The sequence below is a fragment of the Gordonia sp. 852002-10350_SCH5691597 genome, from assembly GCF_001665715.1.
Taxonomy (GTDB): Bacteria; Actinomycetota; Actinomycetes; order Mycobacteriales; family Mycobacteriaceae; genus Gordonia; species Gordonia sputi.
Genome location: NZ_LZMO01000240.1, coordinates 1 through 109,859 on the forward strand (window position 1 = coordinate 1; position 109,859 = coordinate 109,859).

Annotated in this window: 91 protein-coding genes and 3 pseudogenes; 46 read left to right on the forward strand and 48 right to left on the reverse strand. The window is 65.9% G+C overall.

The genetic code is table 11. From position 1 onward, the window contains the following. Positions 1-139: 139 nt before the first annotated feature. Positions 140-496, reverse strand: coding sequence for a hypothetical protein (locus A5777_RS17480; RefSeq protein ID WP_197502410.1), 357 nt, complete (start codon positions 494-496; stop codon positions 140-142). A gap of 25 nt (positions 497-521) precedes the next feature. Here A5777_RS17480 and A5777_RS17485 point away from each other — a divergent pair, with 25 nt between their 5' ends. The 7 genes and pseudogenes from A5777_RS17485 (at position 522) to A5777_RS17515 (ending at position 9,166) form a co-directional block, all read left to right on the forward strand. Beyond that, positions 522-1,322: an alpha/beta fold hydrolase gene (locus A5777_RS17485; protein WP_064863666.1), complete on the forward strand. Its 801-nt coding sequence runs from the start codon at positions 522-524 to the stop codon at positions 1,320-1,322. Then, positions 1,319-2,635 (forward strand): hypothetical protein, encoded by a 1,317-nt coding sequence (locus tag A5777_RS17490; RefSeq protein WP_064863608.1) that lies wholly within the window; start codon positions 1,319-1,321, stop codon positions 2,633-2,635. Before A5777_RS17485 ends, A5777_RS17490 begins: the two co-directional genes overlap by 4 nt. Then, positions 2,632-3,837, forward strand: coding sequence for a GNAT family N-acetyltransferase (locus tag A5777_RS17495; RefSeq protein WP_064863667.1), 1,206 nt, complete (start codon positions 2,632-2,634; stop codon positions 3,835-3,837). Before A5777_RS17490 ends, A5777_RS17495 begins: the two co-directional genes overlap by 4 nt. A 79-nt stretch (positions 3,838-3,916) precedes the next feature. Further along, a complete protein-coding gene (locus A5777_RS17500) occupies positions 3,917-5,194 on the forward strand; it encodes an acyl-CoA dehydrogenase family protein (RefSeq protein ID WP_064863668.1) in 1,278 nt (425 codons plus the stop codon). 13 nt (positions 5,195-5,207) lie between these two features. Then, entirely contained in the window at positions 5,208-6,104 is an 897-nt protein-coding gene (locus A5777_RS17505; protein WP_064863609.1) for an LLM class flavin-dependent oxidoreductase, read from the forward strand. Between the two features lie 24 nt (positions 6,105-6,128). Beyond that, entirely contained in the window at positions 6,129-7,415 is a 1,287-nt protein-coding gene (locus A5777_RS17510) for an NtaA/DmoA family FMN-dependent monooxygenase (protein WP_064863610.1), read from the forward strand. A 159-nt stretch (positions 7,416-7,574) separates the two neighbouring features. Then, positions 7,575-9,166, forward strand: a pseudogene (locus tag A5777_RS17515) (APC family permease). Here A5777_RS17515 and A5777_RS17520 read toward each other — a convergent pair. The 3 genes from A5777_RS17520 to A5777_RS17530 form a co-directional block, all read right to left on the reverse strand. Next, complete coding sequence (locus tag A5777_RS17520) at positions 9,153-9,848, reverse strand: PIG-L deacetylase family protein (protein WP_064863611.1); 696 nt, start codon at positions 9,846-9,848, stop codon at positions 9,153-9,155. The pseudogene A5777_RS17515 and the gene A5777_RS17520 sit on opposite strands and share 14 nt — an antisense overlap. A gap of 3 nt (positions 9,849-9,851) precedes the next feature. Continuing rightward, the gene (locus A5777_RS17525; RefSeq protein WP_064863612.1) at positions 9,852-11,252 is read right to left on the reverse strand and encodes a class II fumarate hydratase; all 1,401 of its coding nucleotides are present in this window, start codon (positions 11,250-11,252) and stop codon (positions 9,852-9,854) included. Between the two features lie 417 nt (positions 11,253-11,669). Next, positions 11,670-13,370, reverse strand: coding sequence for a fumarate hydratase (locus A5777_RS17530; protein ID WP_064863613.1), 1,701 nt, complete (start codon positions 13,368-13,370; stop codon positions 11,670-11,672). A gap of 188 nt (positions 13,371-13,558) precedes the next feature. Between A5777_RS17530 and A5777_RS17535 the strand changes: the two genes are divergently transcribed. The 3 genes from A5777_RS17535 to A5777_RS17545 are packed head-to-tail and all read left to right on the forward strand — an operon-like array spanning position 13,559 to position 18,746. After that, on the forward strand, positions 13,559-15,799 hold the full coding sequence (locus A5777_RS17535) for a glycerol-3-phosphate 1-O-acyltransferase (RefSeq protein ID WP_064863614.1): 2,241 nt from the start codon (positions 13,559-13,561) through the stop codon (positions 15,797-15,799). Further along, entirely contained in the window at positions 15,796-17,310 is a 1,515-nt protein-coding gene (locus A5777_RS17540) for an HAD-IB family hydrolase (protein ID WP_064863615.1), read from the forward strand. The genes A5777_RS17535 and A5777_RS17540 overlap by 4 nt, the downstream gene beginning before the upstream one ends. Then, positions 17,307-18,746, forward strand: coding sequence for a wax ester/triacylglycerol synthase domain-containing protein (locus tag A5777_RS17545; RefSeq protein WP_064863616.1), 1,440 nt, complete (start codon positions 17,307-17,309; stop codon positions 18,744-18,746). Before A5777_RS17540 ends, A5777_RS17545 begins: the two co-directional genes overlap by 4 nt. Positions 18,747-18,755: 9 nt before the next feature. Here A5777_RS17545 and glpX read toward each other — a convergent pair whose 3' ends face one another. From glpX to A5777_RS24310, 3 genes are all read right to left on the reverse strand, one after another. Next, positions 18,756-19,751 (reverse strand): class II fructose-bisphosphatase, encoded by a 996-nt coding sequence (gene glpX / locus A5777_RS17550; RefSeq protein ID WP_005207945.1) that lies wholly within the window; start codon positions 19,749-19,751, stop codon positions 18,756-18,758. 164 nt (positions 19,752-19,915) lie between these two features. Continuing rightward, on the reverse strand, positions 19,916-20,692 hold the full coding sequence (locus A5777_RS17555) for an amino acid ABC transporter ATP-binding protein (protein ID WP_064863617.1): 777 nt from the start codon (positions 20,690-20,692) through the stop codon (positions 19,916-19,918). After that, positions 20,689-22,224 carry an ABC transporter permease subunit gene (locus A5777_RS24310; protein WP_082933731.1) on the reverse strand — a complete coding sequence of 512 codons (1,536 nt, stop codon included), beginning with the start codon at positions 22,222-22,224 and terminating at the stop codon, positions 20,689-20,691. The genes A5777_RS17555 and A5777_RS24310 overlap by 4 nt, the downstream gene beginning before the upstream one ends. A 103-nt stretch (positions 22,225-22,327) precedes the next feature. Between A5777_RS24310 and A5777_RS17565 the strand changes: the two genes are divergently transcribed. Then, the gene (locus tag A5777_RS17565) at positions 22,328-22,894 is read left to right on the forward strand and encodes a DUF4245 domain-containing protein (protein WP_064863670.1); all 567 of its coding nucleotides are present in this window, start codon (positions 22,328-22,330) and stop codon (positions 22,892-22,894) included. 41 nt (positions 22,895-22,935) lie between these two features. Here the strand turns inward: A5777_RS17565 and A5777_RS17570 are convergent, their stop codons facing one another. From A5777_RS17570 to A5777_RS17580, 3 genes are read right to left on the reverse strand one after another with little or no spacing between them, the layout of a single operon-like run. Continuing rightward, positions 22,936-23,214: an exodeoxyribonuclease VII small subunit gene (locus A5777_RS17570; protein ID WP_064863618.1), complete on the reverse strand. Its 279-nt coding sequence runs from the start codon at positions 23,212-23,214 to the stop codon at positions 22,936-22,938. Beyond that, complete coding sequence (gene xseA, locus A5777_RS17575; RefSeq protein WP_064863619.1) at positions 23,211-24,575, reverse strand: exodeoxyribonuclease VII large subunit; 1,365 nt, start codon at positions 24,573-24,575, stop codon at positions 23,211-23,213. The genes A5777_RS17570 and xseA overlap by 4 nt, the downstream gene beginning before the upstream one ends. Beyond that, positions 24,572-25,465, reverse strand: a complete 894-nt coding sequence (locus A5777_RS17580) for a lipid droplet-associated protein (protein WP_064863671.1) — start codon at positions 25,463-25,465, stop codon at positions 24,572-24,574. The genes xseA and A5777_RS17580 overlap by 4 nt, the downstream gene beginning before the upstream one ends. An 83-nt stretch (positions 25,466-25,548) precedes the next feature. Here A5777_RS17580 and A5777_RS17585 point away from each other — a divergent pair, with 83 nt between their 5' ends. After that, positions 25,549-26,505 (forward strand): 4-hydroxy-3-methylbut-2-enyl diphosphate reductase, encoded by a 957-nt coding sequence (locus A5777_RS17585; protein ID WP_064863620.1) that lies wholly within the window; start codon positions 25,549-25,551, stop codon positions 26,503-26,505. 43 nt (positions 26,506-26,548) lie between these two features. Here the strand turns inward: A5777_RS17585 and mycP are convergent, their stop codons facing one another. Together mycP and eccD are read right to left on the reverse strand one after the other, a co-directional pair. After that, entirely contained in the window at positions 26,549-27,895 is a 1,347-nt protein-coding gene (gene mycP, locus A5777_RS17590; RefSeq protein WP_064863672.1) for a type VII secretion-associated serine protease mycosin, read from the reverse strand. A 38-nt stretch (positions 27,896-27,933) separates the two neighbouring features. Next, positions 27,934-29,493, reverse strand: coding sequence for a type VII secretion integral membrane protein EccD (gene eccD, locus A5777_RS17595; protein ID WP_064863621.1), 1,560 nt, complete (start codon positions 29,491-29,493; stop codon positions 27,934-27,936). A gap of 126 nt (positions 29,494-29,619) precedes the next feature. Here eccD and eccCa point away from each other — a divergent pair, with 126 nt between their 5' ends. The 12 genes and pseudogenes from eccCa to A5777_RS17655 all read left to right on the forward strand — a co-directional run bounded on the left by eccCa (position 29,620) and on the right by A5777_RS17655 (position 44,510). Then, the gene (eccCa, locus tag A5777_RS17600; RefSeq protein ID WP_064863622.1) at positions 29,620-33,792 is read left to right on the forward strand and encodes a type VII secretion protein EccCa; all 4,173 of its coding nucleotides are present in this window, start codon (positions 29,620-29,622) and stop codon (positions 33,790-33,792) included. Next, complete coding sequence (locus A5777_RS17605; protein ID WP_082933733.1) at positions 33,789-35,117, forward strand: type VII secretion-associated protein; 1,329 nt, start codon at positions 33,789-33,791, stop codon at positions 35,115-35,117. The genes eccCa and A5777_RS17605 overlap by 4 nt, the downstream gene beginning before the upstream one ends. 180 nt (positions 35,118-35,297) lie before the next feature. Beyond that, positions 35,298-35,741, forward strand: a complete 444-nt coding sequence (gene rplM / locus A5777_RS17610) for a 50S ribosomal protein L13 (protein WP_005174183.1) — start codon at positions 35,298-35,300, stop codon at positions 35,739-35,741. Continuing rightward, positions 35,738-36,340, forward strand: coding sequence for a 30S ribosomal protein S9 (gene rpsI / locus A5777_RS17615; RefSeq protein WP_064863624.1), 603 nt, complete (start codon positions 35,738-35,740; stop codon positions 36,338-36,340). The genes rplM and rpsI overlap by 4 nt, the downstream gene beginning before the upstream one ends. A 1-nt stretch (position 36,341) precedes the next feature. Further along, positions 36,342-37,732 (forward strand): annotated as a pseudogene (gene glmM, locus A5777_RS17620) (phosphoglucosamine mutase). Positions 37,733-37,748: 16 nt separating this feature from the next. Further along, complete coding sequence (locus tag A5777_RS17625; protein WP_064863673.1) at positions 37,749-38,447, forward strand: HAD family hydrolase; 699 nt, start codon at positions 37,749-37,751, stop codon at positions 38,445-38,447. Positions 38,448-38,643: 196 nt separating this feature from the next. Then, positions 38,644-39,009 carry a hypothetical protein gene (locus A5777_RS17630; protein WP_064863625.1) on the forward strand — a complete coding sequence of 122 codons (366 nt, stop codon included), beginning with the start codon at positions 38,644-38,646 and terminating at the stop codon, positions 39,007-39,009. After that, positions 39,006-39,983, forward strand: a complete 978-nt coding sequence (locus A5777_RS17635; protein ID WP_082933734.1) for a hypothetical protein — start codon at positions 39,006-39,008, stop codon at positions 39,981-39,983. Before A5777_RS17630 ends, A5777_RS17635 begins: the two co-directional genes overlap by 4 nt. Beyond that, a complete protein-coding gene (locus tag A5777_RS17640) occupies positions 39,980-40,255 on the forward strand; it encodes a hypothetical protein (protein ID WP_064863627.1) in 276 nt (91 codons plus the stop codon). Before A5777_RS17635 ends, A5777_RS17640 begins: the two co-directional genes overlap by 4 nt. 10 nt (positions 40,256-40,265) lie before the next feature. Beyond that, the gene (locus A5777_RS17645; RefSeq protein WP_064863628.1) at positions 40,266-41,201 is read left to right on the forward strand and encodes a dienelactone hydrolase family protein; all 936 of its coding nucleotides are present in this window, start codon (positions 40,266-40,268) and stop codon (positions 41,199-41,201) included. Positions 41,202-41,207: 6 nt separating this feature from the next. Then, positions 41,208-43,070 (forward strand): glutamine--fructose-6-phosphate transaminase (isomerizing), encoded by a 1,863-nt coding sequence (gene glmS / locus A5777_RS17650; RefSeq protein ID WP_064863629.1) that lies wholly within the window; start codon positions 41,208-41,210, stop codon positions 43,068-43,070. A gap of 6 nt (positions 43,071-43,076) precedes the next feature. Continuing rightward, on the forward strand, positions 43,077-44,510 hold the full coding sequence (locus A5777_RS17655; RefSeq protein WP_064863630.1) for an NAD(P)H-hydrate epimerase: 1,434 nt from the start codon (positions 43,077-43,079) through the stop codon (positions 44,508-44,510). Positions 44,511-44,561: 51 nt separating this feature from the next. On the opposite strand, the gene A5777_RS17660 is transcribed toward A5777_RS17655, so the two are convergent. Continuing rightward, positions 44,562-44,951, reverse strand: coding sequence for a hypothetical protein (locus tag A5777_RS17660; protein ID WP_156529417.1), 390 nt, complete (start codon positions 44,949-44,951; stop codon positions 44,562-44,564). A gap of 162 nt (positions 44,952-45,113) precedes the next feature. Between A5777_RS17660 and alr the strand changes: the two genes are divergently transcribed. Genes alr through tsaD form a run of 6 tightly spaced genes read left to right on the forward strand, consistent with a single transcriptional unit; the run spans position 45,114 to position 50,123 of the window. Then, entirely contained in the window at positions 45,114-46,316 is a 1,203-nt protein-coding gene (alr, locus tag A5777_RS17665) for an alanine racemase (protein ID WP_064863674.1), read from the forward strand. After that, positions 46,313-47,440 (forward strand): alpha/beta fold hydrolase, encoded by a 1,128-nt coding sequence (locus A5777_RS17670; protein WP_064863632.1) that lies wholly within the window; start codon positions 46,313-46,315, stop codon positions 47,438-47,440. Before alr ends, A5777_RS17670 begins: the two co-directional genes overlap by 4 nt. Then, entirely contained in the window at positions 47,437-47,889 is a 453-nt protein-coding gene (gene tsaE, locus A5777_RS17675) for a tRNA (adenosine(37)-N6)-threonylcarbamoyltransferase complex ATPase subunit type 1 TsaE (RefSeq protein ID WP_064863633.1), read from the forward strand. The genes A5777_RS17670 and tsaE overlap by 4 nt, the downstream gene beginning before the upstream one ends. Further along, the gene (gene tsaB, locus A5777_RS17680) at positions 47,882-48,583 is read left to right on the forward strand and encodes a tRNA (adenosine(37)-N6)-threonylcarbamoyltransferase complex dimerization subunit type 1 TsaB (RefSeq protein ID WP_064863634.1); all 702 of its coding nucleotides are present in this window, start codon (positions 47,882-47,884) and stop codon (positions 48,581-48,583) included. Before tsaE ends, tsaB begins: the two co-directional genes overlap by 8 nt. Then, positions 48,580-49,077, forward strand: a complete 498-nt coding sequence (rimI, locus tag A5777_RS17685; protein WP_064863635.1) for a ribosomal protein S18-alanine N-acetyltransferase — start codon at positions 48,580-48,582, stop codon at positions 49,075-49,077. The genes tsaB and rimI overlap by 4 nt, the downstream gene beginning before the upstream one ends. After that, positions 49,074-50,123: a tRNA (adenosine(37)-N6)-threonylcarbamoyltransferase complex transferase subunit TsaD gene (gene tsaD / locus A5777_RS17690; protein ID WP_064863636.1), complete on the forward strand. Its 1,050-nt coding sequence runs from the start codon at positions 49,074-49,076 to the stop codon at positions 50,121-50,123. Before rimI ends, tsaD begins: the two co-directional genes overlap by 4 nt. Here tsaD and A5777_RS17695 read toward each other — a convergent pair whose 3' ends face one another. Continuing rightward, entirely contained in the window at positions 50,124-50,534 is a 411-nt protein-coding gene (locus tag A5777_RS17695) for a MarR family winged helix-turn-helix transcriptional regulator (RefSeq protein WP_064863675.1), read from the reverse strand. It abuts the gene before it with no gap. 99 nt (positions 50,535-50,633) lie between these two features. Here A5777_RS17695 and A5777_RS17700 point away from each other — a divergent pair, with 99 nt between their 5' ends. The 3 genes from A5777_RS17700 to groL all read left to right on the forward strand — a co-directional run bounded on the left by A5777_RS17700 (position 50,634) and on the right by groL (position 54,356). Beyond that, the gene (locus A5777_RS17700) at positions 50,634-52,154 is read left to right on the forward strand and encodes an MFS transporter (protein WP_231895108.1); all 1,521 of its coding nucleotides are present in this window, start codon (positions 50,634-50,636) and stop codon (positions 52,152-52,154) included. Between the two features lie 174 nt (positions 52,155-52,328). Beyond that, positions 52,329-52,628, forward strand: a complete 300-nt coding sequence (groES, locus tag A5777_RS17705) for a co-chaperone GroES (RefSeq protein WP_005174150.1) — start codon at positions 52,329-52,331, stop codon at positions 52,626-52,628. A gap of 114 nt (positions 52,629-52,742) precedes the next feature. After that, positions 52,743-54,356 (forward strand): chaperonin GroEL, encoded by a 1,614-nt coding sequence (groL, locus tag A5777_RS17710; RefSeq protein ID WP_064863638.1) that lies wholly within the window; start codon positions 52,743-52,745, stop codon positions 54,354-54,356. A 147-nt stretch (positions 54,357-54,503) separates the two neighbouring features. Here groL and A5777_RS17715 read toward each other — a convergent pair whose 3' ends face one another. Beyond that, complete coding sequence (locus tag A5777_RS17715; RefSeq protein WP_064863639.1) at positions 54,504-54,800, reverse strand: WhiB family transcriptional regulator; 297 nt, start codon at positions 54,798-54,800, stop codon at positions 54,504-54,506. 452 nt (positions 54,801-55,252) lie between these two features. On the opposite strand from A5777_RS17715, the gene A5777_RS17720 reads away from it, so the two are divergent. From A5777_RS17720 to A5777_RS17730, 3 genes are all read left to right on the forward strand, one after another. Further along, a complete protein-coding gene (locus A5777_RS17720) occupies positions 55,253-56,053 on the forward strand; it encodes a hypothetical protein (RefSeq protein ID WP_082933735.1) in 801 nt (266 codons plus the stop codon). Between the two features lie 61 nt (positions 56,054-56,114). Continuing rightward, a complete protein-coding gene (locus A5777_RS17725) occupies positions 56,115-56,702 on the forward strand; it encodes a sigma-70 family RNA polymerase sigma factor (protein ID WP_005207924.1) in 588 nt (195 codons plus the stop codon). Next, entirely contained in the window at positions 56,686-57,624 is a 939-nt protein-coding gene (locus A5777_RS17730) for an anti-sigma-D factor RsdA (protein ID WP_082933739.1), read from the forward strand. Before A5777_RS17725 ends, A5777_RS17730 begins: the two co-directional genes overlap by 17 nt. A gap of 175 nt (positions 57,625-57,799) precedes the next feature. On the opposite strand, the gene A5777_RS17735 is transcribed toward A5777_RS17730, so the two are convergent. The 20 genes from A5777_RS17735 to hisD form a co-directional block, all read right to left on the reverse strand. Next, the gene (locus A5777_RS17735; RefSeq protein WP_039856619.1) at positions 57,800-58,189 is read right to left on the reverse strand and encodes a DUF5319 domain-containing protein; all 390 of its coding nucleotides are present in this window, start codon (positions 58,187-58,189) and stop codon (positions 57,800-57,802) included. A 248-nt stretch (positions 58,190-58,437) separates the two neighbouring features. Then, positions 58,438-59,871, reverse strand: coding sequence for a pyruvate kinase (pyk, locus tag A5777_RS17740; RefSeq protein ID WP_039856938.1), 1,434 nt, complete (start codon positions 59,869-59,871; stop codon positions 58,438-58,440). 100 nt (positions 59,872-59,971) lie between these two features. Then, a complete protein-coding gene (locus tag A5777_RS17745) occupies positions 59,972-61,477 on the reverse strand; it encodes a glutamate synthase subunit beta (protein WP_064863640.1) in 1,506 nt (501 codons plus the stop codon). Continuing rightward, positions 61,470-66,041 carry a glutamate synthase large subunit gene (gene gltB, locus A5777_RS17750; protein WP_064863641.1) on the reverse strand — a complete coding sequence of 1,524 codons (4,572 nt, stop codon included), beginning with the start codon at positions 66,039-66,041 and terminating at the stop codon, positions 61,470-61,472. Before gltB ends, A5777_RS17745 begins: the two co-directional genes overlap by 8 nt. A gap of 337 nt (positions 66,042-66,378) precedes the next feature. Then, positions 66,379-68,613 carry a prolipoprotein diacylglyceryl transferase gene (gene lgt, locus A5777_RS17755; protein WP_064863677.1) on the reverse strand — a complete coding sequence of 745 codons (2,235 nt, stop codon included), beginning with the start codon at positions 68,611-68,613 and terminating at the stop codon, positions 66,379-66,381. A gap of 73 nt (positions 68,614-68,686) precedes the next feature. Further along, positions 68,687-69,511, reverse strand: coding sequence for a tryptophan synthase subunit alpha (trpA, locus tag A5777_RS17760; RefSeq protein ID WP_064863642.1), 825 nt, complete (start codon positions 69,509-69,511; stop codon positions 68,687-68,689). Next, positions 69,508-70,848 carry a tryptophan synthase subunit beta gene (trpB, locus tag A5777_RS17765; protein WP_064863643.1) on the reverse strand — a complete coding sequence of 447 codons (1,341 nt, stop codon included), beginning with the start codon at positions 70,846-70,848 and terminating at the stop codon, positions 69,508-69,510. Before trpB ends, trpA begins: the two co-directional genes overlap by 4 nt. A gap of 63 nt (positions 70,849-70,911) precedes the next feature. Continuing rightward, positions 70,912-71,730: an indole-3-glycerol phosphate synthase TrpC gene (gene trpC / locus A5777_RS17770; protein WP_049698191.1), complete on the reverse strand. Its 819-nt coding sequence runs from the start codon at positions 71,728-71,730 to the stop codon at positions 70,912-70,914. A 79-nt stretch (positions 71,731-71,809) separates the two neighbouring features. Beyond that, positions 71,810-72,685 (reverse strand): TIGR02234 family membrane protein, encoded by an 876-nt coding sequence (locus tag A5777_RS17775; protein WP_064863644.1) that lies wholly within the window; start codon positions 72,683-72,685, stop codon positions 71,810-71,812. After that, the gene (locus A5777_RS17780) at positions 72,682-74,322 is read right to left on the reverse strand and encodes an anthranilate synthase component I (protein WP_064863645.1); all 1,641 of its coding nucleotides are present in this window, start codon (positions 74,320-74,322) and stop codon (positions 72,682-72,684) included. Before A5777_RS17780 ends, A5777_RS17775 begins: the two co-directional genes overlap by 4 nt. Next, complete coding sequence (locus A5777_RS17785; protein WP_005179191.1) at positions 74,319-74,498, reverse strand: tautomerase family protein; 180 nt, start codon at positions 74,496-74,498, stop codon at positions 74,319-74,321. Before A5777_RS17785 ends, A5777_RS17780 begins: the two co-directional genes overlap by 4 nt. Before the next feature lie 124 nt (positions 74,499-74,622). Continuing rightward, the gene (gene hisI, locus A5777_RS17790) at positions 74,623-75,048 is read right to left on the reverse strand and encodes a phosphoribosyl-AMP cyclohydrolase (protein ID WP_005208459.1); all 426 of its coding nucleotides are present in this window, start codon (positions 75,046-75,048) and stop codon (positions 74,623-74,625) included. A 4-nt stretch (positions 75,049-75,052) separates the two neighbouring features. Further along, a complete protein-coding gene (hisF, locus tag A5777_RS17795) occupies positions 75,053-75,853 on the reverse strand; it encodes an imidazole glycerol phosphate synthase subunit HisF (protein WP_005208458.1) in 801 nt (266 codons plus the stop codon). Next, complete coding sequence (locus A5777_RS17800; RefSeq protein ID WP_005208457.1) at positions 75,850-76,752, reverse strand: inositol monophosphatase family protein; 903 nt, start codon at positions 76,750-76,752, stop codon at positions 75,850-75,852. Before A5777_RS17800 ends, hisF begins: the two co-directional genes overlap by 4 nt. Next, positions 76,749-77,492 carry a bifunctional 1-(5-phosphoribosyl)-5-((5-phosphoribosylamino)methylideneamino)imidazole-4-carboxamide isomerase/phosphoribosylanthranilate isomerase PriA gene (gene priA / locus A5777_RS17805; protein WP_064863646.1) on the reverse strand — a complete coding sequence of 248 codons (744 nt, stop codon included), beginning with the start codon at positions 77,490-77,492 and terminating at the stop codon, positions 76,749-76,751. Before priA ends, A5777_RS17800 begins: the two co-directional genes overlap by 4 nt. Before the next feature lie 102 nt (positions 77,493-77,594). Next, a complete protein-coding gene (locus A5777_RS17810; protein ID WP_064863647.1) occupies positions 77,595-77,861 on the reverse strand; it encodes a hypothetical protein in 267 nt (88 codons plus the stop codon). Further along, positions 77,858-78,499, reverse strand: coding sequence for an imidazole glycerol phosphate synthase subunit HisH (gene hisH / locus A5777_RS17815; protein WP_064863648.1), 642 nt, complete (start codon positions 78,497-78,499; stop codon positions 77,858-77,860). The genes A5777_RS17810 and hisH overlap by 4 nt, the downstream gene beginning before the upstream one ends. Then, complete coding sequence (hisB, locus tag A5777_RS17820; RefSeq protein ID WP_064863649.1) at positions 78,496-79,119, reverse strand: imidazoleglycerol-phosphate dehydratase HisB; 624 nt, start codon at positions 79,117-79,119, stop codon at positions 78,496-78,498. Before hisB ends, hisH begins: the two co-directional genes overlap by 4 nt. Continuing rightward, on the reverse strand, positions 79,116-80,276 hold the full coding sequence (locus A5777_RS17825; RefSeq protein ID WP_064863650.1) for a histidinol-phosphate transaminase: 1,161 nt from the start codon (positions 80,274-80,276) through the stop codon (positions 79,116-79,118). The genes hisB and A5777_RS17825 overlap by 4 nt, the downstream gene beginning before the upstream one ends. Continuing rightward, positions 80,273-81,610, reverse strand: coding sequence for a histidinol dehydrogenase (gene hisD / locus A5777_RS17830; RefSeq protein WP_064863678.1), 1,338 nt, complete (start codon positions 81,608-81,610; stop codon positions 80,273-80,275). The genes A5777_RS17825 and hisD overlap by 4 nt, the downstream gene beginning before the upstream one ends. A 221-nt stretch (positions 81,611-81,831) precedes the next feature. On the opposite strand from hisD, the gene A5777_RS17835 reads away from it, so the two are divergent. The 3 genes from A5777_RS17835 (at position 81,832) to A5777_RS17845 (ending at position 86,699) form a co-directional block, all read left to right on the forward strand. After that, positions 81,832-83,793: an HNH endonuclease signature motif containing protein gene (locus tag A5777_RS17835; RefSeq protein WP_082933736.1), complete on the forward strand. Its 1,962-nt coding sequence runs from the start codon at positions 81,832-81,834 to the stop codon at positions 83,791-83,793. Positions 83,794-84,115: 322 nt separating this feature from the next. Then, entirely contained in the window at positions 84,116-84,613 is a 498-nt protein-coding gene (locus A5777_RS17840) for a MarR family winged helix-turn-helix transcriptional regulator (RefSeq protein ID WP_064863680.1), read from the forward strand. A 280-nt stretch (positions 84,614-84,893) separates the two neighbouring features. Next, entirely contained in the window at positions 84,894-86,699 is a 1,806-nt protein-coding gene (locus A5777_RS17845) for an MDR family MFS transporter (RefSeq protein WP_082933737.1), read from the forward strand. Positions 86,700-86,854: 155 nt separating this feature from the next. Here the strand turns inward: A5777_RS17845 and nadC are convergent, their stop codons facing one another. Together nadC and nadA are read right to left on the reverse strand one after the other, a co-directional pair. Further along, positions 86,855-87,763, reverse strand: coding sequence for a carboxylating nicotinate-nucleotide diphosphorylase (nadC, locus tag A5777_RS17850; protein WP_064863652.1), 909 nt, complete (start codon positions 87,761-87,763; stop codon positions 86,855-86,857). 8 nt (positions 87,764-87,771) lie between these two features. Further along, complete coding sequence (gene nadA / locus A5777_RS17855; RefSeq protein ID WP_064863653.1) at positions 87,772-88,830, reverse strand: quinolinate synthase NadA; 1,059 nt, start codon at positions 88,828-88,830, stop codon at positions 87,772-87,774. Between the two features lie 227 nt (positions 88,831-89,057). Here nadA and A5777_RS17860 point away from each other — a divergent pair, with 227 nt between their 5' ends. Both A5777_RS17860 and A5777_RS17865 read left to right on the forward strand, forming a co-directional pair. Further along, positions 89,058-89,567, forward strand: coding sequence for a helix-turn-helix transcriptional regulator (locus A5777_RS17860; RefSeq protein ID WP_064863681.1), 510 nt, complete (start codon positions 89,058-89,060; stop codon positions 89,565-89,567). Between the two features lie 119 nt (positions 89,568-89,686). After that, positions 89,687-90,454: an NUDIX hydrolase gene (locus A5777_RS17865; protein ID WP_064863654.1), complete on the forward strand. Its 768-nt coding sequence runs from the start codon at positions 89,687-89,689 to the stop codon at positions 90,452-90,454. Here the strand turns inward: A5777_RS17865 and A5777_RS17870 are convergent. The 6 genes from A5777_RS17870 to A5777_RS17895 all read right to left on the reverse strand — a co-directional run bounded on the left by A5777_RS17870 (position 90,438) and on the right by A5777_RS17895 (position 95,803). Further along, positions 90,438-91,058 (reverse strand): DUF2567 domain-containing protein, encoded by a 621-nt coding sequence (locus A5777_RS17870; RefSeq protein ID WP_231895109.1) that lies wholly within the window; start codon positions 91,056-91,058, stop codon positions 90,438-90,440. The two genes, A5777_RS17865 and A5777_RS17870, sit on opposite strands and share 17 nt — an antisense overlap. Further along, on the reverse strand, positions 91,055-91,330 hold the full coding sequence (bsaP, locus tag A5777_RS17875) for a biotin synthase auxiliary protein BsaP (RefSeq protein WP_064863656.1): 276 nt from the start codon (positions 91,328-91,330) through the stop codon (positions 91,055-91,057). Before bsaP ends, A5777_RS17870 begins: the two co-directional genes overlap by 4 nt. A 147-nt stretch (positions 91,331-91,477) precedes the next feature. Beyond that, positions 91,478-92,527 (reverse strand): biotin synthase BioB, encoded by a 1,050-nt coding sequence (gene bioB, locus A5777_RS17880; RefSeq protein ID WP_064863657.1) that lies wholly within the window; start codon positions 92,525-92,527, stop codon positions 91,478-91,480. Further along, on the reverse strand, positions 92,524-93,276 hold the full coding sequence (bioD, locus tag A5777_RS17885) for a dethiobiotin synthase (RefSeq protein ID WP_064863658.1): 753 nt from the start codon (positions 93,274-93,276) through the stop codon (positions 92,524-92,526). The genes bioB and bioD overlap by 4 nt, the downstream gene beginning before the upstream one ends. Next, positions 93,273-94,445 carry an 8-amino-7-oxononanoate synthase gene (locus A5777_RS17890; protein ID WP_064863682.1) on the reverse strand — a complete coding sequence of 391 codons (1,173 nt, stop codon included), beginning with the start codon at positions 94,443-94,445 and terminating at the stop codon, positions 93,273-93,275. Before A5777_RS17890 ends, bioD begins: the two co-directional genes overlap by 4 nt. A 56-nt stretch (positions 94,446-94,501) precedes the next feature. Continuing rightward, positions 94,502-95,803 (reverse strand): adenosylmethionine--8-amino-7-oxononanoate transaminase, encoded by a 1,302-nt coding sequence (locus A5777_RS17895; protein WP_064863659.1) that lies wholly within the window; start codon positions 95,801-95,803, stop codon positions 94,502-94,504. A gap of 134 nt (positions 95,804-95,937) precedes the next feature. Between A5777_RS17895 and A5777_RS17900 the strand changes: the two genes are divergently transcribed. The 5 genes from A5777_RS17900 (at position 95,938) to treY (ending at position 104,952) form a co-directional block, all read left to right on the forward strand. Continuing rightward, positions 95,938-96,516, forward strand: a complete 579-nt coding sequence (locus A5777_RS17900) for a TetR family transcriptional regulator (protein ID WP_064863660.1) — start codon at positions 95,938-95,940, stop codon at positions 96,514-96,516. Positions 96,517-96,559: 43 nt separating this feature from the next. Beyond that, entirely contained in the window at positions 96,560-97,207 is a 648-nt protein-coding gene (locus tag A5777_RS17905) for a hypothetical protein (protein ID WP_064863661.1), read from the forward strand. A 189-nt stretch (positions 97,208-97,396) separates the two neighbouring features. Next, complete coding sequence (locus tag A5777_RS17910; RefSeq protein ID WP_064863662.1) at positions 97,397-99,598, forward strand: acyltransferase family protein; 2,202 nt, start codon at positions 97,397-97,399, stop codon at positions 99,596-99,598. Between the two features lie 192 nt (positions 99,599-99,790). Continuing rightward, positions 99,791-102,490, forward strand: coding sequence for a glycogen debranching protein GlgX (gene glgX, locus A5777_RS17915; RefSeq protein WP_064863663.1), 2,700 nt, complete (start codon positions 99,791-99,793; stop codon positions 102,488-102,490). Next, complete coding sequence (gene treY / locus A5777_RS17920) at positions 102,487-104,952, forward strand: malto-oligosyltrehalose synthase (RefSeq protein ID WP_064863664.1); 2,466 nt, start codon at positions 102,487-102,489, stop codon at positions 104,950-104,952. The genes glgX and treY overlap by 4 nt, the downstream gene beginning before the upstream one ends. Here the strand turns inward: treY and A5777_RS17925 are convergent. The 5 genes and pseudogenes from A5777_RS17925 to A5777_RS17945 form a co-directional block, all read right to left on the reverse strand. Continuing rightward, positions 104,917-105,969, reverse strand: coding sequence for a hypothetical protein (locus tag A5777_RS17925; protein ID WP_156529418.1), 1,053 nt, complete (start codon positions 105,967-105,969; stop codon positions 104,917-104,919). The two genes, treY and A5777_RS17925, sit on opposite strands and share 36 nt — an antisense overlap. A 37-nt stretch (positions 105,970-106,006) precedes the next feature. Further along, complete coding sequence (locus tag A5777_RS17930) at positions 106,007-107,179, reverse strand: MlaD family protein (protein ID WP_064863665.1); 1,173 nt, start codon at positions 107,177-107,179, stop codon at positions 106,007-106,009. Then, a complete protein-coding gene (locus tag A5777_RS17935) occupies positions 107,167-108,417 on the reverse strand; it encodes an MlaD family protein (RefSeq protein WP_082933738.1) in 1,251 nt (416 codons plus the stop codon). Before A5777_RS17935 ends, A5777_RS17930 begins: the two co-directional genes overlap by 13 nt. Then, entirely contained in the window at positions 108,414-109,514 is a 1,101-nt protein-coding gene (locus A5777_RS17940; protein ID WP_064863684.1) for an MCE family protein, read from the reverse strand. The genes A5777_RS17935 and A5777_RS17940 overlap by 4 nt, the downstream gene beginning before the upstream one ends. A 22-nt stretch (positions 109,515-109,536) precedes the next feature. Beyond that, a pseudogene (locus A5777_RS17945) lies at positions 109,537-109,859 on the reverse strand (MCE family protein); the annotation flags it as partial.

Here is a 109,859-nt window from a genome sequence, read left to right on the forward strand (position 1 = left end):
CCTACAGGCTTTGAACCATTGGGATTTTGAGCCCACACCGCACCCCTGGACGTGTGTCATATCGAAGGACGTGGGTGCTGCAGCACCCACGTCCTTCGATTCAACACATATTCAGCGGGCGGCCACCGCCGCGGTTGCGCTATTTGGACCCGAGCAGAGTCGGAATCAGGTTGACCAGTTGCGTCAACAGATCACTCAGCCCCTTGTCGCCCAGGATGTCTGACACTCCCGGCAGACTCGGCGTCGCGGGCGCGTTCGGCGTCGTTCCCGACGGCGCACTGGTCGACGGCCCGTCGCCCGTGGGTGCGGCGGCATTGACGCCGATGGTGATCTTGGGGTGCTTGGCAGGGTCGAGCCACGCGAGGATCTTGCGCATCACGTCGCGATCGATGGCAACGCAGCCCTGAGTCGGCTCACCGTTGGTGACGTGGAGGAACATCGCCGACGCCTTGCCCGGGGTGCGCTGCGGGTGGTGCGCGATGCTTCTCGGGCGCATCACATGCCCACAACAGGAGTCAATCATGCCCTTCTTCGACGGCGCGCAGGGTCGGATCTTCTACCGGCACTGGCCCACCAACACCGCGCCGACTGCCGCGCTGATACTTCTGCACGGATTCGGTGAGCACTCGGGTCTCTACCACCGCTACGCCGCGGAGCTGGCAGCGCACGGCGTCGAACTATGGGCGCTGGACCAGCAGGGCCACGGGTTGTCCGACGGTGAGCGCGGCGACGTCGGATCGTACGACGCCGTGGTGCACAACGCGCGAGCCCTGACCGATCTCGTCACGGCACACTCGCCCGAGCTCCCGATCGCGATCAGCGGACACTCGCTCGGCAGTCTCGGTGCACTGTTCGCGGCGCTCGATCAGCCGTCGAGGTACTCCAGTGTGGTGATCTCGGGTGCCCCGTTGTCGCCGCTACCGTGGCTGAGTTCGGTGGCCGAGGATGGCGGCAGTGTTGAACTCGAGCTCGATGCGCTGTCGGCCGATCCGTTCTATCGCGACGAATTGGCCAACGATCCGCTGGCGTTCACCGGCGCCGACGTCGTGAAGGTCTTGAAGGCCCTCTTCGAACCCGCGTGGGGCAGGCTCGACGAGCAAGTGTCGACGTTGTCGACACCCGTTCTCGCAGTGCATGGTTCGGAAGATCAGATCGCTCCGGTGACCGGCGTGCTCGCCTGGCAGGACCGACTGCCGGGACTTCGCGTCGAGATCATCGACGACGCCGCGCACGACGTGCTCAACGAGACAGCCCACCGCGCGGTGGCCGATCACGTCGGCCGCCACGTCGTCGATCACGCGTTGACGGGAGTGAGCGCATGACCTCAACTGCCGCAGCCGCTTTTGTGCTCGACGAGCACGAGCGGAGCGCGCTTGCCGACCTCAGCAGCTTCCCACTGCTCGGGGCGATCACCGGCCGCCGATCACGCCGTTTCCCGGTCGGCGGTGAAATCCCCTCGGGAGAACTGGCTTTCGCCAGTAGCAAACCGGTTCAGCCGCTCAGCGACACCGAGCGCGCGATCGTGCTCGCCGCTGTCACCGGAGTGACCGGCTGGAACTTCGGGATCAGCCACCACCCCGGATACGCGCCGGCGCTGCCGAACTACTCGGGCACCGCAACGGGCCGAACATTCCCGTCCGCGGCCGGGTTTCACACCACCGAGTTCTTCTTCACCGACGACTCGGGTACCTACTTCTTGTCGAGTCGCGACGCGGAACCCCACGGTGAACTGCCAGAGGACGGGTCGGCGTCCGATACCGACATCGAGGCGTGGCTCGCGGAGACGGTTGGTCGGTACCACAAGATCTCCGACGAGCGTATCTACCTCCCGCGCGAAGAGCCCTACCTCGAGGGCCACAACACCTGGATCGCCAATCATCCGGGTTCGCTGCTCGTCATTCCGATCGCCGACCTGGCGCAGCACTTCATCGCCAACGTCGCGTTCTTCCTCCAGAACGGCTACGGGCTGTACGACGACATCAGCGGACGCGCAATCCCCGGTGGCACAGACTCGTCGCTGCGTCACGCCGGGGACCCGTTCCCGCTGTCGTTCGTCGAGCAGTACACACTCGCGGAGGCGAGCGCGGAGCTGATCACCGCCGCCTACAACGGTCACCTCGTGCTCGGAGCGTTGGGACTCGGTGGGTGGACCTTCGACGGGATCGACCGGCTGTCGATCCTCGGGGCGTCGGGCGATCCCGCAGTGCCAGGACTCGGCTTCGAGGTGCAGACCGACGACCGTTGGGCCCTACCGAATCCGACGGGACTCCCCGGTGTGTTCGAGACTCTGTCGCGCCCGCACGTCACGGACGCCGCCGAGGCCGTAGCACGGTTTACGGAGCGAAAGTTCGGTCCCGGTGGGCCCTTTCACCCGGACACTCCCGGCCCCTGGAGTGACAACCCACGCGTCCGCGGGTCGGCGGCGCGCCACGACGACGACTTCGTTCGACTGCTCACCGAGCAGATCGCGTACGTCGACGACACCTTCGGGAAGATCCCGGGCACTGTGCCGACGGTGCACATCCTCAATTACCTTCAGGCACAACACATCGACACCGACTTCTACGACCATCACTTCGGGCCGGGGGCCTACCTGGCAACCCACCGCGATCATCAGCGGACGTGGCACCGATGAGTGTCACCATCCGACCACTGTCCGGCCCGGACGAGGTCAATGCGGCCTTCCGGGTGTTCCTGCGGTCGATGGTCGGGCTTCGCTTCGGACAACTCGACGCCGCGACCATCACCGAGCAGGGTCGGTATCTGGGCGCATTCGACTCCGATGTCATCGTTGCGGGCGCGGACTCGTACTCGAGTCAGCTCGTCGTGCCGGGCGGTGCACGCGTTCCCCACGCGGCCGTCACGCACGTCGGCGTGCTGCCGACGCACCGTCGTCGGGGAATCGTCACCGGGCTCATCGAGCGTCAACTACAAGACATCGCCGACCGGGGAGAGGTCGTTGCGACGCTTCGTGCGTCCGAGGCCGTGATCTACGAACGCTTCGGCTACGGGATCGCGAGTTCGAGTCGGGCCGTGACCATCGACGCGCACCGAGCGAGGCTGCGCGACACCGTGCCCGGTGGTGACAGCAACGTGCGACTCGTCGACGACGCGGTCACGACGGAGCTGCTGGCCGACATCTACGGGCGCGCCGCAACCTGGGTCGGTGCCATCGACCGCCCGGCAGGCTGGTGGCGACTGCAACAACTACGACGCGACGCCTCGCCAGTGCAGCATTACGTCTCCGTGCACAGCTCCGATGGAGTAGACGACGGCTATGTCGTCTACAAGCCGGAGGACCCCGACCATTGGTTCAGTAGCGACGCCAAGACGATCACCGTCGTCGACTTCGTGGCTTCGGGGCCGACCGCGTGGGCAGCGTTGTGGCGTCACCTGCTGACACTCGACCTCGTCGATGTGATCGAATGGTCCGCTGTCGCACTGGACGATTCGCTGCCGCTGGCCGTCACCGACCCGCGTGCAGTCCGGCTGGGCACAGCACACGACGAAACATGGCTGCGGCTCGTCGACGTCGAATCGGCCCTTCGCGCACGGACATACCGGATCGATGATCCGGTACGGCTCGAGGTCGTCGATCCGCTCATCGAGCGCAACAATGCGGTGTTCGAGATCGGACCCAAGGGCACCGAACGCGTGACGGGCAAGCCCGACGCAACGACCGACGTGGCGACGCTCGCCGCCGCGTATCTCGGCGGCACGCGGTGGCGGTCGCTGGCAGACGTCGGCCGCGTCGACGTGTCTGCCGCATCGGCTGTCGACCGACTCGACGGTCTGTTCGCCACCGGTGCGCTGCCCTTCGCAGGCACTGTCTTCTGACGAGACTGTGTTCTGGCCTCGCCCCACGCAACCCGTATGTCATGTGTCGGCCACTGTCGCCGACAGGAAGGATCTCCCGATGACCGAGACCACCACACACGCGACGTCCGACCGTGAGATCGAGGGTTGGACAACCTATCTGCGCGAGCCAACCGCCGACTACGACCAGCTCGTCGAGCGCTTTGCGCCGGCATTCGAGCGCATCGCGGCCTCCAACGTCGCGCGCGAACACGACCGTTCATTCGGCTACGACGAGGTTGCGGACCTGGTCCGAGAGGGACTGGGCCGCATCAGGATTCCCGTGGAGTTCGACGGTCTGGGCGCGTCGCTGGAGCAGACCTTTCTGCTGCTGTCGAGACTGGCCGCCGCGGACGCGAACATTGCGCACGTATTCCGCAATCATCTGGCGTTTGTGGAGGATCGACTCAACGCGCCGCAGTCAGCGGGCAACGATCGGTGGATCGAGCGTTTCCTCGCGGGCGAATTCGTCGGTGGGGGTTGGACCGAGGCGAACAACGGTACGTACGCAACAATCGCGACAACCGTCAGACGGGGTGACGACGAACGCTACTTCGTCAGCGGGGCCAAGTTCTACGCCACCGGGAGCCTTTTCGCCGATTGGCTCGATGTGATCGGCAAGTCCGACGACGGCGGGCTGCTCACCGCGCTCGTGCGCCGAGACGATCCCGGTGTCGAACTCGTCGACGACTGGACGGGATTCGGGCAACAGACAACCGCCAGCGGGAGTGCACGTTACGTCGACGTGCCGGCCGAGCCCGACAACGTCTTCGATATCACCGAACGCTTTGTCTACCAGGGCCACTTCTACCAGGTGGCGATCCTCGCAGTGCTCACCGGAATCATCCACGCATCCCTGCGCGACGGAATCGAGGCGCTCCGGGCGCGCAAGCGCAACTATCCGCAGGGACTGGACCCGGTGCCCGCCAACGATCCTCAGTTGCTGGCAGTCATCGGCGGCGTGTCGGCGCGGGCCCATGCGGCAGACGCCGCGCTGCGTGAGGTGGGTAGGACGCTCGATCGTATCGCCGAGGCACACGCCGCCGGAGACCTCGACTTCCGCAGGACTCGCGTCACCGAGGCCCAGCTCGCCACCGACCACGCGCAACTGACCATCATCGACGCCGCGCTAGCGGCCACCACCGAGATCTTCGACGCACTCGGCGCGTCCGGAGTGTCCACCGACAAGGCTCTCGACCGTCACTGGCGCAACGCGCGCACCCTGGCCTCGCACAATCCACGGGTCTACAAGGCGCGCATCGTGGGCAACTGGCTGGTCAACGGAGTCGACCCCGTCCCCGACTTCTCGGCATTGGGCCGCGGCGGACAGGGAAACTGAGGGGAGAGGACAGATGAGTGCACCATACGTCGCGGTCGGATTGACCGGCGAGCAGGCGGACGTGCTGCTGGCCGATCGGGCGCTTGTTGCGCGCTGGGATTCGCTGCCGCTGGCGTACACCGTCGTCGGCATCGATCGGCTCGACGGGGCCCACGACGTTCACGGGGCGACAGAGGCCGACGACACCGCCCCGCGGCGCATAACGCTGGAATCATCCGTCGCGACAACCTTTCTCGCGAAGAAGGCCCCGCGGTCACGGTTCCTGTGTACGGCGTCGTCGCGCCGCGATCATCCCTACAACCTCGCGCGACGAGTCGCATCCGCCGGGCATCTCTCGCGGGGGAGAATCGGCGTCCTGCTCGGCCTACGCGACCCCTACGTGCCTGCAGGTGACCAGCGGAGCCACGACGCCGTATCCGTCGACGACATCGCCCACGCGGTACGTGTTCTGGAACAGACCTGGCCATTCGAGTCGGTTGTCGCCGACCGTGCGTCGGGGATTTTCGTGGAGTCGGATCGGATCCAGTTCGCCGACCTCGAGGAGCCCTACCGGATCGCTGGGCCGCTGACGGTGCCGGAGCCCGCGACCGGTCCGTCGGTCATCGCCGCGTACCACTCCGGCGCGCGCGAGATCCGCGCAAACACCGATGTCGACCTCGTCGTCGGTCCGGCCGTCGCCGTCCGTGAGATGTCGTCGACGACAGCGCCGCCGACCGATGTCGCCGGAATTCTGTTGCGCGACGACGACTTGTCGCCCGAAACGCTGGCCGATGTCGCGGAGAAGCTGCTGGCAACCTCCCAACCGATCGCGCCGGGTCTGTCGCTGCGGGCCGCGCTCGAACTACCCGCTCCGCCCAGGGTCGCACGTCGCGCGGCATTCGCACGGCCTGAACCGCTCGTCGCATCCTGACCTCCACTCCGAGAGGAACACCCCATGATCCGACGCGACGGCCACGTCATTTTGGGCATCAACGCCCTGGTCCTCGGCTACGTGCCCGCCTCCTGGCAGACCCCCGGACTGAGCGCGGAATCGTTTGTCTCGCCCGACTATTGGGAGGAGATCGGTCGGATCGCCGAGCGCGGGAACGTCGGCGAGGAAGACCGCGTCGAGTGTTCCGCGCTCGGCGACCCAGCCTACGACGCCAATCCGGCGCACCTGGAGCCGACGGTCAACTGGGCACACGTCGCAGCTGCGACGGAGCGGGTCGGGTTGGTGTCCACGGCGTCGACGACGTTCAACGATCCGGTCGAACTCGCCGAGAGATTACTGACGCTCGATTACCTGTCGCAGGGTCGAGCGGCCTGGAATATCGTGACCACTCGAGGACCCGCGGCGGCCCGAAACTTCGGGCAACCCGACGTTCCACCACGCGACGACCGCTACGAGCGCGCAGGTGAGTTCGTCGATGTGGTTCGTGCACTGTGGGGGTCAGCGGACACGGGCCGCGAGATTCGGCACAGGGGAGTCCACTTCTCGGTCGACGGACGATTGCGCACGCCGTCGCGTGGTGAGCATCCGGTGCTCTTTCAGGCAGGTGGGTCGGCGGCCGGGCGCGAACTCGCCGGACGGGTGGCCGAGGGCGTCTTCGCCGCAGAGCTGACGCGCGACAAGGCTGTCGAACACTATCGTCTCGTGAAGCGAAAAGCGTTGGCATTCGGTCGTTCGCCCGACGATGTGAAGATCCTGCCCGGGTTGCTCGTCTCGCTCGGCAGCACCGAAGAGGAAGCCAGAAGACGCAACGACGAGCTTCACGATCGAAGTCCGGCGTGGTATTCGGTCGGCTGGTTGTCGCACGCGATCGGCGTCGACGCGACGAAACTCGACCTCGACGCCCCGTTCCCCGAGGACGTGCTCGCGGGACCCGCCGACCTCCAGACCTTCAGTGGCAGTATCGGTTTCCGCGAGTCGATCGTCGCGCAGATCCGACGCACCAATCCGACGGTCCGCGAGTACCTGCGGCAGACCCGCTACACGGGTTCGGGCCACGCCGGATTCGTGGGCACCCCGGAGCAATTGGTCGATCGAATCGACGACTGGTTCAACGCGGGCGCGATCGACGGCTTCAATCTGCAACCCGATGCGCTGATCGACGGTCTCGCGGTGATCTCCGACGAGGTGGTGCCACTCCTTCGTCGACGTGGCCTCTACCGCCACGACTACGAGACCGACACTCTGCGTGGACATCTGCGTGCAGCAGCGCCGTCGGCTCCGCTGTGTTGAGAGGGATAGAACCGCAGGGAGAATAAGGGCTGGCAACGACGTCGTCGACCTGCATACTTCACTCGATCAATCCCGTTCGCGCACAGCGCAATACATGAGACATCCAGTTTCCACGGCCGGGTAGCCGTATGTGGCGATGGGTGTCCGAGAGGAATCGAGATGACCACAGACTCGACGTCGACGCGCCCGCCCGAGGCGGCGCACACACCCCTGGCACAACCGCATACTCCGGAAAGTGCAGCCGCCCAACATGATGCGGCGATCATCGGGCAACCAGGAGGTCTGCGCTCGAACACACTGGGTCCCTGGGAGGTCTTCGCGCAGGGCCTCGCCGCTGCGGCACCGAGCGTCGCTGTCGCGTCCGTTCCGTTCGCGCTCTACACCGCGGCAGGGAAGGGCGCCGCGTGGGCGGCAATCATCGGATTGGTGATCGCCGTGCTGCTCGCGACACCATCAGTTTTCAAGCGCGGCGGACGGTCTCGTCCGGCTCGCTGGGAACCTACACCGGTAACGGACTCGGACCCGCGTTCGCGTTCGTCGGAGGTTTCAGTCTGCTGATCGGCTACGTCGGATTCTCGGTGACCGGAACCCTCGGCGGTGTGCTCTACGTCGATTCGTTCCTTCTCGAACTCGGAATCGGTTCGGAGGCTTCGTGGTTCCGGCCTCTGCTGGTCTTCCTGGTCGTCGGACTCGCTGTGTACCTACCCATCCGCGGGGCGTCACTCGCCGCGAAGTACGAGTTGGTCTTCGAGGTCATCGCACTGATCTCCATCGCGGTGATCATCGTGGCCGCCTACGTGTCCTACGGGTGGCACTTCGACACCGAGCAGTGGAGCCTGTCGAATCTGGGCCACAGCTCGACGTTCGTCGCGGCGGTGACGGCCGTCGGTGCCTATGCAGGCTTCGAAAGCGTTGCGTCGCTGGGTGCTGAAGCGCGTGACCCGCACCGGTCGATCTCGAAAGCGCTTTTGCGTGTCGTGTTGATCATCGGTGTGCTGTACATCATCGCGACGTATCCGCAGGTGCTGCATTTCGACGGGATCAACGGAGACAAGGCGATTCTCCCGCAGCTCGCCGACTCGTCCGGTGTGGGTTGGGTGAAACCGGTGACGAGTGCTGCCGTCGCCGTCGCCTTCATCGTCTTCGTCACGGCGGTCACGAGTTCGGCAGCACGGTCGTTGTTCACCTTCGCGCACGAGGGTGCACTGCCGCGCGTGTTCGCCAAGGTCCACTCCAGGTACCACACACCGTGGGTCGGCGTCGCGTTCGTCGGTGCTGCGGCACTGGTGTTTTCGGTTGTGGCCACCTTCAGTTCCGCAGGCCGCACCGTGTTCGACGTCTACGGTGCATACGTCACCAACTGGGGATTCCTGGTGAGCTATCTGCTCGTGGTGATCGCGACACCGATCTGGCTGTACAAGATCAAGGCGCTCACGCCCTTCCGTGCGATCGTGTCGGGTCTCGCGGTGGTGGCTCTCGGTTACGTGATCGTCAACAACCTCTACCCGGTTCCGGAGTTTCCATTCAACATTCTGCCGTTCGTGTACCTCGCGATACTCGCAGCGGGCGTCGCGTGGTACGTCTACCTCCGGGTGACACGACCGGAGATCGCGGCGCGTATCGGCACGATTCAGACCCTGTCGACCGAGGAGCAGGAGCGGCTCGCCGACGCCGACATCGCCGATGAACTGAAGGCCGATGAACTGAAGGCCGACGAACCCGAAGGCGACTCGGCCGTCACTCCGAAGTAGTGCGCGTCCTCTTGAGTTCGAAGCACGCCGCGCGACGACTTCGGAGGTCGTCGCGCGGCGCGCTCATGAGTTCGATCTGTGCACGCGCCTGGTCGACGACCGGTGTGTCGGGATCGAGAACCCTTAGGTACACCTCATGTGCCGCAAGGGAATTCACTGCGACATCGATCTGCTCGGTGACGTCGACGGCGTGCGTCGGGTGTGGACCGTTCTCGAACAGCCAGCGCGGAGCGTCGTCGCCGAGTGAGTCGTACGCATCGAGAACCGCTGCGGCGAACTCCATGTGATCGCGCTGGTTGGGTTTACCCGGCGCCCACTCGGCTCCGCCGTAGAGCGAGAGCACCACCTGGGGTCCGACCCGTCGGATCGTCTCTACGATCGCGGCGCGGAGCTCAGGAGTGTTGCGAATGTTGCTGTCCGGAAAGCCCCAGAACTCCACCTCATCGACGCCGACGATGGCGGCAGACGCGCGTTGTTCGCCTTCTCGAAGCGGACCGGCCTCGGCTGCCGCCATGCCTTCGATGCCGAGCTCACCGCTCGACGCCAGTGCGTATACAACGCGTTTGCCTTCGCTCGTCCACTTCGCGACCGCCGCCGCCATGCCGTACTCCGGATCATCCGGATGCGCCACGAGCGCGAGCGCCGTCTGCCAGTCGGTGGGGAAGGGCGCGAGATCGGTCATGACTCAGCGCTTGTGGTCGAGGTTGGCCATCTTCAACACGTCGAGGCGCTTGTCGAGTTCCTCTTCGCTGAGCTTGTCTGGGACCAGACCACGATCGAGAACGGTCTGCCGGATCGTTTTCTTCTCCTTGAGGGCCTGCTTCGCGACGGCCGCGGCCTCCTCGTAACCGATGGCCGAGTTGAGCGGCGTGACGATCGACGGCGAGCTCTCGGCCAGAGTCCGCAGGCGCTCCTCATCGGCCTTGAGGCCGGAGATGCAGCGGTCGGCGAACAGCCGAGACACGTTGGCGAGGAGCTTCAGCGATTCGAGGACGTTGCGCGCCATCATCGGGATGTAGACGTTCAGCTCGAACGCACCGTTCCCGCCGCCCCAGGTCACCGCCGCGTCGTTGCCGATGACCTGCGCCGCGACCTGCGTAACCGCCTCGGGCAGAACGGGATTGACCTTGCCCGGCATGATCGAACTACCCGGCTGGAGGTCGGGGAGGTGGATCTCGGCGAGACCGGTGAGCGGACCGGAACCCATCCACCGGACGTCGTTGGCGATCTTGGTCAACGAGACCGCGATGGTCTTGAGCTGGCCGGACAGTTCCACGAGTCCGTCGCGGGCGGCCTGCGCCTCGAAGTTGTTCTTGGCCAACGTGATCGCGTCGACGTCGGTGAGCTTGACCAGTTCTTCGACGACCTTGGTGCCGAAGTGGTCGGGGGCGTTGAGGCCCGTCCCGACTGCGGTGCCACCGATGGGGACCTCACCGACTCGCGGCAGCGTCGCGACGAGACGCTCGATCCCGGCTTCGACAGCCCTGATGTAGCCGCTGAACTCCTGGCCGAGCGTGACCGGAACCGCGTCCATCAGGTGGGTGCGGCCGCTCTTGACCACCTCGCGCCACTCCTCGGACTTGGCGAGCAGTGCCAACCGCAGATGGTCGAGCGCGGGGATAAGGTCGGTGACGACGGCCTCGGTCGCTGCGACGTGCGTCGCGGTGGGGAAGGTGTCGTTCGACGACTGCGACATGTTGACGTCGTCATTCGGGTGAACCTCGACGCCGTTCGCGTTCGCGATCGACGCGATCACCTCGTTGGCGTTCATGTTCGAGCTGGTACCCGACCCGGTCTGGAACACGTCGATGGGGAACTGGTCGTCGTGCTTGCCCTCGGCGATCTCCTTGGCAGCGGCGATGATGGCGTCGGCCTTGGTGGCGTCGAGCAGGCCGAGGTCCTTGTTGACCTGCGCGCAGGCGGCCTTGAGCAGTCCCATCGCACGGATCTGCGTTCGCTCGAGCGGGCGGTGGCTGATCGGGAAGTTCTCGACGGCGCGTTGCGTCTGTGCGCGCCACAGTGCGTCGACGGGTACCTTGACCTCGCCCATGGTGTCGTGCTCGATGCGGTACTGCTGCTCGCTCATCTGATGCGTCCTCCGGATGTCTGCGGTGGGTTAGGACTACCTCAATCCACGCTACTCGCCGCGGGTTGCGGGGCCGCGTCTGCCGTACACAGGTGCCAGAATGTGGCACCTGTGTACGGCAAAAACTGCGACTCGGGCACGACGACCCGGTGAGCCTGGACCGAGACCCGAGCGTGAGCTCGACGCCGCGGTCGGCGCGGCGAGACTCACGCTGCGTCTCGGTTGGGGACAGGTATGCGAGCGGCCGTGCACCACGGCGCGCAAGATCGGCGCCGCCGCACGACCGCTCGCTCAGTAACCCCTGATCGCTGCGCTGCGCTCGCTCAGTAACCCTGATCCTGCGCTGCGCTCGCTCAGTAACCCCTGATCGCTGCGCTGCGCTCGCTCAGTGACCCCTGATCGCTGCGCTGCGCTCGCTCAGCGCTCCTTCGAACGAACCCGCACGCCGTTCAGCGGAACGGTGACCGACCCCGACGGGTCGGTGAAGAAGTCGTTGCCCTTGTCGTCGACGACGATGAACGCCGGGAAGTTCTCGACCTCGATCTTCCAGACCGCTTCCATCCCGAGCTCCGGGTACTCGATGACCTCCTGGCTCTTGATGCAATCGAGGGCGAGGCGAGCTGCCGGGCCGCCGATCGAACCGAGGTAGAAGCCCCCGTGGGCGTCGCATGCCTGGGTGACCTGCTTGGAGCGATTTCCCTTGGCCAACATGACCATTGATCCGCCCGCGGCCTGGAACTGCTCGACATAGGAGTCCATGCGACCCGCCGTCGTCGGTCCGAACGAACCCGACGCCATGCCCTCGGGAGTCTTGGCCGGACCGGCGTAATAGACGGGGTGATCGCGCAGATACTGCGGCATCGGCTCGCCTGCGTCGAGGCGTTCCTTGATCTTGGCGTGTGCGATATCGCGAGCCACGACGAGGGGCCCGGTCAGCGACAGTCGAGTCTTGACCGGATACTTCGACAGTTCGGCGAGGATCTCCGGCATCGGCCGGTTGAGGTCGATCTCGACGACCTGCCCTCCCTCGATGTCCTCGGCGACGCCGGCGTCCGGCATGTACTGCGCCGGATCGGTTTCGAGCTGCTCGAGGAACACGCCCTCGGAGGTGATCTTGCCCAGCGCCTGGCGGTCGGCCGAGCACGAGACCGCGATGGCCACCGGGCACGATGCGCCGTGACGCGGCAGACGCACGACCCGGACGTCGTGGCAGAAGTACTTGCCGCCGAACTGGGCGCCGATGCCGAAGGACTGGGTCAGCTTGAAGACCTCCTCCTCGAGCTCGACGTCCCGGAAGCCGTGCGCCGACATCGAGCCCTCCGTGGGCAGCGTGTCGAGGTAGTGCGCCGATGCGTATTTCGCTGTCTTCAAGGCGAATTCGGCCGACGTCCCGCCGATGACGACAGCGAGGTGGTACGGCGGACAGGCGGCGGTACCCAGTGACCGGATCTTCTCGTCGAGGAAGGTCAGCAGGCGGTCGGGGTTGAGGATCGCCTTGGTCTCCTGGAACAGGAACGACTTGTTGGCGCTGCCGCCGCCCTTGGCCATGAAGAGGAACTTGTACTCAGGTCCCTTCGGCCCCTGCTGGGTGGAGTAGATCTCCACCTGCGCAGGCAGATTGGTGCCCGTGTTCTTCTCGTCGTATGTCGTCAACGGCGCGAGCTGTGAGTAGCGCAGGTTGAGTTTGGTGTACGCGTCGTAGACGCCGCGTGAGATCCATTCGCCGTCGTCGACGCCGGTCAGCACCCCCTCGGACTTCTTGCCCATGACGATCGCTGTGCCGGTGTCCTGGCACATCGGCAGTACGCCGCCGGCGGAGATGTTGACGTTCTTGAGCAGATCGAGCGCGACGAAACGATCGTTGCCCGACGCCTCCGGGTCGTCGATGATCTTGCGCAACTGCCGCAGGTGTGCGGGGCGCAGGTAGTGGCTGATGTCGTGCATCGCCTCGGACGTCAAGCGTTCGAGGGCTTCCGGCGCGACCTTGAGGAAGGTCTGGCCGTCGACGTCGACCGTCGAGACCCCCTCGGTGGTGATCAGGCGATAGGGCGTGTCATCGGCGCCGGAGGGTAGCAATTCGGCATAGCGAAACTCCGGAGCAAGGGCTGGTTTGCTCACGTGCGAATCCTATCGCGGCCGGTCAGCGACCCTCCCGCGTCCCGGTGCCTGATGTGGGCCACGCCACGGGGATTCGTCACAGCACTAGTCCGATGTGCGTGACGAACGGAAGGGGTATTAGTGTGTGGTGGGTCACAGTTCACTGAACTGTTGTCGATTCAGTGATGTCAACACGGGAGGGGAACGCATTGGCCGCAATCGTGCTCGCCGAGGTTCGGACGAACTGTGAACGCGAGGCCGTCGCCGAATGGGCGTCGAGCAGACATCCCGACGCCCCGGTGCGCACACTCGACGAAGTCGATCCCGAGACCCTTGACCCGGCAACGACGCTGATTCCCGCCCGGGTCGTCTGGCTTCCCCCGATGCGCAAGGGTGAGCGCCGCGTGTCGATGGCCGACGTTCTGGTGCTGTCCAACCCGCGGCGACCACCCGCGTTTCGTCAGGGAGCGATCAAGAAGCGTGCACCCGACCGTGTGCGTGTGGTCGCAGGCGAACCGGCGACCGTGGAGGAGTTGCGCCGCAGGCACGAGCAGTCGTCGGCCGAGGGAGAAGACTTCGGACAGTTCGTCGAACTGGCGGCCGCACTGTCCGCAGAGCGCGCCGAGCGACAACTGATCGGCGACCGCTACAAGGTGCCGAAACTCGTGGCGCAGCAGATCGGTTCGTCGGCGCGCTTTCAGGCCAATGCCGCCAAGCTCGCCGCCGATCTCGGTCGCCCTGCGGCGGCGATCATCCAGGATGCGATCGACAAGATGTCGACGTTCGTGGCCACGCAGAGCCCGCTGATGGACGACGTGTTCTCGACGACCTTCGGCAAGCTGTACGAACGTACCTGGACGGTCTCGGTCGACCTCGACACGTTGAGCGAACTGCGCAATCTCAACAAGACCCACGGCTTGGTGTTCCTGCCATCGCACCGGTCGTACGTCGACACGCTGGTTCTCTCCGATGTGCTACGGCGCCACGACTTTCCGCCCAATCTGGTGCTCGGCGGCAACAACCTGGCGCTGTGGCCACTCGCGGCAATCGCCCGACGTGCCGGAGTGATCTTCATTCGCCGCAAGTTCGGCGACGACCCGGTCTACAAGTTCGCGATGCGCGCATACCTGTCGTTCATCGTCGAGAAGCGGTTCAACCTCGAGTGGTACATCGAGGGCGGTCGCAGCCGCACGGGCAAGCTCCGGCCGCCGATGATGGGGCTGCTCGCCTACGTCGTCGACGCCGTCGAGCAACTCGACACCGCGGACGTCATGGTGGTGCCCACCTCGATCGTCTACGACCAGCTTCACGAGATCGCGGCGATCGCCCGCGAATCTGCCGGTGGCACAAAGAAACCCGAAGATGTGACGTGGCTGCTCAAATACGCCAAGGCGCAGCGGTCCTACCTCGGTGAGGCGCGGGTGCGGTTCGGTGAGCCGTTCTCGCTGCGGGAGTCGATCGTCGAGTTGAGCGAGGACGACCCCGCACGCTTGGAGAAGATCGCTTTCAAGGTGATGGACGAGATCAACGCGGCGACACCGATTTCGGCGACCTCGCTTGCGGGTTTCGCGCTGTTGGGCGCGGGTGATCGGGCATACACGGCCAAGGAGATCGAGGACATACTGCGGCCGCTGCTGGCCTACATCGAGCGTCGCGAGCTACCGGGACCCGATCCGGCGATGTGCCGGGGACTCGGGCTGAAATCCACGTTGAAAGAACTGACCGACGCGGGTGTGCTGACCCATTTCGCGGGCGGTGTCGACGACGTGTGGTCGATAGCCGGGGAGAACCACGCGGTGGCCGCGTACTACCGCAATGGTGCGATCCATCATTTCGTCGACCGTGCGATCGTCGAGGTCGCGTTGTTCGCCGCGGACCGTCGAACCATCGACGACGATCGCGAAACACGTCTGGCCGCAGCGCAAGCCGAGGCGCTGCGGATTCGGGATCTGCTGAAGTTCGAGTTCTTCTTCCCGACAAAGCAGGAGTTTCTGCACCGACTCGGCGCCGAGATGGATCTCATCGCGCCCGAGTGGCGAAAGGTCAGGCCAACGCCCGCGTGGCTGCATGACACCTTCGTCGCGATGTCGGGAGAGCTGTTTGCCCGCAGAACCCTTCAGCCCTTCTTCGACGCGCAATTGGTCGTGTCGCGGCGGCTGGTGGAACTGGGAGAGGAGTCCCGCGAGAAGCAGGAGATCATCGCCGATTGCCTCGGGTTGGGTAAGCAGCTTGCGCTGCAGGGCGTCGTGAAGAGTAGGGATTCGGTGTCGACGGAGCTCTACACCGCAGCGTACAAGCTGGCCGACAATCGGGGATTGATCGATCCCCACGACGGACGCGATCTGGTTGCGGCACGGCAGGAGTGGCTCGACGAGGTCAACGACATGCGGGATCGTCTTGCCAGAATCGCCGAGATCGAGGCGAAGCAGACGGGAGTGACGGCGGTATGAGCGCACTGGGCGATCGCCTGGCCGAGATCCGCTCTGCACCGCGCGGCAAGCACATCGGCGCGTTCTTCGACTACGACGGGACCCTGATCGAAGGGTTCTCTGCGACAGCACTTTTCGGAGCCCGGATACGAAGTATGGAGTTCGGGATCGGGGAGGTCGCCGACTTCGCGCTGATCGGCCTGCGTGGAGTGGAGTCCGAACAGGACTACGCGGAGGTGCTCCAAGCCACCAAGCCGACGTTCGCGGGCAAGACGTACGCGGAGCTCTTGGACTTGGGAGACAGGCTCTTTCGGCAGGAGACGGCCGCCAAACTACGTCCTCAGATGTGGCAGATCCTCAACGCGCACCGCGAGATGGGGCACCGTATCGTGATCGCGTCGTCGGCAACGCGATTCCAGATCGAGCCCATCGCACGCGAAATCGAGGCTGATCACGCCTTGGCCACCGACGTCGAGGTGGTCGACGGCATCGTCACCGGGGAGGTGCTCGGCCGTCCGCTCTGGGGACCGGGTAAAGCGGCGGCGGTGCGCTCCCTCGCGCGCGAACACGACATGGATCTCGACGCGTCCTTCGCCTACAGCGACGGCAACGAGGACATCCCGTATCTCGAAAGCGTCGGACATCCCGCAGCGGTCTCGCCTCGGAGGACGCTACGGGCCGAGGCGGAATCCAGAGGGTGGCTGATCCTCGAACTACGCAATCCATCACACAATCGCTTCGGGATGGCTCTGCGTACCGGTGCGATGTACGGATCGTTTCTCGCCGGCGCCGCTGCCGGAATCGCGGGCGGTGTCGTGGCGCGCAGTCGATTCGAGAGCGCCGTCCAGACGGGCATCGCCACCGGAAACGACGTCGGGCTGGCGTTGGCCGGTGTGCATGTCGACGTGCTCGACGGCGCCGAATACCTGACGTCGGACCGTCCCTGCGTGTTCGCGTTCAACCATCAGTCCAAACTCGACCTCCCCGTCATGATCCACCTGATACAACGCGACGCGACGGGTGTGGCGAAGAAGGAGATCCAGCGGCTTCCGGTGTTCGGTCAGATTCTCGACGCAGCCGGGTTGGTCTTCATCGATCGAGCCGACGCCGGGAAGGCCATCAATCAGCTCGAGCCCGCCGTCCGCAAACTACGGGAGGACGGCTACTCGCTCGTGGTGGCGCCGGAGGGCACGCGATCGCCGACGCCGCGGATCGGACGGTTCAAGAAGGGGCCCTTCCACATCGCCATGCAGGCAGGGGTGCCCATCGTTCCGGTCGTGCTGCGCAACGTCGGCGAATTGATGTGGCGTGGTTCGCAACTCGTGGCACCGGGCACGATCGAGGTGCGCGTGTTGCCGCCCGTCGACACATCGGAGTGGCAGGTGGAGACGATCGACGACCACACCGAGGAGGTGCGCCAGATGTTCATCACCGCGCTGGCGGAGTGGCCGGAGCCGAACGGAACTGCAGAACACCATGATTCGCAACGGGACGAGAGCCGCAGTGACGACGCAGGGGAGGCTGTCGAATGAGTGAGGACCAACCCCTCGAGTGGGGCACCGAGCAGCATATGAGTCCGGTCGACGCGCTGATGTGGCGCGGCGACACCGACCGTCGACTGCGCGGGACGATCTCGATGATCGAGATCTACGATTGCGAACCCGACTGGGACAGACTGATCGCGGCACACGACTGGGGCAGCCGGATGGCGCCCAGATTCCGTTCGCGCGTTGTTGATTCGCCGCTGCACACCGGCACGCCGAGTTGGGCCGTCGACCCGGAGTTCGATCTCCACTATCACGTTCGACGCATCCGATTGCCCGGGGACGGCTCGATGGGCGAACTGCTGTCGACGTGTGAGCAATTGGCGATGACCGCGCTCGACCCGGCGCGACCGCCGTGGGAGGGCTACCTGATCACCGGCCTCGCCGACGGCAAGACCGCGTACTTCCTCAAGGCGCATCACGCGTTGACCGATGGACTCGGCGCGATTCTCGCTCTCGCGCAACTGCATTCGCCTTCGCGTGAGCCGATCCCGGACAAGCCTCAGCCACCCGCGCCGCCGCCGACCGAACTGTCGGCGTTCGAGGTGCTCGCTCGACAGGTGGGGCAGGAGATTCGACGTACGCCCTACCGTGCGGGCGTGGTGTTGCGCGGAGCGTTGGCGCTGACAGATCCCAAGCAGGCGTTGAGCAAGGTGCTGCGCTACGGGCGGTCGGTGCCGCGCGTTGCCGGCCTCGTGAGTCCGCCCGGTTCGCCGCTGCTCGCCGAGCGCAGCCTCTCCTGGCGCTTCCTCGCGTTCGAGGTGCCATTCGTCGAGCTGAAAGCGGTGGCGAAGTCGATGAAGGCGTCGATCAACGACGTCTATCTCGGCGGGCTGATCGGCGGCTTCCGCATCTATCACGAAAAGATGGGTGAGCAGCAGGTCGACGCGATTCCCGTCGCGATCCCGATCTCGGTGCGTCGACCAGAAGATCCCGAGGGTGGTAACCGCATCGCGGTCGGCAGGCTTGCCGGGCCGATGGGCATCGACGATCCGTTCGAGCGTGTGTTGACGATCCGCGAGCAGGTGCGTGCCGCGCGCACGGAGCCCGCCGTCGACATCTTCAACACACTGGGGTCGGTGCTGGCGTGGATGCCGGGTGAGCTTCTCGGTCAGTTCAGTGGCGCGACGAGCATGAATGATCTGCAGGCCAGCAATGTGCCGGGTATCCCGTGGGAGACGTTCGTCGCGGGTGCGAAGGTCGAGCGGTTGTTCCCGTTCGGTCCGCTCCCCGGATGCGCGGTGATGGCAACGATGATCACGCACAACGCCACGGCATGCCTCGGGCTCAACTGCGACGCCGCGTCGATCTCCGACCCGGAACTGTTCGCCGAGTGCATCGTCGCCGGGTTCGACGAGGTGCTCGCCGTCGCCGCCCCGACCGGTGAGGACATCGACCGGGTCGGGATGCGGCGCGTCGTATAAGGGCTCTGGCTAGATGTCGAGGCGCGCGTACTCGCGCAGCTTGGTGGTGCGGTGCACGGCCTCGATGCGGCGGATGGTTCCCGACTTCGAGCGCATGACCAGCGAACGGGTGGTCGCGCCGCCACGGCGGTAGGTGACGCCGCGGAGCATGTCGCCGTTGGTGACGCCGGTTGCCGCGAAAAAGCAGTTCTCGCCGCGGACCAGGTCATCGGTGCCCAGCACACGGTCGAGGTCGTGTCCGGCGTCGATCGCCTTCTGGCGCTCTTCGTCGTTGCGCGGCCACAGCTTGCCCTGGATCTCGCCGCCCATGCACTTCATCGCGACTGCGGTGATGATGCCCTCCGGCGTACCGCCGACACCCATGAGCATGTCCACCGTCGAGTAGTCACCGGCAGCGGCGATCGCGCCCGCGACGTCGCCGTCGGAGATCAAGCGGATCTTGGCGCCTGCCTTGCGGATCTCGCCGATGAGGTCGGCGTGGCGCGGACGGTCGAGGACGACGACGGTCAGATCGCCGACGTCGATGCCCTTGGCCTTGGCGACCGAGTTGATGTTCCACTCGACCGACTCGTCGATGTTGATGGCGCCCTTGGCTTCCGGGCCGACGGCGATCTTGTCCATGTAGAAGACGGCAGACGGGTCGTACATGGTGCCGCGCTCGCTGACCGCGATGACGGCGATCGAGTTGGGGCGACCCTCGGCCATCAGAGTGGTGCCGTCGATGGGGTCGACCGCGACGTCGCAGTCGGGGCCGAATCCGTTGCCGACCTCTTCGCCGTTGAACAGCATCGGGGCCTCGTCCTTTTCGCCCTCACCGATCACGACGACGCCGCGCATGGAGACTGTCGACAGGAGTTCGCGCATCGCGTCGACGGCCGCACCGTCGCCCTTCTTCTTCTCGCCGCGTCCCACCCAGCGTCCTGCGGCGAGTGCCGCGGCCTCGGTGACCCGCACCAGCTCCATGGCAAGGTTGCGGTCGGGTGCCTGGTGGTTTTCGGCTGTCATGTCTGATCGACTCCTTGGCGTTGGCAGTGACGCGGCCGCAGTGGCGTACGCGGCATCGGGCGAATGACGCCCATCGATCATCCTTTCATGACGAGTGCGAGTTCACGCACCCGCCTCGGGAGTGATCTGACGCGTCGATGCAGCGCACGCGGGTTGTGGAGGCCTCAGAGGGGGTCGAGGATGCGACGGAGGAACTGACGGGTGCGTTCCTCCGCGGGATGTGCGATCACCTCGTCGGGGCCGCCCTGCTCGACGATCACACCACCGTCGACGAACAGCACCTGGTCGGCGACCTCCTGCGCGAATCGGATCTCGTGGGTCACGACGACCATCGTCCAGCTCTCCTCGGCGAGACCCTTGAGCACTTTCAGCACGTCGCCGACGAGTTCGGGATCGAGCGCCGACGTCGGTTCGTCGAACAACAGGACCTGCGGATGCAGCGCGACGGCGCGGACGATCCCCACTCGCTGCTGCTGGCCGCCCGACAACTGGTGCGGGTATTGGTCGCGCTTCTCGGCGAGCCCGACGCTGGCCAGCAGTGCTTCGGCCTCCGCAGTGGCGTCGGCCTTGCTGCGACGCTGCACCGTGACGGGCCCCTCGATGACGTTCTCGAGGACCGTCATGTGGGGAAAGAGGTTGTAGTTCTGGAACACCATCGCACTCTGCGCGCGATACCTGGCGATGTCGGATTTCGAGTACGTGCCGTCGAAGTCGATCGTCTGCTCCCCGACGCGGATGACTCCGGCGTCGGGGATGTCGAGGGCGTTGAGCGATCGCAGGATGGTGGTCTTGCCCGAGCCGGATGGGCCGACGATGACGGTCACCGTGCCGCGGTCGACGGTGAAGTCGATGCCGCGCAGAACGTGGTTGTCGCCGAAGGACTTCTGCAGCCCGGCGACGTCGACGACTCGCTCCGGCTGCTTGCTGACGGGTTCACTCATGACGTCACGAACCTTCCCAATCGGGACTCGAGCCTGTTCTGCAGGGCGGACAGGACCATGCACACGATCCAGTAGTAGATGGCTGCGGTGGTGTAGAGCGCGAAGAACTCGAACGTCGGTGCTGCGGCGAGCTGAGCGACCCGCAGCAGTTCGGTCACCAGGATCGTCGACGCCAGGGAGGTGTCCTTGACCAACGAGATCAACGTGTTGGACAAGCCCGGCACCGCGTTGCGTGCCGCCTGCGGCAGGATGATCCGACGCATCGTCGTGCGGTAATTCATGCCGATCGTCTGGGCCGCTTCTGTCTGCCCCTTCGGAACCGAGAGGATCGCGCTGCGGATGATCTCGGCGGCGTACCCGCCGACGTTGAGCGAGAACGCGACGACGGCGGCGGGGAACGGCGGCACCTTGATGCCCAATTCGGGTAGCGCGTAGAAGATGATGAACAACTGCACCAACAGTGGCGTGCCACGGACGATCGAGATGTAGGCGCGCGCCAGCCAGTTGATCAGTCGTGTCTGCGAGAGCCGTGCCAGCGCCACGACCAAGGCGATTACCAGACCAATCAAGAAACTGATCGCGGCGAGCGGGATGGTGACGGTGATGGTCGCCTTGGCCATCGGCCACAGGTTGTCGCCGATGATCTTCCACGTGCTGCGCGGCACTGCCTGCTGCTGCTGTGCGGCAGCGCTTCCGCTGGCGTCCGCCTTGAGGTACTTCTGCGAGATGGTCGACAGGGTTCCATCGGCACTGAGCTCGTCGAGTGCCTTGTTGATGTCGCCGGTGATCCCGCTGTTCTTTCTGGCGGCGAAGGCCTGCTCGCTGGTGTCTCCGGTCTTGGCGGCGATCTTCACGCTCTTGTCGCCGGTCTCGGCGAAGTAGGCGTAGACCGCGACGCTGTCGTTCACGGTTGCCTGGACGCGCCCCTGGTTGAGCAGCTTGATCGCCTGGGTGAAGCCCTCGACGGATTCGACGTTCGCGCCCGCGTCGCGGGCCACCTGTGCCCAGTTGCTCGTGGCCGACTGCGCGGTGGTCTTGCCCTTGAGGTCGTCGAGCGAGTGGATGGAGTTGTCGTCGGCGCGGGTGACGATGACACCCTCGCTGACGGCGTATGGCTTGGAGAGGTCGTATTTGGCCTTGCGTTCCGGCGTGATCGACACCTGGTTGGCGACGACGTCGAATCTGCCCGACTCCAGTCCGGCGAAGATGGAATCCCAAGGAGTTGTGACGAATTCGGCCCGCACGCCCATCTTCCTGGCGACCGCGTTCGCGACGTCGACGTCGTAGCCTGCGAGCTCGCCCGTCGTGGGATCGCGATAGCTGAACGGCGCGTAGGTGCCCTCGGTGCCGACACGCAGCACGCCGGAAGAACGGATCTCGTCCATGCCGTTGCGCTGGTCGTCGGAACCGCCGCACGCAGCAAGGGTTGCCGCGGCGATCAGTGTGGACAACACGACGACGGCGATGCGTCCTCTGCCACTGAGCCGGACGGTGGACCCGACACGGGACATGACGAGCTGTAGCGCGCGCATACGGAACCGTACCGCGTGACGGTGGCGGTCGATTGTGGCGGCGCGCACGCTCGTCGAGGGGCGCGACGCAGGGTGTGGCGTGCGGCTGGGATACTCGTCAGCCATGGCGAGCAAACCCCGCATCCTGACCAGCGGCAAGGACATGATCTGGACGCTGATCCCGTTGCTGGCGGTCTGCGCACTGGTGGCGATCGCGTCCGGCAACTGTTCGGTGGGACTGACCGGCACCGCCTCCGACGACAAAACCCCCGCGTACGACGTCCACAACGGACTCGCCGCCGACGCGCGGACCATGCCGTTCCCGATTCGACGACCCCCGACGCCGGAGGGCTGGAAGCCGAACTCGGGCAGCACCGGGGAGATGGCAGGCGGCTCGACGTCGAGCAACGTTGGTTGGGTCACCGGCACCGGCGCCTATCTGCAGCTCACGCAAACCGATGCGTCCGAGGACGATCTCGTCCAGAAGCTCGGCGGCGACGACGTGTCATCGGGAACGGGCACCAAGGACATCGGCGGGCACACCTGGGTGACCTATTCGACGCACGACGGCAACAAGTTCTGGATCACCGACCTCTCCGACGTGCGGATTGCCGTGATGTCACGCGGTCCCGACTCCGAGATGGAGCAGATGGCGCAGTCGGTGCTCGCTCAGCAGCCACTGCCGAAGTAGGACTCCCGATCCCAGTCCCGGTGAGCCCGGCGTGGGTGAGCTCAGTCCTCGTCGGGGTCTGAGTCGTCGAACTCGTCGTCATCCTCGCTGTCATCGGGCGAGAGGGCGGCTTCGATACGGTCACGCGCTCCGGTGAGGTGTTCCTCGCAGCGCGTCGCCAATGCTTCGCCGCGTTCCCAGAGCGCTAGCGATGCGTCGAGGTCGAGGCCACCGTGTTCGAGTGTCGTGACGACCTCGATGAGCTCGTCGCGGGCCTGCTCGTAACCGAGCTGCGCCACCGGAATCGGCTTGGTGGACTTGCCTTTCGCAGGGCCGGTCACTTCGTGCTCCTCTGTGTGCTGGGGGTGTCGTCGTCGGTGGTCTTCGCTGTGCGTTTCTCGGCGTCGGGTGCTTCTGACGTGACCTCAGCCGTGGCTGCGCCGTCGCCGACGCGGATGCGCAGTCGCGCGCCCGCGGGCATTTGGTCGGTCGAGGTCACCACGTGAGGGTCGCCGTCGTCGACGCGTTGGACGACGGCGTACCCGCGGGCGAGGGTCTGTGCCGGACCGAGTGTCGCCAGGCGCGCGGAGAGATGTTCGACGCGGCGCTGCTCGGCGTCGACCATCCTGCTGACGTCGCGTCGGATGTCGCGCCGCATGCGGTCGACGTCGTCGGAGCGTCGGTCGATCATGGTGAACGGGTTGGCGAGGACGGGCCGTGCACGCAGGCCCGCGATCACCCGGTCTTCGCGGTGGACCCAGTTACGGAGTGCGTGGGCGCTGCGTCGACGCACCTCTGCGATGCCGGCGAGTTCTGCGGTGACATCGGGGACGACGCGCTTGGCCGCATCGGTCGGGGTGGCGGCGCGGATGTCGGCGACGAGGTCGAGGAGCGGATTGTCGGGTTCATGGCCGATCGCGCTGATGACGGGCGTGGTACATGCTGCGACGGCCCGCAGCAGTGCCTCGTCGGAGAAAGGGAGTAGATCCTCGACGCTGCCTCCGCCGCGTGCGATCACGATGACGTCGACCTCGGGGTCGGCGTCGAGATCGGCGAGGTGGGCCAGGATGCGTGGCACCGCTGTCGGTCCCTGGACGGGAGCGTCGCGGACCGCGAAGCGCACCTGCGTCCACCGTGTCTGCGCCACCGACATCACGTCGCGCTGGGCGGCGCTCGCGCGTCCGGAGATCAACCCGACGGTGCGCGGGAGGAACGGCAGCGACCGCTTGAGGCGCGGATCGAAGAGCCCCTCCGCCGCGAGGAGTTGTTTGAGACGTTCGATGCGCAGCAACAGCTGGCCGACGCCGATGGGTCGAATGTCGGTGACGCGCAAGGAGATCGTGCCGCGGCCGGCGTAGAAGTCGGGTCGGCCGAGCATCACGACGTGGCTGCCCTCGGTCACGGGGACCTCGGTGCGCATCAACAGGTCGGGGCTGCAGGTGACGGTGATCGAGATGTCTGCGGCCGGATCGCGAAGCGTGAGGAACGAGGTGCGGGTACCCGGTCGGCGCGAGACCTGGGTGACCTGACCCTCCACCCAGATCTGACCGAGCTTGTTGATCCACTCCGCGATCTTGCGATTGACGGTGCGTACCGGCCACGGGTTGTCGGCATTATTGCCCGTGTCTCTGGAGTTGCCCGTGTCTCTGGAGTTGCCCGTGTCTTTGGAGTTCCCGGGCGGCGTTGCGTTCGCCGAGGTCACGACCGCTTGTTCTGGGCGGTGATCCGGTTGTCGAGCATCGTGATGAACGGCGCCCGGTTCTTGGTCGCTGTTTCATATGCGACCAGCGCGGTGAGGTCGTCGAGGTCGACGGCCCGCAGTTTGGCGCGCAGTTGGGCCAGCGTCAGGGTGTCGTACTCGATGAACTCGACGATCTCCGGCTTGTCGACGTCGGAGACATCGTCGTCGGAGGTGGGTGTCTCGCCCGCGATGAGGTCGGCGGGTGCTGAGCTGTAGAGCGCGAACCGCCCGGCGTCGGCACGCGGCGCCGCGGTCTTGGCCGCGGAGTTCGACTCCGGTGTCGCGGCCTTCGCGGGTTCCGCAGGCTTGGTGGTCGTCGCGGCGTCGACCGCCTTCGTGGGGGCCTTTGCAGGCGCTGAGTCCTTGGGTGCGGTGCCCTTGTCGGCCGCGGTTTTCGTGGCCGCGCTCTTGTGGGTCGAGGTCTTGTGGCTTGCCGCGGGCTTCGCCGACGACTTCGACTTCTCAGACGTCTTCGACTTCGCAGGCGCCTTCGACTTCGCAGGCGCCTTGGGTGCCGCGTGCAGCGTGGTGACCTCGGCGGTTCGGGTCACGGTTGGTTCGGTGTCCGTACTCTCGATGGGTGTTCCCGGATCGATCTCGGTCAGCTCGTCTTCGTCGAAGCGTGCCCACTCGGGGTGTTCGTCGGGTTTGTCGAAGAGGAGGTCAATGGCCTCGTCGCCCTTGATCGCCAACTCGGCGATCTGCTGCTGCGCCCGCATACCGGCTTGCAGCGTCTGACTAACCGCTGTCATGGGCAGCGTGAACAGGCGAGTCGGCAGTCGGCGGGTCTCTTCGATTGCCACGACGATGAGACCTGCGGCGATACGTGCAGGATAGGGTGCGCGAACCATGACCACACTCTGCCATCTGGTCTGCGTCACACCAACCCGAAGCGCGGCGGTTCGCTGGGCCGACACCACGTACCCTGGAGACCATGTCTGAACCAAAGCGTGTCCTGCTGGCCGAGCCGCGCGGTTACTGCGCGGGCGTCGACCGTGCGGTCGAGACCGTCGAACGCGCCCTGGACAAGCACGGAGCACCCGTCTACGTGCGTAAAGAGATCGTTCACAACAGGCACGTCGTGGACACGCTCACCGAGCGTGGCGCCGTGTTCGTCGGCGAGACCGACGAGGTCCCGGAGGGTGCGATCGTCGTCTTCTCCGCACACGGGGTGTCGCCAGAGGTGCATCGGACGGCTGCCGCCCGCAGCCTCAAGACCATCGACGCCACCTGTCCGCTGGTCACCAAGGTCCACCAGGAGGCCAAGCGTTTCGCTCGCGACGATTACGACATCCTGCTGATCGGTCACGAGGGCCACGAGGAGGTCGAGGGAACCTCCGGCGAGGCTCCCGAGCACATCCAGATCGTCGACGGCCCCGACAGCGTCGACAAAGTGACCGTGCGCGACGAGTCCAAGGTGATCTGGCTTTCGCAGACCACACTGTCTGTCGACGAGACGATGGAAACCGTGCGACGGCTGCGGGAGAAGTTCCCCCTTCTCAATGACCCACCGAGCGACGACATCTGCTACGCCACCCAGAACCGCCAGGTCGCGGTCAAGGCGATGGCTCCGCAGTGCGACCTGGTGATCGTGGTGGGGTCCAAGAACTCGTCGAACTCGGTGCGGCTTGTCGAGGTCGCGGTGCAGAACGGCGCCAGGGACGGCCACCTGGTCGATTACGCCCGCGAGATCGACGACGCGTGGCTCGACGGCGTCTCGACGGTCGGCGTGACGTCCGGTGCGTCGGTGCCCGAGGTCTTGGTGCGCGGAGTGCTCGACTACCTCGCCGAGCGTGGCTACGGCTCCGTCGAGAAGGTCAACACCGCTGAGGAGACGCTGACCTTCGCACTGCCGCGCGAGTTGCGGCCCGCGCGGACGTCGTCGAAGTAGCCAACGCTTGTCGTAGCTCCGGCGGGCAGTGTTCGTCGCGAGTTCAGTACTCGTCGGGACTGAGCGTGCGGGTGCGCCGGTGCGGCAGCGCGAGTGCGAGAACCACCACGATGAGCACCGCGGCTGCCCCCGTACCGAGCAGCGCGACGTTGCGAGCGGTGTGATCGGGTGCCTGCGGTGACGGCGGTGCTGCGATCGGATGTGCGACAGCGTCGGCGCGTGGAGTGTCGTCGAGTTCTGCGGTGAGTGCCGCGACGGGGTCGACGACTCCGAATCCGATACGGGTATCGCGCCCGGTGCCCGGCGCGTGGGCAGTTCTGGTGACACGATCGATGACTGCGGCTGCGGTCAGACGCGGGTAGCGCGCACGAACGAGCGCGACGAGGCCGCTGACGTAGGCAGTTGAAAAGCTGGTGCCGCGCAAGGGGATTGGTCCCGACTGATCCTGCTGCGCGTACACGACGCGCCCCGAGCCGTCGATGCTGATGACGTCGGTTCCCGGTGCTGCGACAGATACCCACGGGCCGTTGATGCTGAAATCGCTTGGGGCGCCGGTGCCCGCGTCCACGGAGCCGACGGTGAGCACGTACGGAGAGAACCATGCGGGGCTCGCGATCATCGAGACCGACCGCCACCCCGTCGGGTCGTCGCCGCTCGGGATCGGATTCTGACTCGTACATGCCGAATCGCGTGTCAGGTTGCCTGCGGCGACGACGACAACGACATCGCGCTCGTGCGCATATCGCACCGCTGCGCCGAGTGATCGGTCGTTGAGCTTGGCGCCCACGGCAGCGCACGCCACCTCGGAGATGTTGATGACCGTTGCACCGAGGTCGACGGCGCGGACCACCGCGTGGGCGAGCGTGCGCACCGAGCCGTATCCGCTCCCGACGTGAGGATCGTCTGAATCGCGAGAACGTCTGGCGCCGAACGCCGTACTCGACTGACGGATCGAGATGATCGACGCGTCGGGTGCCACACCTGCGAAGGCGTCGGTGTTGCTCGACGCGCTCGCGATGATGCCCGCGACGAGTGTGCCGTGTGCGTCGCAGTCGGACAAACCGTCGCCGGTCGACACGTAGTCGCCACCCGCGGTCAGCCGGGGGAGTCGTCGACTCGGGCTGACGCCGGTGTCGATCACCGCGACGCGCTGGCCCGCGCCTCTGCTGAAGCGCCACGCGTCAGGCAGCCGCATCATCGCCTGCGCACCCGTCGCCGACGAATACGCCTCTGCGGCAAGCGGTGCGGCACAGAGTGTGCGTTGCTCTGTGGGTTCGGGTGGTGCGACCGGTGCAGATCTGACGAGTGCGGCGGTGTCGATGACCGGTGGTGTCACGGCGAGAGCCGGAGCCTCACTCGAGCACACGAGTACCGCGATGCACGACACCATCGCCGCCACAACAGAACACGCGCGTGCGCGCGGCAACGTCAGAACTCCCGCACGAGCCGGTAGAGATCGAGTATCCACAGTAGTAGCGGGATCACCGCGAGCAGCAGCGCGTACTCGAACAGCTCGGCGCTGCGTCGCAACATCGGCGAAAAGTCATGAGCCGCAGCGAGCCTGCCGACGATCACGGCAACGACAGCGAGTGCTGTGGCGACGCCGAACCCGATCAATGCCCACGGCGACGGATCGCCAACCGCGAGTCCGACGAACACCACGATCACCGTCAATGCGCCACCCGCGATCTGCGTTGCGGCCTGCGCGAGGTCGCTGTGCGAGCGACCGCGCAGGCACAGGACCACACCGATGACGATCGCGTATGCGACCGCGATCGGGTGGAATCCGGAGAGGGGAGCCGCTGCGCCGCAGGCTGCCACAGCGGTGACAGCGGTTGCACCGCCGATGATTCCGGTCAGATACGCGTTGGCGAGGTGTGAGCGTCGTTCGAGCGCATCGACTTTGGGCAGTGCGATCGCACCGATCGCGCCGATTCCCTCGATCGCCGGTGTTGGTTCGAAGACATCGAGGTCGATCGGGGCACCCGCTGTCGGGACCGGTGGCACAGGCAGTTTGGTGAGCAGGATCGTCGTGCGCGATGCGGTGCATACGGTCAACAGGCCGACGGCAGCCACGACGGCCGACACCTTCTCAACGCCGATGCCGCTGCCGGCGACGAGCGTCAGGACTGCTCCTGCGCCGGTCAGCGTGGACGTGGTGGTCAGTGCGCTGTGGGTGATCGGTCCGACAGCGGTCACCCGATACGAGACGACTGAGGCGAGCAACACCAGCGCACACCCCAGCGCCAGATGGGCGGCGCCGAATGTACCGGGAGGGGTCAATAGGCCCGCGACGAACGCGAAGGGCATGGCCGACGCCGACAGCACGGTTGCCGACGGCGCGTCGTCGAAGTGTCGGGCGACAACAGCCGCGGCGGCGAGGAAAGCCAGCGCTGCGATACCGCCCAATAGTGCTGTCGTGCTTCCCATCCCACCGAGACGAGTGAGGCTCAGCGATGCTGCCGCACCCAGCGCGGCGATCAACGTCGCGACGTATCCGGCGTATCGCGCGGCGAGTGGCGACCACGTCGCGAACACCGAATCGTTGAGTCGCGCGACAGCGTCGACGACGTCGTCGAACAATACGGGCGACTCGCCGGTGTCGACCGACTGCAGCATCAGCAGGTCGCCGTCACGAACACCCGACTCCGACAACGTTCGGTTCGGTACGAGCGGCTCCTGTCCGACGAGTGCGAGCGTCCAACGGTGCTGGCGGTCGGGTGGCTGTGTCGAGGGATCGACATCCGGGTCGTCCGGGTCGTGTTGGGCCGGGATGCGCGCGGTGATCTGGGTGACGAGCTCGCCGATCAGCACCGCCACCGGCACGGCTGCGGGAAGCCCGACGTCGAGCTGGGTATTGCCGCCCAGGACAGACACGCGAACGAGGGCCGGCTCGATCGGCGTCGTGCGGCCGGCGCGTCGCTCGCCGGCCGTCCCGCTCCCGGCTGGGCTGCCACCGACCATTCTCGACGTGTCCACAGATGTCATGTTTGTCCGTTCTCCCCGCGGTTGGGAGTTAACATAGCGAACTACGACATCGACGACCAGCCAAGTCTCAACAGGGCTAGAAGCCACGAGGCGCAGCATGTGTCCGGGTTCTGTGGGGGAGATGAGTTGGCTTCGACGACCGAGGGGTTCGTGCGTCGTGCGCGGATCGCCATGCCGCGTACGCCGGGCGGCGAGTTGACGATCGCACCACCGCCGGACGTTCCCCGGGTGGTACCCGGGAATCTGTTGATGAAACTGCTGCCGGTCGTCATGATCGTGGCGGTCGTCGGCATGCTGGCGTTGATGTTCGCGACCGGCGGTCGCAACATTCTCAGCAATCCGCTCTTCATGATGTTTCCGCTGATGATGCTCATGTCCATGTTCGGCATGTTCGCCGCGGGTGGTCGCGGAGGCGGTAAGCGGGCCGCGGAACTCAACGAGGAGCGCAAGGACTACTTCAGATACCTCGGGCAACTGCGTGACCAGGTCCGCGACACCGTCGACGCGCAACGCGCAGCGCTGACCTGGAGCCATCCCGACCCGCGCACACTGCCGACGCTGATCGGTACACGTCGGATGTGGGAACGACGGCCGTCTGATCCCGACTTCGCACACGTCCGGATCGGTGTCGGCGCGCATGGACTCGCGACACGCCTGATGCCGCCCGAGACCGGTCCGCCCGAAGACCTCGAACCTGTCTCGATGGTCGCGTTACGTCGTTTCGTGCGAACGCATTCCGTCGTTCACCGATTACCGACGTCGATCTCGCTGCGCGGGTTCCCGGCGGTCAACATCGGCGGCGTCCGCGGAGAAACCCGCGAGGTGGTGCGCGCCCTCGTGGCAGAACTGTGTGTGTTTCACGGTCCGGACCATCTGCGGATCGCGATCGTCACCGCCGACCCCGTCGGCGAGGCATGGGACTGGACGAAATGGCTTCCCCACGTGGGACATCCGAGCCTTCGTGACGGATTGGGGCCGCTGCGTATGGTCTTCGAGTCGCTCGCCGACCTGGAGACGTCGCTTGCGGCGGAACTACTCGACCGCGGTCGATTCAGTCGCTCCGCACCGCCCGTGGCCGGGCGAGCGCACGTCGTCGTCATCATCGACGACGGCCACGTCGCCGGAGACGAGCGGCTGGTCAACGATGCTGGTACCGAACAGGTGACCGTTCTCGATCTGTCTGCCCCGCCCGATGGACTGGCTGCACGGCGCGGACTCGAGTTGATGATTCGCGGCGGCAAGGTCTGTGCGCGTAGCGCTGTCGGCATCGAGGAGTTCGCCGACATGGATGGGTTGACGATCGCCGAAGCGGAGGCCATCGCACGCAAACTCGCTCGCTACCATGTGGCAACCGCGGCGAGCATGGCCAACCTGGACTCCGAGGCGACAGCAGGCGATCCGGGACTGCCCGCTCTTCTCGGCATCGACGACGTTGCTCGCTTCGATCCGAGCGTGCAGTGGCGCGGTCGGACGGGTAAAGATCGCCTCCGTGTGCCGATCGGTTTCCAGCCGAACGGAACGCCTGTTGAGCTCGACATCAAAGAGAGCGCACACGGAGGCACCGGACCGCACGGATTATGTATCGGCGCAACGGGTTCGGGAAAGTCCGAGTTTCTGCGCACGCTTGTCGTATCCATGTTGGCAACACACTCGCCTGCCGAACTCAACCTCGTTCTCGTCGACTTCAAAGGCGGGGCGACGTTCCTGGGCCTCGAGTCGGCGCCGCACGTTGCGGCGATCATCACCAACCTCGAGCAAGAACTGGCAATGGTCGACCGGATGAAGGACGCTCTCTCCGGTGAGATGACTCGTCGACAGGAGGTGCTCCGCGCCTCGGGAAACTTCGCCAACGTTGCCGAGTATGAGCGTGCGCGCGCCTCGGGTGTGCGTCTCGAGCCGATGCCTGCACTCTTCATCATCGTCGACGAGTTTTCCGAATTGCTCTCCCAGAAACCGGATTTCGCGGAACTGTTCGTGGCGATCGGTCGTCTTGGGCGTTCGCTGCACATCCATCTGCTCCTGGCCTCGCAGAGGTTGGAGGAGGGCAAACTGCGTGGCCTCGACAGCCACCTGTCGTATCGCATCGGGCTGAAGACGTTCTCCGCCAACGAGTCGAGGTCGGTGCTCGGCGTTCCCGACGCCTATCACCTGCCGAGCGTCCCGGGCTCCGCCTACCTCAAATGCGACAGCGCCGAACCGATCAGATTCAACACCTCGTATGTGTCCGGCCCCTATCACTCGCCATCTGCCTACCTCGACGAGATCGATGTGGACTCCGATCGTCCGCGCGCCACGATGAGAATCTTCACTGCGCTGCCGGTCCCACTCGACGGTGCGGTTTACGGCCGTGCGGAAGACGGCGATGGGGATTACGCAGTGGCCCGGCAGGGTTCGGTACTCGACGCCGCGCTGGCGCTGCTCGACGAGGAGCCGCCGAGATCTGACTCGAACACCGCCGAGCTGGGAAAGGTAGACGGGGATGGGGCGGGCGAGTCCTGCGTCAACGGAAGCGTCGCTGCCGACGTCGTCGGGGTTGGTGTTCCGACGTTGCTGCAGACACTCGTCGGGAGAATCGCGGGGCACGGACCCGCAGCGCACGGTGTCTGGTTGCCCCCGCTCGACGACTCTCCGACAGTCGACGTACTCGTCGGTCGGGACGTGAATCAACCCGCTGCGCCAGGCACTCTCGTCGCTGCCGTCGGCATCGTCGACCGCCCGTACGACCAGCGTCGCGACCTGCTGCTACTCGATCTGTCGGGCGGCGCAGGCAACGTCGCGGTTGTCGGTGGTCCGCAATCGGGCAAGTCGACGGCGCTGCGCACCCTGGTCATGTCGATGGCGGCAACGCATACACCCGAGCAGGTTCAGTTCTACTGCCTCGATTTCGGCGGTGGCAGCCTCGCGGGGCTGGCCGGAGTGCCGCACGTCGGGTCGGTGGCCTCGCGCGGCGATCTCGACGCGGTGCGACGCACGGTCGCCGAGGTGTCGGCGATCCTGCGTCGTCGCGAATTGCTGTTCGCGCGCTTGGGAATTGAGTCGATGCAGGACTTCCGCGCGCGTCGGGCGCAGTGGTTCGCCACCGGAGTCCTCGCCGACGACGATCCTCTCGGCGACGACCGGCACGGCGATGTGTTCCTCGTCTTCGACGGCATCGCGGTGCTGCGCGGCGAGTTCGACTTTCTCGACGAACAGATCAGCACCCTTGTCTCGCAGGGACTCTCGTACGGAGTTCACGTCGTCATCGCGGCGTCGAGGTGGGCAGAGGTCAAGCCGGCGATGCGCGACCTGATGGGCAGTCGGATCGAACTGAGGCTCGGCGACCCCAGCGACTCGACGATGGGCAGGCGCGCCGCGGCATCGGTGCCGCAGAATCGACCAGGACGCGGACTCACCGCACAGGAACTGCACATGCTCATCGCGTTGCCGAGGCTCGACGGGGTTTCCTCGGCGCAATCGCTACGCGCCGGTGTCGCTCACGCCGCGGAGAAGCTGCAGAACGCGTACGGAGCTGACCGGCGGGCCATGCCGGTGCGCAAACTCGGCACCGAGATCACCCGTGAGCGCGTCGACGAGTTGTTGACGGCGTCGTCGATCACGTTGGGGCCCAACCAGGTAGCGATAGGCGTCGGCGAACTCGAGCTTGCTCCCGTGGTCCTCGACTTCGGCGTCCAACCGCACTTCATGGTGTTCTCCGATGTCGAGCACGGCAAAACCAACGTGCTCAAGACGATCGTCACGGGGCTCGTGCGCAATTCGACGCCCGACGAGGTCAAGATCGTCCTCGTCGACTTCCGGCGCACGATGCTGGGCATCATCGAGGGCGAGCACCTGGCGGGCTATGCGAGCTCGACCGAGAACGCGGGATCGATGATGACCCAACTCGCGGGCTACTTCCGTGACCGGTTGCCACCGGAAGACCTCACCGTGCAGCAGCTGAAGGAACGTAGCTGGTGGTCGGGTCCCGACATCTACGTCATCATCGACGACTACGACATGGTGGCTACCGGCGCTCGGCATCCGATCGAACCGCTGGTCGAGATGGCGTCACACGCCCGCGACATCGGACTGCACATCGTGCTCGCCCGTCGGTCGGGTGGCGTCGGTCGGGCGATGTTCGACCCGGTGATCGCCCGGCTGAAGGACCTGTCGAGCGACGTCCTGCTGATGAGCGGCGACCGCGACGAGGGCTACATCGTCGGTCGATCCAGGATGCAGCAGCTCGTGCCGGGCCGCGGAGAACTCGTGTCGCGAGTCAGGCCGCAGGAAATGATCCAGGTGGCCCTCGAGGCGGATCGGTGAGCGTGACGATCCCACAGTCGGAACCAGTCGCCCCGGCCGCACCGGCAGCTGCGCCGGTCGTCGTCGATCTCGCGTACGGCGAGGCCGTCGTCGACACCGCGAGCGGGCCGGGGCCCCTCGACGTCACCTTCTTGCTCGACCACATCGACGCGGCCGCGGTGACCGTAGCCGGCGCGTCGCGTGATGTCGGAGAGCTCTGGCGCGAGGTGCTGTGGAACATCGCTCGCAGCGTGAGCGATCGACCGCTCCTGATCGGCCACCCCAGCACCTGGGGGTCGGTGCGGTGCGGGGTTCTCGCGCGCGCGGCCGCGGGTATGCGCCCGCCTGCGAGTCTGATACCTCGCGCAGTTCTCGTGGCACGTAGTCACAGCGACACCGTGATGGGCAACTGTGTGGTCGTCGAGACGACACACCGCCCGAGCTATCCGGCCGACACGGTGCCACCGACCTGGGATGTTGCACGGTTGGTCCGCACCTCCGGGGGTTGGGTGATCGAACGCAGCGGCGTCATCACCCTGGATGACGCCGCTCACGTGGGGGAGAAGATCGTCGCGCTCGTCGACGACTCGGTGGAGGCGGTATTCGTCGACGGTTCCGACCGGGATGAGGTACGCGCGGCGATCGGAGAGATCTGCGCGTATGCCGTTGCGGGACGGGTCGTGCCCGTCGATCGTGCACTTGTCCGTCGGCACGGAGCACGGACGGCCGTCGTCGCCCCGCTACCTGAGGCGATGGGCGACCAACCGGGGGACGCACGTGCACGCCAGTCGTTCGCGTGGCGATACCGACTGCCGATCGCGTGCTGTGCTCTGCTGGTCGTCGGTCTGGTGGTGCTCGGCGTCGTCGGATGGCGACACGACGCGCCGCAGGGGCCGACATACCGCGACGCCGTCGTCGGGCGCACCACGCTGTCGGTGCCGGCGGCCTGGCATCGCAGCGCGCCACCGATGCCAGGCGACCCGTCCGATCGTGGCACTGGCCAGGCCCGCAGTGTGTTCACCGATCCGGGGTCGGGTGGTCGGATTCTTCTGGTGCAGAGTGACGTGCGCTCGGCGTCGACGCTCGACTCGGTGGCGAACAGTTTGCGCAACCGGATCAGTCAGCGCGGCGACGACGTGGTGAGTGAGTTCTCGGCGTCGACGAGGTTCGGGGACCGCGAGGTGATCGCCTACCGCGAGGCACCCGCGTCGGGCTCGGCGATCCGCTGGTACGTGCTGGTCGACGACGATCTGCAGGTGAGTATCGGGTGCCAGGCCGGTTCTGCGGGAGAATCGGTCGACGCCCACTGTGCACGGGCTGTGTCGACGGCGAGGATCGTCCCGTGAGGCCACCAGCCGCGTTTTGACCCTGACCAGCGGCGTCGCGTACTCTGGGTCGCTGGTGCGTGACACCTTCGTTCCTGCGTGGAGCAAGGTAGCAGAGCCCCGGGTCCCCACTGGTCGCCGGGAATCGTCTCCGTCTGCGCCCCTGACCAGCACCATCGACACAAGAGTTGAGGACCACCTGTGCCTACTTACACCCCGAAGGCCGGTGACATCACGCGTACGTGGCATGTCATCGACGCCAACGACGTGGTGCTCGGCCGGTTGGCCGTGCAGAGCGCGAACCTGCTCCGCGGCAAGCACAAGCCGACCTACGCACCCCACATGGATGGTGGCGACTTCGTCATCATCATCAACGCCGAGAAGGTCGCGCTGACCAGCAACAAGGCTGATCGCAAGCTGAACTACCGGCACTCCGGACATCCGGGTGGCCTCAAGGTGCAGACCACCGCTGAACTGCTCGAGTCGCACCCCGAGCGGGTCGTCGAGAAGGCGATCACGGGAATGCTGCCCCACACCAAGCTCGGCCGCGCCATGGCCTCGAAGCTCAAGGTGTACGCAGGCCCGAACCATCCCCACGCGGCCCAGCGCCCCGTCCCCTTCGAGATCAAGCAGGTGGCCCAGTGAGCAACGAGAACATCAGCGACGAGGCTGTGGAAAACGCAGTCGAGAACGCCGCCGACGCGCAGGCCGCTGCCGGTGACAACACCGCTGCCGCAGAGGGCGCTGTCGAAGCTGCCGTCGAGGCCGCTGTCGAGCTCGAGCAGGCCGCAGATGATTACGACACCGAGGCACCCGCTGCCGCCGAGGTCACGATCGATCGTGGTCCCGTGGTCATCGACCGTCCGATCCAGACCGTCGGTCGCCGCAAGGAGGCCGTGGTCCGCGTCCGCATGCTGCCCGGTTCGGGTGGATTCACCCTCAACGGCCGCAGCCTCGAGGACTACTTCCCCAACAAGGTTCACCAGCAGCTCATCAAGGCTCCGCTGGTGACCGTCGAGCGCACCGAGTCGTTCGACATCTACGCCAAGCTCGTCGGCGGCGGCCCCTCGGGCCAGGCCGGTGCGCTGCGTCTCGCGATCGCCCGTGCCCTCATCGAGGTCACCCCTGAGGATCGTCCGGCACTCAAGAAGGCCGGCTTCCTGACTCGCGACCCGCGTGCGGTCGAGCGCAAGAAGTACGGCCTGAAGAAGGCCCGCAAGGCGTCGCAGTACTCCAAGCGCTGACTTGGCACGCCTTTTCGGTACCGACGGCGTCCGAGGCCTGGCCAACGCCAACTCACCGCAGAGTTGGCGTTGGGCCAGGCCTCGGCCGCCGCGGTCGTTCTCGGAGACCTTTCCACATCCCGCGACAGCACCACAGGCTTCCGGCCCCAGGTGGTCGTCGGTCGTGATCCGCGTGCGTCGAGCGAGATGCTAGAAGCCGCGGTCTGCGCCGGACTCGCCTCGGTCGGCGCCGACGCCATCCGCGTCGGCGTGCTGCCGACGCCCGCCGTCGCCTTCCTGACCGGCGACTACGACGCGACGTTCGGTGTGATGATCTCGGCGTCGCACAATCCGATGCCCGACAACGGCATCAAGTTCTTCGGCGCGGGCGGACACAAGCTCGACGACGAGGTCGAAGACCGGATCGAAGCCGTGATGACCTCCGGCGACGTTCCCCATCCCACCGGTGCGGGCGTTGGTCGTCTACGCGAGGCACCCGACGCCGGTGCCCGCTACGCGGCGCATCTCGCCGCGGCCATCGACGCGCGACTCGACGGACTCAACGTCGTCGTCGACTGCGCGAATGGTGCTGCGGCACAGGTGGGTCCGCAAGTGTTCGCCAGTGCTGGTGCCACCGTCACCACCATCCACGCCGAACCCGACGGCATCAACATCAACGCCGACTGCGGCTCGACGCACATGGAGAAGTTGCAGGCGGCCGTTCTGGAACATGGCGCCGACCTCGGCATCGCGTTCGACGGCGACGCCGACCGATGCCTCGCAGTCGACTCGACCGGACAACTGGTCGACGGCGACGCGATCATGGCCATTCTCGCCACCGCACTGCATGCCCGCGGCCGACTCGTCGACGACGTGCTGGTCGCCACCGTGATGAGCAACCTCGGTCTGCACATCGCCATGCGCGAAGCGGGAATCGAGGTGCGTACCACCGCTGTTGGTGATCGGTACGTACTCGAGGAACTGCGACGCGGAGGCTATTCGCTCGGTGGAGAGCAGTCCGGTCACATCGTCTACCCGCAGTCGGGAACGACCGGCGACGGCATCCTCACCGGGTTGCTGCTGATGGAGCAGATCGTCAGGTCGGGCAAGCGTCTGGCCGAACTGGCGTCGATCGTCACCGTGCTGCCGCAGGAACTCATCAACGTTCGGGTCGCCGACAAGCACGCGGTCGCGATCGCCGACTCGGTGCGCGACGCCGTCGAGGTGGCCGAGCAGGAGTTGGGATCGACAGGACGAGTTCTGTTGCGTCCCTCGGGAACCGAGCAACTCGTTCGCGTCATGGTCGAGGCACCGACACCCGAACTCGCACGCGGCGTCGCCGAGCGGATCGCCTCGGTCGTCGCCGAAGCAGGCTCATCGGAGTCTGTTGGTGCGTCAGCGCGGTCGGAGTAGGGACGTCGGTGACGCGATGAGCAGCACTCCCAAGGCGGTCCTGTTCGACTTCTCGGGGACACTGTTCCGCTTCACCGACCAGCCTGAATGGTTTGCCGACCTCCACGACGAGAACGGTCAACCACTGCACCTCGACCACCAGATGGAACTCATCCGTCGGATGACGCAGCCCGTCGGGCTTCCCGCCGCCGTCGAAGATGACGATCGAATCTCTTGGGAGAGAAGGGATCTCGATCCGGCCGAGCATCGTCGTGCTTATCTGGCGATCCTCCGGGCGTCGGGATTGACGGTTCCCGGTCAGGCGGAGTCGCTCTATGAACGGGTGCTCGACCCGGCGTCGTGGGAGCCGTTCGACGACACCGCGACGGTCTTGCGGGGCCTGAAGTCGGCGGCCGTTCCGGTCGGCATCGTCAGCAACATCGCCTTCGACGTCCGCAAAGTGCTCGAGCGCGTCGGCCTGCGTGATCTTGTCGACGCGTACGCACTCTCGTACGAGGTCGGCGCGATCAAGCCCAATCCGAGGATCTTCGAGGCTGCCCTCGACGAACTCGGTGTCGCGGGCTACGACGCCCTGATGATCGGCGACAGCTCCGAAGCCGACGGCGGGGCGACGCGCATCGGTAGCGCGTTCGAACTCGTGCACGACGTCCCGCCGCAGCAACGCCCGACAGCCCTGGTCGACGCCGTGGAGCGGCACGGAATCGCTGTGTCGTAGCGTTCGGCGACCTCGTCGACCGCAACTGTTGCTGAGTGAATGTCGGCGGGTACCGAGAAAATGTGGGCGAACATGGAACCCGCGGCGTGTTCTCACCGTCTAGACTTCGACGCCACACGTAGATAGCCGCATATCGGGCACCCGAACGAGGTGTCCGACGCTATCTCGACAGCGCGGGCGGCAGACGGGTGGGACTATGTCAGAAGTGAGTTCGCGGGGAGACCATCTCCGCGTCGACCTCGATCAGGTGCACGGGGTGGTCTCGTTCTATCGGCGCGCGTCGTCGGTCGTCGCCGCCGCCGCATCCGACATGGAGTCGGCGGCCTTCGGCAGGTGGTGTTCCGGTGAGGCGTACGCGACGCTGGCCGAACGCTACGTCGCGATGGGCGACCATCTCGCACAACGACTTCGGACCCAGTCCATCGCTGCGGCCGACCTCGCGGACACGCTCGAGCAGGGGATGAGTCGCCTCGACGACGCCGATGCCGAGCTCGCGCCCGTGATCCGACGAGCCGCCGGCGGTCATTCGGGGACTGTGCGCCCGGCGGGAGCCGGCGAGTGACGCACGCGATGGAGGAAGTGCCGGAGGGTCTACCCGCACTACGGGAGCAGGCGATCGCGAGCATCGACGACCTGGTCTCGCTGATGGGTGTCGGCCGGTCACTCGGGATCGACGTTCCCGCCGACGACGAGCTGCGAGAACCGTTGGCGCGCATCGGACAATTCGACGTCGCCGCACTCGCCGACGACGCGCATCGGCTCGCGGCGGCACATTGCGCAGTCGCCGAGCAACTGCACTGCCTGCCCGAGCAGCAGATCAGACTCGACGACGGGTGGTCGAGCGCATCGGGCGACGCCGCGACCGCGCTCCTCGTCGCACATCAGCGCCGCGCCGAGTCGGATCTCGGTGTGCTGCGCACCCTGTCGGAGTCGACGAGCAGTGCGGCGTCGGGAATCGATCGACTCCTGCGAACCTGGTACGTCACGGTCGCGCGTTGCTCGTCTCCCATCATCGCGGGCGTTCCGATCGCCGAGCTGCCCGCAGCGGTCCTCACCGGGGCGGTTCCGCTCTCGCTCGTGGCGGCCGACATCGCGTCGCGGGTGCGACTGTTTCTCGACACCGCCGACACGACGGTCCGCACGGTCGACGAGATCCTCCACACGCTCAACCGGGCGACCGAGGGCCTCGACGTCGAGACGTACCCCGATCGCGAGCGCGGCCGCGCCGACGTGAATCATTCTGTACCACAACAGATGTCGGTTGACTTCTCGGACGGCCAACCCGCAGGGCGAGCCCATGACGACAGCGACGGTGAGCGGAGTCGCGCGCCTGAGCGGGAGATCGAGCCGCCCGGTCGCGCCGTCGACCACGAGAACGTCGACGTTCCGCTGACGCTGCCGCAACCCGGGAGTTCTCGATCTGACAGCCCACCCAGCCGGGATCAGACCGACACGGCGCCCGCTTCCCAACCGCCCCCGACGTCGCGGGACGACGTCGATTCCGGCGCAGACCTGGCACTGGCAGGAGACCAATGAGCCTCGCGGATCAGATCGACGCGATCACTCGCGGCGCAACCGAATCGATCGTCGTGGCGTCGCGCGAGTTCACCGCGACGCAGGCCGAATTGGCGAGCACACTCGCCGAGCATCGACGACGATCGGGATCACAGGCGGCCCGGATGCGCGAACAACTCGTCGACGATGCCGACGAGGCTGACGCGCTTCCCCGGCTGCTGCTGCCGGCAGATCTGGCCGAGGCGAGTCCACATTCTCCCCCTGAGGCGCTTTCGGGTGGTGTGACGACATAGGCTGAGCAACGTGGCTCGGAAAAAGCGCGTCTCCACGAAGTCCCCCGACAAGTTGTCCAAGCAGCTTGCCCGGCGAGGTCCGCACAAGGTGCTGCGTGGCGACCTCGGCATCGTCGGAATGCCCGGTCATGTCTTCACACCCGCCGACGCCGGTCGGTACCCGGCTATCGCGTTCGGTCACGGGTGGCTCACCAGCGCCAACCGCTATCGCTCGCTGCTCTATCACTTCGCGTCGTGGGGGATCGTCGTCGCCGCTCCCGACGACCAGAAGCGCGTGATGGCGTCCGACATCGGGCTCGCGGCCGACCTGAGGGCAGCGGCGTCGATCGTCAGCAACTACTCGCTAGGCACCGGCGAGATCACCGTCGACCGTGACCGGATCGGCTTTGTCGGGCACGGTTTCGGCGCGTCCGCGGCCGTCATCGCCGCGGGCGATCAGCAACTGCTCGGGCAGGAAGCGCCGGATGCGCGCGGCGTCGTCGCGCTGTTCCCCGCTCCAACGACGCAGGCACTGCCGCAGGCAGCGAAGACCGCAACTGCTCCGTGCCTGCTGCTCACCAGCGCCGGGGATCTCGACAACGTCGACGCCAACGCGCTCGCGCTGGCTCGAGATTACGCGGGAGATGTGTCATTGCGCACCATCCCCAAGGCGACCCGTGCAGGCATCGTCGAGCGACCGTCGGTCAAGTCGCTACTCGGGTTCGCCGCGGTCGACCGTAAGTCTCATTCGGCCGTACGTGCGATGAGCACGGGATTTCTGCTGTACACCCTCACCGGTGACCCTCACTACGCCGCCTTCGCCGACGCCGAGGCGCAGATCGGCAAGACGACGGTCGTCGAGCTCGACGACGTGCCCGAGGAGCGCCCCGATTCGGTATCGCGATTGCTCGGCGCCAAGTCGGGCGGCGGGGCTCGTCAATTGCTCGCAAAATCCCCGGTACGCTGAACATCTATGTGTGGAATCGTCGGATACGTGGGCAGGCGCGAAGCCCTCGACATCGTTGTCGAGGCGCTGCGTCGAATGGAGTACCGCGGATATGACTCGGCGGGTGTCGCCATTCTCGACGGGCACGGTCACACGACCGTCGAGAAGAAGGCAGGCCGACTCGAGAACCTGGACAAGCAGATCGCCGCGGTCGGTCGGGAAGCCTTGACGGGCACCACCGGGATGGGGCACACGCGCTGGGCGACGCACGGTCAGCCGACCGATCGCAACGCGCACCCCCATGTGAGCACCGACGGCAAGATCGCCGTCGTGCACAACGGGATCATCGAGAACTACGCTCCGCTGCGCGCCCAGCTCGAGGCCGAGGGCATCGAGTTCACCTCCGACACCGACACCGAGACCGCGGTGCACCTCGTCGAGCGTGAGTACAACTCCGGCCCGACCGCAGGCGACTTCGTCGCGAGCGCATACGCGGCGCTGCGTCGACTCGACGGTGCGTTCACGCTGGTCTTCACGCATTCCGACCACCCCGACACGATCGTCGCGGCGCGTCGGTCGACGCCACTGGTCGTCGGTGTCGGCAAGGACGAGATGTTCGTCGCATCCGACGTCACCGCCTTCATCGAGCACACGCGCGACGCCGTCGAACTCGGTCAGGACGAGGTGGTGGTGATCACGGCCGAGAGCTACACGATCACCGACTTCGACCAGAACCCTCGCCCGGGCAAGCCGTTCCACATCGACTGGGATCTCGCGGCCGCTGAGAAGGGTGGCTACGACTACTTCATGCTCAAGGAGATCGCCGAGCAGCCCCGCGCGCTCGCCGATACCCTGCTCGGGCATCTGGAGAACGGTCGCATCGTGCTCGACGAGCAGCGCCTGTCCGACGACGACCTGCGCGACGTCGACAAGGTCTTTGTCGTGGCGTGCGGTACCGCGTATCACGCGGGCATGCTCGCCAAGTACGCGATCGAGCACTGGACCCGCCTGCCCGTCGAGGTCGAGTTGGCCAGCGAGTTCCGCTATCGCGATCCGGTCCTCGACCGCCAGACCCTCGTCGTCGCCATCTCCCAGTCGGGCGAGACGGCCGACACGCTGGAAGCGGTCCGGCACGCCAAGGATCAGAAGGCTCGAGTCCTCGCGATCTGTAACACCAACGGTGCGCAGATCCCGCGCGAGTCCGACGCCGTGCTCTACACGCACGCCGGGCCCGAGATCGGCGTTGCGTCGACCAAGTGCTTCCTCGCGCAGATCGCCGCGGCATATCTCGTCGGACTCGCGTTGGCGCAGGCCAGGGGAACAAAGTATGCCGACGAGGTCGCTCGCGAGTTCGGTGCGATGGAAGCGATGGTCGAAGCGGTCCGCGAGGTGCTCGACACCATGGAGCCCGTCCGCGATCTCGCCCGTTCGCTCGCCGATCGTGGCACTGTCCTGTTCATCGGTCGCCACGTCGGCTATCCGGTGGCGCTCGAGGGAGCGCTCAAGCTCAAGGAACTCGCGTACATGCACGCGGAGGGATTCGCTGCCGGTGAGCTCAAGCACGGCCCGATCGCACTGATCGAAGACGGACTGCCGGTCATCGTCGTGATGCCACAGGCCGACGGTCGCGCGGTGCTGCACTCAAAGATGGTCAGCAACATCCGCGAGATCCAGGCGCGGGGTGCACGGACGATCGTGATCGCCGAAGCCGACGACGAGTCCGCACGCGCCGTCGCCGATCACTTCATCCCGATCCCGAAGACGCCGACGCTGCTGCAGCCGCTGGTGTCGACCATTCCGCTGCAGGTCTTCGCGGCGAGCGTCGCGCAGGCTCGCGGCTACGACGTCGACAAGCCGCGTAACCTCGCCAAGTCGGTCACCGTCGAGTAGGTCCTGATGCCGGTCAGCTACCTCACTGCCACAGAAGTTCGCGATGCCGAACGCGCCACAGGGGAGTTGCTGACCAATGGCACACTGATGCGTCGCGCCTCCCACGGTGTGGCTCAGGTGGTTGCCGCGCTTCTCGCAGAACGCACGAACGGTGTCGTGGGGCGAGCCGTCGGGATCGTCGTCGGAGCAGGCGACAACGGCGGCGACGCGCTCTACGCAGGCGCCGAACTGGCCAGACGAGGTGCTGCGGTCAGCGCGACGCTGCTTGCACCCGACAAAGCGCACGCCGGTGGGTTGGCGGCGTTTCGACGTGCGGGTGGTCGGGTCGTCCACGAGCTGCCCAGGTCGCTCGACGTCGTCGTCGACGGTGTCGTGGGGATTGGTGGGCACGGGCCGCTGCGGCCTGCCGCTGCAACGGTGTTCGCGTCCGTCGATCCGCTGACACCGATCGTGGCCGTCGACCTTCCCTCTGGTGTCGACGCCGACACCGGACAGGTCAACCAGCCTGCTGTGCGCGCCGACGTCACCGTCACGTTCGGCATACGACGGAACGCCCACCTCCTCGCGGCTCCGCAGTGCGGTCGCGTCGAACTCGTCGACATCGGATTGCATGGTGTGATCGGACGCCAGGGTGGGCCGTTTCTCTACTCGTTGACCGATGATGAGATCGCCGATGCCTGGCCGATCCCCGGACCGCACGACGACAAGTACACGCAGGGCGTCGTCGGAGTGATCGCGGGATCGCATCGGTATCCGGGGGCGGGCATCCTGTGCACGGGAGCCGCGGTGACCGCGACGTCGGGGATGACGCGCTACGTCGGGTCGGCGCACGCCGAGGTGGTCGAGCACTTTCCCGAGGTGGTTGCGGTACCGGAGTTCGCCGATGCAGGTCGGGTACAGGCGTGGGTGTTCGGGCCGGGGGCAGGCACCGACGACGCGGCGGTCGGGCTGTTGGAGAGAATTCTTGCCACAGAACTGCCCGTTCTCGTCGACGCCGACGGACTGACGATCCTCGCGGCGCATCCGGAGCTGGTACGCGGTCGCGAGGCGCCGACACTGTTGACCCCACACGCGGGCGAGTTCGCGCGGCTGACGGGTGAAGAAGTCGGCGCCGACCGGCTCGCGTCCGTCGCGACACTCGCACGACGCTGGGGGGTCACGGTCCTACTCAAGGGGCGCATCACGCTTGTCGCCGAATCCGACGGCATCGTGTACGGCAACGACGCCGGGTCGTCGTGGGCGGCGACAGCAGGAGCGGGAGACGTGTTGTCGGGCATCGCAGGCGCACTGCTCGCGGCGGGCCTGCCGCCGATCTGGGCGGGTGCCGCAGCAGCGAGGGTGCATGCCCAGGCAGCGGCGCTGGCCAGCGGCGGAGCGCCGATCGGGGCGTCGAATCTGCTGGCTGCGCTACGGCCCGCCCTGCGCACGTTGCTGGTCTGAGGGAGCCCGCAGCCCTGGCTGGTCGGAAGCTTGCCAGGGATCTGGCCTCTGCTAGAAGTGCAGGTAGTAGGTAAGGGCTGCATGCACGATCAGATTGAGTGCTGTCACCACCCACGCCGTGACGATCGCCCAGGGCTCGCCGAGATGGCGTGTCTGCGAGATGACAGTGAGCGCGAGTGCAGCGATGGTCATGATGCCCGAAGCGACGATGAGGCCCACTGTGACCGCCAGCAGAGCGACTCCGACATACGCGGCGTCGCTGCCGGCATCAGCGCCGCCGATGGCGGCGACAAGTCCGAAGAATCCCGTGAGCCCGGCCAGCGGCAAGACGCCGATCGAGACCACGTTGAGCACGAACGACCAGGTGAGCACAGCCTTGCTCGGCTGAGCGGCTCCGACAATCGGCGTCGGGTACGAACTGGGGTAGGGCGCGAATGTCATCGGGAACCTCCGGTGAGCGGGGAGTGGGGTATAGGCGTGAGCGCCACGGTTCAGTTCACTCGCCGGTCGCTGTCTGCGGATGCGGGTGATTACTCACTTGCGTGGTGGGAATCGCTCCAGTGTGCCGCCGACCACTCCGTCGGATCTGGGACAATGGACGCGATGACCTCATATGACTCGACGCCCGATGCGCCGGGGGCTGCCGAGACCAGCCTGCCCGCAGCGCTGACGGCGTTCATCGACCTCGACGCGATCGCCCACAACGTGGGTGTTGTCCGCGCGGCGGCCGGTACGGACGTGATCGCCGTGGTGAAAGCGAATGGCTACGGCCACGGCGCCGTGCCCGTAGCGAGCGCCGCGCTGGCAGCGGGTGCCACCGAACTCGGGGTCGCCCACATCGGCGAGGCGCTGGCACTGCGCGAGGCGGGCATCGACGCGCACATCACGGCGTGGCTGCACACCAACCACGCGCCGTTCGACGCCGCGATCGCCGCTGACGTCGACGTCGCGCTGTCGTCGCGGCGTCAACTCGCCCTGGTTGCCGACGCCGCGCGACGTCTGGGACGAACCGCCACCGTGACCGCCAAGGTCGACACCGGTCTCAACCGCAGCGGTGTCGCCGTAGACGAATGGGCCGACTTCGCCGACGACCTCGCCAAAGCGAAGGCCGACGGGGCCGTCCGGGTTCGGGCGATCATGTGTCATCTCGTACGCGGCGACGAACCCGAGCATCCGCTGAACTCGCAGCAGGCCGAACGCCTCGATGCCGCTGCCGCCGATCTCGTTCGGCTCGGAAGTCCCGCGGAGGTGATGCACATCGCCAATTCGCCTGCCGCACTCACACGTCCGGACCTGGCACGTGACCTCGTTCGGCCAGGCATCGCGCTCTACGGATGCACTCCGATTCCCGAGCGCGGCGACTTCGGGTTGATACCGGCGATGACGTTGCGCGCCGAGGTTGCGCTCGTCAAGAATCTTGCTGCGGGACAGGGTGTTTCGTACAACCATCACTGGACGTCGGATCGCGACACGGTGATCGCGGTCGTTCCTGCGGGCTACGCGGACGGTGTGCCGAGGCTGCTGTCCAACCAGATGCACGTGCAGGTGAACGGTCGGGGCTTCCCGCAGGTCGGTCGAGTGTGCATGGACCAGTTCGTCATCGACCTCGGACCAGACGGCGGTGGGGTCGCCGAGGGCGATGTCGTCGAGTTGTTCGGCGCCGGAACGCGCGGCGCTCCCATCGCGCGTGACTGGGCCGATCAGATCGGCACCATCGACTACGAGATCGTCACCGGCATCGGCGCTCGTGCGCATCGACAGTACGTCGGTGGCGCAGCCTCGGACGACAGCGCGGAGCAGCGGTGAAGCCGTACGAACGGCTAGGCCTCATGGCAGGTCTCGGGGGACTCGGAGCGCTCGGCGGATTGGCCGCAGCCGGTGCAGGGCGTGCGTTGTCGCGTCGTCGTGTCGACTCACTCGACGATCCCTACGCGGGAATCGATTTCACCGCCATCTACTCCGACGAGCCGTCGACGGTGACCACCGACGACGGGCTGGCCCTCGCGGTGCGCACCGTCGACCTCGGGGGCATCGCGCCCGGTGAGAAGCCGGAGCTGACAGTGCTGTTCGTGCACGGCTTCAGTCTTCGAATGGCGTCGTGGCACTTTCAGAGATTCGACCTCGCCGAGCACTGGGCCCAACGGCGAATCCGGTTGGTGTTCTTCGATCATCGTGGGCACGGGAAGTCCGACGCCGCGCCCCCCGACACCTGCACGATCGCGCAACTCTCCGACGACGTCGCCGCCGTGATGCGGACCGTCGCGCCGTCGGGTCCTGTTGTGCTGTGCGGACATTCGATGGGCGGCATGTCGATCATGGCGCTCGCACGACGCCACTCGGAGCTCTTCGGCCCCGATGGACCCGTGGCAGGGGTCGCGCTCGTCGCCACCGCCGCACGTGGACTGACCGATGCAGGTCTCGCACGCGGGTTGCGCAACCCACTCGTCGACGCGTTCCGCGCCACCGTTCGTCACACCCCGCGCGTGATCCAAGCCGGTCGCGAGCTCACCAGGCTGGTCCTCGAGCCGGTTCTCTTTTCCGCGAGTTTCGGACCCGACTTTCACAGCCCCGCGCTTGGGCGGGCTGTGGAGAAGATGATCCAGAACACGCCGATCTCCACGGTCGTGAGCTTCCTGAACGCGTTGGAGCACCACGACGAATCGATGGGCCTGCCCGTCATCGCCGCGGTCCCGACGGCAGTCGTCTGTGGGACCGCCGACCAGATGACACCGCTGCCCAACTCGTTGCACATGTTCGGCGACCTCGGCGATGACTCCCGCCTCGACATCGTCGACGGCGCGGGCCACATGGTCCTGATGGAGCAGCCCGACCGGGTGACCGACGCCATCGCCGACCTCGTCGAACGGTCGCGGGCAGCACGTCCGCAGCCGCGTCGTCGTCGAATCCCGTTGTTGGGCAGGCGACGATGACCGACACCGACAGTGTCCAGACCCGTGAGCTGCCTGATGTCGCCGACACCGAGGCGTTGGGAGCCGAACTCGCACATGGCCTCTCGGCGGGTGACGTCGTCATCCTCGACGGGCCGCTCGGGGCGGGTAAGACGGCACTGGCGCGCGGTATCGCCGCGGGTCTAGAAGTCGTTGGCAGGGTGTCGTCGCCGACCTTCATCATCGCTCGCGAACACAAACCCGGGTCGCCCGACCGTCCGGGGATGGTGCATGTCGACGCGTACCGGCTCGGTGGCCTCGACGAACTCGACGCGCTCGACCTCGACACCGATCTCACGGACGCGGTGGTCGTCGTCGAATGGGGCGAGGGCGTCGCGGAGCGTCTCGCAGACCGGCACCTGCTGGTGCGCTTACGGCGCGATCCCGATACCGATGTCCGTCACGCACAATGGAGTTGGATAGATGGATGAGATGACGGTGCTCGTCATCGACACCGCGACCGATGTCGTGGTGACCGGTGTCGGGACGGTCGACGGGAGTGGCGTCCGTGTGCTGGCCGACCGTGCGACTGCCGACCACCGGCGGCACGCCGAAGTGCTGACGACACTGATGTCGGAGGCGCTCGACGAGGCGGGCGTGCGTCGCGACGGACTCGACGCTGTCGTGGTCGGTTGTGGCCCAGGACCTTTCACGGGTCTCCGGGTCGGTATGGCGACCGGGGCCGGATTCGGTGACGCGCTCGGTCTTCCGGTGTACGGGGTCTGCTCGCTCGACGCGATCGCGGCCGACGCCGCACAACACTCTCCGGCCGGATCGTCGATGGTTGTGGTGACCGACGCGCGACGCCGCGAGGTGTACTGGGCGCGCTACCGCGATGGTGCGCGGATCAGTGGTCCCGAAGTGTCGGCACCCGCGGTGGTCGCCGAATCGCTTGCGGCGCAACAGGTCGACGTGGCAGCAGGCTCACCGAGTCATCTCGAACTGTGCGGGTGGCAGGGACAGCCGTCGCTGGTGAGTACACCGACGGTGCGCGGCCTGCTCCTGGCAAGTGCGGACGACGTCGTGGCGGGCGTGGCGCCGGGACCGCTCGTCCCGCTCTATCTCCGCCGCCCCGATGCCGTCGAACGAAAAGACCAGCGCGCCAAGGCGGTGACCCCGAGGTGACCACTCACGAACTGCTTATCGATCGCCTCGACTACTCGGATATCCCACGGTGCGCGATGCTCGAGCGCGAGATGTTCGTCGGCGATTCACCGTGGCCCGCAACCGCATTCCGTGCCGAGCTCAACGCGCCGTACAACCGGTACTTCGCGGCGCGTGAGACGCCCGGTGGTGACGTCGTCGGATACGCGGGCATCTCGACGCTGGGCGGCGAGGGGAACTTCGAGTGTGAGATCCACACCATCGCCGTCGCACCCAGTCATCGTGGACTTGGCTACGGACGCGCACTGCTCGACGTGATGCTCGACGTCGCCGATGCCGCGGACGCCCCGGTCTACCTCGAGGTCAGGACCGACAACGACACGGCCATCGCGCTGTACGAACGCAACGGCTTCGTCCGACGTGGAGTACGCCGCAACTACTATCAGCCCTCCGGCGCCGACGCTTACACGATGGCGCGTCCCTCGGTGTCGGGGCGTGGAGGTGATCCCACATGATCGTGATGGGCGTGGAGAGTTCGTGTGACGAAACCGGAGTCGGGATCGTCGAATGGACGCCGGGTGAGGGTGACGGGCCCGGCGCGGTGACGCTGCTGGCCGACGAGGTGGCCTCGAGTGTCGACGAGCACGCACGCTTCGGGGGAGTGGTGCCCGAGATCGCCTCGCGTGCCCACTTGGAAGCGATCGTGCCTGCCATGCAGCGGGCGCGTGAAGCCGCCGGGATCGTCAAGCCGGATGCCATCGCCGTCACCATCGGGCCGGGCCTCGCGGGCGCGCTGCTCGTCGGAGTTGCTGCGGCCAAGGCGTATTCGCTGGCGTGGGATGTACCGCTCTATGCGATGAATCATCTCGGCGGGCACGTCGCCGTCGACACACTCGAACACGGGCCGATGCCCGAATGCGTCGCACTCCTCGTCTCGGGTGGCCACACCCATCTCCTGCACGTCACCGATCTCGCCGACCCCATCGTCGAACTCGGCACCACGGTCGACGACGCTGCCGGCGAAGCCTTCGACAAGGTGGCGCGTCTGCTCGACCTCGGGTTCCCCGGCGGTCCCGCGCTGGACAAGGCTGCGGCGCAGGGAGATCCACACGCGATCGAGTTCCCACGTGGCATGACCGGGCCGCGCGATTCGCGCTATGACTTCTCCTTCTCCGGCGTCAAGACGGCGGTGGCCCGGTACGTGGAGAAATGCCGCCGCGACGGCGTCGACGTCCCGGTTGCCGATATCGCTGCGTCGTTTCAGGAAGCTGTGGCAGATGTGTTGACGCTCAAGGCAGTTCGCGCCTGCACGGATCTCGGCGTGGATACCCTGGTGCTCGGCGGCGGCGCGACCGCCAACTCTCGAATTCGGTCGCTGGCGCGAGAACGTTGTGCCGCAGCCGGAATCACGCTGCGCGTGCCGAAGCCGCGCCTATGTACAGACAACGGCGTCATGATTGCCACGCTGGGAGCACACGTCATTGCGGGTGGTGCGCAGCCGTCACCGCTGACGGTTGCCACCGACCCGGGGCTGAGTGTGCAGGTGTCGCAAGAGCGCTGATCAGCCCTCGCGCAACAGTTGCGGGCACCCGTCGGTGAGCGACGCGAGAGTCTCGCGTTGCGTCGGGCGCGCCTGCGCATACCGTTGCTCGCCGGAGGCGGTCAGGGTGGCGAAAACCGAACGTCGATCTGAGGAACACATCGTGCGGGCGACCAGACCGTCCTTCTCGAGTCGTCCGACCACGCGCGAGAGGGCGCTCTGGCTCAAGTGCACTCCGCCTGCGAGTTCGCTCATCCGTGCCTGATGGTCGTCGGCCTCTGCGAGCAACTCGAGCACCTCGAACTCACTCGATGACAGTCCGTGCTTGGCCTGCAGTTCACGATCGAGACTGCACAGGACTTTGTTGTATCGGATCGAGAGATCGCGCCACGCGGCAGCCAACTGGTCCTGAGAAGCCACCGCCTTGGTCATGACCCGCATCCTACCCTGCAAGCGCAATATATGCTCAGGCAAAAGATGTGACGACAATTAATGTAGACGCATTGAATGCATGTGCATATAGTTTCTCGCATGGCACACAACACACGAGACGTGGTCATCGCGCACCGGTCCGATTCGTCGAGCGTCGACGATCGGGCACACGACACCGATCGGGCGGCTCCCGAACCAACGACGAACCTGCACATCACCTCGGCGACGGGGTGGACCGGAAGGGTATGGCTGCTCCTTGTGGTTCTGGCGGGAGCGCTCTTCCTCGACGGCCTCGACATCTCGATGGTCGGTGTCGCACTGCCGTCGATCGGCGAAGACCTCCACATGGGTCAGTCGCAGTTGCAGTGGATCGTGAGCGGATATGTGCTGGGCTACGGCGGTCTGCTGTTGCTGGGCGGGCGTGCAAGTGATCTGTTCGGCCGCCGCAGGGTGTTCCTGGTGGCCCTGGGGGTGTTCGGCGTCGCCTCTGTCGCGAGCGCCGTCGTCGACGTCAATGCGGTCATCATCGCTCTGCGCTTCATCAAGGGGATCGCCGCCGCGTTCACCGTGCCCGCGGGCCTGTCGATCATCACGACGACGTTCGCCGAGGGGCCCGCTCGCAACAAGGCTTTCAGTATCTACACCGTGTGCGGAGCGAGTGGCTTCTCGCTCGGTCTGGTCTTCGGTGGACTGCTCACCGAACTCTCCTGGCGCGCAACGCTTCTGTTCCCGGGACCTGTCGCGCTTGCGTTGCTCTTCGCGGGGCTGCGCGTGATCCCGACAGCGCCTCGCACACCCATGCACTGGCGACAGTTCGACGCATTGGGCGCTCTCACGAGCACCGGTGCACTGCTGTTGCTCGTCTTCGCGCTCGTGCGCGCTCCCGAGGTCGGGTGGACCGCGCCCGTCACGATCGCGAGTTTCGCCGCGTCGGCAATCCTGGGCGTCGCGTTCGTCGCCGTTGAGTTCCGCCACCGACACCCGCTGGTGCGTCCCGGAATTCTGAGGTCGGCGTTGCTGGTCCATGCGAACCTCTCCGGTGCGCTGATGTTCGGCGGCTACGTCGCGTTCCAGTTCGTCGTGACGCTGTATCTGCAGGACTCGTTGGGTTGGTCGCCGCTGGGAATGGCGCTCGCCTTTCTGCCGGCAGGCGTGATCGTCGTCGCGAGCGCGACACGGATGGATCGCGTCCTCGACAGGGTTCCGACTCCACTTCTGCTTGTCGCTGGTTTCGCGTCGTTCCTCGGTGGCTACCTGTGGTTCTCCCGTGTCCAGCCGGGCATGTCCTACGCCGAGTTCCTGTTGCCGACCATCATTCTGTTGGGCGTCGGGTTTGCTCTGACCTTCCCGTCGATCAACTCGCAGGGCACCGCGGGCGTCGCCGACCACGAGCAGGGCCTGGCCTCCGGCCTGGTCAACACCAGCGTTCAGGTCGGCGGCGCGGTGATGCTCGCTATCATCACCGCCATTCTGGCAAGTTCGGGCGTCACCCAGCAGCACGGTCAGTTGCTGGGCGGTATGTCAATGGCGATCTGGGTGGTCAGTGCCCTCGCGGTCGTCGGATTGTTCGGAGCGCTCGTGGCATCGTGGTGGTCGCGACGCCTCCCGGTCAGTGCGTGAGCCAAGGCAGGGGAGCGACGTTTGCACCCGTGCCCCTTGAGTGCTGGCACTCTCACGTATAGAGTGCCAGTAGGCACTGAAAGTGAACCTCGGCCACCCGCGACGACGAGGTTTCGTGCAGGGCCCGCAAACACATACATCGTTTCTCAGATGAGAAAGTTGAGGACTCACATCGTGGCGAGCGTGAACATCAAGCCGCTTGAGGACAAGATCCTGGTGCAGGCTGTGGAGGCCGAGACGACCACCGCATCCGGTCTGGTCATCCCGGACACCGCCAAGGAGAAGCCCCAGGAGGGCACCGTCATCGCCGTCGGCGAAGGGCGTGTCACCGAGCAGGGCAACCGCGTCCCTGTCGACGTCAAAGAAGGCGACACCGTCATCTACAGCAAGTACGGCGGCACCGAAATCAAGTATGCCGGCGAGGAGTACCTGATCCTCTCGTCCCGCGACGTGCTCGCGGTGATCGGCAAGTAAGACCCCACGGACCAACGTGTGGTCGTTCCGCCCCGGGGTCTGTACGCAGACCCCGGGGCGGACTACGTTGTGCCCCCATTCATTTCCCAATAGAAGGCACTCAAGAAGGAAATCATGGCCAAACAGATCGAATTCGACGAGAAGGCCCGCCGCTCACTCGAGCGCGGTATCGATCAGCTCGCTGACACGGTCAAGGTGACACTCGGCCCGCGCGGGCGACATGTGGTGCTGTCCAAGGCGTTCGGCGGACCGTCGGTCACCAACGACGGCGTGACGATCGCGCGCGACATCGAACTCGAGGACCCGTTTGAAAACATGGGTGCTCAGTTGGTGAAGTCGGTCGCCACCAAGACCAACGACGTGGCGGGCGACGGCACGACCACCGCGACGGTTCTCGCGCAGGCGATCGTCAGCGAAGGTCTGCGCAACGTCGCAGCTGGCGCGAGCCCGGTGGCGCTCGGCGCGGGTATCTCCAAGGCTGCCGACGCGATCGGCGACGAACTGGTGCGCGTGGCGACGCCTGTCGAGGGCGAGAAGGCCATCGCGCAGGTCGCCACCGTCAGTTCGCGCGACCCCGAGATCGGCGAGATGGTCGGCAAGGCGATGACGACGGTCGGCACCGACGGCGTCGTCACCATCGAAGAAGGCTCGGGACTACACACCGAACTGGTGGTCACCGAGGGAGTGCAGTTCGACAAGGGCTACCTGTCGCCGTACTTCATCACCGACCCCGACCTCCAGGAAGCGGTGCTCGAGGACGCTCTCGTGCTCCTCTACCGCGACAAGATCACCTCGCTGCCCGATTTCCTCCCGCTGCTGGAGAAGGTCGCGCAGTCGGGTAGGTCGCTGCTGATCGTCGCCGAAGACGTTGAGGGCGAGCCGCTCTCGACGCTGGTGGTCAACTCGATCCGCAAGACCATCAAGGCTGTCGCGGTCAAGGCACCGTTCTTCGGTGATCGTCGCAAGGCGTTCCTCGACGACCTCGCAGTCGTCACCGGTGGCACCGTGATCTCGACCGACATCGGGCTCTCGCTGTCGACGACCGAGCTCGATCAGCTCGGCACTGTGCGTCGCGCTGTCGTCACCAAGGACACCACCACCCTCGTCGAGGGTGGTGGCTCGAAGGAGGCCGTGGCCGCACGCGCCGAGCAGATCCGACGCGAGATCGACAACAGCGATTCCGACTGGGATCGCGAAAAGCTCGCCGAGCGTCTGGCGAAGCTCTCCGGCGGCATCGCTGTGATCCGCGTCGGTGCCCCGACAGAGACGGCTCTCAAGGAGCGCAAGCACCGCGTCGAGGATGCGGTCGCCGCAGCCAAGGCCGCTGTCGAGGAGGGCATCATCCCCGGTGGTGGGTCTGCGCTCGTGCAGGCGTCGAAGGTCCTCGACTCTCTCGCAGAGGGACTCGGCCAGGACGAGGCGCTGGGTGTGCGGGTCGTTCGCGACGCCGTGCGGTCGCCGCTGTACTGGATCGCCAGCAACGCGGGCGTCGACGGTGCCGTGGTTGTCGACAAGGTCGCACACCTGGAGACCGGTCACGGCTTCAACGCCGCGACGCTCTCGTACGGTGACCTGCTCGCAGACGGCATCATCGATCCGGTCAAGGTGACGAGGTCTGCGGTCGTGAACGCGGCGTCTGCGTCGCGGATGGTGCTGACCACCGAGGCCGCAGTTGCCGACGAGCCGGCCGGTGCGGCCGCTGATCACGGTCACGGACACGCGCACTGACCGATCGGTGCTCGCGGTCTGACGTCTGACCGCACGTGACACGAAGAAAAGCCCGGGCCGACCGCGAATGTGGTCGGCCCGGGCTTTTTTGCGTTCCTATGGCCTGCTGAGTGTTCTCATGGCTTGTTGCGCTGTGTGAGTGCTTGGTCAGCTCGCGATACGTCGTCCGACGCCGCGCTTCATCAGCATGCTGCGCTCGGACTCCGAGAGTCCGCCCCAGATCCCGTAGGGCTCGGCGACCGCGAGAGCGTGCTCACGGCAATGCGCAATCACCGGGCACTGGTGGCACATTTCTTTCGCGCGACGCTCGCGCTGGGCACGTGCCCGTCCCCGCTCACCATCAGGATGAAAGAACATCGAGGAGTCGACGCCGCGGCATAGGCCTTCCATTTGCCAATCCCAGATATCGGCATTAGGTCCGGGGAGATGATTTGGCTGAGGCATGGCACGAACTCCTTTGATTCTCGAGGTACCGCTGCACTGCTCCACCGACCGCGAGACCGGCGGAACCACACTGGCGCATCGCCGCTATCGGCTGTGCATGGCAAACACTAGGCGGACGGCGGAAACAGCGTCAATAGTGCCTCTCGAGGACAAGATCGTTCAAAAAATTCCATCGTTGTTAACGAAATGTTGTGTGGCCGGCCGCGGCTAGCACAGGCCGACCCCGCCACCTGCGGAGACCCTTATCGGAACCCCTCGAGGGGTCGTGAGCTGCGCAGATGCGGATCGATTTCACTCTGGGCGAGCGGAAGTACGATCGTAGGCGCCTGCGGGACCAAGAACGCCGAGTAACACGGAGGAAATGTTCTCATCATGCGTACGTGACGTTGGCGTCGAATTAAAGAATTGTGACGGCAGGTTAAATTCAGGAAAACGGAGACAATGGAAGTGATGTGGACCACGGGATTGTGTTGAATTCGCTGCGAAATCAATGGTGGGAGGCCGTCGAACGCGGAGGACTCGGCGACGGGGCTGCGGCGCTGACCATGCTCGACCGACTCCGTGAGCGCGCCAGAACGGTCGACGCCTGCGAGGTGATCTCACTGGCGTGGAGTACCACGGCATCGCTGCACCGACAGTCGGGTCGACATGACCTCGCCCTCGGGTTCGACGCCGCGGCGCTAACCGCACTGGACGATCCTTTCGGCTCCGCAGATCCCTGGGTTCGCGTTGCCGCGCACGACGCCGTCGTCGGGCTCGCCGCCGACAACCTCGGGCTATTCCGATTCGCGGCGTCGGGTCGGCTACTTTCAAGGGCTCGAGAGCTACTCGGCCGCGACGTCGACGATGCGGCCGCCAACACGTGGTCGACGTTTGTCACCGATCTTCGCCCGCGCGTGCGCGAGCGTTGGGTCGGTGCCGAACTGGCCATCTACACCGGCGACGCTGATCAGGCGCGTCGTCTCATCGGTGAGGCCCAAATAATGATGGCCTCGGTGTCGTCGGACCATGAGCGTCATCACATAAAGACAGACCTCATCGCCGCAGCGTCGGCGAACGATACATCCGACGCTGCTGCAGTTGCGCAGGCATGTCTGCGTCGCGCGCGCGGGGGCGGATTTGTGCCGCTGACCTGGGCATCGTTGTCTTTGCTGCAGGGCCTTGGCGACACGTCGTATACGACGATTGCAGCCATCGCCGCGTCGCATGACATGCTTGTGGATCGGGGGATGCCTTTCGCTGGCCGCTCGTAGATCCATCACGACCCGATTGATCAGGCAACACAAACGTGTAACACGGGAATCTCAACTGACGATGAAACTGACAGGTGTTGAGTTAGACGAAGCCGTCCGCGCAGCCGCGTCGGGCGACCGGGTCGCACTCACGTCAGTCCTCGAAAGTGTGCAGGAACCGATCGTGCGCTACTGCCGAGGGCGAATCGGTGTCGGAGAACGCCATTTGTTCTCCGCTGACGACGTGGCGCAGGAGGCCCTTATGGCTGTCATGACCGCGCTGCCCCGGTATCAGGACCAGGGGCGACCGTTCATGGCCTTTGTGTACGGCATTGCCTCGCACAAGGTGGCTGACGCCATGCGTGTCGCCGGTCGCGTGAAAGCCGACCCCGTTGAGCAGCTCCCCGAGGTCGTCCAGGTCACTGGGGGACCGGAGCAGAGCGCACTCGACGCCGACGCCAGCCGAGAGATGAAGGCACTTCTCGCGTTGATTCCGGAGAAGCAACGCGAAGTACTCATCCTGCGTCTGGTCGTCGGACTGTCTGCTGAAGAGACCGCAGAAGCCGTGGGGAGCACCCCCGGTGCGGTCCGTGTCGCGCAACACCGAGCATTGGCCAAGTTGAAGGAACAGCTGAGAAAGGCGGGAGGGCATGATGAACGACGAGCATGAGTCGCATCGTGGTCGCTCCGTGCCGGGTCGGCGGCAGTCGGGGGGCATGCACGACACCGGAACAGGTGCGTACAGATTTCCGACAGGGGAGTGGGCGACTCCCGACGACACACCACCCGTGGATATCTCCGCGGTTGCATTCGACGACGCGTTCATCGACGCGCTGTCGCACGATGTACCGACGCCGACACGCGATGACGCCGAGTACGAGCTCGCGGGACTGCTCTCCGCGTGGCGCCATGAGTCGCTCGCCGATCCGCTGCCACTCGGCCCGACTGTCACCGACGTCGAGAACGCCATCGCCGCGGAACATCCGCGCGCTCGGACCCGCACTATCGTGCGTACGCTCCGCATTGTCGCCGGTGCCGCCGCGGTTGCGATCGTTGCCGCTGCCGGGCTCACGGTGATGTCGCAGGGTTCCGAACCCGGCGACCCGCTGTGGAACGTCAAGAAGGTCGTGTTCGCGCAGGCCGCATCGGAAACGCAAGCTGCATACGACGTCCGGTCGAACCTCGAGAAGGCCGAGGCGGAACTCGCCGCGGGCAACACTCCTGCCGCCGAATCGTTGATCTCCCAGGCGGAGAACTCGATGGGACCGGTCCGGGATTCCGATACCCGCTCACACATGGACGAGTGGATCGGACGGCTGCGAGCCGACACCGGGACCACAGCGCGCAGCGGTGCCGCGGCGACCTCACCGAACGGCGGAAACCCTGACCCCTCGCAGGCGCGAACGTCTCAACCGCAACAGCCGACCGACCAGCTCACGAGTCAGACAAAGCCTGAGACGACCCCGCCCCACACGACGCCGCCGACCAGCGAGACGCCGACGACCACGACAAAGCCGCCGACGACGACCACAACGACCACCACGACGGCGGCCAACGAAGGACCGTCGAGTAGCTGGCCCCCATCGAGCTGAATGTTGCGCTCTAGCTGAAGTGACCGTCGAGTGATCGGCTGTCAGTCAGACGGAGTAGGATCTTCCGTAATACACAAGCCACGAGTCCCGCAGTCGCAGGGCTCGTGGCTTGTTGTGTGGTGTCGCAGGCGACAATGGGCAGAAGATCTCGAAACCCCGACGTAGGTAGATACGGTCAGCGCTCGTTGTCGAGATGGTGATGCGCGTCGGCATAGCCGCGGCAGTAGTCCCACGTCACATAGGCATCGGGACGCGGATCGACGGCAGGCTCGTGCGGCCGCACGGTCCCATCGATCAACAGTTGAAGTAGGTTGGCGCGCAGCATGTCCCAGTCGTGGTAGTGGTCTTCCTGGCAGTCGTCGCATACCACGACGAGCCCGCGAATCCCCCGATGTGCCAGCAACGCCTCATAGACTGCGAGGTCGGCCAGATCCTCTTCGACCGCGAGCCGCTCGCTCTCATCCAAAGGGATGCCAGGCTCCATCGAATCCAGCATCGAAGCCGGATCGCTGGGGTCGTCGGCGAACGGGTCTGGTGGAAGGCCCGGTGGGAGATGATCACGCACGACTCCACCGTAACCGATTGCAGCGCACGGCTGCCGCATCGCTCCACAGAAGTACTGGGTCGGCTGCGTGGCCGCGCCCTCTGCCCCGTTCTTCCTCCTCGCTCACATCGTCGCTTCGCTCCTTGTTGTTTGCGCGGCTCGTGGCTGCGCCGCCCCGTTCTGCACGACGAAGAGCGAGGAGCGAAGCGACGATGCGATGAGGAGGAAGAACGGGGCAAAAGGCGCAGCCACGAGACGCGCAAATAAACTCAGTGGTCCTGCTCGCCGATGCGGTGCACGTGAATCATGTTCGTCGAGCCGACGGTGCCGGGGGGCGCGCCGGCGACAATGACGACCACGTCGCCGTCGCGCAGCCTGCCGATGCGCAGGAGTTGCAGGTCGACCTGGTCGATCATGTTGTCGGTGGTGTCGACGCGGTCGACGATGAACGTCTCGGTGCCCCAGCTCAGGGCGAGTTGGCTGCGCACGGCCTGGGTGGGCGTGAACGCCAGGAGCGGGAGCCGTGAGTGCAGGCGCGCGAGTCGTCGAACCGTGTCACCGGACTGGGTGAACGCGACGAGGGCTTTGACTTCGAGGCGTTCGCCGATGTCGCGTGCGGCGTAGGAGATGATGCCGCGCTTGGTGCGTGGGACGTGCGAAAGCGGCGGGACGTCGCGGGAGCTTCCCTCGACGGCCTTGCAGATCCGGTTCATGGTGCGAACCGCCTCGATGGGCCATTTGCCGACCGATGTCTCGCCGGACAGCATCACGGCGTCGGCGCCGTCGAGCACGGCGTTCGCGACGTCGGATGCCTCGGCGCGTGTGGGGCGCGAGTTCTCGATCATGGAGTCGAGCATCTGCGTTGCCACGATCACCGGCTTGGCGTTCTCGCGGGCCATCTGGATGGCACGCTTCTGCACGAGCGGCACTTCCTCGAGCGGGAGTTCGACGCCGAGGTCGCCGCGGGCGACCATGATCGCGTCGAAGGCGAGGACAATGGCCTCGAGGTTGTCGATGGCCTCGGGCTTCTCGAGCTTGGCGATGACGGGTACGCGGCGGCCGACACGATCCATGACCTCGTGGACGAGCTCGATGTCGGCGGGGCTGCGCACGAAAGACAGTGCCACGAGGTCGACCCCGAGGCCGAGCGCGAATTCGAGGTCGGCGATGTCTTTCTCGCTCATCGCGGGCACCGAGACGTTCATGCCGGGCAGTGAGAGGCCCTTGTTGTTCGAGACCGGGCCGCCTTCGGTGACGGTGCAGACCACGTCGTTGCCTTCGACGTCGGTGACCACGAGACCGACCTTGCCGTCGTCGACGAGCAGCCGGTCGCCGGGGACGGCGTCGTCGGCGAGTCGCTTGTAGGTGGTCGACACTCGGTCGTGCGTTCCGACGATGTCGTCGGTGGTGATGCGCACGGTGTCGCCGGTGTTCCACATGACTTCGCCGTTGAGCGCGCCGTCGTCTTCGAATTTGCCCAGTCGAATCTTGGGACCCTGGAGATCGGCGAGGATGCCTACCGCCTTCTCGGCGTTGTCGCCGGCCTTTCGCACTCTTTCGTAGACCACCTTGTGGTCATCATGCGTGCCGTGGCTGAAATTGAGTCGCGCGACGTCCATTCCGGCGTCGACGAGTTCCTTCAGCCTCTCTTCGCTATTGGTAGCTGGACCCAGGGTGCAGACGATCTTGGTTCGGCGTTCCACTGTGCTCACCTTAGTCCGCTCGTTTCGGCATAGCCATCGTTACACCTGAGTTGTCATCGGACGTCTACGCGACGTTGCTTCGCGCAGTGGTGCGCGGTGGTCAGCGAACCGACAGCGGGAGTTGGGCTGGTTTTACCGGTGACGGTAAATCCGAGGCACCCATGAGGAATTCGTCGACGGCGCGTGCTGTCGAACGTCCCTCGGCAATCGCCCACACCACCAACGACGCTCCGCGATGGGCGTCGCCGCACACGAACACGCCGGGCGCGTCGGTCTGCCAGTCGCTTCCGCACGAGATGTTGCCGCGGCGGTTGGGCTCGATCCCCAGATCGGTCAGAAGCGCCGTGTCGCGTACGCCTTCGAACCCGATCGCGAAAAGTGCCAACTCGCAAGGGATCTCGAACTCGTCGCTGACCGGGGTGATCACCCGTCGGCCGTCGGGCTCGCGTACTACCTTCACTTCGGCGAGCACCATCGTCGTCACGTTGCCGTCGGCGTCACCGACGAATCGTTGCACCGCAACCTGGTATTTGCGTTCGCCGCCCTCCGCGTGCGCACTCGACGTCCGCATGACAAGCGGCCAGGTCGGCCACGGTGAACGGTTGTCGTCACGGTCGCTGGGTAGTTCGGCGTTGTAGTCGAGTTGGACCACCGACGCTGCGCCCTGGCGATGCGCGGTTCCGAGGCAGTCGGCTCCGGTGTCGCCGCCGCCGATGATGACGACGTGTTTCCCGGCCGCGCTGATCGGCGACGGCCCGTCTCCCTCGCACTCCTTGTTGGCGGGGACGAGGTGTTCCATCGCGAGGTGCACTCCGTTGAGCTCACGTCCCGGGACCGGGTTGTCGCGTGCCTTCATCGCACCGATCGCGAGCACGACGGCGTCGTGCCTGCTGCGCAGTTCGTCGACCGTGAGATCGATACCGACGTCGCAGTTGACGACGAATTGTGTTCCCTCAGCGCGCATCTGGGCAACGCGCCGCTCGATGTCCGACTTCTGCAGCTTGTACTCGGGGATGCCGTAGCGCAGGAGACCACCGACGCGGTCGTCTCTCTCGTAGACCGTGACGTCGTGGCCTGCGCGGGTCAGCTGTTGCGCTGCCGCCAATCCGCCGGGACCGGAGCCCACAACGGCAACCGACTTGCCCGACTTCGCATCCGGCGCTTCGGGGCCGATGATGCCCTCTGCCCACGACTCGTAGGCGATCGTCTTCTCGATGCGTTTGATCGTCACGCTGCCTCCGGTCGTCGGCTCGGAGATCGACAGCACACACGCCGCCTCACACGGTGCGGGACAGACCATTCCGGTGAACTCGGGGAAGTTGTTGGTCGCGTGCAGACGCGCGCTCGCCGCATCCCACCGACCACGACGCACGAGGTCGTTCCACTCGGGAATCAGATTTCCCAACGGACAGCCCGCAGTTCCGGAGTGGCAGAACGGGATTCCGCAGTCCATACACCGACGGGCCTGCTCGGACACCTCGTTGAGCGACGCGACAGGGTCGAAGCCGTGCGCGTACACGTCTTCCCAGTCCTGCACGCGCTCGGCGACCGGACGATACTTTGCTTCCTTCTTCCCGATTTCCAGGAATCCGCGTGGGTCAGCCACGTGCCGCCTCCATGATCGCTGAATCAACGTCTCGCCCTTCGGCTTCGGCCATCCTGGCCGCGTCGAGGACGCGCTTGTAGTCGGTGGGCATCACCTTGGTGAAGGCCAGGCATCGCCGTGGCCAGTCGGCGAGCATCGACGCGCCGATCGCCGATCCGGTCAGCTCGGTGTGCTTGGTGATGTGTTCGTGTAGCCAGCGCAGGTCGTCGGGGTCGGGTCGGAGGAGCTCGACCATCGCACCGTTGACCTTGGTCTCGTCGAGGTCGTAGACGTACGCGATACCGCCGGACATTCCCGCGGCCATGTTGCGGCCGGTGGGTCCGAGGATCACGACGCGACCGCCGGTCATGTACTCGCAGGCGTGGTCGCCGACGCCCTCGACCACCGCGGTGGCACCCGAGTTGCGCACGGAGAACCGCTCGCCGACCTTGCCGCGGAGGTAGACCTCGCCCGACGTCGCTCCGTAGAGGATGGTGTTACCCGCGATGACCTGGTCTTCTGCGATGAACCAGGCGTCCTCGTGCGGAGCAACCACGATCTTGCCGCCACACAGACCCTTGCCGACGTAGTCGTTGGTGTCACCGGTGAGCTTGATGGTGATGCCTGGCGGCAGGAACGCGCCGAGCGACTGCCCTGCCGACCCGGTGAGTTCGACGGTGATGGTGTCCTCGGCGAGTCCTTCGGCGCCATAGCGTCGGGTCACTTCCGAACCGAGCAGCGTCCCGACGGTGCGGTTGACGTTGCGGACCGGAAGTTCAAGCGTCACCGGATGCGCATCTTCGAGCGCGCCTTCGGCGAGTTGGATGAGCGTCTGGTCGAGCGCCTTGTCGAGGCCGTGATCCTGACCGCGCACGCGGCGGGTCGGCCCCTTGTCCTCGATGCGACGGAAGATCGGACTGAGATCGAGTCCCTTGCTCTTCCAGTGGGCGACGGCGGTGTCGGTGTGCAACCGCTGCGACTGTCCGATCGCGTCGTCGAGCGTCCGGTATCCCAACTGCGCCAAGTACTTTCGCACATCCTCCGCAATAAATCGGAAGAAGTTGACGATGTGCTCGGCCTGGCCGGTGAACCGCGAACGCAACACCGGGTTCTGCGTCGCCACACCGACCGGGCAGGTGTCGAGGTGACAGACACGCATCATGATGCACCCGGACACGATGAGCGGTGCGGTCGAGAAGCCGTACTCCTCGGCACCGAGCAGCGCGGCCATGATGACATCGCGGCCCGTACGGAGGGCACCGTCGCACTGCACGGTGATGCGATCGCGCAACCCGTTCAGCATCAACGTCTGTTGGGCATCGGCGAGGCCGATCTCCCAGGGTGTGCCCGCGTGCTTGAGCGAGGTGAGCGGCGACGCTCCCGTTCCGCCGTCGTATCCGGAGATGAGCACGACGTCGGCGTGGGCCTTGGAAACGCCAGTCGCGACGGTGCCAACACCGACAGCGCTCACCAGCTTCACGTGGATCCGCGCCTGCGAGTTGGCGTTCTTCAGATCGTGGATCAGTTGCGCGAGATCTTCGATGGAGTAGATGTCGTGGTGCGGCGGCGGCGAGATGAGCGCGACGCCCGGCGTCGAATGTCGTGTCTTCGCGATCCACGGGTACACCTTGTACGCGGGCAGCTGACCGCCCTCACCGGGCTTGGCACCCTGCGCCATCTTGATCTGGATATCGGTGGCGTTGGTGAGGTAGTCGCTCGTCACACCGAACCGGCCCGACGCGACCTGTTTGACGGCGCTGCGTCGTTCCGGATCGTAGAGACGGTCGGTGTCCTCGCCGCCCTCGCCAGAGTTGGACCGACCACCGATGCGGTTCATGGCGATCGCGATGGTCTCGTGTGCCTCGGCGGAGATCGAGCCGTAGCTCATCGCGCCCGTGTTGAAGCGGGTCATGATCGACTCGATCGGCTCCACCTCGTCGAGCGGCACGGGGTCGCGACCCGAGAAGTCCAGTTCGAACAGTCCACGCAGCGTGCCACCCTTGCGCGACTGATCGTCGACCTTGTCCGAGTACGCCTGGAACACGTCGTCGCGTCCGGTCTTGGTGGCGTGCTGGAGCAGAAACACCGTCTCCGGGGTGAACATGTGCAACTCGCCCTCGCGGCGATATTGGTACTCGCCGCCGACCTCGAGTCGTCGATAGACCTGCTCGGTCGGGTTGTGCGGGAACGCGCGGTGATGCCGGATGCGGACTTCCTCGGCGAGTTCGTCGAGCCCGACGCCCTCGATCCGCGAGACCGTTCTGGTGAAGTACTCCTTGACGACCGCAGACGAGAGACCGACGGCCTCGAACGCCTGCGACGCCGTGTACGAGCTGATGGTCGAGATGCCCATCTTGCTCATCACCTTCAGCACGCCCTTGCCGAGCGCCTCGATGTAGTTGCGCTTGGCCTTCGACGGCCTGACACCGGTCAGCTCGCCCTCGGCGATCAGGTCCTCGATCGATTCGAGTGCCAGATACGGGTTGACCGCCGCAGCGCCGAACCCGATGAGCAGTGCGATGTGGTGCACTTCGCGGGCGTCGCCCGACTCGACGATGAGCGCGATCTTCGTGCGCTCCTTGGTGCGGACGAGATGGTGGTGCACCGCAGACGCGGCCAGGAGTGAGGGAATCGGCGCGTGCTCGCGGTCAGAGTGCCTGTCCGACACGACGAGCGTGCTGTGCCCCTCCGCGATCGCCTGGCTGGCGCGGCGTCGAAGATCTTCGAGCGCATCGGCGAGGCCTTCGCCGCCACGGGCCACCTCGTAGAGGCCGTGGAGAACTTTCGCGGAGAGTCCCGGGTTGTCGCCGTCGTCGTTGATGTGGACGAGCTTGGCGAGATCGTCGTTGTCGATGACCGGCCAGTGCAGCATGATCTGTCGACACGACGCCGCGGTCGGTGCGAGCAGATTCTGCTCGGGTCCCATCACGCGTGCCATCGAGGTGACGATTTCCTCGCGGATCGCATCGAGCGGCGGGTTGGTGACCTGCGCGAACAGTTCGACGAAGTAGTCGTAGAGCAACCGCGACCGCTGCGACATCACGGCGACCGGCGTGTCGGTGCCCATCGAGCCGAGAGGTTCGTAACCCGACGCCGCCATCGGGGTCAGCAAGACCCGCAGGTCCTCTTCGGTGTAACCGAAGGACACCTGACGTCGGACGACCGTGTCGTGGTTGGGCTTGTAGACCGGGCGCGGCGGGAGTGTGGCGATGTCGAGAAGCCCTGCGTGCAGCCATTCGTCGTAGGGCTCCGAACGCATGAGTTCGCCCTTGATCTCTTCGTCGGGGATGATCCGTCCCTGCGCGGTGTCGACGAGGAACATCCGACCCGGTTCGAGGCGTCCCTTGGAGACCACGTCATCGACCGGAACGTCGAGGACGCCCGACTCCGAGGCGAGGATGACCCGTCCGTCACGCGTCTGCCACCAGCGTCCGGGGCGCAGCCCGTTGCGGTCGAGGACTGCGCCGACGACGGTTCCGTCCGTGAACGTGACACATGCGGGACCGTCCCACGCCTCCATCAGAGAGGCGTTGAACTGCAGGAAGGCGCGACGCTTGGGGTCCATCGACGGAACGTTCTCCCACGCCTCCGGCACCATCAGCATCACCGCGTGCGGCACACTGCGGCCACCGAGGTGGAGGAGTTCGAGGACCTCGTCGAGTGACGCCGAATCGGAGGCCTCTGGTGTGCAGATCGGGAACGCACGCTTGAGGTCGCCGGGAATGAGGTCGGTCTCGAGAAGAGCCTCGCGGGCCCGCATGCGGTTGCGGTTGCCGCGCACGGTGTTGATCTCACCGTTGTGCGCGACGAACCGGAACGGGTGCGCGAGCGGCCACGACGGGAAGGTGTTGGTGGAGAAGCGCGAGTGGACGATGGCGATGGCACTGAGACAACGGTCGTCGCGCAGGTCGGGGTAGTAGAGCGGCAACTGCATCGTCGTGAGCATGCCCTTGTAGACCATGGTGCGACTCGACAGCGACGCGACGTACAGCCCTGTGCCTGCGGCCTCGAACTCGGGCGTGATGCGCTCGGCCTGCTTGCGGAACGGATAGATGTAGCGGTCGAGGTCGACGCCGCCGAGTCGTGGTTGTCCGGGTTCCGGTTCGACCGTGACGAACAACTGCGCCATGAAGGGCATACAGCCGACTGCGGTCTCGCCGATGTCGGCGCCGTCGACGTCGACGGGGAGGTCACGCCACCCGAGGATGGTGATGCCCTCTGCCTCGGCGAGCGCTGAGACGCGGTCCATCGCATCGCGCCGGGCCGCCTGGTCCATCGGCAGGAAGCAGGTGCCGGCAGCGTAAGTGTTCGCGCCAGTCTGCGACGGCGACGGGAGCGCGAAATCGACTGTCCCACGGAACAATTCGTCGGGCAGCTGGATGAGGATGCCTGCGCCGTCGCCGCTATTCGGCTCAGCGCCTGCCGCACCGCGGTGTTCGAGGTTCTCGAGCGCGAGCAGACCGTCGGCGACAATCGAATGCGACCGTCGACCGTGGATGTCGGCAACCATCGCGACGCCACACGAGTCCACTTCTGTCTCTGGGTCGTACAGGCCCTGTTTGGCCGGGAGCGCAGAAAACAACATCACAAGCCTCCACTCGATTCGCGTGAATCAAATGCTGAAGTCCTCAGGGACAGCGCTGGCCCGTGGAGCAGGTGTCAGGACACGACGCCGTTGGGGACGCGTGTTCCCGGGTGAGATCTCACTCTATCCGACCACCGCCCGCCGCGTGGTCTGCAACGCCGCGCGGGGGTTGGGGTTCGGGAGGTCGGGGCGTCGGGCTGAGGGCCGTGGGGCTGCGCGCGGCGTCGGGCCGTCGGGCCGGTGCGCAGAATCTAGGGGAAAGAATCCTTCCCCTACTTCCTGCAGCCCACACGAGGCCGACGACCCGGTACCGGGGCAGGCGCCCGAGTGAGTCGAGCTACTGCGAGTTCCCAGGCTTCCACGGCTTGGCGTCGGCCGACTCGCCGGTGCCCGGGATGATCTTGGCGTCGATCTCTTCGTTCTCGTCGACGACGGCGTCGGGGCCGCCCGCGTTCGTCATCTGGCCGTCGGCGAGAACCTCTTCGGCCTCGTCCACACCTTCTGCAGTCGCGGCGCCGTCGTCATCGGCAGCGGCCTCGGCATCCTCGGCGATGCTCTCGGCGACCTCTTCGGCGTCGATGTCGGCGCTGTCGCCGGGGGTCGTGTCGGACTCTGAATCGGACTCCTCGAGAAGCTCCGACTCGGTGATCACGCCGTCAGGTCGAGCCGGATCGTTTTCGGGGTTCCACGGTTTCGCATCAGCGGATTCGCCGGTCCCCGGGATGATCTTGGACACGATCTCCTCGTTCTCGTCGAGAACGGGATCGGGGCCACCCGCGTTGATCTCCTGCCCGTCGGCGAGTTCGGCCTCATCCTCGTCGACGCCCGACGGGCTGGTGTCGCCCTCGTCGTCGGCTTTGTCCTCGATGTCTTCGGACAGGCCCTCCGCGATCTCGTCGGCTGTCACGGCTTCGTCTTCAGCGCTGCTCATCGGAACCCCTTCGTCGGTCGGATCATCCGCCGCATCGGACCGAGCAGGTTCGGCGGCACCGGACTCTGCGTCACCGGCCTCTGTCACACCGGACTCTGTGGCATCAGACTCGGTGGCATCAGACTCGGTGACATCGGACTCGGTGGCGGCGGAGTCACTTCCATCTTCCACGGCTTCGTCGCCCGCGGGGGTGTGCTCATCAGGATCAGCGTCCGAGTCGGGCTCAGCGTCCGAGTCAGCTGCGGCGCTCGAGTCCGTCTCGGTCTCGCCGGCGTCGGACTCAACGTCATCTCCGACATCCGTGGCTTCGGCCTCCCCATCAGCGTCGACCGGCTCTGAGTCGACGTCATCCTGCTCGACGTCGGCGTCGTCGCGGGCCGGCTCTACGTCGGCATCGACGTCAGCCTCATCGACGTCAACATCATCTACTTCTTCGACGTCAGCCTCGTCGGCGTCAGGCTCTGTCACCACGCCGTCCGACGGCTCGTCGTCTGCGCCGGCGGCAGCGACACCGCCAACGGCAACCGCGCCCGCCGCGACCCCAGCGGCCGCGACCGGGATCGCCTTCGACGACGAGTCGTCCGACTCCTCATCGCGAGCCGCTACGCCGTTTTCGAGCTCGTTCTTCTCGGTCTTGTTCTTCTCGGTTTCGTCGTTCTCGGACTCTTCGTCGTCGGACTCATCGTCGTCGTCGAAGAAGTGCTCGCCGTCGTCCTCGTCGTCGATGTCGTCGTCGAAGTAGGCGCCCGTGTGGCCGAGTTCTTCGAGTTCGGCGGCCCGTTCAGGCCAGTAGACCTCGAGCCCTTGCTCCCGTCCCCGTGGCGCGACGATGAAGTAGATCGCACCGCAGACGATGCCGAGTGCAGCGGTGAATACGTTGATGCGAACACCGGCGATGTGGGTGAAGGCGGGGTCCGAGCGCATGAGCTCGACGCCAAATCGTCCGATGCAGTAGCCGACGACGTACAGCGCGAACAGTCGGCCGTGGCCGATGCGGAAGTAGCGGTCGACAAGCACGAGAATCACGACGACCAACAGGTTCCACAGGAGCTCATACAGGAACGTCGGATGCACAACCGCGACGACGTGCCCGTTCGACACTCCCGTGATCAAGCCCGGGTCGGCCTGTCCCGACGAGTCGACGCGCTCGTAGATCTCCAGACCCCAGGGAACGTCGGTCGGTCGGCCGTAGAGCTCCTGGTTGAAGTAGTTGCCGAGGCGCCCGATGGCCTGGGCCAGCAGAATCGCGGGCGCGATGGCGTCGGCGAACGGCGGCAACTTGATGCCCATGCGCCTGGTGCCGATCCACGCACCGAGGCCGCCGAACAACACGGCACCCCAGATACCGAGACCACCGTCCCAGATCTTGAAGGCGTCGATCGGAGTCTTTCCGCCGTCGCCGAAGTAGATCTGCCAGTCGGTGAGCACGTGGTAGACGCGACCACCGATCAAACCGAACGGGACCGCCCAGATCGCGACGTCGAGAACCTCGCCCGAGCGCCCACCGCGGGCAATCCACCGGCGATTTCCCCACCAGACGGCGACAATGATGCCGACGATGATGCACAACGCGTAGGCCCGGAGCGGAAACGAACCGATGTACCACACGCCCTGCGGCGGGCTGGGGATATAAGCGAGCATCGTCGTCGTCGGCGCTGTCACGCTGCCACCCTAACGGACGCTGCCACCCCGACGAACGAAGCCACCGCGGCGGTCAGAGGTCTGCTCGCGGTTCCCGCACACCTGCGGCGAGTTCCGTGACCAGGTCGGCCAGATGGTCTTGGCCTGCCTTGGCCGCTGTGACCAGTGCCGAACCGACGATCACGCCATCGGCGTAGCTCGCGATCTGCGACGCCTGCTCACGATTTCGGACACCGAGTCCGACGCCGAGCGGGATGTCGGAGTACTCATGCACGCGTGCGCACAGTTCGGGCGCGGCGTCGGAGACCGCGTCACGCGCCCCCGTGACACCCATCGTCGAGGCCACGTAGACGAACCCGCGCGACGCGTCGACGGTCAGCGCGATGCGCTCGGTCGTCGACGACGGTGCGACGAGGTAGATGCGGTCGAGGTCGAACTCGTCGGACGCCGCGTGCCAGGCGGCCCCCTCTTCCGGGATCAGGTTGGGCGTGATCATGCCCGCGCCGCCCGCAGCCGCCAGGTCACGCGCGAACTTGTCGACGCCGTACTGCAGCACGGGGTTCCAGTAGCTCATGACGACCGCGTTTCCGCCCGCAGCGGTGATCGCCTCGACAGCACGGAACACGTCGCGGACCCGCACCCCGTTCGTCAGCGCGAGGTCGGCCGCCTCCTGGATCGTCGGTCCGTCCATGACCGGATCCGAATACGGCACACCGACTTCGATGATGTCGCAGCCCGCGCGGACCATCGTCTCGAACGACTCGATCGACTTCTCGACGGTCGGGTAGCCAACGGGGAGATACCCGATGAGCGCGGCACGCCCCTCGGCGCGGCACTTCTCGAAGACCGGACCCAACTTCGACGGTCCCGCGTGCACGGGTGCCTTCGGCTGTGTCATTGCACGTCCCCCCTGGTGCTGGCAGCCGCGGTACCGGTCGTCACGCCGACCTCGTTCTCCGACGGTGGCGGGTCGAAGAGGTGGAACCAGCGCGCAGCGGTGTCGACGTCCTTGTCGCCGCGACCGGAGAGGCTGACCAGAACAATCGCGCCCTCCCCCAGTTCCTTACCGAGCTTCAACGCTCCGGCGAGTGCGTGTGCCGACTCGATGGCGGGGATGATGCCCTCTCGACGACTGAGCAGAGCGAGCGCGTCCATCGCCTCGGTGTCGGTGATGGGACGGTACTCGGCGCGGCCGGTGTCCTTGAGCTGTGCGTGCTCGGGCCCGACGCCCGGGTAGTCCAGGCCCGCCGAGATCGAGTGCGATTCGATGGTCTGGCCGTCTTCGTCCTGAAGCAGGTACGAGTAGGCGCCCTGGAATGCGCCGGGCGTGCCGCCGGTGAACGTCGCGGCATGTCGACCGGTCTCGACGCCGTCGCCCGCGGCCTCGAAGCCGACGAGGCGCACCTCGGAGTCGTCGAGGAAGGGGTGGAAGATGCCGATGGCGTTGGACCCGCCACCAACGCAGGCGGTGACGGCGTCGGGCAGACGACCCGCCTGGTCCAGGATCTGCGCGCGCGCTTCGAGTCCGACGATGCGTTGCAGGTCGCGCACCATCATCGGGAACGGATGCGGACCGGCCGCGGTGCCGAAGCAGTAGTAGGTGTTGTGCGCGTTGGTCACCCAGTCGCGCAAGGCCTCGTTGATCGCGTCTTTCAGAGTCGCCGAACCGTTGTCGACGGCGACGACCTCGGCACCGAGCAGTCGCATCCGTGCGACGTTGAGTGCCTGTCGGTCGGTGTCGACGCGCCCCATGTAGACGATGCACTCCATACCGAAGAGTGCGCAGCCGGTGGCGGTGGCAACACCGTGCTGACCAGCACCGGTCTCGGCGATGATGCGGGTCTTACCCATGCGCTTGGCGAGCAACAACTGCCCGAGCACGTTGTTGATCTTGTGCGACCCGGTGTGGTTGAGGTCTTCGCGCTTCAGGAAGATCCTTGCGCCACCGGCGAATTCGCTCAGTCGCGTGGCTTCGTAGAGCGGCGAGGGACGTCCGACGTAGTCGCGCTGCAGTCGATCGAGCTCGCCGAGGAACTCGTCGTCTGTGCGCATCTTCTCGTAGGCAGCGGTCACGTCGTCGATGACCGCCATCAGCGCCTCGGGAACGTGACGTCCGCCGTACACGCCGAAGTGTCCGCCCGCGTCGGGTTCCGACGACGTACGCGTGCTGACTCCGACACTCGCAGTGGGGAACTCGGCCTGGAGTTGATCGTCGGATCGGGATTCGGTGGTCACGGAACTCTCACAGACATCTCGTCGTCCGTGACACGCAAGTCGACGCTAGATCGAAAGCGAGTGTCAGCGAACGGGTTTCGGACAGGAAGGATGGGTACCGGCGGTCACGAGTTCGGAGACCGCTGTGCGCGGGTCTCCGCTGGTGACCAGGCCCTCGCCGACGAGCACCGCGTCGGCACCCGCACCGGCGAATGCCAGCAGATCTGCAGTGCCACGCACGCCCGACTCTGCGACCCGGATGGTCTCGGTGGGCAGACCCGGAGCGATACGCGCGAACGTATTGCGGTCTACCTCAAGGGTTTTCAGATTGCGATTGTTGACACCGATGACCGACGCACCGGCTTCGAGTGCGCGGCTGGCCTCGTCCTCGGTGTGTACCTCGACGAGCGCGGTCATGCCGAGACTCTCGGTGCGGTCGAGCAGCGAGGCGAGCACATTCTGCTCGAGTGCCGCGACGATCAGCAGGATGACGTCCGCACCGTGGGCGCGGGCCTCGTGGATCTGATACGGCCCGACGATGAAATCCTTGCGCAGCACGGGGATGTCGACACGGGCGCGGACGGCGTCGAGGTCGGCGAGCGACCCACGGAACCGACGTTCCTCGGTGAGGACACTGATGATGCGTGCACCGCCCGCTTCGTATGCGGCGGCGAGGTCTGCTGGATCTGGGATGTCGGCGAGCTCGCCCTTGGAGGGACTCGCTCGCTTCACCTCGGCAATGACGCCGATTCCGGTCTTGCGCAACGCAGCCATCGCATCGCGAGGAGCCGGCGCGGCAACGGACGCCTTTTTGACGGCCGCATAGTCGACGATCGCCTCACGTGCGGCGACATCGGCTTTCACTCCCTCGAGAATCGAATCGAGGACGGTGGGCGTGCTCACGACAGCTGGCTCCCTTTCTGTTCGTGCTCTCAGGGTAGACGGCCGCCTTCGAAGCGCCGGGAGCGGGTTGTGGTTTTCGTCATCGTTGATCTGTTGGGTCGATCCCGGTGTCGAGAGCGTCCCAGAGCATGCGCTCGTTGGGAGCATCGGGCGCATCGGGTTGATCGCCCGTCGAGCCGACTGACTCCGCCGAATCGTCTGCCGCAGCGCCCTTCTGCACTGGCGACGACCCCTCCGACGAGGCAGCGTTCGCGGTCCGGGCATCCTTGCCGGCCTGGGCATTCTTATCGGTCTGGGCTGATTCGGCTGCCTGGCGACGCTTGTGTTCTGCGAAGATCTCGCGCTCGATGTCTTCGCGTCGTGCGGCGGGGGTCTTGTACTTCGACGACATGCCCGCACCGGACGCGACACGCATGAGCAGAACCCCTGCTGCGACGGCACACAGCGACCCGATGAGGACAACCACGGCGACCCAGTTGTGCGTGGTCACCAACTGCACGACGTATCGATCGTTCAGACCTGCGGCAGTGGCGGCATACGTGTCGTTCGTTCCGCCCATGACAAGCGAGATCGCTGGGAAGGCAGCGAGCACACCCGCTGCGGCAACGAGGAGCGCCAGGATGCGCAAACCCCACCCGCGCAGCGACATCGCCGCGAGGATCGCCGCAAGCAACACCAGCGCGAGTGGCGTGAGCCACGGGCTCCAGTCGCTGCCCTTGACGTCGAAGGTCCGCGCCGGAGACAGCCCGTCGGCCGCGAGCACCGTTGCCCACGTCAGGCGCGAGGCGATCCAGAATGCGAGTGCCGCCGCGGCCAGGAGTATCGACCCGAGGAGCTTTGTTCGACGCTGCGCCCGCGCCGCCTGCTTCTCTCGGTCCGCGGCACTTACTGCCTCAGCACCCTCGACACCGGGGCCTTCAGCGCTGGGATTTCGTTCAGGGTCAGGAACGGTCATCGGTCACTCTCCCCGCCGACACTCTCCACGCCGCCACTCTCCACGCCGACGCGACGCATCGTCGTGGCCGCCGCGATCGCGTTGAGAACAGCGGTGGCCTTGTTGCGGGCCTCGTTGTACTCGTAGTCGGCTTCACTGTCGGCCACCACGCCGCCACCCGACTGCACGTACGCGATGCCCGTGCGCATCAGTGCGGTGCGGATCGCGATGGCGGTGTCGGCGTTGCCCGCGAAATCGAGGTAGCCGACGATTCCGCCATACAGGCCACGTCGTGTCTTCTCGTTGGCCTCGATCAGTTCCATTGCCCGCACCTTGGGTGCACCGGTCAGCGTTCCCGCGGGGAAGCACGCGGTGACAGCGTCGAGCGCATGCTTGTCGTCGCGCAGCGTCCCCGACACCGTCGACACGAGGTGCATCACGTGGCTGTACCGCTCGATGTGGCGGTAGTCGCTGACCTTGACGGTGCCCGGGGCGCACACGCGGCCGAGGTCGTTGCGGCCGAGGTCGACGAGCATCAGGTGCTCGGCGTTCTCCTTCTCGTCCTCGCTGAGTTCCTTGCTGAGGAGTTGATCTTCCTCCTCGGTGGCCCCGCGCCAGCGTGTGCCGGCGATCGGGTGCGTCGTGGCAACCCGGTCGGTCACCGTCACCAGCGCCTCTGGGCTCGATCCGACGATCGTGAAGGGCTTTCGGGGTGCACCGCTGTCGTCGGTGCCCACGCCCGGCATGCGCAGCAGGTACATGTACGGACTCGGGTTGGAGGCCCGCAGGATGCGGTAGACGTCGAGCGGGTCGGCGTCCGTGTCGATCTCGAAGCGCATCGACGGCACCACCTGGAACGCCTCGCCCGCCTCGATCTCGCGGACCAGGCCGGTGACGATCTCGCCGTACTCCTCGCGGGTGCGCTGCACGCGGAAATCGGGTGCAGGCCTGTCGAAGCGCGACACGGTCGACGGTGCGGGTGCGGCCAACGCCTGCGTCATCGCATCGAGTCGGGCAACGGCGTCGGCGTACGCCTCCTCGGCACGTTCGGCACTGCCGTCCCAATTCACCGCATTCGCGATGAGGGTGATACTCCCCTCGTGATGGTCGACGGCGGCAAGATCGGTCGCCAACAGCATCATCAGGTCGGGAAGGCCGAGGTCGTCGACGGTTGTCTCCGGTAGACGCTCGAGTCTGCGCACCATGTCGTACGCCATGAAGCCGACGAATCCGCCGGTCAGCGGCGGCATGTCGGGGAAAGGATCCGTGGCGAGCAAGCGCAGCGACTCGGCGAGCACGGTGAGTGGATCGCCGTCGACGGGAGCGCCTGCGGGAACAGTCCCCCACCACGCGGCCTTGCCGTCGACAACGGTCAGTGCCGACGGCGCGCCGACGCCGACGAACGACCACCGCGACCACGATCGGCCGTTCTCCGCGGATTCGAGCAGGAAGGTGCCCTCCCGCTCACCCGCCAGTTTTCGGTACGCCGACAGCGGCGTCTCCGAATCGGCGAGCACCTTACGCGTCACGGGCACGACGCGATGGTCGGACGCGAGATCGAGGAACTGCTCGAGCGTCGTCGTATCAGCGTTCGTATTCGACGCCGAGCTGCTCCGCGACTCGTCGGTCGCGGCCGCGAGTGTGTGTTCGCCGCTCATCCGAGGGGCTCGCCGCCGACGCCCCACTGTGAGCGGGGCACCTCGGTGATGGTGACCCATACCGAATCCGGGTTCTTGCCGGTGGCCTTCGCGTACGCCTCGGTTACCGCCGCGATGGTCTCGCGCTTGACCCGGTCGGATAGACCTGGGGTCTGCGAGATCTGGATCAGTGGCATGACTGCGTCACCGCCTTCCGTCGGCTGGTCCGCGTCGGGTTCGAGGCCGCAGCGTCGTGCGACCTTCGAGCTCGTGGAGTGCGGAGCTGTGGGGAGAGCTTCTCCCCGACGATTGTCCCAGGCATCAACTCGACGCCGCGCCCGCCCCGTCGATTTTCTGGTCCTCGCTGCGCTCGTCGACGTGCTGGTCGTCGGTCTGGTCATCGTCGACGTCGAAGGCCAGCGACGGGGTGTCGAAACAGCTGTGGTTACCGGTGTGGCAGGCGGCCCCGACCTGGTCGACGATCAGCAGGATCGTGTCGCCGTCGCAATCGAGACGAGCGTCGTGCACGTACTGTGTATGTCCGCTGGTATCGCCCTTGACCCAGTACTCCTGGCGTGAGCGTGAGTAGTAGGTGGCACGACGAGTCGCGAGTGTCCGCTCGAGCGCCGTGTCGTCCATCCACGCGACCATCAACACCTGCCCGGTGGAGCGTTCCTGGGCAACGGCGGCGAAGAGTCCGTCTGCGTTGCGTTTGAGCTGTGCGGTCAGTTCCGGCGCGAGTGCCATGCGATCAGACCTGCCCTTCCGTGTCGCGTTCGGTACGTACGACGATGCCTTCTGCTGCCATCGCACCCTTGACCTCTGGGATCGTGAGCTCACCGAAGTGGAACACCGATGCGGCGAGCACTGCGTCAGCGCCCGCCAGCACCGCTGGCGCGAAGTCGACAGCCTTGCCTGCTCCACCACTGGCGATCACGGGGACGTCGACCACCGCGCGAACCGCGGCCAGCATCCGCAGATCGAAGCCCTGCTTGGTGCCGTCGGCGTCCATCGAGTTCAACAGGATCTCGCCGACGCCGAGTTCCTGACCGCGCTGCGCCCACTCGACGGCGTCGATTCCGGTGCCTTTGCGTCCGCCGTGTGTGGTGACCTCCCACCCCGACGGCGTCGGCTCTGCGTCGTCGGGAACCGTTCGGGCGTCGACCGAGAGCACAATGCACTGCGATCCGTACCGTCGACTCATCTCGGCGAGCACCTCGGGGCGCGAGATCGCCGCGGTGTTGACGCTCACCTTGTCGGCGCCTGCACGCAGCATCGCGTCGACGTCGTCGACCGTGCGGATGCCACCTCCGACGGTCAGCGGGATGAAGATCGCGTCGGCGGTGCGGTGCACCACGTCGATCATCGTGGCGCGCCCCGAACTCGACGCGGTGACGTCGAGGAAGGTCAACTCGTCGGCGCCCTCGGCGTCGTATCGCGCGGCGAGTTCGACGGGGTCGCCCGCGTCGCGGAGATTCTGGAAGTTGACGCCCTTGACGACCCGACCGTCGTCCACATCGAGGCACGGGATCACGCGAGTTGCGAGGGTCATCGAGAAGTCCTGTCGTCTGCGCCGGGGCGCTCGGGGCTGCCGTGCTGCGCTGTGCGGGGGTCGGTAGTGGTGCTGGTGATGTCGCTGCCGGACCACACGCCGACGTCGTCGATCACGGCCATCAGCTCGCGGTGCACGTCGGGCATCGCGGTCACCAGCGACGGTGACGACGCCGTCCACGGGTTGCCCGCGAGGTCTGTGGCGAGCCCGCCTGCGGCACGCACCAGGGCGGCGCCGGCGGCATTGTCCCAGGCATGTGCACCGAAAGCTATTGCGGCACCGAAGATTCCGGAGGCTACGTACGCCATGTCGACGCCGGTGCTGCCCGTCATACGCAGTCGGGCCGCTCGCACGCTCAGCGCTTCGAGTAGTTGCGCTCGACGAGCCCCGGGGTAGCGACCGCCGTGACTGACGTTGAACGGTCCGAACGCGACGGCCGTCTGGGCGAGCGTCGTCGGAAGATGCGCGGCCATCGGGACGCCGTTGCGGTACAGCGGACCTCCGACGTGACCGGCGTAGCGCAGTCCGGTCAGCGGCAGCCATGTGAGACCGAGTACCGCCTCACCGTCGACGAGCAGTCCGAGCAGGATGCCTGTGAGCGGCATGCCCGTCGAATAGTTGTACGTTCCGTCGACCGGGTCGAGGACCCACACGGCACCGTCGGTCACCGGTGGTCCGCCGAATTCTTCGCCGTGCACGTTGATTCCGGTCCGGTCGGTGAGTTCTCGTCGGATGCGTTGTTCGAGGTCGAGGTCGACCTGGGTCGCAAAGTCGGTCAGACCCTTCACAACGGCACTGGGCGCGCCGAGTCCGGCGACGAACTCGCCGGACACACCGTCGAGAATGCTGCCCGCCACCTCGAGGAGTGCGGGCAGATCCAGGCCGGAACCGGTGGTCACAGGTTACCGACCGCCGCCAAAGCGTCAGGCAGGGTGAATCGCCCCGCGTACAGAGCCTTGCCGACGATCGCGCCCTCGACACCCTGGTCGGCCAGGCCTGCGATGGCGATGAGGTCGCCGAGCGCCGACACACCACCCGACGCGACGACGGGCGCGTCGGTTGCCTTGGTGACTTCGGAGAGCAGATCGAGGTTCGGCCCGCCGAGGGTGCCGTCCTTGCTGACATCGGTGACGACGTAGCGCGCGCAGCCGTCGCCGTCGAGTCGCGCGAGTACCTCCCACAGATCACCGCCGTCGGTGACCCATCCCCGACCACGCAGTCGATACGAATCACCGTCTGCGACGACGTCGAGTCCCACGGCGATACGGTCGCCGTAGGTGGCGATCGCGCGCCTGCACCACTCGGGGTTCTCGAGCGCAGCGGTACCGAGGTTCACGCGGGTACAGCCCGTCGCCAGTGCGGCTTCGAGGGACTCGTCGTCGCGGATGCCACCGGACAACTCGACCTTCACGTCGAGTTCGCCCACCACACCGGCGAGTAGTTCGCGGTTGTTGCCCCGACCGAACGCGGCGTCGAGGTCGACGAGGTGAATCCACTCGGCACCGTCGCGTTGCCATGCCAGCGCGGCATCGCGGGGCGAGCCGTAAGCGGTTTCGGTGCCCGCCGCACCGCGGACGAGCCGAACGGCCTGTCCATCGGCAACGTCGACGGCTGGTAGGAGTTCGAGGGTCTTCCCCATGACGTGAAGTCTTTCCTGTCTGTTGTTCTCGTACGGGTCTGTACGTCTCGTACGGGCTGGTGATCTCGGAATGTTCGGTGGGTGATCGCGGTCGCGCGCCGGTCAGGGGCCGGGGTTTTCCTCGTCGAGGGCGCGAACCCTGCGCTCGTAGTTGCCGATGATCCGTCGCGACATCCAGCCGATCGTCCCGATCATCGCGAGCACCACGAGCAGGGCTGCGAACAAACCTGCCACCGGTGACCAGTGTGCCAGCGCAAGGATGATCGGAATGCCGATCACCAGCACGAGCACTCCGGAACCCAAGACGAATGTCACGAACCGCCCGTAGGAGAAGTGTGGGCGCTCGGGCGCACCGTCGGACGCGCTCATGCGATGCTCCCGACCCAGTTACGCAGCAATTCTGCTCCCGCGTCGCCCGACTTCTCGGGGTGGAACTGTGTGGCGCTCAACGCGCCGTTCTCGACCGCCGCGAGAAAACGGCTGCCGTGTTCGGCCCACGTCAGGGCCGGTGCGGCCAGTGGCGATCCGACGTTGTCCATTTCCCATGTCTGCGCCGCGTACGAGTGCACGAAGTAGAAGCGGGTGCCCGGGTCGATTCCCTTGAACAGCGTCGAGTCCGTCGGAGCCTCGACGGTGTTCCAGCCCATGTGCGGCAGCACGGGAGCGTCGAGCCGCGAGACCGTTCCCGGCCACTCTCCGCAGCCGTCGGCTTCCACACCGAATTCGACGCCGCGCTCGAACAGGATCTGCATGCCGACACAGATGCCGAGCACCGGGCGTCCACCCGCGAGGCGTCGTCCGATGATCCGGTCGCCGTGGACCGCGCGCAACCCGTCCATGCAGGCCGCGAACGCACCGACACCTGGCACGACCAATCCGTCGGCTTCCAGCGCTGCGGTGAAGTCGCTGGTCACGGTGACGTCGGCGCCCGTGCGCTCCAGTGCGCGCTGGGCCGAGCGCAGATTGCCCGAGCCGTAGTCGAGGACGACGATGTTCGTCGTACTCATAGAGCGCCCTTGGTGGATGGCACTCCACTGACTCTCGGGTCGGCCTCGGTCGCCGCACGAAGCGCGCGTGCGACCGCCTTGAACTCGGCCTCGGTGATGTGGTGCTGGTCGCGGCCGTAGAGCACACGCACATGCAGCGCGATACGTGCGTTCAGCGCGATGGACTCGAAGACGTGCCGGTTGATTACCGTCGAGTAGGCCACGCCGGGGTATCCGCCGATGACCGCGGTCAACATGTGCTCGGGTTCGCCCGTGTGGACGCAGTACGGTCGGCCCGACACGTCGACGACGGCGTGCGCGAGCGTCTCGTCCATCGGGATGTACGAGTCGCCGAAGCGTCGAATGCCCTTCTTGTCGCCAAGTGCCTGACCAAGTGCCTGACCGAGCACGATCGCGGTGTCTTCGATGGTGTGGTGCCCCTCGACCTCGACGTCGCCCTTCGCCTCAACGGTGAGGTCAAAGCTGCCGTGAGCGCCGAAAGCGGTCAACATGTGGTCGAAGAACGGGATGCCCGTCGAGATCGCCGTCACGCCGGTGCCGTCGAGGTTGAGTTCGACGACGATCGACGACTCTTTGGTCGTCCGCTCGACGCGCGCGATACGCGGTGCCGGGGTGGTCACTGTGACTTCTCCAGATCTGTGGTGGCGAGCTTTCTGCTGACGTCGAGGAACGCATCGTTCTCGTCAGCCAATCCGATCGTGACACGCAAATGCGCGGGAATTCCGACGTCGCGGATCAACACGCCGTTGTCGAGGTATCGCTGCCACGATGCCGGAGCGTCGGCGAAGCGGCCGAACAGCACGAAGTTGGCGTCGGAGTCGACGACGTCGAATCCGGCCTTCTCGAGGTGGGCGACGACGCGTTTGCGCTCGGCGATGATCTTCGCGACTCCGCCAAGCGTCTCGTCGGCATGGCGCAACGCCGCTCGCGCAGCGGCCTGCGTGAGCACCGACAGGTGATACGGCAGCCGTACCAGCTGCAGGGCGTCGACGATTGCCGGCGACGACGCGAGGTACCCGAGCCGACCGCCCGCGAAGGCGAACGCCTTGCTCATCGTGCGGCTGACGACGACCTTCGTCGGGAACTCGTCGATCAACTCGACAGCGCTGCGCTGCTCGGAGAACTCCGCGTACGCCTCGTCGACGATCACGATGCCCGGCGCGGCGTCGACGATCGCCCGCAGCCCGTCGTTCGAGATCGACGCTCCGGTCGGGTTGTTGGGAGACGTCACGAACACGATGTCGGGGCGTCGTGCGGAGATCTCGCCGGCCGCGTAGTCGATGTCGAGCGAAAAATCGGAGCTGCGCTTGGCCTCGAGCCACGTGGTATCGGTGCCGTTCGAGATGATCGGATGCATCGAGTAGCTGGGCACGAAGCCCAACGCCGCACGACCGGGGCCACCGAAAGCTTGCAGGAGCTGCTGCAGGATTTCGTTGGAACCGTTTGCCGCCCAGACATTTTCGACGCCGAGGCGGGTTCCGGTGGCTGCGCTCAGGTAGGCGGCGAGGTCGCTACGCAGCGCGACGGCGTCACGGTCTGGGTAACGGTGCAGTTCGGCCGCAGCGGCGCCGGCCGATTCGGCGACGTCGGCGATCAGCTCTGGCGATGGCGGATGCGGGTTCTCATTGGTGTTGAGAACGACAGGCACCTTCAATTGCGGTGCGCCATAAGCGCTTTTGCCGCGCAGATTGTCGCGAAGCGGGAGATCGTCGACGGTGATCTGGGCTCCGGGAATCTGGGCTCCGGGTACTTGAGCGCCTGTAGCTGCGGGCGTCACTGTGCGGCCTCGGCAACAGCCCCCGAGAACCTGCGGGTGATCGCATCGCCATGTGCCGGAAGGTCTTCGGCCTGCGCCAAGGTGACCACCTGGTCGGAGACGTCGCGCAGCGCCGCCTCGTCGTAGTCGATGACGTGCACGCCACGCAGGAAGGTCTGTACCGACAGTCCCGACGCGAACCGGGCCGAACCCGATGTCGGCAGGACGTGATTCGATCCCGCGCAGTAGTCCCCAAGACTGACTGGCGCGAAGTCGCCGACAAAGATCGCGCCGGCGTTGTGCACGCGATCGGCGACCTGCGCGGCGTCGCGCGTCTGGATCTCGAGGTGTTCGGCCGCGTATGCGTCGACCACGGCAAGACCGGCCTCGACATCGTCGACGAGCACGACGCCCGACTGCTTGCCACTCAGCGCCGTAGTGACTCGCTCGCGGTGTTTGGTCTCGGCGACCTGGCGGTCGAGTTCTGCGTCGACGGCATCGGCAAGTGCAACGCTGTCGGTCACGAGCACCGACGCCGCGAGGACGTCGTGCTCGGCCTGGCTGATGAGGTCGGCGGCAACGAAGGACGGGTTTGCCGAATCGTCGGCGAGGATGGCGATCTCGGTGGGTCCGGCCTCGGCATCGATGCCGACGAGTCCGCGACACAGTCGCTTGGCTGCCGTGACGTAGATATTGCCGGGACCGGTGATGAGGTCGACCGGATCGAGGACCGCACCGTCGGTATCCGTACCGCCGTAAGTGAGGAGCGCAACGCCCTGCGCACCACCGACGGCCCAGACCTCGTCGACGCCGAGTAGTGCGCACGCCGCGAGGATGGTCGGGTGCGGCCAACCGCCGAAATCCTTCTGCGGAGGTGACGCAACCACGAGCGATCCGACGCCCGCCTCCTGCGCAGGGACGACATTCATGATGACCGACGACGGATAGACAGCGTTGCCGCCGGGTACGTACAGGCCGACACGCCTGACGGGAATCCACTTCTCGCTGACGGCTCCCCCGTCGACGACCTGTGTGCGCGACGTCGTACGACGCTGGTCGGCGTGTACGAGCCGGGCGCGGGTGATCGACTCACGCAGCGCATCAGCGACGGCCGGATCGAGTTTCGCCAGGGCATCGGCGATCACATCGGCGGGAACCCGGACACTCGACGGACGCACGCCATCGAACTTCTCGCCGTACTCGAGTGCTGCCTCGACGCCGCGGTCGGCGATCGCATGCACCACCGGCGTCACCGTATCCAGCACGGCATTGACGTCGGTGCCCCCACGGGGCAACGCGCGACGCAACTCAGCGAGCGTCGGCGAGCTACCGCGCAGGTCGGTTCGGGCGAGCATGGGTGTCTCCTGATCGGTCGGGTTGATGTGTCCAGGATATGCGGCGGCACCACTGGTTTCCGAATGCGGTCCGTCGGCAGTACGGCAGTAGCGAGGCAATACGACCCGGGCGACCCGATCACAGGGTGTCGAAACTTCTTTCGATTTTTCCTCGACCGTGTCCGTATTGTCGGGTAGTGTAGAACACATATTCGACACGACGTGGGCGGGGGTGGCGGCACGTGAACAGCAACAGTAAACCGAGCGACGGCGGAACCGGTGGCGCGCCTTCGGCTTTGGGGTCGTCTGCGTTGGCCTCTGCTGCGTTGGCCTCTGCTGCGGTGGGGTCGGCGGATGCCGTGGTCGCGGAGAAACTGTCACGCCTGGCAGCAGTGTTGGATGAGTTGGCGACGGTGGATGTGTCGTTGGTGTCCGACGACGTTCTGGTGGAAGCCACGGTTGAGGCGGAACGGTTGGCGCTGCGGACGGCGGGTGCGGTCACGGACCGTTTGATTGTGGAAGCGTCTGACCGGGATCTGCCCCACGGTTTGGGTTTCCGCGATATCCGGAATTTCATGGGGCAGCGTTTGCATATTGGTGATCCGGCCGCTAGGTATCGGGTGATCGCGGCGACCGGCACGTTCACCACAATCTGCGGCGACCGCCTGCCACCCGCGTGCCCGACGTTGGCCGGCTACGTCGTGGAAGGACGCGTCGCCGGAGCACACGTCCGCGCGGTACTGGAAGTGCTCGAAGCGATCCCCGGTGAGGTGTCGGCCGAGACCAAAGCGGCCGCCGAAGCACAGATGGCCGGGTATGCGGTCCAGTTCACGCCCGCCGAAATCACTAATTTGGGTTCACGATTGTTGGCGCATCTGGATCCGGATGGGACGCTGACCAACCCGAAAGACCGCAAACGTCGACGCCGCTTGTGGGTGAACCGGCAAAACGCACAACTCATGTCGCGGTTGACCGCCGATCTCGATCCGATCGCCCGCGCCCGGCTGGACACCGTGCTGGACTCGTGGGCAAAACCCGGCATGAACAACCCCGACGACCCCGACTCACCTGTCGGGCCGATCACCACCGCCAATGCTGAGCAGGTCGCGGCGGCGTTGCGGGATCAACGCTCACCCGCCCAACGCAACCACGACGCTTTCTCCGCCCTACTCGGGCAGGTGTTGGAATCCGGCATGTTGGGCAATACGCATCGGGGGTTGCCGATCCAGGTGATCGTCACCACCAGCCTGCACGAGTTGGAAGCACAAGCAGGGATCGCACAGACCACGTCCGGAACACTGCTGCCGATCCAGGATGTGATCGAGATGGCCGCCTCCGCCGGTGCGAGTCAGTATTTGGCGGTGTTCGGTGACCACACCAGCATCCCGCTGTATTTGGGTCGGTCGAAGCGGATCGCGTCGTTGGGGCAACGGTTGGCCTCGTTCGCCTCACCGGGCGGGAAGATGTGTTCGGCACCGGGTTGTAATCAACCCGCGTCGCGGGTGCAGATGCATCACGCCGCGAAAGACTGGGCCGACGGCGGCTTGACCGACATCGACCAGTTGGTGCCGGCGTGTGATGTGCACAATCGGCGGGTCGGGCCGAAACCCGGCCAGTTCACCACCCGCATGATCACCGAAGGCCCTGATACCGGGCGTGTTGCGTGGCGACTCAACGCCAAACCCGGTATGCCCGAGAATCCCGAACGCATCAACCGCATCGCCGACGTCAAAGCCGACTTCCACGACTACCTCACCGCCGAACACATCAGCAACGAAGCCGCCGCCGCAGCACGCGCGGCCGGTGTTGGCGCGACGGTTACCGAGATCGGCGCGCGAGCCTCGGATACAGCCGACACTGAGGTCGGCGCGCGTGCCTCGGGTTCAGCGGACGCCGAGATGGTGGTCGCGGACGCGGTCGGTGCCTGGATGATGTCGCCGCCTTCGACGCCAGGTGCGCCGAGCGTGAATGAGCCGACGTTGACCGGCGTTGAGCTCGCACTGGTGGGCGCACTGCCGTTGAGCGACACCGTGCGCCTCAGCGGGCGGGTCGACATCCAATGGAACCTCACTGACCCACCCGACCCCGAGCCACCCACAGACCCAGACGCACCTACAGGTCCCGCCCCACCAGCCAGCCCCTGGTGGCTCGGCGGCGTCGACCCGCCCGGCGACGTCGACCCACCCTTGTCCGACGCCGCCTGACCACCGCGCCAGCCGACCGTGTGCCAACCCGGCCGACCGCGACAAAACAACCAATCCGGTTGTGCCGCAACCCGTCCACACCCCGCCACCACACCCCGGTGGCGGGGCAGACGTGGTTACTGGCGGGCAGGTCCGGAAGATGAACGCAAGCAACGTAGCAACCGTGAAGCGCGGCGCCACAGCGTGTGCGGGTGCCCCTCACCCATGTCGTCCGCGCCCCCGCCATCGACCGCCACACCCGTCGAGTCCTGAATCACGTTTCAGTGCGCGGTACCCTGTGGCGCATCATCCGACGAACCGCGACGGACAGGATTCACCGCAGATGGGCGACGCTCGCTCCGACCACCCAGTGGACGCCGACGACGCATCCGATGACCCGATCACCGACCTGGAGACAGGTTTCGCCGACCTGATGCGACAGGGACGAATTCGACTACGCAACCGTGCCCGCGCCGTCGACCCCCGACTCGACCCGTCGAACTACCCCCTGATCGCGATGCTCGCCAGCGCCGACGGATCTCTGCCGGTATCAACGCTTGTCGCGCAGCTCGGACTCGAGAAGTCGACGGTGAGCAGACAGATCGACGCCCTCGTGCGCCTCGGTCTCGCCGAGCGACACGCCGACCCGCACGATGCCCGCGCTCGACTGGTCTCCCTGACCCCTACCGGCCGCGCACGCGTAGATCACGTAGCCGCCGCGGCGGTCGCAGACTGGCGGGCACGGCTGTCCGAATGGGACCCGGACGACATCCGAACACTCACCCGACTGCTCAACCGCCTCCTTGTCGACGACGCGGAGTTCGAACACGACCCAGCGTGAGCCCTGACCGAGCTTGAACCTCGGCCTACCTCGAATCCGACCCCAGACTGATCGTCGATGCTCGGCTCCAACCGCCGCGTCGAAAAATCCGCCCGGTGCGGGAATACTCGAGATAGTTGCGCGTTACAACTATCAATGGTTATAGTTGCTTCACTCAACTAGTTGGTTGCGTGACGTATCTGCAGCCAGCAATCCGGCCGGCCATCGTTGCCGCGCCCCGACATCCTTCTCCCGTGCGGCGGACCGCGCGGGACCAGCCACTACTTCAGGAGGTTCTCCCATGTCTCAAGCCGCCACGCGGGAGGTCACTTCCGCTGCGGGCGCACCGATGACCCATCGACAGAAGCTAGAAGCTCTCATCGGTCTGCTCCTCGGAATGTTCGTCGCGTTTCTCTCGTCGACGATCGTGTCCAATGCGCTCCCCGTCATCATCACTGACCTGCATGGAACGCAGGGCCAGTACACGTGGGTCGTCACGGCGACCCTCCTCGCATCCACGGCGACGACACCTATCTGGGGCAAGCTCTCCGACCTGGTGAGCAAGAAGATCCTGGTCCAGGCGTCGTTGGCGCTGTTCACCCTCGGTTCGGTCCTCGCTGGACTCTCACAGTCGGTCGGCATGCTGATCGGTTTCCGCGTCATCCAGGGTCTCGGACTCGGTGGGTTGCAGGCGCTGGTCGTCATCGTGATCGCATCGATGTTCAGCCCTCGCGAACGCGGACGCTACCAGGGTCCGATCGCTGCCGTGATGTCGCTCGCGACCGTCGCTGGCCCACTGATCGGCGGCGTGATCGTCGACACCAGCTGGCTCGGCTGGCGCTGGACGTTCTACGTCTGCGTCCCTCTCGCGGTGATCGCTTTGCTGGTCATCCAGCGCACACTGAATCTCCCGACGGTCCGCAAGGACGTCCACATCGACTACCTCGGCGCGTTCCTGATCGCGGCCGGCGTCAGCACCCTGCTCATCTGGGTCACCCTCGCCGGTGACAGCTTCGCGTGGCTCTCGGGAATGACATTCGGACTCGTCACACTCGGAATCGTGCTCATCGTCGGCGCATTGTTCGTAGAATCGCGCGCCAAGGACCCAATCATTCCGCTTCGACTGTTCCGCGACCGCACCACGACCCTCGCCACACTGGCAAGCGTTGCCGTGGGTGTCGCACTGTTCGGTGGCGCCGTGTTCCTCGGTCAGTACTTCCAGATCGCCCGCGGCTACTCCCCCACTGCGGCAGGTCTGCTGACCCTTCCGATGATCATCGGCTCGATGCTCGCCGCAACGGTCTCGGGCGCTCTCATCACACGGTTCGGTCGGTGGAAGCGCTTCCTCGTCACTGGCGCTGTGCTGATGACAGCAGGCTTCTTCCTCCTGTCGACCATCGACGCTCATACCGACATGGTCGTCATCGGAGCATTCCTGTTCATCCTCGGACTCGGCATGGGCATGACCATGCAGAACCTCGTCATGGCTGTGCAGAACAACGTCGGACTCGACGATCTCGGCTCGGCCACATCGACCGTGACGTTCTTCCGTTCACTCGGAGGAGCGGCAGGCGTCTCGGTGCTCGGTGCGGTGCTGGCAACCCACGTCACCGACCTGATCACCAAGGGCCTGGTCGCAGCGGGAGTCAATCCCGCTCAGACCGGCGGGTCGAGCGCAGGACTGTCCAACCTGAAGGATCTACCCGGACCGATCGCCGAGATCGTCCGCGGAGCCTACGGCGACGGAATCGCGCGCGTCTTCTTCATCGCAGGCGTGATGGCCGCGATCAGCCTCGTGGCGATCGTGTTCATCAAGGAGGTCGCACTCAAGACGCAGAGCTTCGACGAACAACGGCTCGCCGCCGTCCGCGAGGAAGTCATCGACGTCACGCCCACCGCGTCGTTCGACGTCGCACCGGTCACCGTGGACAGCGGCCGGACAGGCGAGAACCGCACTGCAGACACAGGAGCAAATGGCGGCACGGAGGTAGACGACCTCGACAGGGAGTTCGCGGAACTCGTCGACGGTCCGGACGCCACCGCGCGTTCGGCAGCCGCCACCGGAGATGCCGACTCACAGCACGGGCGCCACGAGCGCAACGACTGACCATTTGGCTGCCGAAAGGCACGCCAGAGCCAGACGCGCGCTAGAACCCGGAAACACCAGAGTCCCGGAACACTAGAGCCCAGAAAACTGTGGCCCACAGCTGAAAGCTGTGGGCCACAGTGCTTTTGCACCACTCGACGGTGCGTTTCCGCCGCTCAGAGGGGAATGTCGAGTCCGAGGTCGAGCGCGGTGACCGAATGCGTCAGCGCGCCGACGGCGAGGTAGTCGACGCCCGTGCGTGCGTAGTCGGCGGCCTGGTCGAGACTCAGCCCGCCCGAGGACTCCAGCTTCGTCTCCGGCGACCGGTTGTTGCGACGGGCGACGGCCATCTGGGTAGCCCAGAGTTCGAAGTTGTCGAGCAACACGAGTTGGGGTTCGAGGTCGAGCACCTCGTCGAGTTGCTCGAGCGAGTCCACTTCGACCTCGACCGGCAGGTCGGGTGCCGCTGCACGCACAGCGCGCAGCGCTGCGCTCACCGATCCCGCGGCGGCGACGTGATTGTCTTTGATCAGCGCCGCGTCACCGAGCCCCATGCGGTGGTTGACGCCGCCACCCGCCCGCACCGCATACTTCTGCAGATAACGCATGCCAGGCAACGTCTTTCGCGAGTCACGAATCTTCGCGGCCGTTCCGTTGACGGCGTCGACCCACTGTGCTGTCGCGGTGGCGATCCCCGAGAGATGACACGCCAGGTTGAGTGCCGTGCGCTCCGCGGTGAGCAGAGCGGCGGTGGGCGCATGAACCGCCAACACCACGTCGCCCGGTGCGACTCTCGTGCCGTCGGCAACCGCGGCGGTCACCTCGTATGCCCCGACACCGACGACCTCGTCGAGAACAGCAAGTACGACGGGCAGCCCGGCGACCACTCCGAGCGCACGGCTGACGATCTGCGCGTCGACCGTCGCGCCCGCGGGCACCGTCGACGCGGTGGTGATGTCGGGTCCGTAGCGCAGATCCTCGTCGAGTGCCGTTCGGATCAGCGACCTGACCTCGTCGGTGATGGCCAGGTCGAGTTCTCCGGCTGCCTCGCGTTGGCCGATGAACGCGCTCCCCAATTCAGTCATTCGAGGACTCATTCACCCGAACCCGGATTGCCGATCGCGATCATCCGCTCGACGCTCTTGCGTGCGCGCTCGGCAACGTCGTCAGCGACGAACACCTCGTCCTTGCCCTCACGCAGCGCACGCAGCAGCGCGGCCGGAGTGATCATCTTCATGTAGGGGCATGAGGCGCGATCGTTGACCGCCTGGAAATCGATACCCGGCGCGGCTTTGCGGAGCTGATGCAGCATGCCGATCTCCGTGGCGACGAGAACCTGCTTGGCACCGGTCTGCCGCGCGGCGTCGATCATTCCGCCGGTTGACAGGATCTTGACGCGGTCATCGGCCACCGCTCCCTCGCCCGCGAGGTAGAGCGCCGACGTCGCGCACCCGCACTCGGGGTGGATGAAGAGGTCGGCGTCGGGGTGCGAGTTGGCCTTGGCAGTCAGCTCGTCACCGTTGATCCCGGCGTGCACGTGGCACTCGCCCGCCCAGATGTGGATGTTGTCGCGGCCGGTCTCCCGTTTGACGTGCGCGCCGAGGAACTGGTCCGGAAGGAACAACACATCGCGATCGGGATCGATCGACGCCACCACGTCGACAGCGTTCGACGACGTGCAGCAGATGTCGGTGAGACCCTTCACCTCGGCGGTCGTGTTGACGTAGGAGACGACGACGGCGTCGGGATACTCGGCCTTCCACGCCCGCAGGTCGTCGGCCGTGATCGAATCGGCGAGCGAGCACCCCGCCCTGGCATCGGGTATCAGGACCCGCTTGTCGAGGCTGAGGATCTTCGCGGTCTCCGCCATGAAGTGAACGCCGCAGAACACGATCTCGTCGGAGTCGACCTCCGCCGCGATCCGGGACAGCGCAAGCGAGTCACCGACATGGTCTGCAACATCTTGAATTGCCGGTAGTTCATAGTTGTGCGCGAGTAAGGTCGCATTGCGCGCACGCGCTAGTCGACGAACCTCTTCTGCCCACGCCGCGGTCGGTTCCACGCCGGTGAATCCACCGGGACCGTCTGTCCACACCGCGTCGATCAGACCGGGTTCGGGAACTGCCGCCGGACGGTCGCTCGTGATACTCATGTGTCACTCCTTCAGCCTGCGACCGGAGAACGCGGTTCGTGCTCCGATACAGGTTTTCGACTCTCGGTCGAAAACACCTAGATCGTAGCACCCCGCCCGGTGGGTACCGTCGGTACTCCGATTCGAGTAGCCCACTACGCGTTTCTGTGGTCGCCTGCGGCAATAGCGTCGAAGAGGTCAGCGACAACACCGCCACTGCTCGACGAGAATCACAGGAGATACCCCCGATGACCTCCACGATTGGCCCCCGCGCCGGCGACGACGTTCCTCCTACATCGACCTCCCCCTTGGCCATCACGCCGTCGATCCCGACGCGCAGATCATCGTTCTCCACTCCACTGGAAGCGGTTCGACGCCGCCAGGAGGCACTCGAACGTCTTGCTGCACGTCGAATCGTGACGACGCCTCCCACGCGACACACGGCAGACCACGCGCACCTGCGCCCTGTGGTGTCGGCGTCGGTTGGCTCCGGAATGCATTCCGCGCCTGGAGGTGGTGAGCCGATGCAGCCACGAGTTCCACTGACATCCCGCGAGGTCGAGGTGCTGCGGACATGGCTTCTCACCGACTCCAAGTCGGTGGCGGCGTCGCGGCTGGTGATCTCGGTGGGCACGGTCAACACGCATCTGGCGCGCATTCGGACGAAGTATGCGGACGCCGGGCGGCCGGCGCGCACCAAGGCGTCGTTGGTTGCTCGCGCGATACAGGACGGACTGATCAGCCTCGACGAACTCTGAGCGGAGCGCCTCTCGAGTTCCGCGCGGAGCGCGCCTCTCGAGTTCCAGCGAAGCACCGCGAGGATGCGTTCCGCAGCGCCTGAAGGCCGCGCTGCGGAACGCGCCCTAGAATCGACCGCATGCCCGGGCCGAGCGATGACAGTTCCGATGGCGCCGTCGCACAGGAGTCGGTCACACAGGAATCGGGCCGGACGACGTCTGAGTCGCCAGGCACGGCAGGGGTCGAGGTCCTGAGCGCGGTTTTCCAGGTGCGGCGCCCGACACCCGACGACGAGCCCCATCTGTGCGTTCTTCTGTGGCGGCAGCACGACGACGAGCCGTTGGCTCTTCCGGGCGGCGGGGTCGCACCACATGAAAGTCTCTCGGAGACTGCTCGACGCCAGCTTGCCGACACGATGGACATCCGCAAGGTCGCACACCTCGAGCAGCTCTCGGTGTTCTCAGCACCACATCGCACACCCGGGCGTCGAACCATTGCGTCGACATATCTGGGCCTGGTACCCACCGACGCGCCTGCACGACTACCCGACACCGCGGCGTGGCTGCCGGTGGACTCCCTCAGCGTGTTGGCTCACGACCACGCCGACATCATCGCCGCAGCGCGTCGACGTCTGGCAGCCAAACTCTCGTACACCAATATTGCCTTCGCCTTGGCACCGACCAGGTTCCCGATGTCTGAGCTATCCGAAATTTATTGTGCTGCACTGGGTTACCCGGTCGACACGACCAACCTTCTGCGCATACTCAGCCGACGTGGCGTTGTCGTGGCCACCGGGACAGTCGGAAAGACGGGCCGGACGGGCGGGCGGCCGCCCGCGCTCTATGCCTTCGCCGACAACGAGTTACGCGTCACCGACGAGTTCGCAACGCTCAAACCCCCACTGTGAGCGAACGATCCACGTCGTCGACGGCTCCGTCGCCCACACCGAGGTCGGCGTCGCTGTTCGCGAGCGCACACACCAGATAGACGAGACTCACGGTCAGTGGTGCACAGATGAGGAGAATCCACGGCGCCGAGAACCCGCTGCGTGTGGCGCCGTCGAGCACGAGGTCGGGGACGACACGGAACGTCTGCCCCATCCCGACGTCGTACGGATCCGGAAAGTGTAGGTGCGCGACCCACGTGCCGATGGATCCCGCGATCACGGTGCCGATCACTGCGGTCACGAAGGTTACGCCGTAACCGATAAGACCTCTCCAGTAGCGGGCGGCGAACCATGCGAGCGCCGCCGCGACCGCACCGTAGGCGAGCATCCAGAACGCGAACACCGCAACACCGGCGAACTCCTCACCGAGCTGTTCCGACGGCACAGCGGCACCCTGCGCAGTCACCGTCCCGGTCATCGCGGGGGTCGTGACCGCCCACGCCACACCGAACACGACGCCGAGCAACAGCACCACGACACCGACGACAACCAGCGGCGCTGGCGAGTGCTTTCGCTTCGCCGTCACCGGATAGCCGGGTGCCCCCGGATAAGCCTGCGCCATCATCGTCGACCAAGTTGCGACGAATCGACGACACCGTGGCGCGAACAACGTGCATCCCACCCGTCGGGGCGCACCTGCACCACCATTCGCCTGCCGCACTGGCCACAGAACCGGGGCGGCTCCAAACCGAGACGTGCCGCCTGCGGCACGGCGTCGGCCGCCTGCAGGTCGAGTTCGATGCCGGTGTACACGCCGTACCGGCACGGTTCGTCGAGCGGACCGGGGATGTCGATGGGGCTTCGCGCACCCGGCTCGACGGTGGGCGTCGGAGTCATCGGCGTCCTCTCAGCTCGTAGGTCATCGAATTCGAGTATGCACGCCGAGCCGAGACGGCCCGCTCGCACGCTCCCCGCGCCGAGCCGAGACGGCCCGCTCGCACGCTCCCGGCGCCGAGCCGAATCCGCCCGTTCTCGGCGCCGGACTCAGATGCTGTCGTTGAGCGCCTTGATCGGCATCGAGAGGTCGTCGAGGAGATCGAGGTCGTCCTCGGCAGGCCTGCCGAGCGTGGTCAGGTAGTTGCCGACGATGACCGCGTTGATGCCACCGAGGATTCCCTGCTTGGCGCCGAGGTCGCCCAGCGTGATCTCGCGGCCACCCGCGAAACGCAGGATCGTGCGCGGCAGAGCGAGGCGGAACGCCGCCACGGCCTTGAGCGCCTCGGCCGCAGGCAGCACGTCGAGGTCGCCGAACGGGGTTCCCGGACGCGGATTGAGGAAGTTGAGCGGAACCTCGTCGGGTTCGAGGGCAGCCAGGTCTGCCGCGAACTCGGCGCGCTGTTCGAGGCTCTCCCCCATGCCGAGAATGCCACCGCAGCACACCTCCATACCGGCGTCGCGAACCATGCGCAGCGTGTCCCACCGCTCCTCCCACGTGTGGGTGGTGACCACGTTCGGGAAGTGGCTGCGCGCGGTCTCGAGGTTGTGGTTGTAGCGGTGAACACCCATGTCACGCAACTGATCGACCTGCTCCTGCGTCAGCATGCCGAGGCTGCAGGCGATCTGGATGTCGACCTCATTGCGAATGGCTTCGATTCCCGCGGCCACCTGCGACAGCAGTCGCTTGTCCGGGCCACGCACGGCCGCGACGATGCAGAACTCCGTCGCGCCGGTCTTCGCCGTCTGCTTGGCAGCCTCCACCAGCGATGGGATGTCGATCCACGCGCTGCGCACCGGCGACGCGAAAAGCCCTGACTGCGAACAGAAATGGCAGTCCTCCGGGCAGCCGCCGGTCTTGAGCGAGATGATGCCCTCGACCTCGACCTCCGGTCCGCACCACCGCATCCGGACGTCATGGGCGACCTGCAGCAGTTCGGTGAGGCGCTCGGCGGGAAGCCGCAGCACCTCGAGCACCTGGTCGCGATCCAAGGGCTCGCCGCGTTCGAGGACCTGGACGCGAGCGACGTCGAGGATGTCGGCCGACGACGCCTGCGCGGTCGCGGCGCCGAGCGTCGGATCTACGGGTGCCTGTGTCATGCGTGAACTCCTTCGATGGGCTGATCTGCCGCGATCTTGTCGGGCGCGGAACGAGAATTGAGGTCTGCGACGAAGTCGGGATCGAACCAGGTGGGCGCCGCGGCCCGGAACTGATCGGGCTCGAGCTCCCCGACACCCTCCGGTATGACGCCGACGACGGGTACACCCGTGAGCCGGGGCAGGTCGATGCGATTGCATCGCATGGCGAGGTCGGGATCGCGCGGCCATGAGCCGATGACGAGTCCGGCGGGACGAATTCCCCTCGCCCGCAACGCTTCGACGGTCAGCTCGGCGTGATTGAGCGCACCGAGGCCTGCCTGGACGACGACGACCGCGTCCGCTCCGATCGCGTACGCGACGTCGAGTGCGGTGAGGTCGGGCGCGAGGCGCACCAGTACCCCGCCGGCTCCCTCGACGAGGGTCAACCGATGAGTCGAAACAAGCTCGGTGACAGCATCGACGATGGTCGAGAGGCTCAGTGGTGCGAGTCCTGCGCGCATCGCCGCGGTCTCCGGCGCCAGCGGCTCCGGATAGCGCGCACACTCGACCAGATCCGCTACACCCGCGAGGTGAGAAACAGTCGCGAGATCACCCGGCTCACCTGGCTCGACGCCGGTCTGCGCGGGTTTGCACACCGCCACGCCGACGCCACTGGCCGATCCTCCCGCAACGCACGCGAGCGCAGCGGTGACGATCGTCTTGCCCACGTCGGTCGAGGTGCCGGTGATCAGGAGGGCACGTCCCGTCATCGTGCACCTCCGCCTTCGGCCAGAGCCGTGCCGATGACGTCGGCGGCGCGGTCGACGGTCGCATCGTCGAGATCGGCGCGAACCGTCAGGCGCAGTCTCGACGTCCCCGGCGGTACCGACGGCGGTCGGAAGCACCCGACCAACACTCCGCTGTCCCGGCACCGTGCGGCGGCGTCGACCGCGGGCTGCGGGTCGCCGACGATGCGCGAGATCACGGCGGCAGCCGGGACCGACGCACCGAGGCTGCGAGCCATGCGGGTTGCGTTGTGCCGCAATCGGTCCGGTAGCTCCGGCTGCGCACGCAAGACCCCCAGCGCAGCACGCGCCGCACCGACGGCTGCCGGGTTGAGTCCGGTATCGAAGATGAAGGCACGCGCGACGTCGATCAGGTGCTCACGGACAGCAGGAGTCGCAAGGACCACGCCGCCCTGTGCGCCGAGCGACTTGGAGCACACTGTCGTGACGACGAGATCGCGCGCACCGGACAGTCCGACTTCGGCGATCAGTCCTCTGCCACCTGGTCCGCGTACTCCGAGTGCGTGCGCTTCGTCGACGAGCAGCGCCGCAGAGTGTTCGCGGGCAACGCGGTAGAGCTGCTCGACGGGTGCCGGTTCGCCGTCGACCGAGTAGACGGAATCGGTGACCACCAGTGCCCGCTCTTCTGTGCGGCCACGGAGTGCCGCTGCGACGGCCGCGACATCGCCACGGTCGACGACGACCACTCGCGCGCGCGACAGTCGGCACCCGTCGATGAGCGACGCGTGGGTTCCGGTGTCGGACACGATGAGGTCGCCGCGGCCGACGAGTGCGGTGATGGTTCCGACGTTGGCGAGGTAGCCGGACGAAAAGCACAGTGCCGCATCGAAACCCATGAAGTCGGCGATGTCATCCTCGAAGTCGACGTGCAACCGTGTGGTGCCCGCGACGAGTCGCGACGCCGTCGACCCCGCCCCGAACTCGTCGAGCGCAGCATGCGCACCCGCGAGCACTGCTGGGTGTGTCGAGAGTCCGAGGTAGTCGTTCGACGCCAGGTTGAGCAACGACGCTCCGGCGTCGCGGACGAATGGGACACGGTGCAGCCCAGCCGAATTGCGCGCCGCAGCGGCATCGGCAAGCCAGTCAAGGGCCGACGCGTCGTCGACCGCCGTACCGCTCGCGGCCCGCAGCATGTCGACCTCGCCCAACCGAGAGCCCAACCCAGAACCCAGCGTCGCGTGATCCGATGTCATCGGGCACCTCCCGCGCCGACCAGTTGTGCACACGACGCTGTCGTTGCCGCGGCGATTGCGGAGCAGATCGTCTCGACGTCGGCGTCGGTGCAGACGAAGGGCGGCATCGTGTAGATCAGGTTGCGGAAGGGCCGCAACCACACGCCGGCGTCGACGGCGGCATCCGTGGCTGCGGCGACGTCGACCTGGTCGTCGAGTTCGACGACGCCGATGGCCCCGAACGTGCGGACATCACGAACCCCGGCCAGGTCGGTCAGCGGCGCGAGTCCTCGCGCGAGCACGTCGGAGATGTCGGCGACGCGGCGTCGCCACGGGCCGTCGAGCAGCAGTTCGGTGGACGCGACAGCGATCGCACAGGCGAGCGGATTGGCCATGAACGTGGGACCGTGCGCCAATCCACCCGCTTCACCCGCACTGATCGTCTCGGCGATCGCTGTGGTGCACAGCGTCGCAGCCAAGGTCAGGTAGCCGCCGGTCAGCGCCTTGCCGACACACATGATGTCGGGCGAGACGCGCGCGTGGTCGGCGGCGAACAGTTCGCCGGTGCGCCCCAATCCGGTGGCGATCTCGTCGAAGATCAAGAGCAGGTCGTGCTCATCGCAGATTCGACGCAGCTCGCCGAGATAAGCGGGATCGTGGAAGCGCATACCGCCGGCGCCCTGCACAACGGGTTCGACGATGATCGCGGCGAGTTCGTCGCGGTGTGCAACGACAGCGGCCTCGAAGGAGTCGACGTAGCCCGCGTCGAAGTCTGCGGGCGGGGCGGGCACGAACACCTGGTCGGCCAGAACCCGACGCCACATCGCGTGCATCCCGCCCTCGGGATCGCAGACGCTCATCGGCGTGAAGGTATCGCCGTGGTACCCACCGCGCCAGGTCAGCAGGCGCGTGCGGCCGGGCTTGCCGCGACTGCGCCAGTACTGCAGTGCCATCTTCACCGCAACCTCGACCGACACCGAACCCGAATCGCAGAAGAACACCTTCTGCAGAGGCGCCGGTGTGATGTCGACGAGCAACTGCGCGAGCCGTGCGGCGGGCTCGTGGGTCAACCCGCCGAACATCACGTGGCTCATCGACGCCAGCTGATCGCGTGCCGCGGCGTCGAGCACCGGATGGCGATAACCGTGGATGGCGGCCCACCACGAGCTCATTCCGTCGATGACCTCACCGCCGTCGGCGAGCGTGAGTCGCACACCGTCGGCGCCGCGCACGACGCGTGGCTGCGTCGGCGACGGCATGGCGCCGTAGGGGTGCCAGATGTGTGCTGCGTCGACGCGGCTGATGTCGGCTGCATCCATGTGGCGCGTCCTTCCTCGCCGGCTCAGAGTGGTACCGGACACCATCGCGGCCCGAACTCCTGGACACTGTACAGGTTTCTCCTGAACGCCGTACAGGTTGCGTCACGGCGAGACAGCCTGGATACCCTGACGCGGTGAGCAACAACCGCGCCGACGTTCTGCGCGCCGCGCGCGGCATCCTGACCGACTACAGCCTCGCCGACCTCTCGATGCGCAGGCTGGCGACCGAGGTCGGTGTCCGCCCCAACGCGCTGTACTGGCACTTTCCCAACAAGCAGTCGTTGCTCGCCGCGCTCGCCGACGACATCCTCGAAGACATCAACCCGTCGGATTCCGCTCAGCGGTGGGACACCCGACTCGCCGAGATCGCGATCGGCATGCGGACAGCGCTGCTCGCCGTCCCCGACAGCGCCGAGGTGGTCTCGTCGGCATGGGCCTCGGGTCTCGCGACGCGAACGGTGTCCGACGACCTGACCGACGTCGCTGTCTCCGGTGGCCTCACCCCGCGCGACGCACATGGAGTCGCCACCGCGATATGCCAGCTCATCATCGGGCTGACGATCGAGGAGCAAACGCGAGCCCAGATGGAACGGCTCGGAGTCACCGGCCCGTCGGGTCGCGACTTCGCAGCAGAATTCGACGACGCGCTCGGCGTACTCCTCGACGGCGCTCGACACCGAGCGCGCGCCGATCCGGATGTAGGAACTCACTGAGTACTGCCGCTGTAGACGCGTTGCGTGCGGCATCATGTGAGGCATGGGTCGACTCTGTCTGGCACTGATGCTCGCGGGGTGCGCGATCGCGTTGCTGGCGGCGGCTCTCTTAGTCGGGATGTCAGGTGCAGCCGATGGCTCCTACTACGTGTCCTGGTCCTCCCCGGCAGGCTTGGTGCGTGCATCCGAGTTCGTGCGCTACCTCGTCGTCGCCGCAGTGGGCGCCGCTCTGGGAGCCGCATGCGGTGTTCTCCTGTATCTGTCAGGTATTCGTATGCGGGCGCACCGCGGCTTCGGACGCACCGTCCTCGCAGGCCTTCTCGGATGCGTCATCGGAGTGTTACCGGCGTTGATCGCAGTCGGGATGATCGTCGAACTCCCCGAACACTTCCCTCCGCTTGCGCTCTACGGCATCTGCGGCATCACCGCGTACGCCTTGTCGGTGGCGGCGGTCTACCTGGCACTGCGCGTATCCGGCGATCCTGCGACAGCGCCGACTGTGGTTGCCACCGCCCTGCTGCTGCCGGTCGGCGCGGTAATCGCGACGGTGGTCGGAGTGGGCAGCGCGTGGATGCTCGGCTTTTCGACGGTCATGTCGACGTGGGTGGTCGTGGTGGTCGCGGTGACGATCATCGTGATGGCGACCTTCGTGACGGCACGCGCGTTGGGTCTGCGTCGCCAGTTCCCTTAGAACCGACGGCAGCACCGGAGTCGCAGAGACCCCGCCGAGTGTGTGTCGGACCCGCTGGAATGGGTTTTTCACAGTTGCGGCGGGTAGCCTCCTACGCGGAGTACGGCGGTTGTCGTCCACCGCGCATGTGTGTGGATAGGTCGCCACCGACTCGTCCCAGCCCCCGACACGGAAGCAAGCACGACTGACGTGGCAGCCCCAACCCAAGTGGTGACGACCCCTAGCCGGAACGAGCCCGTCCCACCGCTCCCCGCGTATCGCACCGATCTCGACGGTCTCCGCGGGATCGCGATCATGCTGGTTGCCTGCTTCCACATCTGGTTCGGTCGGGTGTCCGGCGGCGTCGACGTCTTCCTCGCCCTGTCGGGTTACTTCTTCATCGGATCGCTGCTGCGTCATGCGATCAACAGTCAGGCCACGCACGTCACGTTCATCGAGGCGCTCAACCCGTGGCCGCGCCTGAAGCGACTATTGCGTCGACTGCTGCCTGCCCTGTTCACGGTTCTCATCGCAGTCGCGATCCTCACCGTCGTCGTACTTCCGCAGACCCGCTGGCTCAACATCGGACGCGAGCTGCGCGCGTCGGCGCTGTACTACCAGAACTGGTATCTGGCGCTGAACTCGCAGGACTACCTCGCAGCAAGTTCCGCGAACAGTCCGCTGCAGCACATCTGGTCCATGTCGGTGCAGGGACAGTTCTTCGTCGGCATGTTGTTTGCTGCGGTCATCGCGGCCGGAACGATCAAGTTGCTGTCAGCGATCATTCGATCGATAGCCGAGCCCAAGACGATCCGGATTCTCGTCGGCCTCGCCCTGTTGACGGTCGCCGCTGTCTCGTTCTACTGGGCGCACATGCGGATGGGCGTCAATCAACAGTGGAACTACTACGACACCCTCTCGCGCCTGTGGGAGCCGATCGCCGGCGGTCTGCTCGCCATCTGGTTGCCGCGCTGGCACGTTCCCCGTTGGCTCCGCAACACCGCGGCACTCGTCGCACTCGCCCTAATCGTGACCTGTGGGTGGTGGATCGACGGCGTCGACTCGTACCCGGGTCCGTGGGCGCTGGTGCCGGTGGGTTCGACGCTCGTCATCATCTGGGCAGGAGCCACCGCGCTGGAACGTCCCCGGTCCAGGCACGAAGCGATCGATCAGTCGCAGCCGGCGGTCAACCGGGCGCTGTCCAGCCGCGTACCGGTGTGGCTCGGCACCATCGCGTACTCGCTGTACCTGTGGCATTGGCCGCTGCTGATCTTCTATCTCACCTGGCGCGGCAAAGACCACGCCAACATCATCGAGGGCATCGGGCTGCTCGCCGTGTCCATCGGTCTGGCCTGGCTGACGAAGCGCTACGTCGAGGACCCGCTGCGCGGCGGCGACCGCTCGAAGCTGGCCCACGGCGACCGGAAGGGCCACACACGGTGGCTCAGCTACACGTCGGTGGTGACGACCGCGCTGGTCGTCTTGTCGATCGGCGTCGCCGTCGGGGTCAACCTCTGGGACCGTCACGTCGCGAACACCGTCGTCAACACAGCGAACCTCGACCCGCACTCCTACCCCGGCGCTCGCGCTCTACTCAACGGCTGGCCGGTGCCCGCCCTCGATCCCCAACCGACACCGCTGGCAGTCCTCGGCGACTTCCCGGAGACATCGACGCAGGGCTTCATGAGTTCGTTCGAGGACCCGGAGATCCACGTCGGCGTCTACGGTGACCCGACCGCGACGAAAACTATTGCCCTAGCGGGTGGTTCGCATGCCGAATTCTGGATCACCGCACTCGACGAGCTGGGCAAACGCAACCACTTCAAGGTCACGACCTACCTGAAGATGGGGTGCCCGCTGTCCACGGAACTGGTGCCCAAACAGCGGGGTGTGCCGTATCCGCAGTGCCACGACTGGGTGCAGCGCGTGATGGCCAAGGTGATCGCCGACAAACCCGACGCGGTGTTCACCAACTCGACCCGTCCCCGCGACTACAAGCCGGGCGACTGGATGCCCGACGACTACAAGCCGATCTTCACGCAGTTCATGGATGCGGGCATCCCCGTTCTCGGCATGCGCGACACACCGTGGCCGATGGGACCGACGGGCGCTCTCGACACCCCGACGTGCCTGTCCGACGGCGGAACCGCATCCGAATGTGGCTCGGATCGGGCGCGGGTGCTCTCCCCGACCGATCCCGCAGCGCCGTTCGCCGACGGCAAGCCACTGTTCCATCCGCTCGACGTGTCGGACGGCATCTGCACCCCGACAGAATGCCCGGCGGTGGTGGGCAACATCATCGTCTACAAGGACTGGCATCATCTGAGCGCGACCTACGTGCGAAGTCTCACCGACGAGGTCGAACGCCAGATGGCGCAGGCCCTGCCCTGGACCGGTCCCAACCACCGCTGAGGCGGCAGCCGGCGTCGACCGCTGTCAGCTCAGCGGCGCAGCCTGCTGCCCCCTGCGGCACTGGCCGAAGCGAACCGACCGATGCAGATCAACCGCGGGGTGTCGTCCAGCCCACACTCGCGCGGCTTTTCCCCGAGATGAAGACGGCGCGTATGGCGGCTAGGGTCATGTCATGACTGCGAAAAGGTGGGCATGACCGTACCGCCGACCGACAACACGGCGCCCCACGAGCCGGCACCCGGCACCGATGCCCACAGCGTCGGACAGACGGCCGACGCAACGACGGCAGCTCCCCCGCGCTCACCAGAGTCGGCGCCGGGATCGCTGCCGCCCGACACCCCCGAGCAAGCGGAAGCGCTCGTAGCTCCCGAGCCAGAGCCCATCCCGGTTTGGCCGGGTACGCCGTATCCACTCGGCGCAACGTATGACGGTGTGGGAACCAACTTTTCGCTGTTCTCCGAAGTCGCCGAGGCCGTCGACCTGTGTCTCATCGACAGGGACGGGCGCGAGCGCCGCATTCGTCTCGACGAGGTCGACGGCTACTGCTGGCATTGCTACCTGCCGAACATTGGTCCCGGTCAGTTCTACGGGTACCGCATCCACGGACCCTACGATCCGGCGAGCGGGTTGCGCTGCGACCCGTCGAAGCTGCTGCTCGACCCGTACGGCAAGGCTTTTCACGGGGATTTCGACGGCGACGAATCGCTGTTCTCCTATGCGATGGCCACGTCCGAATCCGACGACGACGGTGGCGAGCCCCCGGTCGTACCCGCCGAACAATCGTTGCGGGCCACAGCCGATCCCGGCTCCGACGATTACGAGACGTCGTCGGCCACCACCGCGAGCGCACACGATCCCGCCTCAGACGCAGGGGCCCCAGAGGCCGCGACATCCGACGCTGCGGCAACGGGGCCTGTGGCACCGGCGTCCGACGACTCCGAGAGCGGTACCGCCGACGTCGACGCAGACCCATCGGCGAGCACGACGCCCGCTGACCCCGCATCCGATGACACCCCAGCCCAGGACGTCCCAGCCCAGGACATCCCAGCCGAGGCCACCGAGACACTCATCGAAGACGCCGACACCGAGACACTCGTGCCTGCCGACGACGAGCCGGTCGACCAGTCGCCGTCGATGCCGCAACTCGATTCACTCGGCCACACCATGTTGTCGGTGGTCATCAACCCCTATTTCGACTGGCAGCACGACCGCGCGCCTCGACGCCCCTATCACCAGACGGTCATCTACGAAGCGCATGTCAAAGGCATGACCGCGACCCACCCCGACATCCCCGAGCAGTTGCGCGGCACCTATGCCGGTCTCGCCCACCCGGTGATCATCGACCACCTCAAAGAACTCGGCATCACAGCGATCGAGCTCATGCCGGTGCACCAGTTCATGCAGGATTTCGTCCTACGGGACAAGGGTTTACGCAATTACTGGGGCTACAACACGTTCGGCTTCTTCGCACCACACCTCGAGTACGCGTCGAATCCGGATCAACCGGCCAGCGCCGTGACCGAGTTCAAGGCGATGGTGCGTGCGTTCCACACCGCAGGTATCGAAGTGATCCTCGACGTGGTCTACAACCACACCGCAGAGGGCAACCACCTCGGCCCGACCATCTGCTTCCGCGGCATCGACAACGGCGCCTACTACCGACTCGTCGACGGCCAGCCCGAGATGTACATGGACTACACGGGCACAGGCAACAGCCTCAACGGACGCCATCCGCACACGCTGCAGCTGATCATGGACTCACTGCGCTACTGGGTGCTCGAAATGCACGTCGACGGATTCCGCTTCGACCTCGCGTCGACGCTCGCACGCGAACTGCACGACGTCGACCGCCTGTCGGCCTTTTTCGATCTGGTGCAACAGGATCCGGTTGTCAGCCAGGTCAAGCTCATCGCCGAACCCTGGGACATCGGCGAGGGCGGCTATCAGGTCGGCAACTTCCCGCCGCTGTGGACCGAGTGGAACGGCAAGTACCGCGACACCGTGCGCGACTACTGGCGCGGCGAGCCAGCGACGTTGGGCGAGTTCGCTTCTCGGCTCACCGGATCGTCGGATCTGTACGAATCCACCGGCCGACGACCGTCCGCGAGTATCAACTTCGTCATCGCCCACGACGGCTTCACGTTGCGAGACCTGGTGTCCTACAACGAGAAACACAACATGGCCAACGGTGAGGACAACCGCGACGGCGAGAGCCACAACCGGTCGTGGAACTGTGGCGTCGAGGGTCCCACCGACGATCCGGAGGTCAACGAGCTCCGCGCGCGCCAACAGCGCAACATCCTCGCGACGATGTTCCTGTCGCAGGGCACCCCGATGCTGGCGCACGGCGACGAGATCGGTCGTACCCAGCAGGGCAACAACAACGTGTACTGCCAGGACTCGCCGCTGGCGTGGATGGATTGGTCTCTCGCCGACAAGAATTCAGACCTTCTCGAATTCACCCGCAAGGCCATCGATCTACGGACCAAGCACCCGGTGTTCCGACGTCGACGCTTCTTCGCGGGCAAGCCGATCCGGTGGGGGCAGGACATGCTCGACATCGTGTGGCTGACGCCCTCGGGCGAGGCGATGACGACCGCCGACTGGGACAGCGGATTCGGCAAGAGCCTCGCGGTCTTCCTCAACGGCAACGGCATTGCAGAGAAGAACGAACGCGGTGAGGTCATCTCCGACAACAGCTTCATGATCTGCTTCAACGCACATTACGAGGACATCGAGTTCACGTTGGCATCCGAACGTCTCGGCCGCGAGTGGGAGGGCGTCTTGAACACCACGCATCCGCGAGGCGACTCCGACATCGAGTCGGCGCCCTGTGGCAGCACCGTCACGATCGGTGCACGTTCACTCCTCGTTTTGCGCACACTGACATGAAGACACGCGATCGCCCACACCCGATCGCCACCTACCGGGTACAACTGACACCGGATTTCGACTTCGCCGCCACCATCGGCATCCTGGATCACCTTGTGGCGCTGGGCATCAGCCATGTCTATCTGTCACCGATCGGGACCGCCATGCCCGGGTCGACGCATGGCTACGACTGGGTGCCGCCGCCCCAGGTGTCTGCCACTCTCGGTGGTCTCGACGGGCTCCGCGCACTCCGGGTCGCGACGTCCGAGCGTGGCCTGGGAATCATCATCGACATCGTGCCCAACCACACCGGTGTTGCAGAGGTCATGCGCAATCCGTGGTTCGCCGACCTGCTGCGACGCGGCTCCGGGTCGCGGTACGCGTCGTATTTCGACGTCGATTTCTCGTCGGAGAACGGGTGCGACGGCAAGATCGCGATCCCCGTGGTCGCCTCCGACGGCGACCTGTCGCCGCTGACCGTCGACTCGCACGGCGTTCTGCGTTATTACGACCACGAATTCCCCACCGCACCAGGAACTCTCGGTGGTAGCGCACAAGATGTGCATGCGCGCCAACACTATCGGCTGGTGCCGTGGGACAGCGGCCTCATCGGCTACCGCAGATTCTTCACGGTCAACGAGCTGGCGGGCCTACGCCAAGAAGACCACGAGGTCTATCGCGCAACGCACACCTGGATCAACGAGCTCTTCGACGCCGAGCTCATCGACGGGCTCCGCGTCGATCATCCCGACGGTCTCTGGCAACCGATGGACTACCTCAACGAGTTGCGCAGCGACATCGGCTCCGACTCGCTGCTCTACATCGAGAAGATCCTCGCGGCCGACGAGCCGCTCGAACCGACCCTGCCCGTCCAGGGAACCACCGGATACGACCAGATGCGGGTCATCGACGCGGTGTTCACGGCACCGTCGGGGGTCGTCGAACTCGACGAGATCCACCTACGCGTCACCGGTGTGCCGGGTGATTCGCACTGGCTGCACTCGCAGGAACGCGAACGCAAGCTGCAGACACTGCGCGACAAGTTCGGCAGCGAACACCGCAGACTGGTCCGTGCGATCACCCACTCGGATCCCGACGCCGACTCGAACGCCGTCGCCGAAGCGACCGCGGAGCTCATCGCGACACTGCCCGTGTATCGCGCCGATTACCCTTCGCTACGCCCCCTGCTGATCACCACAGCGACCGAGATCGCCGCGCGCAGAGCAGATCTCGCCGCCGCCATCGATACCGTGATCACTGCGACAGCCCACGAGGGCGCCGCGAGTTCTCGCCTGGCGCAGACCGGCGGTGCCGTGACCGCGAAGAGTATCGAGGACAGCCTCTTCTACCGCACGGCGCGACTGGTCTCGTCGCTCGAAGTCGGCAGCGACCCCGCCGACCCCACCATGAGCCTGCAGAACTTCCACAACCACAACGAGATTCGCGCGGCGCAGTGGCCACAGGCCATGACGGCGACCAGCACCCACGACACCAAACGCGGTGAGGACGTACGCGCCCGGATCGCGCTGCTCGCCCAGGTGCCCGAACGGTGGTCCCTCCTCGTCGACGAGCTGTGGTCGAATTGGCCGCCACCCGACGACCTCACCGGCTACTTCCTGCTACAGAACATCATCGGCGTCTGGCCGATCGGCGATCCACCCGGCAGCGCGACGGTCGGCGACGACCTTCGACAACGCCTGTACGACTACGCACGCAAGGCGACGAGGGAGGCCGAACTGCACACGTCGTGGACCGACGTCAACGAGGAGTTCGAGAGTCAGATCGACGCCTGGATCGACGAGATCACCAATGGCGCCGCGGCCGAGTCGATCTCACGCTTCGTGGCGCGCATCGCCTCGGCGTGGGAGCAGGAAACGCTGGCACGCAAGGCGATTGCGCTCCTGTGCCCGGGCGTGCCGGACATCTATCAGGGCACCGAGTGGTGGGACGACTCGCTCGTCGATCCCGACAATCGGCGCCCCGTCGACTACGACCGCTCATTGGATCATCCCAAGGCGCGAGTGGTGCGTGCCGCTCTCGCGGTACGCGCCGCACACCCGGCAGCGTTTGATCGCGGTAGCGGCTATCTACCGATCTACGCCGACGGACCGGGCGCCGACCATGCGATCGCCTTCGGACGCGTCGTCGGCGGGGTGACCGAGGTGATCGTAGTGACGGCCCGATTCACACACAGCCTCATCGACGACGCAGCACTGACCTTTCTCGACCTACCCGCTGGGACCTGGCGTGATGTGTTGTCGGACAAGGTCTATCGAGGCGTCGCAGACCTCGGGGAATTGCGTACGGCGAACCCGGTGGCGATATTGGTGCGCGCACCGGACGGTGACACCGCCGCGACAACCGCCGCCAAGTCAGCGGCGATAACGGGGCCGGCGACGACTGGGGCGGGGCCAGCGGCGACTGGGGCCGACGTCGCCCCGGCGGGCTCAGCCGCCGGGAGCAGGAGCCGGCGCGGCAGGTGAGGGCGCGGCCGGTGCGGGGCTCTGCGAACCGCCCTGATTATCGGCCGCCGGGCCATTCGTTCCCTGCTGCTGTCCCAGACCTGCTTGTGCCCCACTGAGTTTGGATACCTTCCAGGAGCCGTCCTCCTTGACCAGGTCGAGCCAGACGAGCATCAGCTCCTTACCTCCGCTGGGAGCGATCGTGCTGGTACCGGACACCTCGACGAGCACGGCCGTTGACGCACGATCGGCTTCGAACGACTCGACCGACACCGACTTGACCGTCGGTGTGGCCTTGACGTTGAGATCACGCAGCGCCTTGGAACCGTCGTTCTGCTCGCGCTCGAGATTTTGCTTGAAGTCGCCGGTACTCAGCGGCCCCAGCAACGTCTTCATGTCGCCGACGGCGTCGGAGTTCATCGTGCTGACGAGCTTGACCGTGAAGACCGACGATGCCGACTTCGCATCGTCGAAGGCAGCCAGCTTCTGCTGATCCCGGTAGTAGCCCCAACCGAGCAATCCGACGCCCACGATCAGGGCAACCACTACGAGCCCGGCGAGGACCTTGAGAATTCCCGCGGTGCTGATGGTGACAGAGACCTGGCGAGAACCCTTGCGCTCGTTCTTCTCCTGCGCTGCACCCTGGTTTTCCTGAGCGGCGTTCTCACGAACGGCGGTCTCCTGGGCGGCAGTCTCTTGAGCTGCCGTCTTCGGAGCCGTTGCGTCGGAGACCGCGCTCGACCTGCGAGCCGCCGCACGCGCACTCTTCGTCCGAGGTGCCTGAGACTCGGTGACATTGTCCGACGACGCGGGTTCTACCTTTTCGGTCGCGACCTCATTGGCGTCGCCGGTGGTTTCTTCGGTGTTGGTGTCGCCGGTGTTGGTGTCGCCGGTGTTGGTGTCGTCGGTGGTGTTGTCGTCAGCGTTGGTGTCGTCGGTGTTCTTGTCGGCTGTCATGTGCTTCCAGTTCAGTTGCTCGCCCGCCAGAGGGCGGGCGCGATGTGCGGCGTCGCGGGTGGCTGCGGCCGTGGTCGTCACGGCGCCCACGCCGTCGAATCCCGGCGGAGGCCAGTCCCTATCCCAGCGGTACCGTCCGTGCGTTCGGGTCGGCGCCCAGGGCCGGTCCCGCGGTGTCGTCACCGGGAGGTCGGGGCGCGTTGGCCGAGCCCCGGATCTGCTGGTTCTTGTCTTCGGTGACACAGTACAGATTGGTCGGAATCACCGTTTCGAGCACCTTGGTCGGCCGGATCGGAGTGACCGCGTAGTTGCAGTAGGGCCGCGGGAAGATCGACGCCATCACCCACCACGCACCATCGTGGAACATGTCCTGGCTGATGTAAGACGCGTCACGGATCGACGGCAGCAGGGTTGCGAGCGCCGGCGCGCGCAGCGCTCCCTGACGCGCAATGTCGGCCACTTGCTGGAGCACTCCGGTCAACGGATCGCGGATCTGACTCAGGGAGCCACTCAGGCTGGTGAACTGAGCAGGCCCCTTGCCGAGCAAGGTGTTGAGTTCCCCGTTCGCGGCAACCGCTGAGTTGATCACAGCACTCGCGCCCGCCGTTGTGGTCCCGAAATCCGGCTGGACGTTGGCCGTCGTGGCGAGGATGGTGCCGGTCTGCTGGATGAGTTTCGTGGTCTCGGGCAGCACCCGACGCAGGTCAGCGAAGACCGTGCCCGCGGCGTCGAAGAACGTTCGCAGTTGATTGGCCTGCCCGGTTTCCGGGGTCAGCGCGATGTCGAGACTCGACACTGTGGCACGGAGCTTCACGGAGTTTATCTGACTGATGACATTCAACGACGACTCGAGCAGCGACGAGAACGGCGCCGTGACGTGCGTCTGATTGACCTCGATCGTGTCGCCGTCGGTGAAGTACGGGCCGCTGCTCGTCGCGGGTGTGAAGTCGACGTACTGCTCGCCTGCCGCCGACAAACCCAGCGCCGACACCAGGGAGTTCCGGTTGATCTTGACGTCGTCGTCGATGGTGAGGCGGGCCTGCACCGACTGCGGTTGCACCTGCAGGGACTCGACCTCTCCGATGTCGACGCCACGCAGCGTCACCCGCGAACTGTCTTGCAGTCCACCGGAAATCGGGAAGTTGACCGTGAGGTGGTAGGAACCCTGCCAGGGACGCCAGCTCAGCGCGCCGAAACCGATATAGGCCAGGCCGACCAACATGACGACGACGAGCCCGATGTTGCCGAGCAGACTCGAATGCTTTCGCAACCAGAGGATCATCCGCAGCATCCCTTCGTGCCGCTGAGTTGCGCAAGAATCCGGGTCAGCGTCTGTTGGAGTGACTGTCCGCCCGCCTGAAGGTCTTGCAGTTCGGGCAGCCTACTGGCCGAGTCGAACCCGAATCCTGTTGTGAGCCAATACAGCTTTGCCGAGCCCGCGACAGAGTTGCCCTGAATTGTCTTGGCGAACTTGGGCGTCAACTCGTGCAGGTTGTTCGAGACAGGCCCGAGAATCGGTGGTACGTCTCGCAATTCGGCGGTCAGGGTTCGCAGATTTCCGATCAGCGACACCAGGCTGTCGGAGTCGTTGCCGAGGAAATCATTGGTCGCGTCGGTGACCTTGTTGGTCTTGTCGAGCGTCGACAGGATCTGATTCATCTGGCCGTCGATGGTGTCGATCGCAGGGCCGAGCTTGTTGATGGCGGCCATGATCTGTGGGCGACCCGCTGCCAGATCGCCAGTCAGTACAGAGGTGTTGCGAATCGAGCGGTCGACCTCGGCGGAGTTGGCGTTCAGTCTGCTGATCGCGGTGGTGAACTCCTTGATGGCGCCCTGCAGATTGTCGGGGCTGCTCGGTCCGCCCGCGACGGCAGCGCTCAGCTCGGTGACGATCTGCTGCAACGACCCGAGCGATCCCCCGTCGACCACCGCGGCGGCAGATACCAGGATGTCCTCGACCGTTGCCGCGGCCGACGTCGGACCGGTGAGCACCGTACCGTCGGACACCGACGGACCCGATGCGTTCGCCGGTGGCATCAGCGCTACGAACACATCGCCGAGTGGTGTTGCCTGCCGCAGTTGGGCCCCGGTACCCGCGGGAATCTGCGCATCGCGAGCAACCTTCATCTGCACGATGGCGGTGTAATCACGCACCGCGATGTCGCTGACCTCACCGACATCGGTGCCGTTGAGTTTCACCTTCGCGCGGGTCGGCAGGTTCAACGCGTTGTCGAAGTGTGCGATCAGCGTCTTGCCGTCGCCGATCCCGCCCGGTGCGGGCAGCGGCAGTTGTTCGACCGTGAGGCCGGGCATCGCGCTACAGCCGCACAGCCCGACGGTCGCCGCAACGATCAACGTGAGGATCGCCGGGACGCCACGACGCGACCCCAGGGGCCGGCGCGCAACCTGACTTCGAACCTCTTGCCTCACACCCCCCTGCCGCCGACGCATCGGCTGCAGGAGTTGCGCGATCTCGGCGCGCGAGATGGGCGATCGGGGTCTGCCGAGCGTGATCGTGTACTGCCTCATTTGCTCATCTCCAGCAGACTCGAGAACACGCCGAGGTCTGGTCCGAAATCCTTGAGCTGTCCGGTTCGACACCCGTTCTTCTGCAGGTTGATCGCCTGGCAGAACTGGTTGAGCGCCTCACCGTCGATCAGCGACTTGTCGAGGAGCACCTGGATGCGCCACGCGCGTTGCTCCGGCGACACCGTGTTGGCCAGGTTCTGGAACAACAGCGGCGCAACGTCGATCGTCTCGACCACCTGCCGCGAGTAATCGCTCAGATTGCGGACCAGCGCGCTCAGCCTTCCCGTCGAGTCGCTGATGGACGTCGCGTTGTTGCCGAAGAACTGTGACGTGTTGAGCAGCGTCTGATTGAGATCGTCGAGTGTCGCCGTGAGTCCGGGTGCTTGTTGACCCAGCATCGAGGACACCTGACTGATCGACGACGAGAACTGCTTCATCTTCGGGTAGTTCGCTGTCAGCGCACCGGTCAGCTTCTGTGTGTTCTTGATGATCTGCGTGAGCTGGTCGCCGTTACCCGCGAACACGTCTGTCGCAGAGCCGAGTTGGTTGATTGCCTCACGGATACGTTCGCCGTTTCCCGACGTCGTGCCCGACGTGATGTCCACCAGATCGGCGATCGGCCCCTCGCCATCCTTGTCGGTACTCAGCGACGACACCAGCCGATCGACGGCGTCGAACAGATCTCCGACGGCCACCGGACTACGACCCTCGTTCTTGAGGACGGCACCGTCTGTCAGCTTCGGTCCGCCGGAATAGGTCGGCGTCAGCTCGATGTGGCGGGTGGTGACGATCGAGGTGTTCACGATCGCGGGGGTCGCGTCGACCGGAACGGGGACGTTCTTGTCGATGGTGAAGGTGACCTTGACGCGATTGCCCTGTTGCTCAACAGAAGTGACTTGCCCGACCGGCATTCCGAGGACCGCGACGTCGTTGTCCTTGTACAGACCGGCGACGTTCGGGAAGTAGGCGGTCACCTTGATCTGTGAGCCGACGGCCACCTTCCAACTCGCCGGGACCAGCGAGCAGCCCGAGAGCAATGCGACAACCAGAACGGTCAGGGCGACGATGATCGTCGGCCTGCGCCAGTGCGGATTCATGATCACGTGTCGACTCCCATGCTCAGCACCCGTCCACCACGCGCGCGGTACACAGCCAGTTGTCGGGGAAGAGACCCCAGGGGAGATATCCGGTGGAGTGTGGTCCGTCGGCCATGATGTTGTTCAGCATGCGTGAGGTGACCGGAAGGATCTGTAGGAGCTTGCGCAGATTCTCCTGGTTCTTCTGCAGGCCCTGGCTGATGGTGTTGAGGTTCGCCAGGATCGGCGCGAAGCTGTTGCCGTTCTCGGCGGCGACGGCTCGCGTCTGATCAGCCAGCGCCGCAACACCATCGAGGAGTTTTGTCACCAACGCCTCACGCGCGACGATCTTCTGAGCGAGTTGTC

Bases quoted from the DNA above. Each gene is read 5' to 3' on its own strand.
- nadC (WP_064863652.1), bottom strand. From the start codon at position 87,763: ATGACTGAATTGGGGAGCGCGTTCATCGGCCAACGCGAGGCAGCCGGA.
- A5777_RS17565 (WP_064863670.1), top strand. From the start codon at position 22,328: ATGGCGAGCAAACCCCGCATCCTGACCAGCGGCAAGGACATGATCTGG.
- priA (WP_064863646.1), bottom strand. From the start codon at position 77,492: ATGGGGAAGACCCTCGAACTCCTACCAGCCGTCGACGTTGCCGATGGA.
- A5777_RS17715 (WP_064863639.1), bottom strand. From the start codon at position 54,800: ATGCCTCAGCCAAATCATCTCCCCGGACCTAATGCCGATATCTGGGAT.
- lgt (WP_064863677.1), bottom strand. From the start codon at position 68,613: ATGCTCGCTTATATCCCCAGCCCGCCGCAGGGCGTGTGGTACATCGGT.
- A5777_RS17490 (WP_064863608.1), top strand. From the start codon at position 1,319: ATGACCTCAACTGCCGCAGCCGCTTTTGTGCTCGACGAGCACGAGCGG.
- A5777_RS17500 (WP_064863668.1), top strand. From the start codon at position 3,917: ATGACCGAGACCACCACACACGCGACGTCCGACCGTGAGATCGAGGGT.
- A5777_RS17480 (WP_197502410.1), bottom strand. From the start codon at position 496: ATGCGCCCGAGAAGCATCGCGCACCACCCGCAGCGCACCCCGGGCAAG.
- eccD (WP_064863621.1), bottom strand. From the start codon at position 29,493: ATGACATCTGTGGACACGTCGAGAATGGTCGGTGGCAGCCCAGCCGGG.
- bioD (WP_064863658.1), bottom strand. From the start codon at position 93,276: ATGACGGGACGTGCCCTCCTGATCACCGGCACCTCGACCGACGTGGGC.
- hisI (WP_005208459.1), bottom strand. From the start codon at position 75,048: ATGGCACTCGCGCCGGAACTGACCGCACAGCTCAAACGCAACGCAGAC.
- hisD (WP_064863678.1), bottom strand. From the start codon at position 81,610: ATGCTCGCCCGAACCGACCTGCGCGGTAGCTCGCCGACGCTCGCTGAG.
- A5777_RS17905 (WP_064863661.1), top strand. From the start codon at position 96,560: ATGGGTCGACTCTGTCTGGCACTGATGCTCGCGGGGTGCGCGATCGCG.
- A5777_RS17580 (WP_064863671.1), bottom strand. From the start codon at position 25,465: ATGGTTCGCGCACCCTATCCTGCACGTATCGCCGCAGGTCTCATCGTC.
- gltB (WP_064863641.1), bottom strand. From the start codon at position 66,041: ATGTTGTTTTCTGCGCTCCCGGCCAAACAGGGCCTGTACGACCCAGAG.
- A5777_RS17895 (WP_064863659.1), bottom strand. From the start codon at position 95,803: ATGGATGCAGCCGACATCAGCCGCGTCGACGCAGCACACATCTGGCAC.
- A5777_RS17860 (WP_064863681.1), top strand. From the start codon at position 89,058: ATGACCTCCACGATTGGCCCCCGCGCCGGCGACGACGTTCCTCCTACA.
- A5777_RS17655 (WP_064863630.1), top strand. From the start codon at position 43,077: ATGCCGGTCAGCTACCTCACTGCCACAGAAGTTCGCGATGCCGAACGC.
- A5777_RS17520 (WP_064863611.1), bottom strand. From the start codon at position 9,848: ATGACCGATCTCGCGCCCTTCCCCACCGACTGGCAGACGGCGCTCGCG.
- tsaD (WP_064863636.1), top strand. From the start codon at position 49,074: ATGATCGTGATGGGCGTGGAGAGTTCGTGTGACGAAACCGGAGTCGGG.
- A5777_RS17640 (WP_064863627.1), top strand. From the start codon at position 39,980: ATGAGCCTCGCGGATCAGATCGACGCGATCACTCGCGGCGCAACCGAA.
- alr (WP_064863674.1), top strand. From the start codon at position 45,114: ATGACCTCATATGACTCGACGCCCGATGCGCCGGGGGCTGCCGAGACC.
- A5777_RS17625 (WP_064863673.1), top strand. From the start codon at position 37,749: ATGAGCAGCACTCCCAAGGCGGTCCTGTTCGACTTCTCGGGGACACTG.
- A5777_RS17585 (WP_064863620.1), top strand. From the start codon at position 25,549: ATGTCTGAACCAAAGCGTGTCCTGCTGGCCGAGCCGCGCGGTTACTGC.
- A5777_RS17935 (WP_082933738.1), bottom strand. From the start codon at position 108,417: ATGAGGCAGTACACGATCACGCTCGGCAGACCCCGATCGCCCATCTCG.
- A5777_RS17890 (WP_064863682.1), bottom strand. From the start codon at position 94,445: ATGCTGCGGGCCGCGAGCGGTACGGCGGTCGACGACGCGTCGGCCCTT.
- groL (WP_064863638.1), top strand. From the start codon at position 52,743: ATGGCCAAACAGATCGAATTCGACGAGAAGGCCCGCCGCTCACTCGAG.
- tsaE (WP_064863633.1), top strand. From the start codon at position 47,437: ATGACCGACACCGACAGTGTCCAGACCCGTGAGCTGCCTGATGTCGCC.
- A5777_RS17775 (WP_064863644.1), bottom strand. From the start codon at position 72,685: ATGACCGTTCCTGACCCTGAACGAAATCCCAGCGCTGAAGGCCCCGGT.
- A5777_RS17725 (WP_005207924.1), top strand. From the start codon at position 56,115: ATGAAACTGACAGGTGTTGAGTTAGACGAAGCCGTCCGCGCAGCCGCG.
- A5777_RS17485 (WP_064863666.1), top strand. From the start codon at position 522: ATGCCCTTCTTCGACGGCGCGCAGGGTCGGATCTTCTACCGGCACTGG.
- glgX (WP_064863663.1), top strand. From the start codon at position 99,791: ATGACCGTACCGCCGACCGACAACACGGCGCCCCACGAGCCGGCACCC.
- treY (WP_064863664.1), top strand. From the start codon at position 102,487: ATGAAGACACGCGATCGCCCACACCCGATCGCCACCTACCGGGTACAA.
- A5777_RS17940 (WP_064863684.1), bottom strand. From the start codon at position 109,514: ATGAATCCGCACTGGCGCAGGCCGACGATCATCGTCGCCCTGACCGTT.
- A5777_RS17810 (WP_064863647.1), bottom strand. From the start codon at position 77,861: ATGAGCGCGTCCGACGGTGCGCCCGAGCGCCCACACTTCTCCTACGGG.
- A5777_RS17865 (WP_064863654.1), top strand. From the start codon at position 89,687: ATGCCCGGGCCGAGCGATGACAGTTCCGATGGCGCCGTCGCACAGGAG.
- A5777_RS17525 (WP_064863612.1), bottom strand. From the start codon at position 11,252: ATGAGCGAGCAGCAGTACCGCATCGAGCACGACACCATGGGCGAGGTC.
- A5777_RS17785 (WP_005179191.1), bottom strand. From the start codon at position 74,498: ATGCCACTGATCCAGATCTCGCAGACCCCAGGTCTATCCGACCGGGTC.
- A5777_RS17510 (WP_064863610.1), top strand. From the start codon at position 6,129: ATGATCCGACGCGACGGCCACGTCATTTTGGGCATCAACGCCCTGGTC.
- tsaB (WP_064863634.1), top strand. From the start codon at position 47,882: ATGGATGAGATGACGGTGCTCGTCATCGACACCGCGACCGATGTCGTG.
- A5777_RS17845 (WP_082933737.1), top strand. From the start codon at position 84,894: ATGTCTCAAGCCGCCACGCGGGAGGTCACTTCCGCTGCGGGCGCACCG.
- A5777_RS17660 (WP_156529417.1), bottom strand. From the start codon at position 44,951: ATGACATTCGCGCCCTACCCCAGTTCGTACCCGACGCCGATTGTCGGA.
- A5777_RS17555 (WP_064863617.1), bottom strand. From the start codon at position 20,692: ATGAGTGAACCCGTCAGCAAGCAGCCGGAGCGAGTCGTCGACGTCGCC.
- A5777_RS17630 (WP_064863625.1), top strand. From the start codon at position 38,644: ATGTCAGAAGTGAGTTCGCGGGGAGACCATCTCCGCGTCGACCTCGAT.
- bsaP (WP_064863656.1), bottom strand. From the start codon at position 91,330: ATGACTCCGACGCCCACCGTCGAGCCGGGTGCGCGAAGCCCCATCGAC.
- A5777_RS17840 (WP_064863680.1), top strand. From the start codon at position 84,116: ATGGGCGACGCTCGCTCCGACCACCCAGTGGACGCCGACGACGCATCC.
- hisH (WP_064863648.1), bottom strand. From the start codon at position 78,499: ATGAGTACGACGAACATCGTCGTCCTCGACTACGGCTCGGGCAATCTG.
- A5777_RS17780 (WP_064863645.1), bottom strand. From the start codon at position 74,322: ATGAGCGGCGAACACACACTCGCGGCCGCGACCGACGAGTCGCGGAGC.
- nadA (WP_064863653.1), bottom strand. From the start codon at position 88,830: ATGAGTATCACGAGCGACCGTCCGGCGGCAGTTCCCGAACCCGGTCTG.
- A5777_RS17495 (WP_064863667.1), top strand. From the start codon at position 2,632: ATGAGTGTCACCATCCGACCACTGTCCGGCCCGGACGAGGTCAATGCG.
- hisF (WP_005208458.1), bottom strand. From the start codon at position 75,853: ATGACCCTCGCAACTCGCGTGATCCCGTGCCTCGATGTGGACGACGGT.
- A5777_RS17730 (WP_082933739.1), top strand. From the start codon at position 56,686: ATGAACGACGAGCATGAGTCGCATCGTGGTCGCTCCGTGCCGGGTCGG.
- glmS (WP_064863629.1), top strand. From the start codon at position 41,208: ATGTGTGGAATCGTCGGATACGTGGGCAGGCGCGAAGCCCTCGACATC.
- A5777_RS17930 (WP_064863665.1), bottom strand. From the start codon at position 107,179: ATGCTGCGGATGATCCTCTGGTTGCGAAAGCATTCGAGTCTGCTCGGC.
- glpX (WP_005207945.1), bottom strand. From the start codon at position 19,751: ATGACAGCCGAAAACCACCAGGCACCCGACCGCAACCTTGCCATGGAG.
- bioB (WP_064863657.1), bottom strand. From the start codon at position 92,527: ATGACACAGGCACCCGTAGATCCGACGCTCGGCGCCGCGACCGCGCAG.
- A5777_RS24310 (WP_082933731.1), bottom strand. From the start codon at position 22,224: ATGCGCGCGCTACAGCTCGTCATGTCCCGTGTCGGGTCCACCGTCCGG.
- A5777_RS17700 (WP_231895108.1), top strand. From the start codon at position 50,634: ATGGCACACAACACACGAGACGTGGTCATCGCGCACCGGTCCGATTCG.
- mycP (WP_064863672.1), bottom strand. From the start codon at position 27,895: ATGGTGTCGTGCATCGCGGTACTCGTGTGCTCGAGTGAGGCTCCGGCT.
- A5777_RS17695 (WP_064863675.1), bottom strand. From the start codon at position 50,534: ATGACCAAGGCGGTGGCTTCTCAGGACCAGTTGGCTGCCGCGTGGCGC.
- A5777_RS17870 (WP_231895109.1), bottom strand. From the start codon at position 91,058: ATGATGGCGCAGGCTTATCCGGGGGCACCCGGCTATCCGGTGACGGCG.
- A5777_RS17540 (WP_064863615.1), top strand. From the start codon at position 15,796: ATGAGCGCACTGGGCGATCGCCTGGCCGAGATCCGCTCTGCACCGCGC.
- A5777_RS17545 (WP_064863616.1), top strand. From the start codon at position 17,307: ATGAGTGAGGACCAACCCCTCGAGTGGGGCACCGAGCAGCATATGAGT.
- A5777_RS17505 (WP_064863609.1), top strand. From the start codon at position 5,208: ATGAGTGCACCATACGTCGCGGTCGGATTGACCGGCGAGCAGGCGGAC.
- trpA (WP_064863642.1), bottom strand. From the start codon at position 69,511: ATGACACAGCCGAAGGCACCCGTGCACGCGGGACCGTCGAAGTTGGGT.